This is a genomic window from Falsihalocynthiibacter sp. S25ZX9 (assembly GCF_041205405.1).
Classification (GTDB): Bacteria; Pseudomonadota; Alphaproteobacteria; order Rhodobacterales; family Rhodobacteraceae; genus Falsihalocynthiibacter; species Falsihalocynthiibacter arcticus.
The window spans coordinates 1-113,545 of sequence record NZ_JBGFCD010000003.1 but is presented as its reverse complement, the minus strand read 5'-3'; the positions used below and the strand labels follow the sequence as shown (position 1 = coordinate 113,545).

The window sequence follows — 113,545 nt, the reverse complement described above, 5'->3', positions numbered from 1 at the left end:
CGGTCTGATGACGCTTTCGGGCGCATGGGATAAGTTGCGCACCGATCCGATCATCCGCATGATGGTCGTCTCGATTGGCTTCTATGGTATGTCCACCTTTGAGGGGCCGATGATGTCGATCAAGTCGGTCAACTCGCTCAGCCACTATACAGACTGGACCATTGGTCACGTGCACTCTGGTGCGCTTGGTTGGAACGGTATGATCACCTTTGGTGCGATGTATTATCTCTTCCCACGCCTGTGGAACAAGGAGCGCCTGTATTCACTCAAACTTGTGAACTGGCATTTCTGGCTCGCCACAATCGGTATCGTATTCTATGCGGCCTCCATGTGGGTCACCGGAATTATGGAAGGTCTGATGTGGCGCGAGGTTGACTCCCAAGGGTTCCTTGTATGGGCATTCGCCGACACGCTTGGTCCGAAATTCCCAATGTTGGTCGTACGCGGTTTGGGCGGAGTTCTGTTCCTCTCTGGCGCATTGATCATGGCGTATAACCTCTGGATGACTGTTGTGCGGGCCCCTGAAAAGGCCCCCGCGATGGTCGCCGCAGAATAAGGAGGGTTCAGATATGGGAATTCTCGACAAACACAAAGTCATTGAGAAAAATGCGACTCTCCTGTTGGTCGGCAGCCTTTTGGTTGTCTCCATCGGGGGGATCGTAGAAATCGCGCCACTGTTTTACATCCAAAATACGATCGAAGACGTTGAGGGCATGCGTCCTTATTCTCCGCTCGAATTGACGGGGCGCGAAATCTATGTGCGCGAAGGATGCTACGTCTGTCACAGCCAGATGATCCGTCCGATGCGCGACGAAGTTGAGCGCTATGGCCACTATAGTCTGGCGGCCGAAAGCATGTATGACCACCCGTTCCAATGGGGCTCAAAACGCACGGGTCCAGACCTTGCGCGTGTTGGCGGCCGCTATTCCGACGAGTGGCACATCGCGCACCTCAACAATCCACAATCCGTGGTGCCTGAGTCGATCATGCCGAAATATGGCTTCCTTGAGGATAATTTGATCGATGGTAAATACATCGGCGATTTGCTTCAGGCGCATAAAATGGTCGGCGTCCCTTATACGGACGAAATGTTGGAAAACGCCCAAGCCGACTTTATGGCGCAAGCGGATCCAGACAGCGACTATGACGATATGCTCGAACGCTATCCAAAAGCGCAGGTGCGCAACTTCGATGGCCAAGAGGGTATTTCGGAAACCGATGCGCTGGTGGCGTATCTTCAAATGCTCGGGACATTGGTTGATTTTTCAACCTTTACGCCCGACCCAGACCGCTAGGAGGGCGCATCATGTATACATTCTTGCGTCAGCTTGCCGACAGCTGGGTATTGCTCCTTATGTTCGCTTTCTTCTTGGGGGTGTTCCTTTGGGTTTTCCGTCCGGGAAGCAAAAAGATTTATAAAGAAACGGCAAATATCCCATTTGAACATGAAGACCACCCCGCACCCGATGTGGCCCCAAAGGCCTCAAAGGCGCCCAGAGACGAAAGTGAGGAGGCGTAGCCATGTCAAAGAAACCTGTAAAAAAACAAGATCCGGAAACAACAGGCCACAGTTGGGATGGGATTGAAGAATTCAACAATCCTTTGCCGCGTTGGTGGCTCTGGACGCTTTATGCCTGCATCATATGGGGTATTGGCTACTCCATCGCCTATCCCGCGTGGCCCTTGATCAACGGGGCGACACGGGGGGTGCTTGGATACTCAACCCGCGCCGAAGTGGCCGAAGATATTGCGTATTTCAAGGCTGCCAATGCTGATCTGCGCGACGAGTTGGTGGCTGCGGATTTGAGCGAAGTGGCCAATAATCCCGAACTTCTACATTTTGCCAATGCAAATGGACGGGCGGTTTTTGCAACGTGGTGTTCGCAATGTCACGGGTCGGGTGCTGCGGGGGCTGTTGGCTTCCCCAACTTGCTCGACAATGACTGGCTTTGGGGGGGCGAGATCGAAGCGATCAACGAAACAATCACCGTCGGTGTTCGCAACGAAACCAACGACGATGCGCGTTACTCAGAGATGCCAGCTTTTGGCGACATTCTTGAAGAAGAAGAAATCGCGCAAGTTACGGAGTTCGTCCTCTCGCTCTCGGATGATGATGTCGATCAAACCATGGCGCTCGCCGGGGCGACTGTTTTTGCAGATAATTGCGCTGCCTGTCACGGTGACGAGGGTCTAGGTGACAAAAGTCAAGGCGCACCGAATCTTGCCGATGCAATCTGGCTCTACGGAGGTGATCGCGAAACGATCATGCAAACCGTTACCAACAGCCGCTTTGGCGTGATGCCGGCATGGAATGCACGTTTGAGCGAATCAGATATTCGCGCCGTTGCGATCTATGTCCACGGTCTTGGCGGTGGCGAATAACAAGTTCTGAGGGCGCGAGTCCTTAGTATGGTGCTGACGTCCTGTCCTGTTCGCGCGTTTCTTAGGGCGCAGTACCAAAACAAAGGCGGCAAGCTCCTTCGGGGTCTTGCCGTTTTTGCGTTTTGCACTGCGACCAAGGCGCACAGCCTGCCTGATTTCGAATTGGTCGCAGGGACAATTTCGCGTTTGTGTGAAACTTTGATACACATCAAAGAACCGCGCGGTGATTTCCACCATTAGTGCAGTTCACTATAGGCCCAAGGAGGCGTAAATGAGCGCGTCAGACACACCACCAAAACTCTATGCGGCCCATGAGCCAATTTTTCCACGCCGCGTTTCGGGTGTCTTTCGGAACCTGAAATGGTGGATTATGGCGGTTACGCTCGGGATTTACTATTTGCTCCCTTGGGTGCGTTGGGATCGCGGAGCGAGTCTTTCTGACCAAGCCGTGCTGATTGATTTGGCCCATCGCCGCTTCTTTTTCTTCTGGATCGAAATCTGGCCGCATGAGTTTTATTTCATCGCGGGCCTGTTGATTATGGCCGGGCTTGGGTTGTTTTTGTTTACGTCCGCGCTGGGCCGTGTCTGGTGTGGATATGCTTGTCCCCAAACGGTTTGGACGGATTTGTTCATTCTGGTGGAACGTTGGATTGACGGTGACCGAAACGCCCGTGTGCGCCTCTGGAATGCCAAGTGGGATGCGCGCAAGGTACGTCTTCGGTTGACGAAATGGGCCGTTTGGCTCCTCATCGCGGTCGCGACAGGGGGCGCTTGGGTTTTCTACTTCACGGATGCACCCACGTTGGCCGTGAATTTACTACATGGCACCGCGCATCCGATTGCCTATACAACAATCGCTATCCTGACGCTCACGACTTTCGTTTTTGGCGGATTTATGCGTGAGCAAATTTGCATTTATATGTGCCCATGGCCACGTATTCAGGCAGCGATGACCGACGAAGACACGCTCATGGTGGCTTATCGTCACTGGCGCGGCGAACCTCGTGGCAAATTGCAAAAAGCTGCGCCCGAACCGGACGTTGATGTGGCGCCGCAGGGCGACTGTATCGACTGTATGGCCTGCGTGAATGTGTGCCCCGTTGGCATCGATATTCGCGACGGACAACAGCTTGAATGTATCACCTGTGCGTTGTGCATTGATGCCTGTGATGAGGTAATGGACCGGATCGGCAAGCCACGCGGCTTGATCGATTATATGGCCCTGACGGATGAAATTGCCGAAATGGCAGGCAAACCGCCGCGTTCGCTCTGGAAGCATATCCTTCGTCCGCGCACGATCCTTTATTCTGTGCTTTGGTCGCTGGTTGGGTTCGGCCTTATGTTTGCGCTCTTTATTCGCAGTGATATCGATTTCGTGATCTCGCCCGTGCGTAATCCGACATATGTAACGCTTTCAGACGGTTCTATTCGCAACACATATGAAGTAAGGTTGCGCAACAAACTTGGCGATGAGCGCGGCTTTCAAGTGTCTATCACCTCCGACGCCGACCTAACTGTGCAAGTTGACGATCGCGAAAACAATGTGGTCATGGTGAACCCCGACGAGACCTTCATGCAGCGGGTTCACATCGTCGCGCCCTCCGGCTCGGCCGCCGCGAAAACCGATAGCACGCCGGTAAGGATTTGGATTGAAGATACCGAAACACTCGATCGCGCCTACAAAGACACGATATTTAATGGGAACGGAAAATGAGCAGTAAACCAATCACAGGTCGGCAAGTCTTTTTCTTTGTCTCAGGGGCGTTTGCAATTGTTATCGGGGTGAATCTCACGATGGCCTATTATGCGGTGAGTACCTTCCCGGGGCTTGAGGTGAAAAACTCCTATGTGGCCAGCCAACAGTTCAACGACAAACTCAAGACGCAACTTGCACTTGGATGGACCGTTGTACCGACGTACGCCGATGGCGTTTTGGAGATTGCCATAACGGACGAAGCGGGCACACCCGTCGAGGCGCAACAGATCTCGGGCATCCTAGGACGTGCGACCCATGATCGCGCGGATACTCTGCCCAGTTTCACCTATGCCAACGGTGTTTTTAGCACGCCTGCTGAGCTCGATGTCGGCAACTGGAATTTCCGCATGCAGGCGGTTTCTGTGGATGGAACACCGTTTGAACAACGTGTCGTCATCCATGTGAAAGCGAAGTAATGAGCTCCATGGCTGCCTGTCCTGCATGTGCGGCGGCGCCAGCGGCCGAAGCCCTTGCTGCGCGGGTTCAGGCCGCGACAGGCCAGCATGAACCAATTATGCTCTCGCTTCCGACGGTCCATTGCGCCGTTTGTATCTCGGCTGTTGAGCGGGGACTATTGGCAACCAAAGGCGTGACAAATGCGCGGGTCAACCTGACGCTCAAACGGGTGCGAGTTGAAGCTGAGCCGGAGGTTGATGCCGAGGCGTTGATTTCTGTCTTGGACGGGATCGGCTTTGAAGCGCATGAGCTAGATGCCGATACCATTGCCGCGACGCAAACCGACACGGCGGGCCGCGCACTTTTGATGCGCCTCGCGGTTGCGTTTTTTGCGTCGATGAATGTGATGCTTTTGTCGGTTGCCGTTTGGTCGGGGGCCGAGGGGCCCACGCGCGATATGTTCCACTGGATTTCCGCGGCCATTGCGTTTCCTGCGGTTGGTTTCGCGGCACAGCCTTTCTTTGCGAGTGCCTTTTCGGCGCTGTCAAAGGGGCGGATGAATATGGATGTGCCGATTGCCCTCGCGATTGCGCTGGCGCTAGGCACATCCCTGTATGAGACGATGCATTCGGGGGAATACGCCTATTTTGACGCGGCCCTCACGCTAACCTGCTTCCTTCTCGCGGGACGTTACCTTGACCACCGCACACGTGCGGTGGCGCGCTCGGCGGCCGAAGAGCTTGCCGCACTGGAGGTCCCGCGCGCGATCCGCTTGAGCGGTAGTAGCACCGAGGGGCCGACAGAGGAGGTGGTGCCGTTGGCAGCCCTTGCTGTCGGGGATCATGTTTTGGTGCGCCCTGGTTCGCGTATGCCGGTGGACGGGGTAATTCTAACGGGCGAAAGCGAGATCGACCGCTCGCTTCTGACGGGGGAAACTTTGCCGATATTTGCCGCCCCCGGGTATCAGATTAGTGCGGGCGAAGTGAACCTCACAGGGCCGTTAGTCATTCGGGCCACGGCCATTGGCCGCGATAGTTCGCTCCATCAAATGGCCGACCTCGTGGCCATCGCCGAGAGTGGCCGCAGCCGCTATACTTCCCTCGCGGATCAAGCCGCAAAGCTCTATGCGCCTGGTGTGCATATCCTAGCATTGGCCTCTTTTATCGGCTGGTATTACTTTACACGCGACATGCGCCAAGCGATCAATGTGGCTGCTGCTGTTTTGATTATCACATGCCCCTGCGCCCTTGGTCTCGCGGTACCTGCGGTCACAACGGCAGCCTCGGGGCGGCTTTTTAAGCGCGGAATGCTCATCAAGCACGAGACCGCCCTAGAACGCCTCGCTCAAGTTGATTGCGTTGTCTTTGACAAAACAGGCACGCTAACCACGGGTACACCGATTTTGGCGAGCACCGAACACTCGGACTTGGATTTGGAGATTGCCGGCGCCCTCGCGAAGGGATCAAGCCATCCCCTCGCACGGGCCTTGGCGCAGGTGGGAGCTGGATCGGATGGTCCAAACGCGCAGCTTGTCACAGATATTGTCGAAAAGCCGGGTTATGGGCTTGAGGGGATGTGGAACGACTTGCCGGTTCGTCTTGGGCGCGGCGATTGGCTCGGGGCTGATACGTTGGGGGCCGCTGGCCCATCTACTTACCTCAAAGTTGGCGCTTCTGCCGCAGTGTCGTTTGGTTTCGAAGATACCCTTCGCATGGGTGCTGAAGAAGCTGTGCGGGAGCTTTTATCGAGGGGAATCGAGGTTCATCTTTTGTCTGGAGACACCGAAGCCTCTGTGCGCACGCTCGCGCAAACGCTGAACATTCCGACCTTTAGGGCAGGGGTGCTGCCTGCGCAAAAAGCGGATTACGTGAATGCGCTGTCCGAAACCCATCACGTTTTGATGGTCGGAGATGGCCTCAATGATACTGCCGCTCTTGCAGCTGCCTATGTGTCGATGTCGCCCGCGACCGCCCTTGATGCCGCGCGTGTAGCGTCGGATGTTGTGCTGCTGGGGAATGATCTTTCCGTGCTACCTGACGCGCTTAAAACGGCTCAGAACGCGACCAAACGCATTCGCGAAAACTTTCGCATTGCGACGCTGTATAATGTGATCGCCGTGCCGATTGCTGTTGCAGGGCTGGCGACGCCTCTTGCAGCGGCGCTTGCCATGTCGGCCAGCTCAATTACTGTGTCCCTCAACGCTTTGCGTCTAAGGTAAAACATGCAGATTATTGCCTACCTCATCCCGATTTCGCTTGGCCTTGGAGCCTTGGGTCTGGGTGCGTTTTTTTGGGCGCTGCGGCGGGGGCAATTTGAAGACCCTAAAGGTGACAGTGCACGGATACTAAGCGACGATTGGGACGATGAACCCCGTCCTTAAGATGCCGGTGTGATGACTTCACAGGGGGTGCTACGGGCGGATAAGCGGCGGCAGGCGAGTTCTGCGGCATCCTTGGACATTCCCGTGAAATTTGCTTTGAACCCTTGGCTGGAACTCTGCGCCTTACGCACGGTGCCATCTAAAGTCGCCATTTCTCGGAGAGCAGTCTTGAGCAACGCACGCTCCGCTTGATAGCGGGTATTGAATGTCCCCACGGTGACACCCCAGTATCGGTCTGTGGAATTTGAAACACGCGTCACAACAATGGGAGTTTCCTGCGCGATGTGGACTTCTGGCGTTACCGCGGCCAAAACGATGGTCTCGGAAGGCGTGTCAAAAGCTTCTGGTCGCGCTTGCGGTGCACGCGATACTTCATCAAACTTTACGTCTTGTGCCTCACGTAACGCATCTTCAATCGTGTCTTGGAGAGAGGCCGCAATTGCATCCATTGGCACTTGCTCGGTCATGACAACTGTCGGACGCGGTATGGGGCGTAGGCTTGTGTTTACGGCGGTCACTATGCGGATTGTTTTGGAACCAGTGTTTGTTGCTGCGGCCATGGCGGCACCACTGCCGTCATTGCCAACATATGCTGGGCGTTTTGGCTTACGTATAGAGGCTGTCTTGGGGGCGCGTCGAAAGCCTAGGTCCATGAGTTCCGCAACTTTTGCGTTGCGAGATGCCGTGGAGCGCCCGCCGAAAACAGTGGTAATAATGCGAACGTTCCCACGTTCAGCAGAGGCGACCAAATTGAAACCGGCCGCGTTCGTGTACCCCGTTTTTATTCCGTCGGCCCCTTTGTAGGCTTTCAAAAAGCGGCGGTTTGTATGGTTGACGGTTGCAACACCTGCATCTGCCGAAATACGGGAAAATAGGTTGTAATATGCGGGATAGTCGTAAAAAACATGACGCCCAAGCTTGGACATATCGCTGGCTGTCGAAAGATGTCCGGATTCGGTAAGACCATGTGCGTTTTTAAACGTCGTTTTGGTCATCCCCATGGCTTTTGCTGTGCGGTTCATCCTGCGGGCAAAGGCGGCTTCACTGCCGGAAATGGCTTCGCCAAGGGCCGTTGCGGCATCGTTGGCAGATTTGACTGCCGCGGCTCGAATCAGATATCTAAGTTCAATGCGTTGCCCTGATTTTAAGCCGAGCTTTGAGGGCTGTTCGCTTGCCGCTTTCTTTGAGATCAAAACTTTGGTGTCGAGGGAAATTTCGCCGTTCTCTACCGCCTCAAACACCACGTATAGGGTCATCATTTTTGTCAAAGAAGCGGGATGTAGTCGCGTATCAGCATTGCTGGAATGCAGGACTTCACCCGTTCGCGCATCCATCACATATGCGGCATAAGGGGCTGCACGCGCCATGGTCGCACCAAACATGGTGGCGCACATAAACGCGATCAGAATCGATCTATATTGGACGTACCGCCCTAGACGTGTTTTCACGTCGCCCGCCTTTTTATAACTGCCTCGTGCCGTCGATTTTCCGACTGACATTGTTTTGTTACAGGAACGTTAGCACAGCCGATTCATTCAGAAAACACCCAATTATGGGAAAAAGTCGTTAAGTTTGAAAGTGTTGCATTCAATATTTTGTACCTACGTCGGTGACCTCCTCTACATGTAGGAGTTGGTGCGTCTGGCTAGGAATTGTTGAACGCGCTCAATGCCGCGCCAAGATGTGACAAGTCGGGGATTTCAGCCAGTCGCTCACTGGCCACGGGCATGGTGGCGTGCTCTAATTCCCAAGTCATTCCGTGCGGTACATACACGGCACGCGCCCCTGTGGCGAGGACGGGTATAATATCGGACTTTAGGGAGTTTCCGACCATCAACACTTCATTTGGATTAAGATTGTGTCGCGCGAAAACATCACGGTAAGAGGATTGATTTTTGTCTGATAGAACTTCCACTCCATCAAAAAAATCTCCCAAACCGGATTGGGCCAATTTGCGTTCCTGATCCAGAAGGTCTCCTTTGGTGATCAGAAGAATTTTGTGATCCGGCGCCAGCATCTCGAGTGTGGATTCCACATGGGGCAACAAGTGAATGGGGTGCTTAAGCATGTCCTGACCAGCGTCTAACAATTCTTGAATAACAGTTGCTGAAACCCGCGCGTCGGTCACTTCAATGGCGGTTTCAATCATCGAAAGGATAAACCCTTTCACCCCAAATCCATATTGGCCAAGATTGCGGCGTTCGGCTGCAAGAAGGCGCTCTGCGAGATGATCCGCCTGTGTGAAATCTTGCAACAATACGGCGAATTTGTCTTGGGTCAGACGAAAAAAGGCCTCGTTTTGCCAAAGCGTGTCATCCGCATCAAACCCAATTGTTGATATTTTTCGCATAAATCTCTCCACCTAACCCTTCGCCCCCCCTTACATAAGCTCCAACGAACTTATATGTTCCTGTCACAAAAGAAGTGGATACTCGTGTGACGTCAATCGAAAATACCTCCCCCGCTAGGATGTCTGACAAAGATGATCCGCCAGACAACGAAGCGGGTGTTATCACAAAAACCGTCACCAAGACGGCGAAGCCTCCTATGTATAAGGTGTTGATCCTTAACGATGACTACACGCCCATGGAGTTCGTAATTTTTGTGTTGGAGCGCTTTTTTGGCGTGTCGCATCAACAGGCGTTTGATCTGATGCTGACGGTCCATAAAAAGGGCATTGCCGTTGTCGGTGTTTTCTCGCATGAAGTGGCGGAAACAAAAGTGTCTCAGGTCATGGATGCCGCACGTCAAAAGCAACACCCGTTGCAGTGCACGATGGAAAAGGAATAGGGCCGCGGCCCGAATTATGCAAAATCTTCGCCTCTCTCTTGCGCTTTCTGGTGCCGCTCTTACCCTTCCCGAAGACGGTAAAATTCTTGTTCTCAACGCGGGCCCCGACAGTGATCTTTCCGCGCTGCCCCGTGAACGTGTTATTGCGGTCCAAGGGTTTAAACCCGATTTTGATGCGCTTGAAAACGCGGGCTTCACAGTCCTAACAGAAGCAAAGGGCACATTCTCGATGGCGGTTGTTTTCTTGCCGCGCGCCAAAGCCGAAGCGCGAGACGCAATTGCTATGGCAAATGCGTTTTGTCCGGATGGGATTGTTGTGGTTGATGGCCAGAAAACTGACGGAATCGACGGCATGTTTAAAGCGTGTCGCCAAAGGGCCGATTGCTCCGCTGCCATCTCAAAATCGCATGGAAAAATCTTCTGGTTCCCAGCGGGAACTAGCTTTGAAGATTGGGCTGCCCCAAAAGACGCGCAACTTGCCGCCCCAGGGTTTGTGACGCGCCCGGGTGTATTCTCGGCGGATGGCATTGATCCCGGATCTGCGATTTTGGCCGCGGCACTTCCGCCGAAACTTGGTGAAGTCGTGGGTGATTTCGGAGCCGGTTGGGGCTGGCTAACGGGTGAAATCCTCAAGCGCGAAACCGTAAAAACCGTGCATCTGGTTGAAGCGGATTTTGCCGCAATTACGTGTGCACGTGAGAATATTACCGACCCCCGCGCGGAATTTCATTGGGCGGACGTGACGCGCTATAAGGCGTTGCCCGCATTTGACTCGATTGTGATGAACCCCCCGTTTCATACCTCGCGGGTCGGTGACCCCAATATCGGGAAGGCGTTCCTATCGGCGGCTGGCCGCTTCTTAAAGCCGCGTGGTGATCTCTGGGTCGTCGCGAACCGGCATTTGCCCTATGAAGCACATTTAAAAGAGGTCTTTCGTGTTGTGACTGAAGTTTCTGGGGACAATAAATTTAAAGTGTTCCACGCAACGCAACCGGTACAAAAAACTCGCGCGCCTTCGTGATCTAAACTTCCGTTTGGCGATAAAAATGAGGTTAGGGAATGTCTTTTTCGATATCAGGCAAGACGGCGATCATCACAGGGGCAGCAAACGGGGTCGGATTGGCAATCGGGCGCCATTTCGTGGCAAAAGGCGCCAATGTCATGTTTGCAGACATGGACGAAAAACGCCTACAAAATGAACTAGATGGCCCCCTTGATGACGGTCCCGTGCGTTACTTCGCAGGGGATTTGCGCAAACGCCTCACAATTGCCAACCTTCTTTCCGCGACGATATCCGCCTTTGATCGCGTCGATATCCTTGTGAATTGCAGCCGGCAAGTTGTTGTCTCCGATCCGCTCAACCCTCTCTCGGACGGGGTGAGCAAGCTGCTTGATCAGAACCTGATGACGCCTTTGCGGGTAAGCCAAGCGGTCGCCAAACGGATGATCAAACAGGCCGAGGACGACGGCCAAAGCGACGGATGCATCGGGTCGATTGTGAACCTATCGTCCATTGCGGCACAACGCTCCAACCCCAATTTAATGGCGCTTTCTGTGAGCACAGCAGCCTTGGATCAAATGACCCGATCCTTTGCCGTTGCAATGGCTCCGAGCCGTATTCGCGTGAACTCGGTGGCTTTTGGGAGCGTAATGAGCGCGAGTTTGAAGCATGCCCTCAAAGAGGACGCGAGTTTACGCGAAAACATCACACGCCATACACCTTTGGGTCGGATCGCAAGCGCAAGTGAAGTTGCCGAGTCCGTACAGTTTTTAGCCAGTGACGCGAGTGGCTTTATGACCGGTCAGATCGTGACAATCGATGGTGGACGTACGTTGCTCGACCCCGTCGCGGCGCTCGCTCACTAGAAAGACATAAAATGACAGATAAGATGGACGCCCAGAAGGCTCAAGCTTCGGACTGGTTCGGGACTTTGCGAAACGAGATTTGTGCTGCATTTGAGGGGCTAGAAGATAGCCAATCGGAAGGGCCAACGTCGAATTTACCCGCCGGTCGATTTGAGCTTCGCGAGACTTCACGCACGTCCGCCGATGGCAGTGATGCGGGCGGTGGACTGATGAGTGTGATGCGCGGAGGTCGCGTGTTTGAAAAAGTGGGCGTCAATATTTCAACGGTTTACGGCGAGCTTGGCGAGGGGGCCCAAAGGGCGATGGCCGCGCGTAAGGGGCTTGCTGGAATGGCGGACGACCCACGGTTTTGGGCTTCTGGCATAAGCCTTGTTGCGCATATGCAAAACCCACACGCACCAGCCGTTCATATGAATACCCGCATGTTTTGGACACCACATGGCTGGTGGTTTGGCGGCGGTTCCGACCTCAATCCTTGCCTTGAATACGAACAGGACACGGCCGATTTTCACGCAGTGCAAAAAACGCATTGCGACCGTCACGACGCGCAATACTACCCGAAATTCAAAGAGTGGGCTGACGAGTATTTCTATATTCCACACCGCAAGCGCGCGCGTGGCGTGGGTGGCATTTTCCTTGATGATCACAACACGGGTGACTGGGCCGTTGATTTTGCCTTCATTCAGGATGTTGGACGCGCATTCCTAGCGGCTTTCCTTCCGATCACCGAACGGCGTCGCAATACGCCATGGACGGAGGCCGACAAAGAGGCGCAACTCGTGCACCGCGGCCTCTATGCCGAATACAACTTGGTGTATGATCGCGGAACGAAATTCGGCCTCGAGAGCGGTCATGATCCCGAGGCCGTGTTGATGAGTCTTCCGCCGTTGGCGAAATGGATTTAGCCGCGCAGAGCTTTGAGCATAACGTCCACATTTGCGGGGTCCGCATCGGGTGTGATGCCATGACCGAGGTTGAAGATATGGGGCCCGTTGGACAGGGCTTCTTTGATCCGCTTGGTTTCTGAAATCAGGCGATCCCCGCCTTCAACCATAAGTTTTGGATCAAGGTTGCCTTGAACGCACCCATCCTTTTGTAATTCTTTCGCGGCCCAAGCAAGGTCAACTTTGGTGTCGATGGCGAGGCAGTCCGCGCCCGTCGCTTTAGCGAATCCCACATAAGCGTCGCCCGCTTCCCGCGGGAAGGCAATGACGGGGATGTGTGGATAGCGTGCCTTGAGTTGCGAAATAATGCGTTTGGTTGGTGCGAGGGCGAAATCATTGAAGTCGGCCCCTTTGAGCGAACCGGCCCAGCTGTCGAACAGTTTGACGACTTCGGCGCCCGCTTCGATTTGGGCCGAAAGGTAGGAAATTGTGCCTTCAGTGATGAGGTCGATCAGGTTTTGAAAAGTCTCACGGTCGGTAGATTTAAGCGCGTGTGCGGGGCCTTGATCGGGGGTGCCGCGCCCTGCGATCATATAGGTTGCGACGGTCCAAGGGGCTCCGGCGAAACCAATGAGGGCGGTCTCTTTGGGAAGTTCGGATTTGAGGATTTTCAACGTTTCATAGATTGGGTTGAGCGTCTCGTGAATGCCGTCAACACCCGTCAACTTATTGAAGTCGCTTGCGGATGTAACTGTTGACAGGCGCGGTCCTTCGCCCGTAACGAACCAAACATCTGCGCCTAAGGCTTGCGGCAATAACAGGATATCAGCAAAAACGATGGCGGCATCAAAGCCATAGCGACGGATGGGCTGTAGGGTAACTTCCGCGGCTAGTTCTGGATTGTAACAGAGCGACAAAAAGTCTCCTGCTTGAGCGCGAGTGGCGCGATATTCAGGCAAATATCGCCCCGCCTGACGCATCATCCAAACGGGGGGCACATCGAGTGTTTCACCCGCTAATGCGCGCAATAGTTTTTTCTGTTCAGCCATTTCGTGCCCCTATAGATTTTCACGCAACACTTTTCGTGTCGTGGCCGCGTTGTCAAGGTAGAGAGGCCAACTGACGCATTGTCAGGCGCATTTGCCGCGCGTAAACACGGGGCATGAAAACAACCTTACCCACTCCCGACGCACCGCTGAATATCGGCACCCGTGGCTCTCCGCTTGCACTTGCTCAAGCCTATGAAACGCGGGCGCGTTTGATGGCAGCATTTGATTTGCCTGAGGCGGCATTTAGTATTGTGGCCATCAAAACCACCGGCGACCGTGTGCAGGATCGCGCTTTGCGGGAAATTGGCGGTAAGGGCCTGTTTACCAAGGAAATTGAAGAGGCCTTGCTCGACAAATCCATCGATATTGCAGTGCATTCCATGAAGGACATGCCCGTGGAGCAGCCCGAAGGGTTGGTTCTTTCGACATATTTACCGCGTGAAGATGTGCGTGACGCGTTTATTTCGCCGACGGTCGCGCGATTGGCCGATTTGCCCGTTGGCGCGGTCGTGGGGACATCGAGTATGCGCCGACATGCACAACTCAAAAAAGTACGGCCTGATTTGGATGTAATCGAATTCCGTGGCAATGTGCAAACGAGGCTGAAAAAGCTTTCCGAAGGGGTGGCCTCCTGTACGTTTTTGGCGATGGCGGGTCTTAATCGGCTGGGTATGACACATGTTGTCGCGAGCGCGATTGAGGTGTCCGAGATGCTTCCGGCCGTGGCGCAAGGTGCGATCGGCATTGAGCAAAGGGCCGACGACGCGCGGTCAAGCGAGATGCTCGCAGCCATTCACGACATCCCGACCGGCCAGCGCTTGGCCGCCGAGCGTGCATTTTTGGCGGCACTCGATGGATCCTGCGAGACTCCGATTGCGGGATTGGCGGAAATCTCCGGTGATACGTTGCGTCTAAGGGGCGAAATTATCCGCCCAGACGGAAGCGAGAGCCTCGCAGATGAAATTTCTGGCCCCATTTCAACCGGTGCCGAAATGGGTTTGACGCTCGCGAACCGTTTACGCTCCCGCGCGCCAGAAGATTTTTTTGACTGGATGCACTAGGGCAAAATTTTCCCAGGGTTCATAATCCCGAGGGGGTCCAGCGCAGATTTAATCGCCCGCATGGTCGTAAGGGCCGTCGCGTCTTTCTTGCGCGCCATTGACCCGAGCTTTGAAACGCCGATCCCATGTTCAGCAGAAAAACTGCCGCGCAAGTCAGAAACCACATCTTCGAGGATTTCAATAATGCGTTCTTCTAGTTCGGGTGACGCAGAGCTTGGCCAAATTGTAGGATGGACGTTTCCGTCGCCGAGATGACTGACATAAAGGGTCGTCGCTGTGGGATCGATGAGCGCTAGTCGGTTTTCAAATTCCAAAATAAAAACTTCGACTTTGTCCAGCGGAACGGAAATATCGCAGTTCACAAACGGCTTTTTGTGAAACGCGAGGTCGGCTGCTTGTTCGCGACGGTGCCACATTTCTATGCGCTGTGTTTCATTCTGTGCAACCGTGGCATCAAGAATTTCGCCAGTCTCAATCATCTCAGCTAGCGCAGTTTCCAGCAGGTCCACAATCGGGATTTCGCCGATTTCATTTGGCACTGTGTCGCGTGGTGCGGTCGCGCCGATTTCGACCAAAATGTTGACGGGGTGGATTTTCTCGAACGGTGCGCGCGCGTTGGGGAAAAGTTTGGCGTGGAGTTCCATATAGCTTGCCGGCATAAATTCAAACGCTTCAACCGCGCCACCAGTGGATATTTGCAGCTTGTTGAGCAAGTTCAACGCGGGAGAAAGGGATGCGAGTGCGACCATTGCTGTGCCATATGCCGCTGGTTTTGGCACGAGTTTCAAAACTGCGGCAGTGATGATTCCAAGCGTCCCTTCGGCTCCAATAAAGAGATCGCGCAAATCATAACCGGCGTTGTCCTTATGAAGCTCGCTCATCAGGTCCATGATTTCACCGGACGGAAGCACCACTTCTAGCCCCAAACACAGCGCACGTGTATTTCCATAGCGCAGTACGTTTGAGCCGCCAGCATTGGTGGCCAAATTTCCGCCAATCATTGCTGACCCACGCGCGCCAAATGTGAGGGGGAAGCTTAAACCGAATTCTGCGGCTGCTGTATGAAGGTTTGAGAGAATGACACCCGCTTCGACAATGGCGATGCGCGCTTCTGGTCGTATTTCGCGTATTGTATTAAGCCGACCAAGAGAGAGTAAGATGGCTCCATCGGCCATAGTTGCGCCAGTAAGTCCGGTGTTTCCACCGATTGGAACGATCGAGATGCGATTCGCAGTTGCCAGTTTGACGATTTCACTGACTTGCTGAGTGTCTAGGGGCCGGACAACAGCGAGCGGATTAGACGTGTATTTTCCCGTCCAATCTGTTGAATAAGCTAAGACGTCTGCTCCTGTCAGAACGTGCTTTTCGCCAAGTAGATTAGAAAGTTCCGCAATAATGTTCATTAAAATTCCCAATTTTGAATGTGATTGTCTCGCAAAATGGCAGGAAGTGCCAGTGAACAATTCGGTATGGAAAGCTTTCCGACGACTGGCATTTTTTTTGAAACACCTGCATAGTCGTTTGATTCAGAAAGTTGTGTCTGTGGGGGAATTCGAGAGTGCCAGAAGTTAAGACGACACGAGTGGCAGATGCCTATTTGCGTTTGAAAGAAGAGATTCTTTCAAACCGGATGCCCTCAGGGTTTCAGGCGCCAGAGCCGGAAATTGCTACGCTCTTGGGGATGAGTCGGACGCCTGTACGCGAAGCCCTGATTAAGCTGGAAGCTGAGGGGTTGGTTGAGTTGATTCCTCGAAGAGGCGCGCGCGTGTTACCTGTTTCGCTAGAAGACATGGCCGAAATTTACGAGATACTTACTGCCCTTGAGCCTGAAGCTGCGGCAGCTTTGGCGCGCCGACGTCCGAGTAAGGAAGAATTAAGTGGCATGGAGCAGGCCACATTGGAGATGGAAAAAGCTTTGACGGCAAATGATCTGGATGCATGGGCCGATGCCGATGATCGCTTCCATCGGTTGCTCCTAGAATTGCACGGGAACAAGCGGTTATTGGCGATGGTTTCGGTTTTGTTCGATCAGGCGCACCGTGCCCGAATGGTGACATTGCGCATGCGAGCGATTCCAGAGGATTCCACGCGCGTTCATCGGGAAATACTGGAAGGGATTGCCGCTGGAGATGAGGCGGGGGTTGCAGAACTCTTTCGCGAGCATCGCAAACGCGCGTCCTCCGAGTTATTGGAAATTCTTAAAAAGTTTCGCCTATCTGTCCTTTAGGCGTGCCAAACATTTTTGACAAAATTGTAAGAAATTTATGGGTTTATCGCTGAGTTTAGGGCGGCTTTCGACGCGTTTAGGATGGCGGGGAGGAAAGGTAGTTCGTTGATGAAACCGTCATTTTGCCCGGCTTTTCCCATCGACTCGAGATTTGCGAGGGTTGTCTGCAGGCGCTGTGCCCCAAAAGTGGACGCAGAGCCAGCTAGACGGTGAACTTGGGGTATCGAGTTTTGGACACGAAGCGGGTCGTTTATGCGAGTGAGCTCGGCGATTGTGGTTTCTGCTTCAACGACAAACCTTTTGAACAGATCGTCAACACGAGTTTGCCCAAGTATTTCGAGGAGTTGCAAGAGGATGTCTTGGTTGACAAGAGCAACGTTGCCGGCTCGGGTTTCGGTGTCACCTTTTACCTTTCTGTGTGGCTCCAAAATCTGTGCAACAGACTTCGCCAAAATCTCGCGAAGTTTGTCGCGGACGACAGGTTTGGCAAGGCAATAGTCCATTCCGGCGGCTTGAAAACGTTTAATATCGTCAGGGAGTGCATGGGCCGTGAGGGCAATAATCGGGACACCGGAATAGTCGGAATTAGACTCTCGAATACGCTCGGTTGCAGAGACACCGTCCAAACGTGGCATGGATATATCCATGAGGACCACGTCAAAAGCGCATTCAATTGCATACTGCGCGCCCTCTTCTCCGTCCTGAGCTTCCGTCACTATATGCCCATCTGCTTCTAGCATTTCGCGTGCTACAAATCGATTTATTTGGTTGTCTTCCACCAATAGTATTTTCAAAGGCTTTTGGAGCAAAATGGGTGGCGAGTCTTCTGCCGCAACTTTTGGCAAATGTACTCCTTGCTCAGGCGCATCCATATGTCTTGCGAACGGAACTCTAAACCAGAACAGACTGCCTTCTCCCTCTTCGCTTTCCACCCCTATTTCTCCGCCCATTGCTTCCACAAGACGCTTCGCAATCGGGAGGCCAAGTCCTGTACCCTCGGCTTCGCGGTCAAAATTGGGGTCGAGCGTCACAAAATCAGTAAAGATTTCGCCAATGCTTTTCTCTGCAATCCCCAATCCCGTGTCTGCTACGCGAAACTCAATTGTTCCAAGGTCGTTTTCGAGGTCTTCGGCTTCAATTAAAATGCTCCCTCGAGATGTGAATTTGTTGGCATTGCTGACGAGGTTCAGAAGTATTTGCCGTACCGCTCCCGGATCACCAACCACGGTTCCCAACTCGAATTCTGAGGTCCCGATTGAGAGATTATTTCCCCGCGAGCTTGCCAGAGAACGCTGACCGTCGCAAACCTCGGTTAAGATGCCGAACAGGTTGAATGGCCGTTTTTCAGATTTTGCATGCCCAGCCTCAATCTTGGAGATATCCAGAACATCGTTCACGTGCTCAAGCAGATGGTTGCCTGATTTCACGGCAATTGTCAGGTACTGGATTTGTTTGGTCGTCAGCGAGGTTCGGGCTAGGAGATCCAAGGTCCCGAGAAGGCCATTTAGGGGCGTGCGCATTTCATGGCTCATAACTGCGAGAAAACGGGATTTAGCTTTTTCCCCTTCGAGAGCTTTGTCACGAGCCTGCATGAGTTCGTTCTCTGCGGCTAATTGAGCCGAGATATCGCGCAAATATGCAATGAAAAGGCGTCCGTCCGGGGAATGCGTCGTTCCGATGGAAAGTTCAACGGGAAATGTTTTTCCATTTTTGCGACGCGCAACAAGTTGAACACGTCCTTCTCCAAATAGGCGATCATCGCCCGTTGCCAAATAGCGACGTATCGAGCGCATGGACGGCTCTACCCGATCTTCGGGGAAAAAAAGATCAATCATATTCCCCCCTAACGCCTGTGCCTTGGTGTGGCCAAATAAGTTCTCAGCAGACTTGTTGAAATCTAATACAATTCCGTGTTCGTTAACGACTAAAATAGCATCGAGGGATGCCGCAGTCGTTGATGTAAGGAGGGCGCTCAGTTCCAAAATTACCTGTCTATTTCGAGCATTTGTTCTTATTCTGAGCGATAGTATGGTTGTGAGTGTTGCGATGAGGGCGGCCATAGCTGCTGCTAAGTAGGTCAGGTTTTGGGATATTTTTGCGGCCGCACTCAATTTATTTTCCAACTCATTATCAAAAAAACGCAGCGTCTCCAAACCCATAAGGCGAATTTCTACTGACATCCGTTGCGCGGTGGATTCAATTTGTTCCGCACGGTCAAAAATCGTCTCCGGCGTGGACAGGGGTATGAATTTAATTTCCTCAATAGTCTTCAAATAGCGTGAAAGCGCGGCCCGAACTTCTGGAATACTGCGAAGTGCCTTAAACTTTGGACCTGTGTTTAAATCGTTAAACTGGTGAACCATCTTTTCGTAGCCATTGCGCAAATCGTTGCTGGGAACCTGTGTCATGTCTTCCGACTTTGAGACTATTTCCGCGCTTTTCCCAAGGAGGATGGCTGTATCTCCGAGTGAAGAAAGGACCTCAACCGCACCGCCTATTTCGGATGAGTTCGCATTGAGGGCAGTCTCAAAACGCGTTGTCATTAAGACATATACTGCTCCCAAACAGACGAGTATGAGACTCCAGACCCCAATTGGCACGATAACGGCCTGTGCATTCGTTCGAGACAGTCGGGATTGGGACATCGGATACTGTATCCTTCTGAAATTGTGCAAACAGTTGTGGTTAGAAACCTTTGGCGTCCGTGTTCAAGATCCATTTCTATGCAGCCAAGCTTTAAGAAAAGTGAATAATTATCTAAGCTTTTTCTAAAATTTTCAGAAGTTTTGGAAGGATATTAGCTAAGGCGAAAGGATAGTCTGATAGCACCTAATGCACAGGGCGCTATACCATTGCAGGGGTGCCCACCCCCCCGGGGGAGTATGTTAGAGTTCTGTTAAGGTCGGGGCTTCAACATAGGAGATAGCAATGGCGGCATTTGGAAACGTGGTACCATTCAATCGGGAGCCAGCGCCGTCAGAGCAGATAAACGTTGGACCGTCCTTGAGGGGTGATACATTGAAGTTCTTGGTGGCAGACGATCATGACTTGGTACGCGAAGCGATTGGTTCTTTCATAGAAACCGAGGGCGCCGTGGACGTTTTTCTAGCGGCTGATCTTTACGAGGCACTAAAAGCCATCGACGAGCAAGGTGCCTTTGATCTCGTGTTGCTGGATTACAATATGCCAGGAATGAATGGTCTTGAGGGGCTCGGTAAAGCGATTGCTCAAAACGGAGGGAAGCCTGTAGCTATCCTTTCAGGATCGGCATCGCGCAGCACGGCCGAGGAGGCCATAAGGGCAGGTGCCGCTGGGTTTGTGCCCAAAACATTGGGGTCTAAGTCGATGGTGATGGCCGCTAAATTTATGGCGCAAGGAGAAATATTTGCCCCCTTTAATTTCATGCAGAAAATGGGCCAGCCAGAGGACGTTAAAACGGGGCTGACACAGCGTGAGCAACAAGTTTTGCGTGGAATCGCGGAAGGTAAATCCAATAAAGAAATCGCCCGCGACTACGACCTTCAGGAAGTGACTGTCAAACTGCATGTCAAAACCCTAAGCCGCAAGCTTGACGCGCGCAATCGGACGCATGCCGCGATGATCGCTCGTGACCGCGAGTTGATTTAGCCTAAACGGAAACTGATTTAACAAGTTCAGCTTTTTTAAGCTCGGCTTTTGTGCCGGCAAGCGATACCGAACCGCGTGTCAGTACACAAAATGCATCGGCGAGGTCGTAGGCAAAGCTAAAATACTGCTCAACCAGAATGATTGCCATATCTCCTTGATCGCGCAAATACTCAATGACGCGGCCAATTTGTTGAATGATGTTCGGTTGAATGCCCTCTGTGGGTTCATCCAACAGAAGCAATTTGGGCTTGGTGATGAGGGCTCGGCCAATCGCAAGTTGCTGCTGCTGGCCGCCAGAAAGATCGCCGCCACGCCGCGCCTCCATTTCCTTCAAAACGGGAAAAAGTTCGAAGATTTGATCGGGCACCATGTGTTCCGATTTGGGTAGGCAGGCAAAACCCGTTTCCAAATTCTCCCGTACTGTCATCAACGGAAAGACATCGCGCCCCTGTGGCACATATCCAACCCCTTTGAGCGCCAAGGCGTGCGCTGGTGGTTTTTCCAGCGCTTCGCCATTTAAGGTATAACTTCCATCCGTGCGATGATGGGTGCCTGAAATGGCTTTCAGAAGGCTCGTTTTGCCCACGCCATTCGTTCCCATAACACAGGTCACCTGACCGCTTTCTGCTGTCAAATCGATGCCGTTCAATATTTGAGAACCGGAATAGTGCAGGGTCAACCCTTTGATTTCCAACATATCTATCGTCCTAAATATACGTCGATGACGTCTTGGTTTGAGGTCACGTGATCGAGACTACCTTCTGCAAGGACTGAGCCTTCATGAAGGACGGTCACTTTGCAATTAAGGCGGCGAACAAACTCCATGTCATGTTCAACGACCACAACCGCGCGGGTTTTTGCGGCTTCGACGAGGATATCGGTTGTTTGTTCGCGTTCGGCCAATGTCATGCCTGCGGCGGGTTCGTCGACGAGAAGCAAACGCGGTTCCTGCGCCAGTAGCATGCCAATTTCGAGCCACTGTTTTTGTCCATGCGACAGTTCGCCTGAGTGGCGCTCAAGTTGCTCCGAAAGGCCGATTTGCGCCGCGAGGGCACGTACTTTCTCGGCATCTTGTTCTGACTTTCTATAGAACAAAACGGAAAACGGTGAACGGTTCTTCTTGAGGGCCAGAAGCAGGTTATCAAAAACGCTTTGGTCTTCAAATACGGTGGGGCGCTGGAATTTTCGACCCACACCCGCTTGGGCAATTTTGGCTTCGGACATGCGCAAAAGCGACAGGGATTTCTCGCCAAACAGGACCCGCCCTTCGTCTGGACGTGTTTTGCCAGTTACGATGTCCATAAACGTTGTTTTTCCCGCTCCGTTTGGCCCAATGACTGCCCGTAATTCCGCATCAGCGATTTGAAAGCTCAGATTGTTAATGGCCTTGAAGCCGTCAAAGGATACTGAAACGCCGGATACTTCTAAAAGTGTGCTCATTCTTTGGCCTCCTGTTCCCGAAGAGAGCCCGCATCAGGGCCGAGATCTGCACCGTGGCGATTTGGCGCCAGTCGACCAGAGAAGAAGTCAAACAAGCCCCCTAGTCCACTTGGCGCGTAAAGTGTGACCAATACAAACGAGAGGCCAAGAAGGACGAGCCACCAGTCAACCCATTGAACTGTATAGAAACCAAGGGGGATATCGGGGGCTTGGCCGCCTGTGAACCATGTGGAGAGAAGCGACACGAGGGCCGCGCCGAGAACCGCTCCATAGAGGCGTCCGCGTCCGCCGATTGCAACCCAAACTGCGAGGTAGATTGAGGCGATGGGCGCCATTTCTCCGGGATTGATGATCCCTGCCTGTGGGTAGTACAGCGCGCCAGCAATCGCAGCGATGATCGCCGTCAGCGTGAATATAAAGAGTTTGTAGCTTTCGACCGAATAGCCGAGGAACCGAACGCGAGCTTCATCGTCGCGAATGCCGCGAATGACGCTGCCGAACTTTCCAGAAACAACCCATGCAGAAAGGATATAGCCAAGCCCAAGCGCAAGGGCGGACGCCCAGAAAAACCAAAGTGAAATTGCCGATTGTGGCACGGCGTCAAGGCCGGGGAGGTTTTGCAATCCTGACAGGCCGTTATTACCGCGCAGGCCGCTTTCGTTTTGAAAGAGGTACAGCGAGAGCGCGAGGGTCATGGCTTGGGTCAGGATGGAGAGGTAAACCCCTGTGACGCGACTGCGAAAGGCAAGCCAGCCAAAGATTGCAGCAAGGAGGCCCGGCACCAAAATCACGAGCGCTAATTGGATCGTCAGACTGTCGGCAAAACTCCAGATGAGGGGAATATCTGAGCCCCCCACAACGCCGAATATTTGGTTGCCGATGGCGTCGGACACTTCTTGAACGGTGGGCGGAATGCTGGCGTCCGAGAGGGAGCTTGCGACGATGAGTTCGGTCCGAGCATACATCAGCCACATGCCGATCATATAGCCGCCAATCCCGAAAAATGCGAAATGCCCAAGGGACAAAATCCCGCAATACCCCCAAACAAGGTCCATCGCGAGGGCGATCAAGCAGAGGCAGAGCGTTTTGCCTAAGGTCTTAATGAAGCTTGTAGAAATAATGCCCACACCAAAGCCTTCAGAGAGAACTGAGACCACGAGTGTCAGGAGCGCGAGGCAGGCTATGAATATGAGGACGGACGGGTTGCGCGCAAAAAAGGTGTTTTTCATGGGATCAATCTCCTGCCGCACGGCCCTTGAGGGCGATGATGCCTTTGGGGCGGAACTGGATGAAAATAATGATAAAGATGATCATATAGGTTTGGGCTGCCAGCGTGTTTGAGGGGTTGAACCATTCGATCGATTTTTGCAGTCCACCAATCATCAGGGCCCCTGCGAGGGTACCCCAAATATTGCCGACACCCCCAACAACAACCGTCATAAAACTTTGCACGATATAGTCGTTGCCGATCTCCGAGGTTACCTTGGCGAAGAGGCCAATCGCGACGCCCGCGATCCCCGCAATACCTGAACCCAGTCCGAAAGTGAGCATATTGATGCGGTCGGGATTGATCCCCATTGAGGAGGCCATACGGGGATTTTGAGTTACCGCGCGCACTTCAAGACCGACCCGCGTTTTCTTCATGATGAAGAGAAACAGCATCAAGAAGATCAGTGCCAAAACAAAGATCGCGATGCGAATATAGCTAATGGACACCACGTCGTTGATGGACAAAGCGCCGTCGAGCCAAGCGGGGGAGGTGAGGGGGCGAGCTTGTGTGCCGAAGATATTTTTGGCCAGTTGCTGGAGGGCGACGGAAATACCGAATGTGGCCAGCAGGGTTTCAAGCGGACGATTGTATAGCCAACGAATGACCAACCGCTCCATCGCGACACCCGCAGCGAAGGTCACCAAGAAAGCCGCAGGAAGCGCGATAATGAGCGAGAGCGTATAGTTCGGAACGATTTGCTGAACCACATATCCTGTATAGGCCCCCATCATGATAAACTCGCCATGAGCCATATTGATAACGCCCATCACCCCGAACGTGATGGCAAGGCCAATGGCCGCGAGGAAGTAAATTGACGCAAGTGAAAGGCCATCTAGGGTCAGATCGATTGCTTGGCTGATGCCGACTTTGACCTCAATCGCATCCAGCGTTTCACGCGCGGCGGTTGTCACTTCGGCGTTCGGCTCGGTATAGATTTCGTAGTAACTGTGGGCTGCGATGCTCGCGCGCTGGGCGGCGGCGGAAATAAGCGGAGCCACAAGCTCTTGCTCTGCCAGTGTTGTATAGGCGGCTTCACGGGCTTCGTCCGTATCGAGGGTATAGGTGGGTACTCCTGCGACGAAACCGTCGACAATGTTTTCTTCAAGAGCCGCGCGAATTTCTTTGTGGGTAGGGATCGGAAGCGCAAGGTTCTCCTCAATCAGGAGGGCGTAGGCCTCGTCCGGACTGATGTCTGTGTCGACTTTAAGAGTGCGAGCGACGTTGCCCGTTGGCTTGCCCAAGTCTGCAAGCGGTGACGTTTGCAGGATCGGATTGAGGGCGGCACGGGCGTCAACGCCAAGGTCGCCTTTGAGGGATTTGATCGCAGCAACGCGCAGTTGAACATCGGATTCATATTGGACAGCCAAAAGGCGTTCTAGGCGGATTTTCTCAACTTTAATCGCGGGGTCTGTTTCACCGTCAATAGCCCCTCGAATGGCGGGCAGGTGGTAGGCCGTTGAATCGCGGCCAATCGCGACGAGGGCGTCACGGCGTTTTTCGATGTCTGGGTCCATGAGTTGGAACCGCACAAGTGCAGCACCAATCAGCCCACGAACGCCTGAATTTGGTTTGATCTGATTGATCGCGTCTTTCTCAACTTCGCCCAAGGCTTCGCCAGAGATGACGTCGAAAATTGCATAGGTTTTGGTCGGTGTAATTTTGGCGGTCACAAAACGCTTGTCCGCTTCAAGTTGCCAAAGGTTTTTCCCCTGCCATGCTTCTAGTACCATTTGAGCTTCAGGGAGACCACTGTCGCGCAGGGCGACAATCGCGGGCTCAACCGTCAGACGGGAGCTTTTGACAATGGTGGCTTCATGCGTTGCCAGAATGTCTTGGATATCGACAGGTTGGGAATTTGCGTCAACAGGGGAGACAGAGAGCACAAACGCGGTAAACAGCGCTAGGAGGAGAGTTTTCATGGGAGCCTGTCGGGGTTATTCGTGAAAAAAGAGGGCGCGAACGCCCCCTTTGAGAATTTTCAAGCGCTTAGTAGTTGGATTTTATCTGAACGCAGGTCTTTGTTTCGGTGTTGTACATGCCGCAACCAAGGTCTTTCCAATCGGATGTAAGAACCGCGGATTCTGGCAAGAAGTCAGTCCACGCATCGCCCGGAACTTCAGTTGTTTGGCTAACGATATCGAATTGACCGTCTGCTTGGATTTCGCCGATCAAGACGGGTTTTGACAGGTGGTGGTTTGGCAACATAACGGCCATACCGCCCGTGAGGTTCGGGAATTCTTGGCCATACATCGCGGCGCGAACGGCATCGACGTCGGTTGTGCCTGCTTCTTCAACGGCGTTTACCCACATGTTAAAACCGATGTAATGCGCTTCCATCGGGTCGTTTGTGACGCGCTCGTCGCCCATTTTCGCTTTCCAAGCGGCGATAAATTCGGCGTTTGCATCGGATTCTGCGGATTGGAAGTAGTTCCAAGCGGCGAGGTGACCAACAAGGTTTGCTGTATCAAGACCGGAAAGCTCTTCTTCGCCCACAGAGAAGGCAACGACGGGGATGTCATCCGCCGAGATACCAGCAGCGGCAAGCTCTTTGTAGAAGCCGATGTTTGCATCGCCGTTGATTGTAGAAATAACGCCAACTTTTTTACCGTCGGCCCCTAGGGCAACAACGTCGGCGACGATTTTGGACCAGTCAGAGTGACCGAAAGGTGTGTAGTTTACGAAGATGTCTTCAGCCGGAATGCCTTTGTCTTTGAGGTATTGCTCAAGGATTTTGTTGGTTGTGCGCGGATAAACATAGTCAGTGCCAAGGAGGGCGAATTTCTCAACGCCAAGCTCATCAAGGAGGTAGTCGGTTGCAGGGATGGCTTGCTGGTTGGGCGCCGCACCTGTGTAAAATACGTTTTTGGAGCTTTCTTCGCCCTCGTATTGAACGGGGTAGAATAGCAGGCCATTAAGCTCTTCGATCACTGGAAGAACTGATTTGCGCGAAACCGAAGTCCAGTTGCCAAAAATAACATCGACATCATGAACGGTGAGCAATTCGCGCGCTTTTTCCGCGAACAATGGCCAGTCGGATGCTGGGTCTACAACCACGGGAACAAGCATTTCGCCGTTCACGCCGCCCTTGGCGTTTTGCTCATCGATGAGCATCAACATCGTATCTTTGAGGGTTGTTTCCGAGATCGCCATCGTGCCGGAAAGAGAGTGGAGGATGCCAACTTTAATGTCGGCGTGGGCTGCGGTTGCGAGGGTTGCAACGGCTGCTGCTGTGGAGAGAAGTTTCTTCATCGTGTCAGGTTCCCTATTGTCTCTGTGGCGCAGTTCGGTCCGCGCCTAGGAAATAGGCTTAAAAAGCTATTGTGTTGCTGTCTGTAGCAAAATATGACCTTATGTGTTGCAAATAGTGCAACGCTCACAAAAGGCAACACCGTGCGCCACCTCCAAATCTACCGTGCAATCAAGACCGTCGCAGAGCAGGGGTCGTTCCGTAAGGCATCGGAACTATTGGGAATTTCGCCATCTGCACTTGTTCGACAAGTGAAGGCTGTGGAGGAGGAACTTGGCGCGGAAATTTTTGACCGCCTTTCTGTGGGCGTTCGACTGTCGACCGTCGGAGAAATATACCACCGCCACTTTATTGGGCACCTTGCTGAATTAGATCGCGCAAATGGAATCGTGGCGGATATGAAGGGCGTGCGAATCGGGCAGGTAAATCTTGCTGTTAGTGCGCCGTTTTCACTGGGGTTCCTGCCAAAAGAGATCGCCGCCTTTCGTGAACGCCATCCGCGCGTTAGTTTTTCGGTGGTGACCGGGGACAGCGACAGCATCAACGAAATGCTCCTGAACGGGCAGGCGGACTTGGGCCTCATCCTTGAACCCAAACCACGGTCAGGCGTCGAAACCATCTTGCAAGAACATGGGTCGATTTCACTCGTTTTGGGGAAGGGCAGCAAAACGGTCCTCTATCCCCACGAACTCGAAGATCACGACGTTATTTTGCCCACAAATGGCACGGGAATGCGGAACCTTTTGGATACGCATTTTGCCCAAGCGCGGTTAAATATTCATCAAATTCTGGAGATGGACACATTGGTTCCCCCGCATGTGTCCCCGCTGCCAAGTTTGCAATTCTGGCCAACGCTTGCACTGGATGCAGACATTGTGCAGCAAATGGGTGGACAGGTGGGGATCATGCAAAGCATGCCACGTTGCAACATTGCCCTATGCCAGATCGAGGGCCGCCCGTTGCCGATCGCCGCGGCACGCTTTGTTAGCCAGTTGGGTGCCAGAATCGGAGCTTAAACTCCGGGAACAGGGGTGTCTGTCATGAGGCGTAGGCCAAGGTGCGCTGGGGGCGACCCGACGGCGCATCCGCCGCGCGCGGGATCGCGAGTGAAAATCGGGATGGCTGCGATGTGTTCACCTGCTACAAAATAGGCGGGGCATTTGGCCAAATCCGAATTACCCGAGTCTCCCGAGTAACAATCGGCGGTCCATTCCCACACGTTGCCGTTCAAGTCGACAATACCCTCTGCGGTGGTTTCAAAGCTGCCCGATGGGCGCAAGGAGCGATTGATTTCAGGCTCCATTAAGTATGTTGAAGCCCAAGATAATTCCGGATCGGTGAAAATGGGGTCTTTTTCTTCGGGCAAAACCTCATGGGCCATTTCGTTCCACTCGTTTTGGGTGGGGAGGCGAAATGCATGCCGCGAAGCCGCATTAACCCATGTCAGGTATTCGTTCACGTCCATCCAATTGAGGTTCGTCGCAGGGAAATCTTCGCCCGTTTTGCGGATTTTCATTTTCTGAGAGCAGGCATCCGCATCAAAACAGCGGTTCCACTCGGCTGCCGTGACTTCGAACTTTTGCACCATCACATTGCGTCCATCGGAAAATTCAAATGCTTCCATTTGAGGAATGTATTGCATATCGGGGCCCCTGAGAGGCCCCAAAGTTATGGCGGCAATGCCCAAACCCAGCCCAACAAGGGCAGTTGCGCCGATGATGATTTTTGCTCTGAGTTTGGTCATTGGTTTTCTCCGCTAAGTTTTAAACGCCCATTGGACGTGGCGCGACAACTTGTTCCATCAGGTCATTGTCCCATTCACCTTCGACAACAAAGTGTGCCGATGCGCCCAGAAGAACAGCCTCGATGAGGTTGTGATTGACATAGGCGTAGACGCCCGGCTGCTCAAAGGTGTACATCGCCGCCCCCGCGGAACCGCCGCGGATGAACCATGTTTCCATGCCGGTTTGTGGCGAGTCAGTGAATGAGCCGCCTTCCCAGACAAAGTTCCCGTGACCACCAATAAGGTGTGGGCGGGTGTCGCGGTTGGCTTGGGCGTGGATCATTAGAACGGTGTCGCCGACCTTGGATTTAAGTGCGTTTTCTCCAGTCAAAGCACCAACCGCACCGTTGAACACGGAGTGTGTTGGGATAAGAGTACGCATGGCGTCGAGGCTATCGGAATAGTCTTCGCCCGCGGATTCGTACTGGATGTATTCACCATCTTCGTCCATTGGCAGGTAGTAGTCTTGCTCGCCGATATAGGCGATTTGGTCGTAAGTCAGCGCATTGCCGCCGCCGTCTTTTAGGCCGTCGCGTGGCAGAACCATCACCGCGCCATTCATGCCGTGACATACGTGGTACGGGATCATCGCACCGCCGGGGGCACAGTGATATACGAACACTCCGGGTTTGGTTGCTTTCCAGCGTAGAACCGCTTCTTCACCTGGAAGAACGTGGGTCAAGCCACCGCCACCAAGCGCGCCAGTTGAGGCGTGAAAGTCGATATTGTGTTCAAACACGGAGTTTTCTGGGTTGGAAATTGTCAACTCAACATAGTCGCCTTCGTGCACGATAATCATCGGACCAGGGACGGAACCGTTATAAGTCAACGCCCAGATTTTGGCGTCTGTATCTTCGTCGACAACCATTAATCTTTCTTCGGTAACAAAGCTGACTTCGACGATTTTTGGGCCACCTGTAGCGACTTGCTCGTGTTTTGGAGCCATTGGTGGCATCACCATTTCCTGCTTTACGCGAGGCAGATGAGACAGATCGACGGTTGCGCCGGACACTGTTGTTTTCTCAGCGACGGGAAGAACGAGGCCTTTGCCCATCGAAGGTACATGGGGTGCACTGCGGCGGGTTGTGGCGAAGGATGGGGCTGCGCCTGTCATCATTGCAGCACCCGCCATTGCGGTACCAGTCAAGATTGTTCGGCGCGATGGTTGGAATTCTTTTTTTGTTGAGGCAGTCATTTTTTAGTCCTTCCAATTCAATGTCACGCACATTTGCGCGACTTCAATTAAGTGTCTCGGCCCCTCGTTGGGGCGGGATAACACGTTCGGTTGGCGCGGTTTGTATGTGTGCGCCGTTGGGAACTTTTTGACTGTGCTACCGAGTCTGCGCCTTGATGGAGATCAAGAGAAACAAAGAAAATTTGCACTTTTTGGGAAGGTTCAGTGAATTTTTAAGGGAAGGGTGGTTGGCTACGGCGCGCGCTCTTACGCGCCGATAAGTTGCTGGTATATCTGGGGCAAAGCCGTCGTCAGGTGGTCTGGATTCGGAATGACGCAATACCTTCCAGCGCCAAACATGCGTGCAAACCAAGCCTTTGACTTCGCGTCGATAGTGATACCAAATACCGCTGCCCCCGCGCGTTTTGCTTCGCGGATCGCCATGCGGGTGTCTTCGATTCCGTGGCGGCCTTCGTAGTGGTCGAGGTCGTTGGGTTTGCCATCGGTGATCACCAGCAACAGTTTGCGTTGTTGGCTTTGGGCCATGAGATCGACACTGACGTGACGAATTGCGGCACCAAGGCGCGTATAAAATCCGGGTGCCATTGCGGCGATGCAAGATTCGACGTCACGACTCATGGGCGCATCAAAACTCTTGCAGCGATTCACGTAAACGCGGTTGCGTTTGAGGGATGAAAACGAGTTGATCGCGAAAGTTTCGCCACAGGCATCGAGGCCCCAAGCGAGTGCGGCCATGGCTTCGCGTTCGATGTCGATGACTTGGCGGTTGTGCACGCTGCTTTGGGTTGAACGTGAGGTGTCGAGCAAAATCGAGACAGCCAAGTCGCGCGCTTGGGGGCGGGACTGTCGCCAAATCCGGTCATTGGAAAGGCCGGTTGCCGCGAGGTCCACATGGGCGCGAACGGCGGCCTCAAGATCAAGGTCTTCGCCGTCGGGTTGGCCCGAGATGATGACGCGGCCCGGACGCAAAGCCTCAAACTGACGGCGCACGGCGCGGATGCGACGCTTGGCTTTTGGGTCGGTTTGAAAGGTTGCAGCGATATCGGTTGTGGGGGCTTCGGCGTCCAATACGCGCACGTGGTCGGGCATATAGACTCCCGTACGCGTGTCCCATTCTGGGTAGGTGAATTTTCCGGAAACAGCTTCACGGTCCACGTCCTCGGGGGCAAGGTCGAGGTGGAGCTTGAGTTTTGTGGCGGGGGCTTTACTGGTTTGTCCAAGGCCAATCTCGTCTTGATCGTCGGCGGCCTTTTTTGCGTCTTCGTTGTCGTCATCATCGATGCGACGGTTGAGGTTCAGGAACTCCGCCCAGCTTAGGATGGCTTCAAATTTGTGGAGGATCAAGCTGTCTTGGCGCTCTGCGAGGTCGGATTTACGACGACGGGCGCGGTGTGTTTTCTCGGAGGTGTTTTCTTCGGGTGTGCCTTCTGTTTCGCGATTTTCGACGCCGCTTGGGGCGGAAAATTGAACAGTGCGCAATTCGGGCCAAATCGGGACAGGCAGGAAGGGTCGATAGCCACGCGGAGCTGTAAGGTCCTCTGGCAGTTTGCCAGAAAGCACATGCGCCAAAAAGTCCGAGGCCAATGAATCTGTGGGGGCAGGGCCACCAAGAAGGTGACGTAAAACGGCCTCAACGGCGGCTTCGTGTTTGGGGAGTTTTTGCACGCGCCGCGCAGAGAGGCTGGCTGTTGAAAGGTCAGTATACAGACCCACGAGGCCGGGGCAGTTTTCCTGCGTGGCTTGGGTCATATTATAGGCCGCAGTGAGGGCGGCAAGGTCGGCGCGTAGGGCGTCTTCGATCTCAAGAAATGGAACGGCATGGGCCGTGGCGGCGGTGAGCCAAAGGTAAAGTGCGGCGTTGGCTTCGCGGGCGGGAAACAGGGCGAGGCGTGCGGGAAGGCGCAGGGCCTCCCCGTCAAAGCTTGTGCGCGGCAACTCTTCTGCTTCTGTTCCCAAGCGGCGTAAAAGCGATAGCCGGTGGTGGCTGCGCTCATCTTCTGTGGGTCGAATTTCAACCGAGGGGGTGCCGCCGAGCGCGCGGAAAAAAACGGCCAAGCGTCCCGAAACTTCGCCAAGGGTTACGGCGGCTTCGGGATAACGTTGGGGCGTTTCTATTCTGCTGGCAAGACTGTGCCAGAGTTTTCCGATGGTCTCTTCGGGTTCCCAAGGTTCAAACTCTAGTTTTGCCATGATCTATCCAAATACCGCTGTGACCAGATCCATCAATCCGGTTTTAACGTCTGCGTCATCGGTAAGGGGCTCAATCATAGCGGCTTCAATCGCGCGTTCAACGCTCATGCCACCTTGGATCAGAGTCGCCGTATAGACGATCAAACGGGTTGAAACGCCTTCTTCGATGTCTTGGCCCTTGAGCGCGCGAAGCTTGTTGGCCAAGCGCACAAGACCCTTGGCGCGATCCGCATCGAGACCAGTTTCGCGCGTGACGACGGCGATTTCCTGCGTGGCTTCGGGGAAGTCGAAGCTGAGCGAGAGGAACCTTTGGCGGGTAGAAGGCTTAAGCGTTTTGAGGATGTTTTGGTAGCCGGGGTTAAAGGAAGCCACGAGCATAAAGCCAGGAGCGGCCACAAGCTCTTCGCCCGTACGATCAATCGGCAGGATACGCCGGTCATCGGTGAGAGGGTGGAGAACAACCGTGACGTCTTTGCGCGCCTCGACAACTTCGTCGAGATAGCAAATCGCGCCTTCGCGTACGGCCCGTGTGAGGGGGCCATCGACCCAAACGGTTTCGCCGCCTTTGAGGAGGTAGCGCCCGATAAGGTCGGCCGCAGAGAGATCATCGTGGCACGCCACAGTATAGAGGTGGCGACCGAGCTTAGCGGCCATGTGGGTCACAAAGCGTGTTTTTCCGCACCCTGTCGGCCCCTTAAGAAGGAGCGGCAGATCATGGGCGGCGGCGGCTTCAAAAACCGCACATTCGTCCCCTTGGGGGAGGTAGAAGGGGGCGTTTGCCGCCCCCCCCTCGTTGATGAGATTATCCTTAGCCATTATTCAGCCGCCTCTGCTACTGCTGCAGTGATGATTTCGCGACGTGGCACGAACACCGAGTAAAGGAAGAGGAGCATTCCGATAAAGAATACCAGTCCAGCCCCAAAACGCATCCAGTAGAACAGGGCCAAAGCATCCTGTACGTCCATGTAATAGTCGCCAACAACACGTTGCATATGGGTTTGAATTGTCCCTGCAAATGTTAGAACGAAAGTCATGAACACCATCCCACCCGACATCAACCAGAAGGAAATCATGTTGAGAACTTGGTTGTATGGATCACGGTTTTTCAGGATTGGCATAGCGTAGGTCATGATTGCCAAGTTGAGCGCGACATACGCACCATAGAAGGCCAAGTGACCGTGCGCGGCGGTGATTTGGGTGCCGTGGGTATAGAAGTTCACCCCGTGCAATGTGTGGAGGAAACCCCAAACACCCGCGCCAAAGAACGCCAAGGTTGCACAACCGAGCGACCAAAGAAGGGCCGCCTTGTTTGGGTGGTCGCGGCGCCCTTTCCAAACCATGACAAAGGCAAAGGCCATCATGCCAAAGAAGGGAACAACTTCGAAGGCCGAGAAGATCGAGCCTACCCACTGCCAGTATCCCGGGGCACCAATCCAGAAGTAGTGGTGGCCAGTTCCCAGAATACCAGAGAAAAGCGCGGTCGCGACGATGACATAGAGCCATTTTTCGACGATTTCACGATCAACACCGGTGAGTTTGAGCATCAGATAGGCCAAGATCGAAGCCATGATCAGTTCCCAAACGCCCTCAACCCAAAGGTGAACCACATACCACCAGTACATTTTATCCAGCGATAGGTTGTCAGGGTTGTAGAACGAGAACAGGAACAACAACGCTAGACCCCAAAGGCCGAGCAGAAGAGTATTCGTGATCACGGTTTTCTTGCCCTTAAGGACAGTCATCGAGACGTTATACAAGAAAATCAACGCGGCAATGACGATCCCAGCCTTTACCCATTTGGGTTGCTCAAGGAACTCGCGTCCCTCTTTCCCAAGGAAAAAGTTCCCCTCAAAAAGGTTGAACACATAAGTCACCACAACGCCCAATGTCCCGATTACCAAAATGGCAAGCTGGATATAGGCAAGTTTTGTGGAGTGGATTTCGCGTTCGGCTTCCTCGGGAATGAGGAAGTATGCGGCGCCAAAGAACCCAAGCAAAAGCCAGACAATCAGGCTGTTGGTGTGGAGCATGCGCACGATGTTGAAGGGAAGTACCTCCGAAAGTGTGTTCGGAGAGACATAGATCCAGCCTGCGAGTAAACCGCCAAGGATTTGGATCGCAAAAAGCCCGAGGGCGCAAATAAAGTACGCGTAGGCAATTTTCTGAGTTTTATATTTCATTTCTGCGCTCCTTTCCTAGCCTGCCTCGGTGGGCGGCCAGCCTTGAGTGTCGATTGTGCCTGTCCAAAGGAGGAAGTCGCTTAGAGCGCGCATTTCTTCGTCAGTCAGATTAAAGTTGGGCATTTGACGGCGGCCTTCGATGCCGGAGGGCTGTGCCTCCATCCAGCCTTTTAACGCGTCAAAAGCGTCGTCTGGGTCGTCATCAACCCCCCAGCGGATCATTACATTACCCACTTCGGGGGCAAAATACGCACCCTCGCCGAGGATCGAGTGGCAGTTGATACAGGCCTTGTTCTCCCAAATGCGTTTACCGTGGGCGACACTCTCGGTCAGCGTTTCCGCGTTCGTTGAGGTCGTCACGATGTAACGATGCGAGTGAATCGAAAGGCCGATAAAGATGGCAATAAAAAACAGGGATCCGCCATAGAAGATATTTCGGGCCATGCTTTTGGTCAGGACGTCGCGCATTGCGCTCTCCTTCGTCGAAGGGTTACGGATAGAACGGCAATGAGGGTTCAAAAACATGCGCGCCTTGATCAAGGTCAAGTTGAACGCGAATAAGCATTACAAATGCCACTTAATTTTGAGTGACGTGTGATTGGGACCCTGCGGGCCAGATTTAGACCGAGAAATGCATTAGAAACAGACATTAGGGTTGTGGGTGACGCAGGTTTACAGGGGGTAGGCTGGCTCACCAAATTGACTAAGATCAAGGTTTCGCTAGAATTTTTGGCATAGCTTTCAGCATCAAATGCGCAGGAAATTATGATGCAATCAGCCAAGAGTACCCCGTCAACAGAACCCAAAGTTTGGTCCCTTCGAACTTTGACCCTTGTGTTTTATCCGTTCTGTGCGACAGCGGCGGCCATTAATTTATTCATGGTTTTCCTACTGTTACAAGCGCTGGGCGTGCCGGCAATCTCACCTGTTACGGCGCTTTGGTTTGGGGTGATTACCGGACCCGTTTTAAGCTGGATGGCGGGGAAATGGGTTCTACGCTTGATTCTGGAAGCGAGCCCAAAAAACGCCTAACGTCGCAATTCCTGTTCTAGGCGTTGTTTTGCAATCGCCTCGTTCTTGTCTGCCTTTTCTTTTTCAAACAACGACCGCTCCACGAAATCCAGATGCGCCAGCGTCGCAGCTTTTGCCGCAACGGGATCACGCGTCTGAATGGCGGTGTTGATATCGCGATGCTGCTCAAGGAGCGTGTCGCGGGTGGTGCGTTGTTTAAACATGATCTGGCGGTTGTAAAATACGCCCTCGCGCAGGAGCTCGTACATCGCGCGCATCATATGGAGCATCACCGTGTTATGGCTCGCCTCAATAATTGAAAGGTGAAATTCGGCGTCAAGCGCCGCCTCTTCGGTGGGATTTCGCTTTGCGTGGGCCGCTTCCATTTTGGCAAAAAGCTGATCAATCACTTCTAGATCTATGTCCGAACCCGTTTGCGCCGCGCGCTCTGCCGCCAGCCCCTCCATGTCACGCCGAAACGAAACATAGTCAAAAAACGCATCATCGTGACGTCCGAAAAGGCTCACAAGGGCTGAGGAAAACGCCGAGCCCAATGCTTCGGAAACATAAATTCCCGCGCCCGCTTTGCTGGTGAGGAGGCCCGCGTCCTGAAGCTCCGCAATTGCCTCGCGCAAACTTGGGCGTGATACGCCCATGCGTTCAGATAACTCGCGCTCGGAAGGTAACCTCTCGCCGGGGCGCAGAATGCCACGCAGAATAAGCCGTTCGATCTGGGAAACGACGGATTGAGCAAGTTTTTCCGATTGGATTTTTTGAAACGGCATGAAAGGTCCGGTGGATTGCGGCGTCAGAATTGGTAAGAATATATGACCGATAGGGGGAAATAACAACTGCTATCCCGCGTGTGCCAGACCCTAAATTGAAAGCGGGCGCTGGAAAATTCCGCGCCCGCTTTGAATGATAACCCTTAGTTGGTTGGGTGAATGACGATCTCGACCCGACGGTTTGCTGCCTTGCCCTCTTCTGTGAGGTTACTGGCAACGGGGCTGTCTTCGCCTTTACCAACGGCAGATACCCGTCCGCCTGACACGCCCGCGGACAATATTTTCGCCATGACAGCGTCCGCACGACGTTGCGAGAGGAGGAGGTTGTGCTCGGCGGTTCCCGTGTTGTCCGTGTGGCCATAAATCGTGACGGTGGATTTAGGATAGTTCTGAAGGTTGGTCGCAAGGGCGCGGATTTCTCCATCAAGGCTCGATTTGACCGTGGAACTGTCGGAATCAAACAAAATGCCCTGTGGCATAACGACGATCAATTCCGTACCCGTGTTGACGACATCGATGGCGCTGTTAGTAAAACTGGCATCAAGGTCTTTTTTCTGTTGGTCAAGCGCGCTGCCAATTGCGGTGCCAACGATGGCGCCTGCTGCGGCTCCGAGGGCGGCGTTTTTGGGGCTGCCCGATGTCGCGCCAATGAAGCCACCCAAAAGGCCCCCAATAATGGCACCGTCTTTTGTTTTGGACTGGCTTTCGCCTGTGACGTACCCAGGGTCCGTACAGCTGGCTAGAGCCAGAACAGCGGCGCTTGCAAGGAGGAGTTTGGATTTTGTATGGATCATCTAAGACCTCTTTCTGTTGCTCGATTTGGCCCTTTTTACAACGGAAATTGCAGCAAGCGATAGCACAAACACACACCACTGCGCGATTTGTTGCCTGAATGTTTTCCTAAGAGACGGCGCGTTCGGACTGTGCGGTTTCATAAGCAAGCATGGCCCGCTTGACCGGGAGGCCCCAATGATACCCACCCAACCCGCCGGATTTGCGCAATGCGCGGTGGCATGGAATGAGCCAACTAACCGGATTTCGCCCCACGGCTGTGCCCACAGCTCGAACTGCGCGTGGGCTGCCTATGCGCCCCGCAATCTCGGAATAGGTGGTTACTTGGCCGCTAGGGACATTCAGCAGGGCTTCCCAGACTTTGATCTGAAACGGTGCGCCAATCAGATGCAAACTGGCTTGGCCCGATTGCTCCAAAGCTGCGGTGACCCATCTTTGGATTCTGGCAGGCTCTTCAATGAAATTCGCAAAGGGCCAGCGGCGATGTAAGTCGTCATAGGTGGCTTGGGTGCCCATTTCGTCGGAAAACCCCATACCGCAAAGGCCTTTGTCGGTTCCCATCGCCAAGCATGGGCCAAAGGGGCTTTCAAACCATCCCGTATAAATTGTGAGGCCCGCGCCTTTCTTGGCAAATTCACCGGGGCTCATGGCCTCCCAGCGCAAGAAGAGATCGTGCAGTCGGCCGCTCCCTGAAAGGCCGGTTTCGTGGGCAACAGCGAGGGTCGTGAAGTTGTTTTTTAGCAGGGTTTTCGCGTGATCAAGGGTTAAGTACTGTTGATATCTTTTGGGCGAGACACCGACCCAGCCCGAAAAGAGGCGTTGGAGATGCGCGGGGCTCATTTGTACTTCGCGTGCCAAATCTTCGAGCGCTAGGGGGACGCCGCCCGCCGCGTCAACGGCTTCGATCGCCCGTTTGACAACACCGTAATGGTACTTTTTTTCGAATGTATTGTCCGACATGGGAAACTCCTTTGCATCTATCATAATCTACCGCTGATGTGGGTCGATCCATTTCTTGCGCAATTCGCCGATTTTGAATACTTGCCGCATTGGTCACAAAAGGGCATATGGTTCGCATGGCAAAACAGATGAACTATCATACGATCCACCAGATTTTTTCGCGCTTTCAAGAAGCCGAGCCTGAACCCAAAGGCGAGTTGGACCATACCAATGTCTATACATTGGTGGTGGCCGTTGCCCTTTCGGCGCAGGCCACGGACGTTGGCGTTAATAAGGCCACCAAGGCGCTGTTTGAAATTGCCGACACCCCGCAAAAAATGCTTAACCTCGGACTTGAGGGGCTGACTGAGCATATCAAGACCATCGGGTTGTTCCGCCAAAAAGCCAAGAACGTCATGAAAATGAGCCAGATTTTGGTGGAAGAATATGGTGGAGAAGTGCCGTCTTCGCGCGCGGCTCTTGAGAGCCTACCTGGTGTGGGGCGCAAAACGGCGAATGTTGTTTTGAACATGTGGTGGGATATTCCCGCACAGGCCGTGGACACCCATATTTTCCGGTTCGGGAACCGCTCCGGCGTCGCTCCGGGCAAGGATGTAGTGGTCGTTGAACGCGCAATTGAGGATAACATCCCCGCTGAATTTCAACGCCACGCGCATCACTGGATGATTTTGCACGGGCGGTATACATGCAAGGCGCGCAAGCCGATGTGTGGTACCTGTCTCATCCGTGATCTCTGTGAATTTGAGGATAAAGAATATGACTAAGAAGTACCAAACCGTCGGGATCGGGAATGCGATTGTTGATGTGATTACGCAAGCGGATGACAATTTCCTCGAAATGATGGGGATCGAAAAAGGTATAATGCAACTTGTCGAACGCGAGCGCGCTGAAGTACTTTATGGATCGATGAAAGATCGCGTTCAAACGCCAGGTGGATCGGTAGCAAACGCCTTGGCAGGGCTCGGGGGGCTTGGGCTTTCAACGGCGTTTATCGGGCGCGTTCACGATGATGCGCTCGGCCGGTTTTATGCCGATAAAATGGCTGCGGGCGGCACAGTGTTTGTCAATCCGCCAGTTGCGGGCGGTGATTTGCCGACATCGCGCTCGATGGTGTTTGTCTCTCCCGACGGGGAGCGCTCGATGAATACCTACCTCGGCGTTTCTGCGGATTTGGGACCTGAGGATGTCTCGATAGAGGTGACGAGTCAGGCGGAGATTTTGTTCCTTGAAGGGTATCTTTTTGACAAACCTAAGGGCAAGGAAGCCTTTGAACTGGCCGCGAAATCCTGCCAGTCGACAGGCGGAAAAGCGGGAATTGCGCTGTCGGATCCCTTCTGTGTGGATCGTCATCGCGATGATTTTCGACGCCTGTCACGCGACCTTGATTTCGTCCTTGGGAATGAACAAGAATGGTGCGGCCTGTATGAAACCGACGACCTAGATGTGGCGCTCGGACATGCGGCGGTTGATTGCGGGCTTGTAGCCTGTACGCGCTCCGGATCAGAAGTTGTTATCCTACACGATGGTGAACGCGTGACTATTCCGGTAAAACGGATTGTTCCGGTTGATGCGACAGGTGCTGGTGATCAATTCGCGGCTGGGTTCCTTTATGGGGTTGCAACGGGGCAAAGCCTTGAAGTTTCAGGTAAAATGGGCTGTGTTGCTGCTGCTGAAGTTATTCGCCATGTGGGGCCACGTCCGAACGAAGACGTAAAAGCCCTTTTCCGAGCGGCAAACCTCTTAGGATAATCAATCCTTTCTCTCCTCGGATTTCCACCTAAACTGCTGGAAATCCGAGGAGGGAAAAATGCACGTATTGATAATTGGCGCGGCCGGTATGGTCGGGCAAAAACTCACCAATCGATTGGCGCATTTGGCGGGCCTTTCTGGCCGCGAGATAACGCAGTTAACCCTCGCGGATGTGGTGGCGCCCGCGGCACCCGAAGGTTTTGGCGGCGCGGTCACTCTGCGGGCGGCCGATATTACGGCGCCCGAAACCGCGCTTTCCCTTGTCGCGGAGCGTCCCGACGTGATTTTTCATCTTGCGGCCATCGTTTCGGGCGAAGCGGAAGAGAAGTTCGACAAGGGATACGCCATCAATCTCGCAGCGTTTCAAACCCTCCTTGAGGCTATCCGCGCGCAAAGCACACCGAACGCCCCCTACGTCCCCCGCCTGGTGTTCACCTCCTCCATCGCCGTATTTGGCGCGCCTTTTCCAGATATCATCGATGACGAATTTCACTCGACCCCGCTTACAAGTTACGGCACGCAAAAGGCCATTTGCGAACTTCTGGTTAATGACTATTCCCGCAAGGGTTTTGTCGATGGCGTGGGCATCCGCCTCCCTACGGTCTGTATTCGCCCCGGAAAACCCAACCTCGCGGCCTCTGGTTTCTTTTCCAATATTATGCGTGAGCCGCTGATCGGGTTAGAGGCTGTTTTGCCCGTTTCCAAAGACGTTGTGCATTGGCATGCCAGTCCGCGCTCGGCCGTGGGCTTCTTAATTCATGCCGCACAAATGGACACGCGCCAGCTTGGGGCGCGTCGTTCGATGTCGATGCCGGGATTGGCAGCAAGTGTTGGCGACCAAATTTCAGCGCTTGACCGCGTGGCAGGAGCGTCAGCGGTCAAGTTAATAAAATCTGTGCCCGACGAAAAAATCATTCAAATTGTGCAAGGATGGCCTCGGACCTTTGCGCCCCAAAGGGCTATTTCCCTCGGGTTTCAATCTGAGAAAACTTTTGACGAAATCATACAGGTTCATATCGAAGACGAATTGGGAGGCACCCTACCTTAACCATTGCGCAAAATTCGGTCTGCAACACTTGGTGCAAGGCGGTGGAGGATCCGGAGCATTTTGGTGCGTTCGACCCAAATGCTTTTCTTACCCTTTTCGACCCCTTCTAAAACTTCCTCTGCAGCATCAATAGGGCGCATTTTTTTGAGTGGGTCACCGCGAGAGAGACCCGTGTCGACAAGGGCCATGACGGCCTCGCTGACAAGAATTCGGGTTTTCGCATCTTCGCATTGATATCGAAGGGTTTTGGTAAAACTACCCAAGCCCGCTTTCGTTGCACAATAGACTGGTGCAGAGGCTTTGGGTGAAATTGCCAAGCCAGATGTCACATTGACGATACAGGCGTTTGGCTGCGCGCTTAAGAGCGGCAGAAGGGCGTTGCATAACCCGATGGGTGCGGTGAGATTGATGGCGATTTCACGTTGAAATGTGGCAAGGGACGGACCGTCTTCAGCAAATAAATTGGAATGTTCCATGATCGCGGCGTTATTGATCAGGCCTGCGCAATCTGGGTGTTCGGCCGTGACCCAATTTGCCACGGCCCTCACCATTTCTAGGTCTTGGAGGTCGGCGGCAAGGACGAAAACTCTATCGAGATGCTCTTGGGCCAAACGTTCGAGTTCGGGCTCATCGCGCGCAACAGCAAGTACAGTCGCGCCCCGCGCAATCAGCAGGTCCGTCAATGCGCGCCCGATACCACGCGTCGCGCCTGTTACAAGGATCGTTTTGTTTTGAAAAGAAAATTTGTGAGACATTAGGCACCAAGTTTAACTGTGAAAAGGACGTTTCCGTGATAATGTAAGGAAAAGCTCACATTGGAAACTCGCGTTCTATGGCTAAAACATCACTGCAGCTGACCCCCAAGAAAATACCGATTCAAACGCGCTCTAAAGCGACTGTTGAAGTGATTTTGCAAGCGACGGCTCGTATTCTGGAAAGCGGTGGCCTGGCGGTTCTTACCACGAATTTGATTGCCGAGAGGGCTGGGGTGAGTGTGGGGTCGGTCTATCAGTATTTCCCCTCCAAGGAGGCGATATTGATCGAATTGGTGCGACGAATGCGCCAAGATCTGTGTGAAGACCTTGAGGGAGCAAGAGACTCGATTAGAGGGCTTGGCTTGCGGGAAGCGGTCGAAAAGATGGTGCGGGCCAGCGCTGCGCACCATATCCGCGCTCCAAGACGCGTGGAGGTTTTGGAATATGCGGAACTCGAGTTACCGATGACGACGGAAATCGAGGCTTTAAAACGTCGTTCCCTTTCTGCGGTTCTTTTTGTCCTCGATCGTTACGACATCATAGATGCGCCGACTGCTGCCTTTGATTTAAGCGCAATGTGCAAAGGGGTTATTGGCGCGCAGGCCCAGATCGGGTGCAAAGATTTTGAACCGGTGATCCAGCGCCTCACCGATGCCGTTTGTGGCTACCTTTTGGGAGCGCCGGACGAGAGCAATTCGTAAAAACGTTTCGCTCCTATGTTGGATCCACAAGCAATAATTCCGATATTTTTACCGGCAAGTTCGCTCTTGAGCGGCCCGGTGATCGCAGCCGTCGTCGCGGCACACGCAGGTTCCGCGACGATCTTGAGGCCGTCGAAAAGCACAGTCATCGCCCGTGTCATCTCGTCGTCTTCGACCTCGACCATCTGATCCACATATCGTTGCGCAAGACCAAAGGAATAAGGCATGGCGAGGGGGGAGCCCAAACTGTCCGCGATGGTGTTAACCTTGTCCAATCGCTGGGGGCTCCCTATTTCGAGCGACCGAGTCATGCTGTTTGCCCCAACGGGTTCGACGCCGTAGATGCGAATGTTTGGATGAATAAGTTTCGCCGCGAGAGCGAGCCCACTTATTAAACCACCGCCTCCGACGGGAATGACCAAAGCGTCCAAATCGGGCGTGTCCGTTAATATCTCAAGGCCAATGGTTGCCGCACCCAGAGTCATATAGGGACTTTCAAACGGGTGGAGGGGCGTGGCGCCCGCAGCCGAAAGCATGTCCATGCGTGCGAAGGCTGCGGTGATGTCTTCGGCCAACTCAACTTCGGCCCCAAGCGCAATACAGCCTTCAATTCGCGCCGAATCCGTTGTCTTGGGCATGATGACCTTAGCCGAAATATCGGATTTTTTCGCCCCCCAAGCAACGGCCAACGCGTGATTGCCACCGCTAACCGCAACAACGCCTGCCGCGCGCGCGGTTGGGTCCATTGCAGCAATCGCCAACAGAACACCGCGCGCTTTGAACGTTCCTGTTTCTTGAAACAGTTCCATTTTCATAGTCACTTGAGCATCAGCGGGAAGACCAGAAATACGGTCAGGACTCAGCCTAACCGAAGGTGTCCGAATGATTTGTCCACGCAAGGATTCGGCCGCTGTCTTAATATCGCGAAGGTCTGGATAGCTCATTTCTCACCAAGTTTCGCGTGGACTTCATCAAGATCGACGGGCTGCAGCGGCATCTTGTTGGCGGGATTTTCAAAGTCATATTGAAAAAGGCGGAAATCACGTTTGTAAATTTCATAAACGAGATGCATGGACAGATCGTCGAAATAGTCTTCAACGGGGTGCAGGCGCTTTGGCCCATGGCCTTCACTTTCATTGAAACGCGGAATTTGGGCGAGATCCACCGCATGAGGCGTTTCAATCGCGTTTAAAACCTCTTGCATTCCTTCGTTAAAACGTTCGGTGAATATGATTTTATTATACTTCCCGCCGTTGTTAATAAACGTCGAAACATGCCCCGACATCGCGGACCAATGGATGTCTGGATCCATCGGGCGGCGCCAACGAATGCTGTCGCGGGCAAACAAAAGGAATCGGCGAAAGCTCTTTACTTGATCAAATTCGAATCCTGTTTCCGGATCGCCAACTTCGATCCCGTATTTCTGAACCAACAAAGGTACCAGATTGCCACGATACCGTTTTCCATTGCGTTGAATGCCGCAGATTTTATCGAAAAAGGAGCTTAGAATACGGGTGTAGGGGTTGCGGACACAGGTGAAAGCGTAACTTTCGTGGCCTGTCACGTTGCGCTCTATAATGGGCTGGCTGGCTTCAATGGCCCATTTATGCAGCCCCGCTTTTGAGTCGTGAATGTCGCCGTCAAAAAACGTGCCGTGATCGGAGTAATACATGATCTGCCCGATGGTCGAGCAGGCGCATTTCGGAACAACGCGGTATACCACGCTTTCACTCTCGGTCATCCAAGTGCCGGGAAAGCCCATATTTTTATCGTCTCCAATAGTGTGCCCGAACAGAAATACGCGGTGCTGACTTGTTTTTGCACAAAAAAGCAAAGAAACGCTGTTTATTCAACGCCTGTTAGCGTTATTTGTGTAAACAATCTGGGATAATAAGGGTTTTGTTTCGTAAATGGCAAAAATCGCCTACATTCTTCTGTGCCACAAGGATCCAGAAGCCATCATTTTGCAAGCCAAGCGTCTGACCGCTACTGGTGACTATATGGCGATTCATTTTGACGCAAGCGCCAGTCCAGCGCATTTCGCCGAAATTGGCGCAGCCCTGAAGGGCAATTCAAATGTTGTTTTTTCAAAAAAGCGGATCAATTGTGGATGGGGGGCGTGGAGCCTGGTGCAAGCCACGCTTTATGCTGTTGAGGCCGCTGAAAAGGCTTTCCCGCGGGCGACGCATTTTTACATGCTGTCTGGCGACTGTATGCCGATTAAATCGGCGGTTTATGCACACCAGTTTTTAGACAATACCGATATCGATTATATTGAAAGTTTCGACTATTTCGAAAGTGATTGGATTAAAACGGGGATGAAGGAAGAGCGGCTTATTTATCGCCACTATTTCAACGAACGCACCCAAAAATGGCTTTTTTATCAAAGTTTCAATCTCCAGCGCAAACTGGGATTCTCGCGCGAAATTCCGTCCGATATTCAGGTGCAGATCGGCAGCCAATGGTGGTGTCTACGTCGCCGGACGATTGAAGCAATTCTTCGGTTTACCAAGGAGCGTAAAGACGTCATGCGTTTCTTCCGCACCACGTGGATTCCGGATGAAACGTTTTTCCAAACTCTCGTGCGCCATCTGGTACCAGAAGTTGAAATTGAAGCGCGGACACTGACGTTTTTAATGTTTTCGGAATACGGAATGCCGGTGACGTTTTACAACGACCACTATGATATGCTTGTGAGCCAAGACTTTCTTTTCGCACGCAAAGTGAGCCCCGAGGCCGAAGAACTCAAACTTCGCTTGGGGAAGCTTTATGCAAGTGAGAACGCGGATTTCCCAATTTCAAGCGAGGGTCGAAGCCTGTTTAAGTTCCTGACAGGGCGAGGGCGCGAAGGCCGCCGGTTTGCTCCAAGGTTCTGGGAGGCAGAAGCAACCATGGGGCGCAATCGTGAACTTTTGATTGTTGCCTGTAAGAAATGGCATGTTGCCAAGCGCCTGGTCGACGGCATTCGCCGCTCCTCTGATTTTCCCGTCATCGAATATCTTTTTAACGAAGAAAATACGCCGTTGCCCGATTTGGGCGGTATTCAGTCCACGATTGGCAAACGCACGCGGCATCGGCGCGCGTTGGTGCGGATGTTGTTTGACTACTATGAAACCGACAAAATGGTTATATGTCTGGACTCTAGCAATCTGGACCTCATACAGGATTTTTACGCAGATCGCAGTAAAACGAAACTGCTGGAGATTAATTGTGACTTTTCTGGCGATTATCTGGTTGGGCATGCCATTCGGGTTGGCCTTGCGGGGGAAAGCCCGTCAGAGGAAACCATCAACTCCTTGATGCCAACAATTCAACAAGATTTGGTGTATGAATCGGATGCGATCCGCGACGCGAATTTCCCCATGCACTTTCGCATCCTGCAAAAGAATTCGCCTGCGAAAAATGCGATTCCTCTCGCAGAGTTCCTTGATGCCACACCTGAAGACGCGCTAAGACTCGCCGAAATTGACCACTTATTCTCTGATTAAACGCTGTCGCAAAAGGATGCCCCTATGGCCTATCTCTATGATTCCGAAAACATTTTCGCCAAGATCCTCCGAGGGGAAATTCCGAATGCTACTGTTTTGGAAACTGACCACACGTTGGCATTTCGCGATATTACGCCCCAAGCCCCCGACCATGTTTTGGTAATACCTAAGGGGCCGTATGTGAATTTTGATCACTTCGCAATGAATGCGAGTGATGCTGAGATTTTGGATTTTAACCGCACAATCGGCACTCTTTGCGAAATGCTCAAGGTGCAGCCAGGCGAGGGTGGCAATGGGTATCGCTTGATCGCCAATTCAGGCGAAGCCGCAATCCAAGAGGTGCCGCATATGCACATGCATATCCTCGCCGGCCGTCCCCTTGGTCGCATGCTAAATCCTGCTTAAAGTTACAGTTATTTTGCCGTTAAGGCCAAAAATGCGTCCTCAAGATCAGGCTCTTCGGTGCGGACATCACGAATGGTGATGTTTGCGTCGCGGAGCGAGTCGAGGATTTCACTCGCCGAAGTAGTGGTGCTTTTGTAACTGATCGCGAGCGAGCCATCGGCGCGGCGTGTTAGTGTCGTGTCTTTGGGAGGCGTGTATTCTGCGGCTGGGCGATCTGGTACAATGACCAGTGTTTTGGTATCCAAACGGCCCACCATAGTTTTTGTATCTTCGCGGACGATTAACTCGCCATGGTTAATAATGCCGATCTCGTCGCACATTTCCTCGGCTTCTTCGAGGTAGTGGGTCGTCAAGATGATCGTCATGCCCTGCTGGTTCAACTTGCGCACGTTGTCCCATAGCATCTGGCGGATTTCGATATCCACGCCAGCGGTCGGCTCGTCCAAAACCAAAATATCGGGATGATGTACGAGGGCTTTGCCCAGCAAAAGACGCCGCTTCATACCGCCCGAAAGCGACCGCGCATAGGCGTCTGCCTTGTCAGTAAGGCCAATCATTTCAAGGATTTCGTCGCTTTTGCGTTTGGATTTCGGAACACCATATAATCCAGCCTGTACCTCAAGGGCTTCGCGCGGCGAAAAAAACGGGTCCATGTTGAGTTCTTGCGGCATCACCCCAATAGAGGCGCGGGATTGACGGGGGTTGATGTCCTGATCAAACCCCCAAATTTTGACGTTCCCTGCGGATTTCACCACAAGCCCCGCTAGAATATTAATAAGCGTTGATTTTCCCGCACCATTTGGCCCCAACAGTCCAAAAATACTGCCTTTGGGGATCGCGAGATCAATCCCTTTCAAGGCGACTTTGGGCGCTTGATTGCGCTGCGCAGCATAGGTCTTTTTCAGGCCAGTAATTTCTAAAGCATTCTCAACCATTTCCATCATCCCGCATCGGTTTTCGATCTTGCCCCGAGGGTGTGGATCGCTATCATGCAGCAGACTTAAGCCCGAAGACCGTCTTCGACAAGCTAAACGGAGCCATCATGACCATAGAAGCCCCTGAAATCGTTATTGTAGAGCAAAGCCGTGTGGCCTGTGATGGAGGCGAAGGCGCGCTGGGACACCCCCGCGTATGGCTTTTTATCCCCGAAGAAACAGGGTTTGTTGAGTGTGGCTATTGCGACAAAAAGATCATCCTCAAGGGCGGCTCGGCCGACACCTAAATTCTTTGCAGGTAGATTAAAATTCCTTCAGGAAGCCCCAAATTGCGCAGCATTTGGGTGGTGAAGACCTGAGTGATATGCGAAGGTTGTCGCACATAAAAATCGAAAAGGGCGCGCTATGGAGACCTCATTTGGCAAAGGCTGTCATCTACATTTGATCGATGGCTCGGCGTTCATTTTCCGCGCGTACCATGCCTTGCCTCCGCTAACGCGCAAGTCTGACGGATTGCCCATCGGGGCCGTCGCCGGATTTTGCAACATGTTGTATAAGCAAGTTGAGGACAACAAAGGATCAGACGCGCCGACGCATGTTGCCGTCATTTTTGATCACTCTGGAAAAACTTTTCGCAATGATCTCTATGATTTATACAAAGCCAACCGCCCTCCGGCGCCCGAAGATCTCCGCCCGCAGTTTCCTCTAACCCGCGATGCAACCCGCGCGTTTAACATTGCCTGTATCGAGGTTGAGGGCTTTGAAGCGGACGATATAATCGCGACCCTTGCCCGCCAAGCGGATGAGGCAGGGGGGCGCTGCACGATTATTTCGAGCGACAAAGACATGATGCAACTCGTCGGTGGCGGGGTCGAAATGCTCGACGTCATGAAAGGCAAGCGCATCGATCGTGAAGGTGTTTTCGATAAATTCGGCGTTGGTCCCGAGCGCGTTGTCGATGTTCAGGCTTTGGCGGGAGATAGCGTTGATAACGTGCCCGGCGCGCCCGGAATTGGCCTCAAAACGGCGGCGCTTTTGATCAACGAATATGGCGATCTGGAAAGTCTTTTGGCGCGGGCTGGTGAAATCAAACAACCCAAGCGACGCGAAAGCCTTCTCAACAACGAAGCACTCATCCGCGTTTCGCGCTCCCTTGTGAAGCTCGACACGCATATGGATTTGGACTTCACGCTCGAAAGCCTTGAGATTCGCGAGCCTGAAGCCGAAACACTATTGGCTTTCCTCAATGAGATGGAATTCCGCACACTCACGAAGCGGGTAGCCGATAAAATGGGTGTCGCGGCCCCAATCGTTGTGGAAATCAGCGGGGCCAGTGCGCCCACAGCCTTACCGACCGTGGCGATTGATCCCGAAAAATACGAATGTGTGCGCGACGCCGCTGGGTTGCAAAAATGGATCGACGCGGCGTATCGGCGGGGCTGGGTTGCGGTGGATACCGAGACCACGGGTCTGAATGATATGATCGTTGATTTGGTCGGCATATCGCTGTGCATTGAGGCAGGCGAGGCCTGTTATATTCCGCTCGCGCATCGCGCAGATGCTGGCGAAGACCTTTTTGCAACCAACACGTTGGCCGATGGACAAATGGCGCTTCAGGCGGCGCTTGATATGCTCAAACCGATGCTCGAAGACCCGTCGATTCTAAAAATCGGCCAGAATATGAAATACGACGCCAAGATTTTCAAACGCTATGGCGTTTCGGTCGCGCCGATCGATGACACGATGTTGATGTCCTATGCAATGAACGCGGGCTTGCATAATCACGGCATGGATACGTTGAGCGAACGCTATCTTGATCACACGCCGATTCCGATTAAATCTTTGCTTGGAAGCGGAAAATCCGCGATCACCTTTGATCAAGTGCCCGTAGACGAAGCCGTAAAATACGCCGCCGAAGATGCTGATATTACTCTGCGTTTGTGGCAAATATTCAAGCCACAGTTGCACCAGAAACAGGTGACAACGGTTTACGAAACGCTTGAACGTCCGCTCGTTCCTGTGCTGGCAGAAATGGAAATGTACGGGATCAAAGTAGATCGGGATACCCTGTCGCGGATGTCCAACGCCTTTGCCCAGAAAATGGCGGGCCTAGAGGCCGAAATTCACGAGATTGCGGGCCAAAGTTTCAACGTCGGATCCCCTAAACAGCTTGGGGAAATCCTGTTCGACAAGATGGCCCTTGAGGGTGGAAAAAAGGGCAAAACCGGCGCCTATGCGACGGGCGCAGATATCCTTGAGGACCTCGCTGCCGAAGGGCATGATCTACCCGCCCGCGTTTTGGATTGGCGGCAGTTAAGCAAACTTAAATCCACATATACGGACGCCCTTCAGACCCATATCAATCCAGATACGGGGCGTGTGCACACGTCCTATTCCATCGCCGGTGCCATCACAGGGCGCTTGGCATCGACCGATCCAAACTTGCAAAATATTCCTGTTCGAAGCGAGGAAGGGCGGCGCATTCGCGAGGCCTTTATTGCCGATGAAGGCAAAACCCTCGTGAGCCTTGATTACAGCCAAATTGAGTTGCGCATTCTGGCCCATGTGGCGAACATCGAAAGCCTGAAACAGGCGTTCCGCGATGGGCACGATATTCATGCGATGACCGCGAGCGAAATGTTTGATGTACCGCTTGATGAAATGACGCCCGAAATTCGCCGCCAAGCCAAGGGCATCAACTTTGGGGTGATTTACGGAATTTCAGGTTTTGGATTGGCGCGAAACCTGCGGATTCCGCGCAAAGAAGCGCAGGGCTTTATTGACCGTTATTTTGAGCGCTTCCCCGGAATTCGGGCCTATATGGACGATACCGTGCAGTTCGCGCGCGATCACGGCTATGTCGCGACCCTCTTTGGCCGCAAAATCAACACGCCTGAAATCAACGCCAAAGGGCCACAGGCGGGGTTTGCCAAACGCGCCGCGATCAATGCGCCCATTCAGGGGACGGCAGCGGATATTATTCGTCGCGCGATGATCCGGATGCCGGCGGCGATCAAGGACCTGCCCGCCAAAATGCTCCTTCAGGTGCATGACGAATTGATCTTCGAGGTCGAAGATAGTGCCGTTGACGAAACGATCGAAGTTGTCCGCAACATCATGGAAAACGCGGCAATGCCAGTTGTAAAACTGGATGTGCCATTGACTGTGGATGCGGGGCGCGGCGCGAATTGGGCGCGGGCACACTAAAGGGTTGGGCGGTGGTTTTCGAGGGCGTAAAAATCCACGAGTCGCTTGCCCACGCAATGTTCAAACGGGCCTGTCTCGGTGAGGGAGTTCATACGATCAAGGCGGAACATACGGAAATCATTCCGTAACTCACACCATCCGACCAAGGTCCAAACCTTGCCCCAAAACCAAAGTCCAAGCGGACGGACGTGGCGTTCGCTTTTGGTGCCGTCGCCCTTTTCGTAGTGAATGAGGAGCATTTGTTGGCGATCCACGGCGGATTCAATTTGGTCGATGACTTTTCGTTCCGCATCGGAAAACCAATGTCGGTTGGGTGCGAAAATCTGAACCTTGGCTACATTTTTTCGGGCTTCCTCAGGGAGAACGGCTTCGATTTTCACAAGGGCTTCTTGGGCGGCGAGGGCCATGTCCGACCCTCCCCAAGCGCGTAACATACGCGCGCCCGCAACCAGTGCGGTGATTTCTTTGCGATTGAACATCAGCGGCGGCAGATCATAGCCTTCCCGCATCAAATACCCAACGCCAGCCTCGCCATCAATCGGCACCCCCGATCCGATCAAATCCGCGATGTCGCGATAGATTGTCCGTTCGCTTACCTCTAGCCGATCCGCCAAAATGCGGGCCGTAAGGAGCCGACCGCCGCGCAGATATTGCACGATCTGAAAGAGGCGGTCGGCTCTTCGCAATTAGGTCGCCACTTCAAAGAGGCCGATGGAATTTCCATCTGGGTCCGCGATATATTGGAAGCGCCCCGAAGGGATGGTCACAGGCTCGCGCACCAGGGTCGCGCCCGCGTCTTTGGCCCGTGTGATCGCGGCTTCAAGGTTGCCGTAGATTGCTAAATGTACTGTTGGCCCGGTGCCTGTTGGCGCGGGAGTGCCTGCATAAATATGGCCCGCAATGGCGGCTTGGTCTTGCATAGGAAAGAAGATGATTTCCCCGCCACCGAATTCTTCGATTTTCAGCGGAGTATCGAGGACAGCACTGTAAAATTTGCGCCCCGCTTCAAGATTGGTAACGGGAATTTCGGCCCAGACGACCGAGTGTTTAGGAGAATTAGACATGAATATGTTCCTTTGAGAAAGTGTTCGTAGGACCCTTTTCACATACCCCTCCTGACAGCATTATGTCAGGAACCTTGCGCGTTATTCAAACTAATTTGCTTTGGGCGAGGATTGGGAAAAACACCCCTCCCGACCAAATGCCGAAAAACGGCGTGCCTTCAATGTCTTGTGTGCCGCCAATATCGACGAGTCGGTAAAAACTTTTTCTATCGATCAGGGCTTCAAGATTGGCGCGCACCAAAACATAAGGCGCGGGTTCGCCGCTGTCAGGATCAATGGTGACGCGAATCGGATGATCGGGTCCTGCGGTCACGTCGTCGCCAACATGGGTTGTGAACGTGAGGGATTGCTCTGCGCCTGTTCCCTCGGCGTTGAAATCGATCGCAACAAAAGGCGCGTCGTCCACTTTGATGCCCACTTTTTCAACGGGCGTCACAAGGAAATAATCCTCACCGTCCTTGCGCAAGATGGAGGAGAAAAGTTTGACCAAACCCTTACGCCCGATGGGGGAACCGAGATAAAACCAAGTCCCATCGCGCGCGATCCGCATATCTAGGTCACCACAGAACGGCGGGTTCCACAAATGAACGGGCGCTGGCCCCCTTTTGGTGGCCTGTTTTGCCGCGCTGATGATGCTCGTTGGCAGCTCAGATTTTTCTGGGCTAGAATCCGCTGGATTTGACGGCATTTTCACGATCTTTTCATCTGAATTCGCTTTTGTCATTTGTACCTCGCAGGATTAACGACTTTAATGCAGCTTATATTTGAAAACGGAGGTAATCCATGCCCGAAACGGAAAATCTGGTCGCAGAGATCGAACTCTTGAGCGAAAAACTGGCCGCGGCCAAGGCCAGTCTAACCCAGAAGTTCATCGGGCAGGAAGGTGTTGTCGACCTCGCGTTGTCTGCCCTCCTGTGCGGCGGGCATGCGTTGCTCGTTGGTTTGCCAGGCCTGGGAAAAACCCGATTGGTGGACACGTTATCGACGGTTATGGGCCTTTCGGGGAACCGGATTCAGTTTACGCCGGATTTGATGCCTGCGGATATTTTGGGGTCTGAGATTTTAGATACGGACACGGACGGGAAGCGGGCGTTTAAGTTTGTTCCCGGTCCAATTTTTTGCCAGCTTTTGATGGCCGACGAGATCAACCGCGCCAGCCCACGCACGCAATCCGCATTGCTTCAGGCCATGCAGGAACATGTTGTCACCATCGCGGGCGAGGAGCGCAGCCTTGGCGAGCCGTTCCATGTTTTGGCTACACAGAACCCGATTGAGCAGGAGGGGACATATCCGCTTCCAGAGGCGCAGCTCGACCGGTTTTTGGTGCAAATCAACGTGAGTTATCCCGACCGTGCCACGGAACGAGCGATCGTTTTGGCGACAACCGGCACGCAGGATGCACAGGTGCATGAGGTCTTTACTGCTGCCGAATTGCTAGCCGCTCAACAGGTGCTTCGGCGCATGCCTGTCGGCGAACAGGTCGTGGATATGATCCTTGATTTGGTGCGTACCTGTCGTCCAGAGGACGAAACCTCCCCAGACTTTATTCGCGAAACCGTGGCGTGGGGGCCAGGTCCGCGTGCGGCGCAAGCGCTCATGATGACCGTTCGTGCAAAAGCCCTTTTGGCGGGGCGGCTTGCGCCCAATATCGATGATGTGATGCAATTGGCGGAACCCGTATTGTCGCATCGCATGGCGTTAAGCTTTGCGGCGCGCGCACAGGGCGAAACGCTTCCCGACATTATTGCCAAAGCTTGCGCAGAAGTTACGCGCGTTAAGGCGGCTGCATGATTTCTACGTCCGCTCCCATACGCGAACGGGCCGAAGGACTTGCCTCAGCGCTTCCTGGATTGCTAGCGGCTGCCAATCAATTGGCGGCATCAGTGCAAACAGGCGAACACGGGCGGCGGCGTAGTGGGGTGGGTGACGAATTTTGGCAATACCGCCAAGCGGTTGCAGGGGATTCCCTGCGGGATATTGATTGGCGTCGCTCGGCACGTTCGGATGTACATTTCATCCGACAAAAGGAATGGCAGGCGATGCAAACGGTCACATTATGGGCCGATACGTCGCAAAGCATGCGGTTTTCGTCCTCACCACAACACGCGACCAAAGCCTTTCGCGCACAGCTTCTTACGCTCGCAATTGCGGTTCTTTTGCACCGAGGCGGAGAAAAAACTGCCCTTCTTGGCGACCCAACCCCCGCTAGCGCAAGTCGCGGTGGCCTAACGCATTTGGCGCAGGAGCTTGAGAAAATGGCGGACGACGTCGAATTCGGCGCTCCCATGCGAAGCACTCTGCCAAAGAACACGCAAGTCGTGCTGATTTCAGATTTTCTTGGCGACACGAAAGCCCTTCGGGAGCTGTTGAATTCGGCGCAAGGGCAAGGCGTGCGCGGTGCGATTGTGCAGGTTCTTGATCCGCAGGAAATCGCGTTCCCGTTTGAAGGGCGCAATGTTTTTGAAAGTCCGACGGGCGCGATTCGACATGAAACTCTGAAAGCGCGGGGGCTTAAGGCGCGCTACCATGATCGGCTCGCTGAGCGGCAGGCGGTGTTGCGAGATTTGGCGCGAAGCTCGGGGTGGCAATTCGCCGTTCATCAAAGCGATAGCGCGCCGCTTCCCGCCCTTTTGTGGCTCTATTCTGCGCTAAGTGTGGGGCGTTGATGTTTACGCTTGGTCCTCTTGGCTTTGCACAGCCCGCCTTTTTGCTCGCGCTGGTTTTCTTGCCCATTTTATGGTGGCTTTTGCGCGCTGTACCGCCTGCTCCTGTGATCCGGAAGTTCCCAGCAGTAGGTCTGTTGCTCGGCTTGAAAGATGATGAAAATCAAACGGATAGAACCCCTTGGTGGTTGCTCGTACTGCGCATTTTTGCTCTGGCGGCTGCCATCATTGCCTTTGCAGGTCCATTGCTCAACCCTCAATCCTCCGAGCCGGGAGAAAACCGCAATCTGTTGATTGTCGCGGATGCAAGTTGGGCGTCGGCTCCCGGATGGTCATCGCACCAAGATCGTTTGCAGTTGGTCCTAAAAGACGCCGCAAGGAACGGAAATTTGGTGGCATTTTTGCCCCTGACGGATGTGCCCACCACTCCGCTTTTGCTTGAATCCGCCGAGAATGTTTTGACCCAATTGCCGTCCATGGCTCCGCGCCCATGGTTTCCGGATGATGACTCGGCTATCGCTTTGGTTGATGCGTTTGCGGCGCAACAATCGACGCCGATGTCCGTGCTTTGGATGTCGGATGGATTGGAACGGGCAGGGCGCGGGGCGCTTCTTGCAAGCCTTGAAGATGTTGGACCTGTGCGTGTTTATGAGGGGGCGCATCAAACCTTGGCTCTTGGGCCTGTAAGCTTTGAAACGGGCGAAGTTTTGGTGCCTATTTTGCGTAAAATCAGCGCTTCTGACTTGGAAATTCAAGTGAATGCAATTGGCCCTGATCCGTCGGGAACGACGCGTGTTTTGGCCCAGTCTTTGGCGTATTTTGAGGCGGGGCAAACCACGAGCGAAACACGGTTTGATATGCCACCAGAAATACGCAATCGGATCACTCAGTTTAGCATCGCTGGCCATGTTTCTGCGGGAGCAGTCGTTTTGACCGATGAAGCGTTGAAGCGTCGCGAGGTTGCGTTGTTTTCGTCCGGAAGCGAAGATGAAGCGCTCGCGCTTCTTGATCCGCTCCATTATTTGCGACAGGCTTTGGTGCCCACGGCCGATCTGGTCGACGGCCTTATTGCCGAAACCCTTTTGGCGCGACCCGATGTGGTGATTTTGGCCGATGTGGCCCAGCTTTCCGAAGGCGATAGCGCGGCCCTTGAAGGCTGGGTGAAAGACGGCGGATTGCTCGTGCGTTTTGCGGGGCCGCGCCTTGCTGCGAGTGACGTGAGCCGCAGTTCCGAAGACCCGCTTATGCCAGTGCGACTACGGGTTGGTGGGCGTAGTATCGGTGGGGCCATGAGTTGGGGCGAGCCGCGTGGTCTCAAGGAATTTCCCACGGCTTCCCCTTTCTTTGGCCTAAAAATACCAAGTGATGTTGTGGTCAATTCACAGGTGGTCGCAGAACCCGACCCTTCTCTTGCCTCGCGCGTTTTAGCCAGCCTTGAAGATGGCACACCGTTGGTAACACGCAAGGAATTGGGTGATGGGCAAGTTGTGTTGTTCCATGTGACCGCCAGCGCGCAATGGTCCAGCTTGCCAATTTCAGGTTTGTTTGTCCAAATGATGGAGCGACTGGCGATTTCGTCACAGGCTTCGCGCCCTACCGAGGAAGACTTGGCGGGTACAATTTGGTCCCCCGTCAAGGTGCTGGATGGTTTTGGGCAACTAATCCCGCCTCCAAGTACGCTTGCTGGAATTAAGGGCGAAATACTGGCATCCGCGCTGGTTTCTGCCGCCCTTCCACCGGGGCTATATGTTAGTGATAAGCGTCAAATCGCGCGCAATACTATCGCACAAGATCAAACCCTTCAGCCGCAAGTTTGGCCCTCCGCAATTCCCGTTGATCGTGGCGGATCGGTGGAAGAGCGCTCCTTGAAAGGCGTGCTTTTGGGGCTGTCTTTGGTTGCATTGCTTCTTGACGTCATTGCATCGCTTTGGGTGTCTGGGCGCTTTCACGGCACGCGGACTTCAAGCACAATTGCGGTTTTTGCGACGCTCTTTTGTGTGCAGGGTATTGGGGCCGAAAGCTGGGCCCAGACAGCCTCTCAAACTGAACCACTAACCATTGATGAAAAGGCCTTTGCTGCGACAAGTGAAACGGTCATGGCTTATGTTATTACGGGCGACGAAGCTGTGGACGAGGTGTCACGTGCGGGCCTATGGGGACTTGGAAGGGTGCTTTTTCAACGCACATCTATCGAACCCGCTGATCCCATAGCTATTGATTTGGAAAAGGATGAATTGTCCTTCTATCCGATGATTTACTGGCCAATTACCACGACCCAAACCCTGCCATCACCTGCCGCCTATGCCCGTCTAAACAGGTATTTGCAAAAGGGTGGCCTCATCCTGTTTGATACCCGCGATGCCGATGAGCAAAGGTACAAAAGGGTCACCGAAAATACCCGAAAGCTGCGTATGTTTGCCCGCCAACTCGATATCCCGCCCCTTGAAGAGGTGCCATCTGACCATGTTTTGAATCGCAGCTTTTATCTGTTGGAGGAAGCCGCGGGACGATATGTCGGTCCGCCGGTTTGGGTCGAGGCCGCCCCTGCGGACGTGGAACTCGCCGAGGGGATGCCGTTTCGCAATTTAAACGACGGGGTGACGCCGGTTGTGATCGGTGCCAATGACTGGGCCGCGGCATGGGCGATTGCGCCTAATGGCAATCGTCTCTTTACCGTTGGGCGCGGGCGTGCGGGGGATGAGCAACGCGAAATGGCCTATCGTTTTGGGGTGAATTTGATGATGCACGTCCTGACCGGAAATTACAAAAGTGATCAGGTCCACGTGCCTGAATTGCTCGAACGACTGGGGCAGTAAATGACGCAAACCATTCTTTTTGACCCCCTGCTGCCCCTGCCGCTCATTTTGTTTGGGATTGTGACGTCGGTTTTCGTCGTCGGGTTTTCCTATTGGCGCGGGTTGTTTGGCTGGCCTCTACGGTCGTTTGCACTGACCGTTCTCTTCCTCACACTCCTCAATCCCGCGCTGCAAAGCGAAGATCGAGACGCAATGTCGGACATCGTTCTTATTTTGCAGGATAAGTCTTCCAGCCAGTCCCTCTCAGATCGGGAGGCCCAAAACGCTTCGGCGCTTGCCGCCTTGCGCCAAAAATTTGCGGCGTTGCCTAATACGGATATCCACGAGGTGTCATTTGGCGATGGCGAGGCGGATTCCGGCACCACTCTTTTTGGGGCCCTCACAGCGGCGCTCGCGGAAATCCCTCAGGCGCGTGTCGCGGGAATCGTTATCCTGAGTGATGGTCAAGCGCATGATATTCCAACGGAAGACGCGCTGAATGAGCTGACATGGCCCGCGCCAATCCATACGCTTTTGAGCGGCCGAAAAGGCGATTGGGACAGACGCCTCGTTCTCTCCAAAGCTCCCGGATTTGGCATCATTGGCGAGCCTGTAATGCTTACCGTTTTGGTAGAGGATCAAGGGGCCGTTCCGCCGGATGTGGGGCCAAATGCTCCGCTCTTGATCTCCATTGATGGCGGCCCGACGCAAAGTTTTGAGGTTCCCATTGGGCAGGAACTTGATCTGCCTCTGACGCTAGCGCATGGTGGCCTGAATGTCGTGCAATTTGTCGTTCCTATGGCTGACACGGAACTCACGGATCGCAATAATACCGCTGTACTTCAAATCAATGGCGTACGGGATCGCTTGCGCGTTTTGCTAGTCTCTGGCGAGCCGCATCCGGGGGAGCGTACATGGCGAAACCTTTTGAAATCAGACAGTTCTGTCGATTTGGTCCATTTTACCATCCTGCGCCCGCCTGAGAAACAAGATGGCGTACCCGTCTCGGAGCTATCATTGATTGCTTTCCCGACGCGCGAATTGTTCCTCGAAAAAATTGATGATTTCGACCTGATTATTTTTGATCGGTACAAGCGGCGCGGTATTTTGCCCGCGAGTTATCTGGAGAATGTGGCCAATTATGTGCGTCGCGGCGGTGCGGTACTGCTTGCGGCTGGGCCAGATTTCGCTTCGGTCGAGAGCCTGTATTTCTCGGCCTTGTCCGAAATTCTACCCGCCGAACCCACGGCACGCCTTCTTGATGAAGAGTTCCGCCCCAAAGTGACAGAAACGGGGCAAAAGCACCCCGTGACCGAAGGTTTGCAAGCGGGACCTGAGCCTGAATGGGGCCGGTGGTTGCGGATGGTGGAGCTTGAAGCCAAATCCGGACATACGGTGATGTCTGGCAAAAACGGCGCTCCCCTCCTGCAATTGGATCGGGTTGGCGAAGGGCGCGTCGCGCTTTTGGCGAGCGACCATGCTTGGCTTTGGCATCGTGGCTTTGACGGTGGCGGACCTCAGCTGGAACTCCTCCGCCGCTTGGCACATTGGATGATGAAAGAGCCTGAGCTTGAGGAAGAGGCGCTATCGGCCTCCGCTGTGGGTTTGGAAATGAAGATCATTCGGAGGACTTTGGGTGGCGATGACGCGCCTGCGCCAGATCTCGTGACGATCACGGCTCCAGATGGCAGTCAGGTCGAAGTCCCCCTTGTTCAATCCCGCCCCGGGCTTTTTGAAACAACCTATTTCGGGACAGAATTTGGGCTCTATCGCTTGTCCCAAGGCGCGCTTTCGTTTGTGATCGGCATGGGGCCTGCCGCCCCGCGAGAGTTTGTGGAAACCGTGGCCACCTCGCGTGTGCTTGCACCCTTGATCGTACCGACAAAGGGGGGGATACTGAACATGGAAGACGGAACGCCAGACGTCCGCACTGTGCGTTCTGGTCGGAACGCATCGGGGGCTGGATGGATTGGAATCGTCCCACGCGGCGCTTTTGTCACCACGGGAATTTCGGTAAGCCCATTGGTTCCCGCATGGATCTTGCTGCTATTGATCTCGATGGTGTCTATTGCCGCATGGCTGCGCGAGGGGCGCAGATAACTATTTTAGATCAAAGCGGTATGGCTCGGATGTCTCGCCATCTGTAAGACAATTGGCCTGAATAAAGACATGGGTGACCCCATCGGGAATGGTGATTCCAGTAACGGACCGCGTGAACGGCTGCTCGTTTTCATGCGGATGTGCGAGGGAACGTTGGCCAAGGATAGAGCCGTCCGGAGCGATGATCTTCCAACCGTCCGCATAGTGGTCCCACCCCGAATCCGGATGCAGAATAGAAACGTCAAACCGCCATTTTGCGCCTGACTGGGACGCGACCACATGTTTGACAACGGCCGGATCGGCGAAGGCAGGGGCCGCGACGAATACTAGTAAGGCTACAAGGCGTTTCATGGTATTTTACCCTCAAGGAGGACGGCCCGGGAATGGGACGCAAATTCGCGTCTCCAAAGGACAAGACTCGTCACAATAGTGGATATAATAAGGGGCCATGCACCCAACATCCATGCCAAACATGCCAAGGCGTAGTAAACTGTTCGTAATCCACGGTTATAGCTTCGCGCAGCGGTTATATTGATTTCACCGGATTGTTTCGCGCGAATGAGGGCCATTGGGTCTTCAATTTCGTTTGGCGCGGCGGCCATAACCACGGCCGCATATCCGAACAATCGATGCGACCATACGAAGTTGAGAAATGCACTGGCGAGCATCACCAAAACAAGCAGGATTTTTATTTCCCATACAATGGCGGGCGCACTTTCGATGGAGAAATCGCTGGCGAGACCACGAAGGTGCTCCTGATTTCCAATGAGCGCCAACCCGCCACCAATGCTAATCATACACGCCGACGCAAAAAATGTGGTGCCTGTGCGCAGAGTTGCAAGGATTGTCGCGTCAAAAATCCGTGGCTGTCGCGTCACATATTGGACCATCCATTCACGGCGGTAGTTCGCCATAAGCGAAGATGTGGACGGATTTTTGGGGGTCGGGTTTTCAATCCTCCAACCAAGAAACGTCCAGCTGAGCAGAAGAAATGCCACCGCAACGGCATCAATCACGTCAAAATATGTAAATCTAGCAAGGAGTTCCATGGCGGTTACATTAGCGCGCGCGATTGGGGGTTGCTAGATCAAAAAATTGGTTATAATTTCTTACCAATTAAAAAATGCAAGGTGAAATTATGGAAATGCCAACCCCCGATGCGAAGGTACTAGATCGCAAATCGCAGATCGTTTCGCTCCTGCAGGCCGTTCTTCACACAGGCACGGTAATTCACGATGAAATCGAAACCCGCGCCTATGAGTGTGATGCGCTGACGGCCTACCGTTGTCCGCCGATGTGTGTGGTTTTGCCAACGACAACCGAAGAAGTCGCCGCCGTTTTGAGGATATGCGCGCAAGAGAACGTTCCCGTTGTGCCGCGCGGGGCAGGGACGTCGCTTGCCGGAGGTGCGCTTCCGACCGCCGATTGCGTTGTTTTGGGCGTGGCCCGCATGAACGAAGTACTCGAAACCGACTACGACAATCGCTTTATCCGCGTGCAAACGGGTCGTACCAATTTAAGCGTATCCGGTGCGGTTGAGGAGAACGATTTTTTTTATGCGCCCGATCCAAGTAGCCAGCTTGCCTGTGCGATTGCGGGCAATATTGCGATGAATTCTGGCGGTGCGCATTGCCTGAAATATGGGGTTACGACGAACAACCTGCTCGGTGTTCGAATGGTGACGATGGAGGGCGAAATTGTCGATATTGGTGGGGCCCATATGGGGGCCGCAGGGCTTGATTTATTGGGCGTGATTTGTGGTAGCGAAGGGCAGCTTGGAGTTGTCACCGAAGCCACCCTGCGCATTCTTCCCAAACCCGAAGGCGCGCGGCCCGTGTTGATCGGCTACGACAGTAATGAGGTCGCAGGCGCTTGTGTGAGCGACATCATCAAGGCGGGGGTCTTACCCGTCGCGATTGAGTTTATGGACCGCCCTTGCATTCGCGCTTGCGAAGCCTTTGCTCATGCGGGCTACCCCGATTGCGAAGCGCTTTTGATTGTCGAGGTTGAGGGAAGCGATGCCGAAATCGCGCACCAGCTTGACCTGATCAAAGCGATTGCCATGCGCCACAATCCCGTCGACTTTCGTGAAAGCAAATCTGCCGAAGAAAGCGCCGCGATTTGGCTGGGCCGTAAGTCGGCCTTCGGTGCAATGGGGCAAATCAACGACTATATGTGTTTGGACGGCACGATTCCTGTTTCCGAGTTGCCGCTCGTTCTTAAGCGCATCCGCGAACTCTCGGCTGGCTACGGCCTTGATGTGGCAAATGTTTTTCACGCAGGCGATGGCAACATGCACCCGCTGATCCTGTTTGATGCAAACAAAGCGGGGGATCTGGAAAAATGCGAGGCTTTGGGGGCGGATATTCTGCGGCTTTGTGTGGAGGTTGGCGGTTGTTTGACGGGCGAGCACGGGGTCGGCGTAGAGAAGCGGGATTTGATGTTGGACCAATACACAGAAGCGGATTTGGAGGCACAGTTGCGAGTCAAAGATGTGTTTGATCCAATGTGGCTGTTGAATGCGGCAAAAGTGTTTCCCCTTTCAACAACAGAAATCCGGCGTGCTGCTAAGGAATTGATCCCCAATGACTAAATCTCAAATCAATTGCCCGCGTTCCGAAAAAGAGCTAGCCGAAATTGTGCGGGATGCGAGCCGTGCGATGCGTATCACAGGCGGGGATACGCGCAGATTTGGCTCCACTCAGGCGGAGGATGTGGTGAGTACTACCGCGCTTTCCGGCATTACGCTCTATGATCCAGGTGCGCTTACTTTGGTCGCGAAATCTGGCACGCCCCTTTTGGAAATCGAAAATGCACTCGCCGCCGAAAACCAAAGGCTGGCCTTTGAACCGATGGACCAACGTGGCCTGCTGGGAACGCAAGGTGTGTCGACCATCGGCGGAGTGGTCGCCGCGAATGTGTCTGGCCCACGGCGGGTGCAGGTTGGGGCCTGTCGGGATCATCTTTTGGGGGTTCGGTTTGTCGATGGGCGCGGCGATGTTATTAAGAACGGGGGCCGTGTTATGAAGAATGTGACGGGCTATGATTTGGTTAAACTGATGGCGGGCAGTTATGGAACATTGGGAATCCTGAGCGAAGTTTCCCTTAAAGTTTTGCCACAAGTCGAAGCTGTCGCGACGGTTTTGATCAAAGGTCTAATCAATTCCGAAGCGGTTTCGGTGATGTCTCGCGCGATGGGATCGCCTTATGAAGTGTCTGGTGCGGCCCATATGCCTTTGGGTATGGAGGGCGAGGCTGCGACAACGCTACGGGTCGAAGGTTTTCACGCGTCGGTTGCTTACCGGGCGCAAGCTTTGGTCGAGATGTTCAAAGGGTGTTCTGACATCACAGTTCAAACGGACCCCACACGGACCGCTGCTGCGTGGCAAGGAATTAGCGAGGCCGCGCCCTTTCACAATGAAGCGGGTGACGTTTGGAAAATTTCCTGTGTTCCGAGCGATGCCCCAAGGTTGGCGCAAGCCGCAGGCGGCAAAATCTTGTTCGATTGGGCGGGCGGATTGATCTGGGCGCTTACGACCGAGGGGCACGATCTTCGCGTCGATCTGGGGGCTTTTGATGGGCACGCCACGCGTATTCGCGCGGGGAAAGACACCGTTGCCGATATCCCAACCTTCGCCCCAGCGCATCCTTTGATTGAACGGCTGTCGGTGGGGCTTCGCGAAAAGTTTGATCCACGTGGGATCTTAAATCCAGGTTTGATGGGATAGAAAATGCAAACGAATTTCACACCTGACCAGCTTAAAGATCCGGAGATTGAACGCGCCAACGAGATTCTGCGGGCCTGTGTCCACTGCGGATTTTGCACGGCGACTTGCCCAACCTACCAAGTTTTGGGCGACGAACTCGACAGTCCGCGCGGGCGCATTTACCTCATCAAGGATATGCTCGAAAGCGGGCGACCTGCTGACGAGAAAACCGTGAAACACGTGGACAGATGCCTGTCGTGTTTGGCCTGTATGACCACGTGTCCCTCGGGGGTCCACTACATGCATTTGGTCGATCAGGCGCGTGCATATATTGAAAAAACTTACAAACGCCCGTTTATGGATCGCAGTTTGCGCTGGATGCTGGCGCAGATTTTACCCTATCCAAAACGGTTTCGGCTTGCCCTTTTGGGCGCAAAAATCGGACGACCCTTTGCCTTTCTGATGCCTGATGCACGGCTTAAGGCGATGCTCGAAATGGCACCCAAAACGATCCCACCTGTGAGTCGCAACGATGACGCCCAAGTCTTTCCCGCGATTGGCCTGCGCAAAAAACGGGTGGCGTTGATGACGGGTTGTGCACAAAAAGCGCTGAATACGGATATAAACGATGCCACCATCCGCCTTTTGCGGCGTTTGGGCTGTGACGTTGTTATTGCCAAGGGGATGGGATGTTGCGGAGCATTGACCCACCACATGGGGCAAGAAAAGAAAAGCCACGCGAGTGCGGCGCAAAACATCAAAGTTTGGATGGATGAGTTCCGCACTGACGGGCTTGATGCGATTGTCATCAACACGTCTGGCTGCGGAACGACCGTCAAGGACTACGGACATATGTTTCGCAATGATCCTTTGGCGCAAGATGCCGCAAAAGTGTCGGACTTGGCGATGGATGTGAGCGAAGTTTTGATGCAACTCGACATGCCAAAAGGTGAGGATCAAGGCCTGCGGGTTGCCTATCATTCCGCCTGTTCCTTGCAGCATGGGCAGCAAATCAAAACCCATCCCAAAACGCTTTTGAAGCAAGCTGGTTTTGAGGTTGTAGAGCCTGCCGATGCGCACCTCTGTTGTGGGTCCGCAGGAACGTATAACTTGATGCAACCCGAGATCAGCGCAAAACTGAAGGAGCGTAAAGTTGCAACGCTCGCAGCGAAAAAACCGGACGTTATTGCCGCAGGCAATATCGGGTGTATGATGCAAATTGGACGGGCCGCCGGCGCCCCAATTGTTCACACGGTAGAACTTTTGGACTGGGCGACTGGTGGGCCAAAACCGCCTGCAATGAACTGAGTTCGGCCATATTGCTGCCTTATCTCGGAAATACTACCGGGGAAGCGACGGAGGAAATATGCGCGGACTGTTGGCAATAATTGTGGTTCTGGTTGGCCTTGGTCACGCGCAGGCGGATACGTTGCGCAAGCTTTCAACTGGCAACGATAGTCGCGGATGGGAGGCTGTTGGTCGCCTCAATATCGACCGCAAAACCATGTGTACGGGCGCCCTGATTGCGCCCGATTTGGTCCTGACTGCGGCGCATTGCCTTTTTGACAAAACGACCAAAGAGCGGGTTGATCCAGAAGGTATCGAATTTTTGGCTGGGTGGCGCAATGGTCGCGCGTCCGCCTATCGCTGGGTTGCGCATGCCGTTACACATCCCGACTATATCTTTGATACCGAAAATGTTTCGCAAAAAGTAGAGAATGACGTCGCACTTCTGCGCCTCTCACAACCCATCAACAGCACGTCGATCATCCCCTATGAAACGGGCGCTTCTCCTCGCAAAGGGGCAACTGTGGGCGTGGTTTCTTATGCGCATGATCGGGAAGCCAGCGCGAGTCTACAAGAAGAGTGCAAGGTTTTGGCGCGGCAAAAGGGCACTTTGGTTTTGTCTTGTGATATCGACTTCGGCTCGTCGGGTGCGCCGATTTTTTCCATGCGAAACGGGTATCCAGAAATTGTGTCGGTAATTTCCGCAAAGGCCGAAGCGGGCGGGCGGCAGGTTGCGCTTGGAACCTCTCTTGCGGAACCGCTCGCGGTTTTGTTGGCGGAAATGGCCGCAGAGCCGACGGTTTTTGAAAAAGGCTCGCCCAAGTTCCTAAACGGCAACAGCCATACGGGTATTGTCCGCTCTGGCGCAAAGTTTTTACGCCCTTAGGTTTTTCCGACGCCCCTCTTGAAAGCCCCAAAAACGTTCCCAAATTAAAGTGTACCGAGGCGCCAATATTGGGTCTTGGTTCGTGCCTGTCCCCTCGGGAAGGCTCCTTTTTAACGTTGTTGCTCATCAGGAGAATGACCATGCGAAACTTTGATTTAGCTCCCCTATACCGTGCCACTGTTGGCTTTGATCAGATTGCCGATCTTATGGATCGTGTCCGCTCGACCGACCAAGCACGCCCAAGCTATCCCCCTTATAATATTGAAAAAACCTCTGCAGAAGGATGGCGTATATCTATCGCCGTTGCTGGTTTTTCTGACAGCGAACTTTCGGTCGAACTGCGTGAAAGCGAGTTGATTGTCGCGGCGAAAAAAGAAAGCGACGACACCACAACAAGCTACCTCCATCGCGGAATTGCGACCCGTGCCTTTGAACGCCGGTTCCAGCTAGCGGACCACGTGCATGTAACGGGCGCCACCCATGAAAACGGTATGCTTTCGATTGATTTGAAGCGGGAAGTTCCGGAGGCGCTTAAGCCACGGCGCATCGAGATTTCCAACGGTGATTTGGCCGAAAATAAAAAGATTGAAGCCAAACCCGTCAATTAATCGACGCTAGATGAATGGAACGGCGCGCAGAATTTGCGCGCCGTTTTTTGTGGGAATTAGTTGCCGTTCGCCATGGATTTTGCCAGACGCATCAAGGTGACGGCCTCAGCGCGATAGCCAAAAGCGTCCACGCCTTTTGCGCCTTGTGCGAGGGCAATCGCCTCGTCCCAACCCCAGTCCCCCAGATAGGTATCATCGCGCAATAGCTGACCAAATCCCGCCATTGATGCCGCAAATTGCGTATCTTCTGTGGTCTCGCCCATCCCTGTATTAATTGGAGCGGTGATGAGTTTGCTTTGCGTTTCTCCTGGGGTCTTGTAGCGAATTTTGAGGAAGCCAAGCTCGTCACTCGGTGTCGACACGCTCTCTTTTGAACCATAACGCAACTCATCGTTTTTAATGGCGCTAGAGCCAACAGGCGTGATTTCATATAGCGCAGTTACGGTATGTCCCGCGCCGATTTCGCCAGCGTCAACTTTGTCGTTGTTGAAATCCTCACGGTTGAGTGCGCGGGTTTCATAGCCAATCAACCGATATTCGGCGACCTGCGACGGGTTGAATTCGACCTGAATTTTCACGTCATTGGCGATGGGGAAAAGAGCGCCGGTCAGTTGATCTACGAGCACCTTTTGGGCCTCGGCCAGTGTGTCGATATAGGCGGCCTGTCCGTTGCCATTTTGGGCCAGCGTTTGCATGGTTGCGTCATCGAGGTTGCCACGGCCAAATCCAAGAACCGAAAGATAGGTGCCTTCGTCGCGTTTTGTTTCAATAAAGGATTTGAGCGCCGCCGGATCGTGAATGCCAACATTGAAATCACCGTCCGTCGCGAGTAATACACGGGTAACTTCGCCCTCTGACTGCATGGATTTCGCAATCGTATAGGCTTGCTGTAAGCCCTCTTGTCCAGCCGTTCCACCGCCCGCTTCGAGGCGATCAAGCGCGGCAAGGATGGTGCTGCGTTCGCTGGCCGCAGTGGGTTCCAAAACCTGTCCTGCGGAGCCCGCATAGGCCACAATCGCGACCTGATCTTCCGGGCGCAATTCGCTGAGCATCAAGCGGAAGCTTTGCTTCAGAAGGGGTAGTTTGTTTTGATCTTGCATGGAGCCAGACGTGTCGATCAGGAACACCAAATTCAGCGGTGGGCGGGTATCCGTCGCGGGGAGTGCCCCTTGAATGCCGATATGAACCAGTTGCGTAGCCGCATTCCATGGCGTGTCCATAACTGTCACGCTTGGCAAAAACGGCTGGTCGCCCTGTGGCGCCTTATAGGCGTAGGGGAAGTAGTTGATCATTTCCTCGATGCGCACAGAGTCTGGATCGGGCAAATACCCGTTGGCGATAGAGGAGCGCAGGATCGCGTAGGAAGCCGTGTCTACGTCGATCGAGAAGGTCGAAACGGGATCTTCTTTGGCGGTTTTTAGCGGATTTGGTGCCGCGTTGGAAAAGGTTTCAGACTCGGACATGTCGTCGGAGAAGTAGAACTGCGGTTCGATACTCACCGCTTCCTTGCTGAGGCGCGAGAGGGAGGTTGCGGGCGCAGGGCTCGTCATTTGTACGATAGAGCGGCCTGCCAATTCGTCTGCGGGAGCGACCATCATGTCATCAACCTCATCTTGAGCAAGCATGCTTTCCTCAGGCGAAGATTTTGCGCCTTCAGACGTGGTGGCTTGTGGGGCAAGTGGCGTGTTTTGCAACTCCACGAAAATCACACCGACACCAACGGCGGCAATTGAAGTTGTAATCGCAAGCCCTGTGCGGGACGTCATTGCAGTGAACATATTTTTTACTCCTGAAATCCAGCCCGCCCGAAGTGGCGTGCTTTCAGAAGTAGGACGGGGCTCAACCACCGATCCTTGGAAGTTTTTAAAGTTTTTTTCCGCCAGCGCGATATCGGCCCGTTTTTTGGCGTCATCAGGCGCGGGAATGTCGGCCATCATGGCCTTTAGGGCGTCGAGATCATCGTTCATGGATAGCCCTCCTTTTGGTGGTAGGCGCGCAGATGTTTTTTCACTTCTGACATGCGCCATGCAATTGTGCCCTCGGAAACGCCGAGGATTTCGCCCGTTTGGGCATGGGTCAATTCCTGTCCAAGGATCAAGGAAACGGTGTCGCGCAACTCATCCGGCAAGGCCGTGATCGCGGCGGCCAGCCAGTCTTGTTTCTCGCGCATTTCGTCGTTATCCGCTTGGCGGCCAATTTCCCACCCCCCCCAGCCGTCGGAGGCCTTGGCGTGGGTTGCGTGGCGTCGGCGACGATCGTGGGCGGCATTGATCGCGACACGATAGAGCCATGTCGTGAATTTCGCCTCGCCCCGAAACCGCGCGAGTTTGGCGGGGAGGGCGGCGCAGATGTCTTGCGTCAAATCTTCGGCTTCGGCACGACTTCCCAAAAGGCGAAAGCACAGTCCAAAAAGACGGTCGTAATGCCGCTGCAACAGCACACCAAAGGCTGTGCCGTCTCCATTTGCGGCAGCCAGTGCCAAAGTTTCGTCATTTGTTTCCATTAGCATCACAATGAATAGGACGCGCGCCAAAGGTCAATCCTTGGTGAAGGTTTGAAATAAATTATTCGGGGCGGGTGTGATGCGCTAAGCTGTTTGAAAATAAGGAGAGAATTTATGCGACTAAATGTGATAGGAGCCTGTGCGGCGGTGCTGCTTTTGGTAATTTCGGATTGGCTTCACTTGCCCGAGGCCTTCGGTGCCCATCCCTACTGGTCTGGAAAAGTGCTGTTCATTGGTGGCGTTATCGGTATTTTTGGGGCATCTGCCTTCGCGGTTTTTGGCAGCCATATTCGTATGGTGATCCCCCTATTCTTGTTTGATACGGTGCTCGTTTTCGGGGCGATTTCCGCATATATGGGCAAGATGAAATTCGCGGAATCTTATGCCGAAAACGCCTTGTCGGGTCAGTTTTGGTTCTTAGGCTGGATTGCGATTGCTGCCGGAATGTCGGGTTTGATCGCCACCGCCGCGCGGTATTTATGGCGTTCCTCAGACGTTTGACGCTTACGGAAAGGCAACACGGGTTGCATTGAAATCTGTTCACCGTAAGGTGCAGAAAACTCGATTTGGAAGGCCAGAGAATGGACATGGACGACGCCTACGCAAACGCGAAATACATTCCTAATGCGTCAAATTTCTTGGAGCAATGGGAAGATAGCGCCCGTGAATGGCGTGAGATGGAAAATGCGGCGGGGCGGCTTCAGGTCAACCTCTCTTACGGCGCCCATGAGCGCGAGAAATTCGATCTGTTTTTGCCGTCTGGTCGTCCCGAGGGGTTGATGGTTTTTGTGCATGGTGGCTATTGGTATCAGTTTGATAAATTTCGCTGGTCCCATTTTGCAGAGGGGGCTACGGCGCGGGATTGGGCCGTAGCAATTCCAGGCTACCCGCTGGCCCCCGAAGCGCGGATTTCCGAAATCACGCAGAGCATCCGAAAAGCGATCGAAGAAGCCGCCAAGCGTGTGCGTGGCCCGATTGTATTGGCGGGGCATTCCGCTGGCGGGCATTTGGTGGCGCGGATGCTGTGTGAGGATGGGCTTGCCCCCGAAATCGCCGCGCGCATCAAAACCGTTGTGCCCATCTCGCCGCTCTCTGATTTACGTCCCTTGATGGAGACCAAAATGAACGCGGATTTGCGCTTGGATTTGGCTGAGGCCGAGGCAGAAAGCCCGTTCCTGCTGAAGAAGCACATCGACATTCCCGTGACCGTTTGGGTCGGTGGCGCTGAACGTCCCGCTTTCTTGGATCAAGCCCGTTGGCTCGCACAAGCATGGGAGGGGGCAAGTTTACATATCGAACCCGGACAGCACCATTTTAATGTGATCGATGGCCTCAAAGATCCAGAGAGCCCGTTGATGAAAGCCCTTTTCTGATTTGACCGCCCGAACCCCCAAAATGTTCTTACAAAAATTTCAATGTCCTATACCTGTTAAACGCGATATAAATCCCCAAATATTATATCACTATTCAAAATAACGAGGAACCCTATGGCAGATTTTGAAGCCCAAATCATCGAGTCCCAAAAGCAAGCGGCCGAGACACAGCAAAAAATGGCTGACCTTACAGGGCGGATTGAGTCTGCTCGTGCCAAGATGAAAACGGGCGCCGATGTTACGATTGATATCGAGAATGCCACGCTTGACGATGTTCATGCGCATACGCAGTTGATGAATGAAAATATCGCCGAACTCATTATGGGACTTGACGATGTAACTGCTGGATTCTCGAAAGATTTCGAAGAGTTACGCAATAAATCGGGTATCGAAAAACTGATTGGTATCTTCTCGCGCGGTAAGTCCGAGAGCATGCGCCAAGAGCGGATGCGCGAGGCCAGTGTTGACGATAAATTGCAAGATTTGATCGCCAAGTCGGATGTTATTGTGACATTGCTCGAAGGCCAACTCGCAGAGCTTGTTACCCAACGCGAGAAGGTTTCAACCAACCTGACTGAGACTTTAGACGAGCGTGAAGCCGTGGTTGGCGAGCTTGAAACGCTCCGAGTGGACATCCTTGCGATGGACCCGAAAATTATCACACTAGAAGGCAAGATTTCCGTTGAACAAGGCGCCGCTGCGCGCACAAAGCTTGAAACAGAACTCGCGAAGTTGAACACGACGTTCAACGAGAAAGTGCAACTGGAACAGGTAAAACTGGCCAATTCCCAGACACTCGAGCGCTATATCGAAAAGGGCAAAACCTGGATCGACTCGTTGCAAAATCAAGAAGCGACCCAGATGGTTTTGATCAATAAATTGCAGACGGACACCAAGCAACGTGTTGTTTTGTATGATGCTTTGACAAAATCCCTGAAAACGGCACAGCAACAAGACGTGGCGCACCGTATTAATGAGATTGGTGTGCAAACCGACAAGGAAGCGCAGACCGCGATGGCGGCGATTGGCACAGCCACGAATGCGAAAATGGCGGACATGATGGAAGCGCACGAAGATCACATGGTTTTCGCCCGTAAAGTTTTGGAGCAAAAGGCCAAAGCGGATGAGCGCTTTGCGCGCCGGTTTGAAGCCATCGTCGAGAAGCACGATAAAAACCTCTATGGAGGCTGATCGGGCCACCAAAGGGACGTAATCTTGTGGCGCAGTGGCAATTTGGAACGGTCAAAAATGACGATCAAAGAAGACTTAATGAATGACCACGTCGGACTAACCGACACCTTTGCTGCGCGCCGCTATTTTGCCAAATTTGAAACGATCACCGGCCATCTTGAAACCGTGGCCGACATGATGAAAGATGAGCAACGGCTGTCTAAACGGGACCGCAAAGTTGTGCTGGATTATGTGCAGCGTTTAGGGCGCACGTTTCGCGCGTTAGCCAACAAGTATTTGTTGACTGGGCGCGACACTGGAACGTTTTTCGGTAGTCTTTCTATCGATAGCACCGAGAGCGGTTTTCCCGTTTTCCATGAAATCCTGAACATGGCCGCGGATGCGCAGCAAGCCGAGCGTCATTTGCGCAATATGCCAAGTATCGAGGCCCTAAAAGACGATATGGTGCGCACGATTGTTGGCGATCTTGAGATTCCGACCAAGCTGCAATTCGCGATGTCACAGCGTAAATATTACGAGGCTTTGCGGGCAAACGAAATGTTCTGGAATCGCAATGATCCAGAGCTTCTGTGGGCAGGAACCGTCGACAATCGGCGCAGTTTTTTGGTGCATTGGGCCGTTTACGACAGCGAAAGCAACTTGCCCGTTATTTACTTGATGGATGTTGAGGACACGGGCGCAACCGCGCTTCCCAAGGACACCCGTCGTTGGCCACAGGCCCAAGCCAAGTTGATGTCCCAAAGCGTGGCGGGCCTGAAATTGGTGACCATCGCAAAAGGGTTCGACCTTGATTTCGATGACCTTCACCCAAAACGTCTGCGCCGCCTGTATGTTGGGCCGATGTACAGTAGCGCTTTCACGCAGCAAAACGGCCCCATTCGACAGGTTTTAGAAGACGCGCACTCCCCGCAGGGAGAAGATTGGGCGCTGGCTTGGACAGTTGAAACCCTCGAAAGCGAACGGGTTGTTGAGGAAAAATCTGGCTGGTTTGGTAAAGTAGAGCGCGAAGTTTTTGCCCTTGATCCCTTTGGCGCACAGGGCGTGGAATCAGGCGCGACGCGGACACAGAGGTCTCTCATTTTACCCCAAAAGCCTTATCAAGTTTTGGATGATTTAAAGATTCCAGGCTTTGCAAATGTGCAGAAATTCGTCGTCGCGCCCAATGGGCGTGTCATCAGCTATAATTAAAATGCCCGTTACATTAGAAAATAGGATGTCGATATGAGCCTGTCGAGCGATCAAATGGAACTGCGCGAAGAGGATATTCGCAAACATTATGATGCGGCATCGGCGCTCTTGGTGGGCTTTGACCACACCCCACGCATTGGCAAAGGCAAGGAAACGTCGGGCGCTGAAAAATCGGCCGGCCTCGGAACGCGGCGGCGGTTTCGCAGCACAACACCGGGCCTTGTGACGCGCAGCACTGCTCGCCCAGAGGGGGTCCAGCTTGTTGCCCGCATAGAGGGGGCAGATGAGGCCGATCCGTTGACGTCGCCGCTTCAGGCCAGCGCGATGCATGCCTTGCGGCGCGCGCTTGCGATTTCGCTCGCAGTATCGGAACAATTTGGCGAAACAACCCATCTTGCCGCATTGAAACGCGATAATTTGGCGGGAGCCCTTCAGGAGGCGCGTCGGACGGAATTCACAGAGCTACTTACGGCGGAAGCCCTTATTTCTCTCCATGTTTTCGCGAACTCCTGTGCCTATCTTTTGGCATCCTTTGTGGGGGAAACCACGGTGGAGGTCGGCGAGGTTGAGGAGGTTTTGACGGACAACGGCCAAATCGCCTTGCACGGCGCGCTTTGGGAGTTGGATCAGGATATCGGGGCCTTCGCGACGGAGGACGCGCGGCTTGCCGCGGCGATCTTGGCGTATTGCGAACAATTGATGGAAAAAGTTACCCTGCGTGCGCAAAATGTTACGACTGTGGGGTCCTTTTCGAGTGCGACTTATCACGTTGAAGCCGATGATTTGACGATCGCGGGTTTTACACCTGCTGGCCGTGGGAAAAGCACCAAACTCACCATGTCGTTCAAGAAACCGAACGAGGTTGTCGGGAACCACATCGCCAAATATCAATCGATGAAACTGGCCAAGATGTTGATGGCCTATGATTTTGACCGCAAGCTTAATCCCTTTGCCGAGCTTGGTGGGTTCATCTTTACGTTCATGGGCGATGGCGCGCCCGGAACCGGAAAAACGACGCTTATCCAGATGATGGCGGGCCTGATCAGTGAGTATTGCAATGTTGCGGGCTATACCTTCCGGTTTCAAAACCTGAGCACGGATAATATCGATAGTTATCAGGGCAAGTCGGGACAAAATGCCAAGGCGTTTATCAACAATATTCTCGATCCAAACGTCATTGGCTTTGGCACTATTGATGATATCGACCAACTTGCAGGCAAGCGAGGTGATCGACAATCCAGTGCGGGGCAACTCGAAATTACCGCAGTATTGATGGAGAGTTTCGCGGGCGCAAATACCGTCGTGCGCGGGAATTGTACCTTTGGGATGTTCAGCAATTACCCCGAGAATGTCGATGACGCGTTGCGGCAACGTGCGGGTGCGCGCTTCCTTGTGGATGGGCCGCAAACGCGCGACGATTATATCGACATTCTGAGCCTGCTTATGGGGAAGCACCACGATATCCCCTTGGGGCAGCACAATTTATTCGAAGCGCAGGAAATCAAAAAAGCCGTCGCCGCAAGCTTTGATGGGCATTCAAAACCGCATGAACTAGGCCTGCTTAACGTTTATGATCGGGTGCATTCTGACCTCGGAGACCTCGACACGATTGCCAAGATCGGAACCTATTTAAAGGCCATTCAGGAAGCGGACCCACGTTTTACGGGGCGGGCCATCAAGAACATCACGGACGCTGTCAAAGTGCGTGCGATGGACTTTGAATTACCCGATGAATGGATGGAAAACCCGGAGTTATTTTTGTTCAAACCCTACGATGAGAAGCGCGCAATGATCGAAGATATGCGCAAACCTATTAACGTCGAAATGGTGATCCAAGAGGTGAACCGTTACGCGGATTCCGAATTCCGATATGCCGATAAATCCGACGAAGTGGCGATCGAAAACGCCGTTCGCGATATGGAACGCATGGAAGAAGCGAAGCGGCGGTATCTGGGGGGGCACGCATGATACGCCTGATCCAGCGCGGTTTAATGTTCGGAAATCTCGTTCCTGTGAGGTCGACCGTGCTCGTGGCGCGGTACAACGCGGCGTTGAAATTGCTCATTGGCAAAGAAACAGCGCTGACGGATTTCCACATTGATCTGTCAGGATACTCGCCCGAAATCGGCGATGAGTTTGGCGATCATTTATACCTCAATCAGGGGGGGTGTAACCGTCAATTTATTCTTCTGACGACGGAACAAAAACGAGCGCCGTTGTTGAATGCACAGTTCTCCACAAGTCGTCGGATTTTACGACAGTTCATTGAGCAGAATGAGGCGGAGCTTTTTGCCCTGACGGCCCGTGATGCGGTTGGCGGAGAATTGGAAAACTCGGTGTTTTCGGTGAGTGATCCCGCGCATCTTTTGGACATCCGCACAATCGTTGTGCGGGCGGATACAACCCAGTCCCACGTTGCCAATGCAGAGGTTCTGTCCGAAAAGATTACCGATTTCAAATCGCGCCCTGATGCGTGGTGGGATGATGTCCTCATAGCAGAAATGATTGAGTTAGCAAAGAAAACCGGCGATGTGACACGCAATCCTGTCACCCTTAAAGCTACAAAATTTCAGCAAGATGATTTTTGGACGAAGCATTTCGGCGGGTTGTATGTTTTCCGAGATGTGGAGCATCCCGCAGCAATCGCGAGCAATGGGCGCGAGGCAGTCGAAGGCCTCCCAATGGAGTTTGTTTTCGGCATCAAGGAACGCACAAAAATTGTGCAGTTTCTTTCGTTGAATGATTTGGTGGAACCCATTTGGGAGGGAAAATCCGTCGATGTACCCTCGATTTTACGGCAGAAAATGGATTTCATTGCCATAGATGTCGCCGCGGAAATGGGTGCGGACTTGGCGAAGGCGGATCGGCGCGAAATCCGCAATTTGACCCGAAAATATGCCGAGAACCTACCGCAGGAATACATCGAATTGGCAAAACTATTGCGCTGGTCCGAGGGCGATGGGCCGTGGCCGCGCCTAAATTCCAACGACGCGGCCTATTTCTATACTTTGCGGGCGCGGTCGGGTCCAAATTTTGATCTGGTCAATATGTTGCTCGCGGAATTATCGCCAAAAGACATCCGTCAGCTCTTTATTTGCCACAAAGAACAGTTTTACCAACGCTACAGCACATGGGCCGATAGCAAGAAAACCTATGTCGCGGATTTTCTTGTGTCTGAGTATCAGGTGGATAAAGTTGGGGCACGCGAGGCGCTGTTTGGGGGGGAGAACTCGATGGCCGAACCAGAAACTATAGTTGAAGATATTATCGATCGAGTTGGCCCGTGGGGTGCCGTGAGGAGGCGTTCATGATTTTCACCCTTGCGCGGCAGTTCTTTTTTGCATTCGTCGGGCTGACGGTTATCTATCTGATTTCGCGTTGGTTTGCGGCGTCTTTGCGCCGTGAGGATTTGGAAGAGGAGTTCGACGAAGAGGTCAAAGAGGGCGATCGGGATGCCTTTATTGAGGAGGGGATGGAGCGGTATCGCAAGTCGTTTCGTCGTAAAGCGCTTGTTCTGATCTATGTCATTCCCCTTGTTCTTTATGTCATCGTTCTCTATTTAATCAATTTTTATTGAGGTCGTCATGCGCTACGTGAAAATAACTTTCTGGGTCTTGCTCGTTACGACGGTCTTTGCTTTTTTCCACTATAATCTCCCGCAGCGCGACATCGTGCGCATCACGGGGACCGAGATTATTCGGGCCGATTTTTCGGGATCGAACAGTTTCTTTTATGCCGAACCAGACAGCGGTGCCCAAGCGGCCACCAACCGCGATTTGCGTCTCGTAAACGCGGCGTATGACGGCGGAAAAATCATTGTCTACCGCAATGAAGACACCGGAATTTTCAACTGGCCGCCTTACTTCAAGATCAACAGTTCAAACCTCCAGGCGGAGGCTGCGGATTTGATTTCGTTGCGCGACGATCCGATTTGGGTCGCGGTTACCCACTATGGCTGGCGCAGCGAATTTTTGTCGATCTATCCAAATGTTATCAAGTTTAAAGTTGTCGACGGACCAGACGTGCGGCTTATCCCATGGATGAGCATCATCATCCTGCTCGCGTTTGCTGGTTTGATCTTCTGGCTTTGGCGGGTGTGGGTGCAATTCCGCGAACGCAAAATCGACCCTTTGCTGGATGATGCGACTGAAGCCTTTGAGGCCGCAGACCAGCGCGCGGATGCCGTTAAGGACCGCGCGCGCGGTGTTTGGGGACGGTTCAAGGCGTGGCTTGGGTCTTGGCGCGCAAAGCCACGTAAATAGGCTTAACTGGATTTGGGCGCGCATCGAACGGTTCGATGAGCGCCCATTTTTTTACTCGCCGTAGGGAATCCAGATGTTTTTCACTTCGGTGGCCTGCATGAGGAATTCGCGTCCCCCCCCTTGAGTGCCATACCAATCGCGCGCGTGGCCCTGATTGAGCCATGTGCGTTTGAGGTTGCTCGCGGAGCGGCGTTCAAGATCTCCTGAGATATCGGTGGACGAGAAGTTCCAAATCGCGTCGACGTCCATATGGTCGGCGAGAGTTGCGCCAAGACCGCTGTGTTCGCCAGTGATGATATTCACAACACCTGTGGGAACGTCAGACGTATCAAGCACTTGATAGAAGTCGGTTGCCGCCAGTGGGAACGGCTGGCTTGCCACAAGGACGCAGGTGTTGCCCATCGCAATTGCCGGTGCCATTACCGAAATCAAGCCAAGCAATGGCGCTTCGTCAGCACAGAGCGCGCCGATCACACCCACAGGTTCTTTCATCGCTAAGGCGACGCCGCGAATAGGAACACCATGGGCAAGCCCATCGTATTTGTCGGCCCAAGCGGCATAGGTGAACAGGCGGCTGATGGTGGCTTCGACCTCCGCCTTTCCGCTGTGTTTTGCGGATTTTGGTTGCATGGCGTCTAGGGTCTTGGCAAATTCTTCGGCGCGGGTCGAAAGGTTTTCTGCGATGTAATAGAGAATTTGCGCCCGCAAATGTCCTGTGGTTTTTCCCCATTTTGACGCACTATGGGCCGCTTCGACCGCATTGCGTATGTCCTTGCGACTCCCGACGCCAACATGTCCGAGCAAGGCCCCTTTATGTCCGTAAACGGCTTTTGAGTATCCACTATCAGGACGTGCCTGCTTGCCGCCAACATAGAGTTTGGCGGTGCGGTCAAGGCCGTCCACCTTCACCGTGGTTGGCTCGGGGATGGCCTCGACAGGCGCGAGTTTTTTGGATTTGGATTTGGATTTTGTATAGGCCGAAAGTCCTTCCCAACCGCCTTCGCGTCCCATGCCGCTTTCCCGCACGCCGCCAAAGCCAGCGGCCGCATCAAAGAGGTTGGTGGCGTTGACCCAAACAACACCCGCAACAAGTTTAGGGGCGACGTCAAGGGCGAGGTTGACGTTCTCAGTCCAGAGGGTCGCCGCAAGGCCATAGCGCGTGTTGTTGGCGATTTGGACCGCTTCGTCAGGGGTGCGGAAGGTGGTCGCGCAGAGGACAGGGCCAAAGATTTCTTCCTGCATCAAAACCGACGATGTATGAAGGTCGGTGATCAATGTTGGTGGGTAAAAACAGCCATCGGCAGGCATTATGCAAGGCGCTTGGTAAACGGTGCCCTCGTTGCCGTGGTCTGCGACAAGGCGCTTGATGGTCGCGAGTTGTACGGGGTCCACGATTGCGCCCACGTCGATACATTTATCGAGCGGATCGCCGATGCGCAGGCTGGCCATACGCGCGCGCAAACGAGCGTAGAAATCTTCGGCAATGCCTTCCTGAACCAACAGGCGTGATCCTGCGCAACAGACTTGGCCTTGGTTGAACCAAATCGCGTCGACAAGCCCTTCGATGGCGCTATCGATATCCGCGTCGTCAAAAACGATGTAGGGGGATTTGCCGCCCAGCTCTAAGGTCAGAACCTTGTTTTGCCCCGCCGTCGCGGCGCGAATTTTGCGGCCAACTGCGGTTGAGCCGGTGAAGGCCACTTTGTCGATCCCTTCGTGGGTAACAATGGCTTCGCCCGTTGCTCCGTCGCCGGTGACGATATTGACGACCCCGTGTGGGAGTCCCGCCTCTTGGCAGATTTCCGCAAAAAGCAGCGCCGTAAGGGACGTGTATTCCGCAGGTTTCAGAACGACAGTGTTTCCCATAGCAATCGCAGGGGCGATTTTCCAAGCCAGCATCAGGAGCGGGAAGTTCCACGGAATGACCTGACCACAAACACCAATGGCTTCGGCGTCGGGAAGTTCGGCTTCCATCAATTGCGCCATGCCCGCGTGGTAATAGAAGTGCCGCGCGACCAAAGGAATATCGATGTCCCGGCTCTCACGGATGGGCTTGCCGTTGTCGAGGGTCTCAAGGACCGCAAAGAGGCGCGAATGCTTTTGCACCAACCGCGCGATGGCATAGAGGTATTTCGCCCGCGCATGTCCCGATGTTTTGGCCCATGGCCCTTGCGCCGCGCGGGCTGCTTTTACGGCGGCGTCAACATCGCTTTGGGTGCCTTGGCTGATGATCGCGAGGGTCTCGCCATTGGCTGGGTTTTTGCTTGGGAAACCCTTGACGGGTTTTGTGAAGGTACCGTTGATAAAATGGCCAAAACTGTCGCCGCGATCCACCAGCCACGCAAGGGCTTCAGAGACGCTTTCGGGGGCGGGGCCATAGTCCATTGTGTCGAATATCTCTTTTACTGTCATGGTCTTATCCAATCGCGTGACGGTGGGCGGCGGAATAGCGGCCGGTAACATGGTGCTCTAGTTGGCGCTCAAGATCGCCTAAAAGCGAGCTGGCCCCAAAACGGAATAAATCGGGCTCTAGCCAACGGTCGCCCAGTTCGTCCTTGATAAGGGCGAGGTAGGTCACGGCATCTTTGGCCTTTGAGATGCCACCTGCGGGTTTATAGCCAACGCGGTAACCTGTACGCGCGTGATAGGCGCGGATGGCGCGGATCATCACGAGGGTAACGGGGAGGGTAGCGTTGACGGGTTCTTTGCCCGTTGATGTTTTGATGAAATCAGCGCCTGCCATCATGCAAGCAAGGCTCGCGCGGGCGACATTGCGTAGGGTCCCAAGTTCGCCTGTCGCCAAAATTGCTTTCACATGTGCGTCGCCGCAAGCTTCGCGCATGGCCCGCATTTCGTCGTAGATTGCTTGCCAATTGCCGGTGAGCGCGTGGCGGCGGGAAATCACGATATCGATCTCTTTTGCGCCGGCCTTAACGCTTTCACGGATTTCTTCTAGGCGTAGGTGGAGGGGGGATAGACCCGCAGGGAAACCTGTTGATACGGCCGCAACGGGGATACCCGTTCCTTTGAGGGCGTCGACCGCCGTTTCGACCATATCGTGATAAACGCAAACCGCGCCGGTGGTGATCGGGGGCATACCGAGCGCGTCTAGAATATCCGCGCGTACGGGGTGGGCGGCCTTGGCGCACAGGCGTCGCACGCGACCCCATGTATCGTCGCCGGAGAGTGTTGTAAGGTCGATCAACGTAATCGCTTTGAGCATCCACGCCGCTTGATAGTCTTTTTTAACCGACCGCCGTCCAGAAATAGAGGCAGCGCGGCGCTCAATCGCAGAGGTGTTCGCTTGCACCGAAAGGACCCAGTCCAAATCAAGGTCCATCCCAGGATTGCGTGGCTCGTGGACTTGCGGCAATTGCGCGGTGGCAACAGCGGCGGTTTTTACCGTCGTCTTGGCTTGGTTTTCCATCAAAGAGGCTCCGGATTGATCAGGACAAAGGGTCTCATTATTCCTTCGTTATTGCAAGTTTGACCGTTTGGTCAAGGATTGGTGCGCTGAGAAGGCTAAATCAGAGTGTTTTCAAGGCTTGTAAAGCAAGGTAGGTAGAAGAAAGAGAGCCTAAAACCCGCTTAGCCCACGGAGACCCCAATGAGTTTTGACCGTAATATTAAAATCGCCCCGTCCATTCTTGCCGCAGATTTCGCCAACTTTGGTGCCGAGATTTTGGCGGTTCAGGAGCAGGGGGCGGACTGGATTCATGTTGACGTCATGGACGGGCATTTTGTGCCAAATATTACGTTCGGTCCAGAGACTTGTAAAGCGATCCGTCCCCATATCAAGGGGGTGATGGACGTGCATTTGATGATTACGCCGGTCGACGCCTACATCGAAGCCTTTGCCAAATCCGGTGCCGATATTATTACCGCCCACGTCGAAGCAGGCCCTCACGCGCACCGCACAGTACAGGCGATCCGCAATGCGGGCGCCAAGGCGGGTATTGCGCTCAATCCAGCTACGCCCGTTGAAAGCATCGAGTATCTACTGGATATGATTGACCTCATTTGTGTGATGACGGTGAACCCCGGATTCGGTGGACAGAAATTCATTCATAGCCAAATAGATAAGGTTAAAAAACTTCGTGCCATGGTTGGAGATCGTCCCATTCACATCGAAATTGATGGCGGCGTGACCCCCGAAACAGCGCCCCTTGTGACGGCTGCAGGTGCAGATGTTTTGGTCGCGGGATCGGCAGTATTCTCTGGTGGTAGTGTGCAAAACCCAGCGCCCTATGGCGAAAATATCCGTGCAATTCGGGCGGCGGCCGTGGCGGCACAGGGCTAAAGGGATGAACAGCACCATCTACCACAACCCAAAATGTAGTACGTCTCGGTTTGTTTTGGAGATTATGCAACTCGCTGGCGAAACTCCGGAGATTGTGTTGTATCAGCAAGTCGGGTGGACAGAAGATCTGTTGCGCACGATTTTGACGGACGCGAAACTCTCGGCGCGCGATATACTGCGCACCCGCAATACGCCCGCAAAAGAGCTTGGCCTCATGGACCCTGCGACACCAGACAGCGAGATTTTACGTGCGATGATTGCGGACCCAATGTTGGTCGAGCGTCCAATCGTGCGGACCTCTAAAGGGGTCGTTCTTTGCCGCCCTAAAGAAGTGATTTTCTCGGTGCTGAACGACCTGTCTCCGCGGACCCTAATGACAGACAAAGGCGAGAGTTTTCAAATTCCGCGGGATGAGATTTTAGAGCAAAGTTGACAGGCCTAAGGGGCAGCCCTAGGAGTCTCCGAATAAAAACAAGGGGAGAGCGGCGTGGGATTATTCGACTTAGGCGGTATTTTGATCCCGCTGGCCTTTCTGTGGATGATCTTTAACCTTTTTCGCCAAAGCAAAAAACTTAAAGACCTCAGTGCGCGTATGGACGTTCTGGAAGCGCCAAACGCGGCCACGGACACTGCACCGAGTGAAGTGGCATTGCCCACTCCGGAAGGTTTTGTTCCCGCGTCGGCAGCAGTTGTCGAAGATGTAGCACCCACAGTCTGGCCCACGTCCTCCCTCAAAGAAGTGCAGACACCAGAACCCTCAAAAGCCTTCGTTCTGACCTCCCAAAATGCTGCTGCGATTACGGAATGGCTCAAAGAAAAATGGTTCCTCGCAGTTGCCGCGCTTTCGTTCGTTTTGGCGGGAGTATTCTTGGTGCAATACAGTGTGGAAAACGGAATCCTGACCCCTGTTTGGCGCGTCATAGGGACCCTTACCCTAGGTGCCGCCTTGATAGCTGGGGGCGAATGGGTGCGCAGACGGGCCAGTGATGAAACGGGACACGCCGCAGCACTTCCGTCGACGCTGTCGGGTGCTGGGATCGTTCTATTGTTCATCGGCGTGTTGGCGGCGCGGCAAATGTATGGCCTCATCGGTGCGGAAATGGCCTTCGTTAGTCTTGTGGCCGTGTCCTGTGTGGCGCTTGTCCTTGGCTGGTTCTATGGCCCGTTTCTGTCGATTGTTGGTTTGCTCGGAGCCTCGCTGGCCCCGTTTCTTATCGGCGGGGCCAGCGAGGCTCCGAATTTCTTATATGCCTATTTTGTCCTTATTTGCCTCGTCGGATTGGCGATTGATACGGTGAAACGCCGTGCGTGGGTTTCGGTTTTGTCGATAGTTGCGCCCTATTTTGCGGCAATGGTTTTGTTTCAATCGGGCACTACGGAAGGTGTTTATTTCTTGGCGTTTGCCCTGATTGTTGCCGCGGGCGCCACGACCATCCCCGTACGAACCCTACATCCCAACCACGAAGGCACATCCGTTGGGCAGGCGTTTTGGCGTCTTGTCCGAAAGGATTTCTCGTCGTCAATGGAGACGCTGCCAACCGTTGAATTCCCGACGCGGCTGGCGTTCGGTACGTTTGTTGCGGCCCTTGTCGTCATTCTAGCAGTTGGGGCGGATGCTCCGAATACGACTACCGCGTGGGCGGCCATTGGCGCGGCTATGCTCCTGTTTGTGGCCACTAATTTCTGGCTCCGTGCAGCACCCGCTCTTTGGGAGTTGGCGATGGGGCCTGTGGTGGTGTTTCTGGCCTTGATCACCCTTGAAGGGATCAATCGAGGGCCGTTGCTCGCGGAATTTAACGCGGGTCTGACACGCGCTCCAGAGATCGCCCTCCCAACAACCGTTTACGTTCTCGTCGCGCTCGGAATAGCGATGAGCTGCGTGCTTTTTTGGCTGGGGAACAACCGCAAAAATGGTCGTTTTGCCTTGAGCGTCGGTGGCGCAGTTACGACCAACGCCACGCTTGTGGCGCTCGAAGCGTTTTGGCAACCGGTGTATGTTTTAACAGCGAACCTATGGGCCGGAATCGCGATGTTTGTCGCGGCTTTGATGGTTGGTATGTCGCATCGGGTCGCCTTGCTAGACAATCCAAATAAACAACGCGCGGCCATCTTTGCGATGTCGGCCCTCTCCCTGATAAGCTTTGCGCTTACGATAATGTTGTCACAAGCGGCGTTGACGGTGGCCTTGAGCGTTATGGTGCTACTTGCTGCTCTTCTTGAGCGCAAATTCGACATGCGGCGGTTGGCGTATTTTGTTCAGATCGGCACGATCGTTGTTTCTTACCGGTCCTTTGTCGACCCTGGATTTTGGTGGATTTACCGTGTTTCGACGCTGGAATTCTCTTTGGTTGCGATTGCAATTCTTGGATTGATAGCGGCGACGTTTGTCGTCCTGAGAACCCGAGACCAGAAAGGCGCGCTTCTGGTTGTGGAATCCGCGTTCTGGAGTCTTGCGGCCATGTTTGCCAGTGTCGGCCTCGCGCGTTTGGTGGATTATTTGGGCGGCGGCGATGAAATCACGGTTTCGTTGGCGGCCTTGGTCGTTTGGGTTTCGGCGGCCAATCAGTTGTACCGCGCAAAGCATGGCGCGCGCATGTTCCGGATCGTGCGGCTTCTACTTGCTTGGATCTTTGGCATTTTGGGAACAGTGTTGATGCTCGTTGAGCTGGTTATTTTCAATCCAGTTTGGGGCTTAGAAGCTAAGTCCGTTTTCGGCCCTATCCTCCTAAACTCTTTGATCATTGGCTATGGTGGTTTGGCCTGCCTCTTTGGTTTTATCGCATGGCGTATGACGCATCTGAAGCTGCGGACGCGAAAATTCTATGCAGGGCTTGCGACTCTCTATGCGGTGATTTTCGCCGCGCTTGAAATCCGCCACATCTGGTGGGGCGGCGATATGGAAGACTACCAAGGAGTGCTTGATGGTGAGTTATATAGCTATACCATCGCGATGCTTTTGTCCTCGGCGGCGCTTTTGTTCTATGCGTTTTCCCGTCGCAATTTGATGCTGCGGCGGTTTGCTATGATCGGCATTGGTCTCACGATTGCGAAGGTGTTCCTGATCGATATGTCGGGGCTTGCGGGCCTCATTCGGGTCGCTTCCTTCCTTGGCCTCGGGTTGTCGCTTGCGGCGCTTGCGTGGATCAACGGCAACATGACGCGCCAATGGGATCGCAGTCCAAATCAAAACGACAACACTTAGCATTCAGATAGGGTTGTATCTCTCGCACGACGGGCCTAAAGAGCGCGGTTCCTGCGGACGATAAAGGTGCCTTACGATGAATGCTTTGGGAATTGATTTTGGGACATCCAACTCTGCAGCGGGAGTTTTGGTCAACGATAAACCCTTCTTGATTGAGGTTGAGGCGGGCGAGAAAACATTGCCAACAGCCGTGTTCTTTCCCCAGAATTCGGCGGAAATGCGGATCGGAAGTGCAGCCAACCGCGCCCTAATTCAAGGCGAAGAGGGGCGTTATATGCGCGCCCTCAAGAGCGTCCTTGGGACGTCTTTGATGCATGAAAAACGTCGGATAATGGGCGCCGAAATGACGATCAGCGATATTATCGCGCGGTTCCTTGAGGTGTTGAAAATTCGGGCCGAGGCCCAATGTTATACGACATTTGAGCGGGCGCTTTCGGGGCGTCCCGTGCGGTTTCACTCCAAGGATGAGGGGCGCAATACGCAGGCGCTGGCCGATCTGACGGAATGCTACCTAAAGGCGGGTTTCAAAGAAGTATCCTTCATGCCGGAGCCCGAAGCCGCAGCCTTGGCCAGCCATGCGCGCCAAGATGGTAGCCTTGGATTGGTGGTTGATATTGGCGGCGGGACCTCGGATTTCACGGTGTTTCGCACGCAAGCTGGCACGCAGGAAATTTTGGCGAGCCATGGTGTGCGACTTGGAGGAACCCATTTCGATAAACGGCTCAGCGTGCGTCATGTGATGCCACTTTTGGGCAAAGATTCCTTGATTGGTAAAGAGTTCGGAGAGGGCGCATTGGCCGCCCCGAGCGCGATATTTCAAGACTTGGCGACTTGGGAGAAAATCCCGTTTCTCTATACGCAACAGACACGGTTGGCGATGGCGAAGCTTGGGAAACTGGCCCTTGAGCCTGTGTTGTTTTCACGCCTGCTCACCGTCTTGACCGAGGAGTTGGGACATGAGGTCGCTTTTGCTGTCGAGCGGGCGAAAATTCTGGTGAACCAAGAGGACCGCTCCGACGCGCGAATTGATATGAAAATGATTGAAGCGGGCCTGTTTGCCGTCATGTCAGACCAATCCATGGCCGACTCCCTTGCGGAATATGGCGCAGATATTCGCGATGCAGCCAAGGAAACGCTCGTGTTGGCTGGCGTGTCGGAGGCACAAATCGAACAGGTCGTTTTTGTCGGGGGTTCAAGCCTTATGTCGATCGTGGATGATGGCATGCGGTCCGTATTTTCCGCCGCTGAGTTCTTGTATTCAGAGGCCTTTACCGGTGTTGTCGACGGGCTTGCTATAGCGGCGTCCCGTCAAAGCTAAGCGGGTTAGCCAGACCGGAGGGGCAGCCGAACGAGCGAGGCAACCGCAAAAAAGATTGCCACGACACAAACAATGGTCGGCCCCGCAGGCGTGTCGTAGATCAAGGCCGCTTGTAGACCCAAAATGACCGATGCCGCTCCGATTCCGATGGAAATAAACGCCATACTTTCGGGGGTTTTCGCGAAGGGGCGCGCGGCGGCGGCGGGCATAATGAGCATCGCTGTGACCAGTAAAACGCCCACGACTTTGATAGCAACGGCCACAACCAGAGCCAAAGCAATGGTCAGGATCAACTGCTCTCGTTTGGGATCGATTCCGCTGGAATAGGCCAAGCCGGGACTAAGGGTCGAGGTTAGAAAGAGCGACCAACGCCAGACCAAAAGCGCGAGGATAACGGCTGCGCCGCCCCAAATTGCGGCTAAATCCATGGTCGTAACAGCAAGGATTTCCCCAAAAAGATAGGCCATAAGATCGACCCGCACACCATCGATAAATGAGATCGCGACGAGGCCAAAAGCGAGAGCGGAGTGGGACAAAACCCCGAGGAGGGAATCCGTTGAATGGTTGCGGCCACTGAGGGTTGAGACGAGGATTGCCATTAGGAGGGCGACGGCAAGGACGCTTGCGAAGACCGAGATGGAAAACCCAAGCGCGATTGCGACACCGAGGATGGAGGCATGGGCGGTGGCGTCGCCAATATAGGCCATCCGCCGCCAGACAACGAAACACCCAAGTGGTGCGGCCGCAAGCACAAGACCGAGGCCGGCCAATGTGGCGCGGAGCATGAAATCATCCAGCATTTTGATTCTCGTGGCCACAGTTTGGGCCGTGTTCATGGTCGTCGTGGCTGTGGCTATGTTCGTGGCGGTACAGCGCAAGTGCGCCCCCCGTTCCGGTGCCAAAGAGCGCACGGTATTCAGGTGCCGAGGCTACGATATCGGGTGTTCCGTGGCAGCACACATGACCGTTGAGACAGACGACGCGATCGGAGGCAGCCATCACAACATGCAGGTCGTGGCTGACCATTAAAACGGCACATCCGAGTTGCGAGCGCACGTCTTCGATCTGTTGGTAAAAGGAAGCCGCTCCGGGTTGATCGAGACCCTGTGTGGCTTCGTCGAGAATAAGCAAGTTGGGTTTATGGAGCAATGCCCGCGCAAGCAGCACGCGTTGAAGTTGCCCCCCCGAGAGGTCGGCCATCGCGGTGTCGGCGATATGTCCAGCGCCGCCAGCGTCCAACGCCGCAGTGACCTCCGCAAGGGGGTGGCGTGTTGGCAAGCTGAGGAAGCGTTTCACAGAGAGCGGCAGGCTGGGATCAAGTTGGAGTTTCTGCGGGACGTAACCGATCTTGAGGTTTTCCGCCCGCGTGATTTTTCCGTCGCTCGGGATGGCGCCAATAAGCGCTCGCAGCAGGGTCGTTTTGCCCGAACCGTTCGGTCCCACAAGGGTGACGATTTCACCGTTCTCTATGTGAAAATCGACGGCATCCAGCGTTGTTTTTGACCCGTGTTTTACCGTGAGCTTTTCTGTGGAGATCAGTTTCATACCGTGTCCGATTGGCAATTTGGGCACAGACCGAGCGCCTCAACAACGGTGCGTTCAATTTTGAAACCTAGGTCGTGCGCCTGTTCATTGAGCAAGGGCGCGCAGAAGGTTTCGACGACGCCGTCGCACTCTTTGCAGATTAGAAAGGCGGGCGCATGATGCTCTCCGGGATGCATACAGGCGGCAAAGGCGTTTAGTCGTTCGATCTTATGGGCAAAGCCGTTGGACACCAGAAAATCCAGCGCCCGATAGGCGACAGGAGGTTGGGAGCCCAAGCCTTCGGTGCGGAGATGGTCGAGGATTTCATAGGCCCCGAGGGCACGATGTTCGATCAGCAGGATTTCCATCACACGTCTGCGGACGGGTGTGAGTTGAAGCTTCTGCGCGCCACATTGCGCCTCAACCGAAGCGATGCCGGAATCGATGCAATCCTTGTGGTCGTGGTGTTCAAATCCATGGGTCGGCATAAGATCTCAGTCTGTTGGGTTCTGACTTGTAATGTTATATTATTACATATAAGTCGAGGCCAAATTTAGTTTTAGAGGAAAAAAAGTTGAAAAATCTATTACCCGTATTCGTTGCCGCCATCGTTTTTGGACAATCCGCACATGCCAAGGCGCCCAATGTCGTGGTTGATATCGCGCCGATCTATGCAATTGCCGCGCAGGTTATGGAGGGTGTTGGGACGCCCACATTGATAGTGGAACAAGCGGCCTCACCACATGATTTCTCATTGCGCCCGTCACATGCACGCGGACTTCAAAACGCGGACGTTGTTTTTAGTGTCAGTCCCGACTTAACGCCATGGCTTGTGAAAAGCTTGGAGACTTTGGCCGACGGGGCCGAAATTGTGTTCTTGGCAGAGGTTTCAGGGACGAATTTGTTGGAGGCACGCGAGGAGGAAGGGCACTTTGATGAGGAAGAGCACGCCGATGAGGGGGGCCATGCGCATGGTGAATTTGATCCCCATAGTTGGCTTGACCCAGAAAACGCGGTGCTTTGGGCCGGAGAAATGGCGCGCATTCTTACGGAAATTGACCCTGAAAACGAGTCGGTATACAAAGAGAATGTTGCGACTTTTGAAGCTCAGATGGCCGCGCTTACGCAGGGCATCCAAGAGAGGTTTTCCGATCTCGGCGGAGTGGAATACTTCGTTTATCATGATGCATTTCAGTATTTTGAAAATCGATTTGAGGTCCCCTCCTTTGGGGCGATAACGGATACAGAAGCTGTTGATCCAGGGCCACGCAGGCTACAAGATGTTCGTGACAAGATCGCTCAGTCGAACGTCAAATGTCTGGCTGTTGAGCCAGGATTTAAGTCGGGAATTCTTGACGCGATTGCCCCAAATGGTGGGCTGGACATCGTGCAAATGGATCCATTGGGGGCGACCTTGCCCTTAGACAAAAACCTATATGGCGCAACGCTCGCAAATATGGCGCAGGCGTTGACCGCGTGCCTTAAGAGCTAAGCTCGCAGATGGTGCATTTGCCCTGCTGGAATCTGCTTTGTGTGGCAGGTTCCGGCGTGTTTTAAGAACGGGCGGCCCGCCTCTGCGAGGATGCTCTAGTCCCACACGACACTATCTAGAAGTGTGCGCCGCGCCGATTTAAGGTGGACAGTAAACCCATTTTTTGCGGCGTCCTTGCTGCCCGAAAGGAGCGCTCGAATGACCACTAGATGCTCCTTGGCTGCCTGAATGTTGCGCTCTTTTTCGTAGGTTTTATTCCACCGGTAATGAAAGTGGAAAATCAGCGAAATGAGCACATAGAAATCGGAGATGAAACGATTGCCAAGCTTTTCAATAAGCACACGATGAAAACGCTCATCTAGGCGGGAAAATTTGAGGTAGTGGGTGTCGATATTCTCGAGTAAATCAACGTGAGCCACCTCTAGCGCTTGCAACTCAGCGCGGGATTCAGGGGACATGGGAGTTTCACAAAAATTCCGCAACGTCCGAAGCTCAAATATTTCGCGCACGTCAAACAACTCCTCGGCGAAATCTCGGGTGAAACCAAGGAGTACCCAGTGGCGATTGGGCTCTTTCTCGATCAAGCCAAAGCGGGAGAAGCGGATGAGATACTCGCGGATCGCTGACGAACTAACGCCGAATTCTCTTGCCAATTCACTTTCTCGAAGGACCGATCCGGGTGCCAAATCGCCACCAAGAATATAGTCCATAAAAAGAGTGTCGACTTTTTCACTGGCCGAGCGTGTTTCCTCAATTGCGAAATAGTCGATAGGGGCGGGCATGCGAAGAACGGTTTTTAACCGCCCGTCCCAATGGATAACTTTCGTTTGATCTAAATGCTCCAAAACGACGCGAATTGTCGTGCGACTTGTTTTAAGTTTTTTGGCAAGCTCGGTTTCTGGGGGCAGTTGGCTGGTGATATCAAGGTCGCGAATACAATCCAAACATCGGTTGTAAGCTTCTTTGTAAACACTATTGCTGCGCGACACGGATGGCTCTCAATGCTGGCTACTCAGGTTGTGGTGCCATGTTTCAATCATAAATTTTCATTGGTGGCAAAAAGTATCTTAGCGGCGTTTAAAGGCGTATCCCTTCGTCGATGGGCCCGCAGTAAGGGGTGATCAAAATTTCGCTTCATCGATTTGCATGGGTGTTCGTGGTTTTTATTGCATAAAAGAACATATTCGCGTTGTCCGAGCATGGGGTTCGAGATAGATTTCTCAGAGTAGAGGCGGAAAAGCTTTAAAGAGTTGTTATCTCCAAGCCTTAAGGCCGATGATTTTGAACAAATGGGATGAAAAGAATGAACAAAGCGACCGAAACACCTATTTTTCAGTTTGGAACAAGTCGATTTCTACAAGCGCATGCGGACCTTTTTGTCGATGAAGCCTTGAAGCGCGGGGAGGCCGTGGGGAAAATTTCGGTAGTGAAAACCACGGGGGATTCCTCAAGGGTTGCGCGCCTTGAGGGGTTGACCCAAGTTGATGGATATCCAGTGTGCATCAAGGGTTTGCAGGCAGGAGTTCCGATCGACAGCGAGCAACGTATTCAATCGGTTGCGCGCACATTTACGACCGCGCAGAACTGGGATGCGTTGGTTGCGTGTTTCGTTTTCGAGGCGCAATATGTCCTTTCCAACACAGGCGATCGCGGCTTTGCAGCGCAGCCAGCGGACGGTGGAAGTACTTTTGATCAAGCGATGTCCTACCCTGCGAAATTGGAGCTGCTCCTTCGGGCGCGCTTTGAGGCGTCGGCGCGGCCATTGACGGTGATGCCTATGGAATTGATCGTCAAAAATGGTGCGATTTTGAAGGCGCGCGTGCTGGATCTCGCGTCGGGGCAATCTTCGCAATATTTGGAATGGTTAACATCAGACGTGCTTTGGATGGACTCGCTTGTGGATCGGATTGTCTCTGAGCCGCTTGAGCCCGCAGGGGCGGTGGCCGAACCCTACGCGCTTTGGGCGATCGAAAATCAGGCCAGATTTGTCGCGCCCTGTGTTCATCCGTGCATTGATATCGTTGACGATTTGGAAATTCCTGAGGCTTTGAAGCTATTTATCCTCAACTTAGGGCACACGTATTTGGCCGACAATTGGCGTGCCGAGGAAACACCCCCAGCTTATGTCCGAGAGTATCTGGATAATGCTACTGTCTTGGCTGATCTTAACGATTTATATGAAGTTGAGGTTATTCCAGCCTTCACAGCCGCAGGCCTTGAAGGAAAAGCCCGCGCTTATGTGGAAACGACGATTGATAGGTTTCGAAACCCGTTTTTGGATCACAAAATCGCCGATATCGCGGGAAATCACGCTGAGAAAATCCAGCGCCGCATTGCAGATTTTTTAGCTTGGGCGCACAAGAACGGCGATACCGGTCTGAAGCCGCGACTAGAAAATATTGTACAAAAAGCAAAAGAGGAATCGTAATGTTTGCCAAAAGTAGAGTTGGGAAAACCGATGTCGAAACAAGCCTAGTGTCATTTGGCACGACGGGTATTGCAAACATTTTTGTCGAGGTCTCGGAGGAGGCTGCGCAGGCGGTTTTGGAGGCGGCGTGGCAAAGTGGCATTCGTTATTTTGATACCGCGCCACACTATGGCCGCGGGCGCGCAGAGGCGCGTTTAGGGGTTTTTTTGGCTACGAAATCGCGGGATGAGATTGTTATCTCAACCAAAGTTGGGCGCGTTTTGCGGCCAGGAAAACAATTGGCCGTCGCCGAAGATTTCGTTAATCCGCTCCCGAATGACGTGCATTATGACTATTCCGCGAAGGGTTTTGAAGAGAGCCTTGTAAGCAGTATGGAGCGCCTTGGAACCGATCGGATTGATATCGTTTTCGTACACGATATCGGCGTTGTGACACATGGCGCAGGGAATGCTGCTCATATGAAAGACCTCTTGGAATCGGGTTTGCCCTATCTTGAGAGCCTTAAAGAACAGGGGAGAATCGGGGCCTATGGTCTGGGCGTGAATGAAAATGAGGTCTGTGTGGAGGTGCTAAAATCCCACCCCTTGGATGTTATTTTACTCGCTGGACGCTGGACCTTGCTAGATCGGACCGCCGAAGCCGAATTGATTCCGATGTGCCGTGAAATGGGCGTGAGCCTCGTATTGGGCGGGGTTTTCAACTCGGGTATTTTGGCGACGGGGCCGACGGAGGGCGCTCGTTTCAATTATGCTCCGGCAAGCGCCGACATTCTGGCGCAAACGCGTGCCTTGGAGGAAAAATGCGCTGCCTTTGATGTTCCACTTGCGACGGCCGCCTTGCATTTCGGGTTTTCAAAACCCGAAGCTGCGAGCGTTTTAATCGGGACGGGAAAAGTCTCCTCCCTCACGCGCAATTTGGAAGCCATCCAAGCGCCGTTCCCCGAAGCCTTGGCTAAAGAGGTTTTCTAAAACGCGCGCGGGGGATTTCTTGGTTGCCGCGCGGGGAGACTTGTATAAAACAGGGGCTTGCCAATATATCCGGTGCGTACCGGAGCTTTCTGCGCTGTGAAATAAGGTGATTAAAATGACGAAAAGCTATGTGACGACGCCCATCTATTACGTAAATGCGGCCCCTCATTTGGGACATGCGCATACGACCGTCATGTGCGACATCCTCATTCGCAACAGGAAAGCCAACGGGGTTGAAACGCGATTTTCGACGGGGTGCGATGAGCACGGCCAAAAGAACCAAGAGTCCGCCGAAAAGCTGGGCTTGCCCGTAGATGAATACCTTGATCTGCGCTCGGCGGAATTCAAGAAAGCGTTTGATTTGTTGAACGTGGATTACGACTATTTTGTCCGCACCAGCCGCCCGTTCCACAAAGAGCGCGTGGCCCAAATGGAGCAATCCATGATGGACGCGGGCTTGATCATCAAGAAGGAATATTCGGGGATTTACTGTAAGGGCTGCGAGCAGTTCAAGACGGATTCTGATCTGAATGAGGACGGGCAATGCCTTGACCACTCGAACCTTTTTGTCGAGGAAATCACTGAGGCGAATTACTTCTTTCCGATGGAGCCTTTCCGTCAACGCTTGTTGGATCACATCGCGGAAAATCCCGATTTTGTGCAGCCACAGAAGTTTTTGACCGAGCTTAAAAACATGCTCAAAGACCCGCTCGAAGATCTGTGTATTTCGCGGCCAAAATCGCGGGTTTCCCTTGGGGTCGAGTTGCCATTTGATTCCGATTATGTGACCTATGTTTGGTTTGATGCGCTGATCAACTACCTCACGAACTTGGGGTGGCCGGATAATAATTACCAAGACTACTGGGCCGAAGTTGAGCATGTTATTGGCAAGGATATCCTTAAAACACACGGGGTTTATTGGCCGATTATCCTTATGGGGATGGGCGAAACCCTTCCCAAGAAGCTCTCGGTACACGGGCATTGGCTGGGAAGTGGCGGCGTGAAAATGTCCAAGTCGCTTGGCAATGTTGTGGACCCGTTGGTTGTAGTTGAGAAGTTCGGCGCGGATGCGCTGCGCTATTATCTTGCGCGCCATATGCGGGCCGAAAACGACAGCCAGATTTCTGTGGAATTGATCCAGACCGCGTATAATGGCGAGTTGGGAAATAAGGTCGGAAACCTGCTGTCGCGGGCGGCTAAATTCGCCTCCGATCGGTTGGACGGCAAAGTGCCTGCGAAGGGGGCTTTGACGGCGGAAGATGACGCCGCACGGGCCGCAGCGATGAAGGCCGCACTTGGGTTTGCCAATGTGTTTAAGCTGGCGGAAATTTCGTCCCGCACCGAAGCTTTGATCGTGGCAGCAGACGAGTTGAATACCTATTTCACCGAGCAAGCGCCGTGGAAGTTGCTCAAAGATCCAGAAACTGAAGCGCGGGGACAGACTGTTTTGTATGTGACGCTTGATAGTTTGCGGGTGTTGCTGGAGGCCTTCCGTCAAATCATTCCTGTGTCGGCAGATAAAGCCTTGGCGATTTTGGATTGCCCGATTGAAGTGGGGCCTATTTGGACCCCGAAATTGGATCGCTTGCAGAGCGGTGCGCAGTTTGGGGAAGTTATTCCGCTGTTTCCGCGCATTGCCGATTGAGGCGATAAATGGTCGAAAGTTTAAAAAAGGGCGCCTCGAAAAGGCGCCCTTTTTAAATTCTTTAAAGTTTTTAAACTTCGGTTGAAACCATCCCGATGCGTGCCATTTCGACCCAATAGTCGGGGAATGTTTTTCCGACGCAATTTGGGTCTTGGATAATGATGCCCTCCACCCGAATGGCCGCGAGGGCGAAGCACATCGCGATGCGGTGATCGTTGAATGTGCGGATTTCGGTGGTTGCGGCATCGGGTTTGATGTTGGGCGCGCCGTTTACCAAAAGATCGTCGCCTTCGACGGTGGCCAAAGTGGCGTTGATGCGGGTGAGACCTTCGCGGAGGGCTTCGACGCGGTCGCATTCTTTGACGCGTAGATTTTTCAATCCGATAAAGCGCACCGGTGTTTCGTTGAAGGCCGCCAAGACGGCCAATGTTGGGACGGCGTCTTGCATTTGAGAGCCGTCCACGACGGCGGGCATGTGGGGGAATTGTCGGATGACGTCGAGCGCTTTGGCATCTGGCTGGGCGGTTTCGCCTTCTTTGGTGTTGGAGATTGAGACCTCGCCCTTTGAAAGCGCGTCGGCGGCCCAAAGGTAGGTGCAGGCGGAATAGTCGGGTTCGACCGCATAGTCGGGCGCGCGATATTCTCCCGCAGGGACGATCCATTTGCCCGCGGGATCGGTTTCGACCGTGACGCCGAATTCTTGCATGATGCGGGTTGTGACATCGAGATAACCCGCGCCGTCGAGGCCATTGGCGTTTTTGAGGGCGATTGTGAGGCCTTTTTCAAGGCGGGGTGCGATCATCATCAGGGCGGAGATATATTGGGTGGAGAGGCCAGCGTCGATTTCAACATCGGTGGCGAGGTTTTTGGCGCCGCCCGTGAGGGTGACGGGGGGGCAGCCCGTGGCGCTTGAGGCGGTGAAACCAAGGTCGTTGAGGGCGGAAATCAGGGGCTGAATGGGGCGGCGTTGCATGTCTTCGTCGCCGTTGAGGACGGTCGTGCCATCGGCCAAACAGGCCGCGGCGGTGAGGAAACGGGCAGTTGTGCCCGCGTTGCCGACGAAAACCTCGCCTTTTGGGGGGACGAGTTTGCCTGTGCTTTTGACGATGGTTTCGACGGGGTTCACGGCACTGACCGAGACACCAAAATCGCGCAGGGCTTGGGCCATAAGCTCGGAATCCTTGCTTACTAAACAGCCTGTGAGTTTGGTTTCGCCCACAGAGAGGGCGGCGAGCAGGAGGGCGCGGTTGGTGATGGATTTGGAACCGGGGACGGCGACGGAGCCTTTGAGGGTCTGGTCGTTGACGGACAAAAGGATCTTGGTGTCAGTAGAGGGGTGCGTCATTTGGAGATCCTTGCTGTTGGCGGTCATGCCTGTTTTACGCAGGCGTGCGCGGTGTCGCAACAGGGGATTCCGAGGCTGGGAGGTTTCAGCCTCGGAAAGATGTTGAGGGTTAGCGTGCGGCCCAAAGGGCGCCACGTTCCATCAGGGTTTTCATCTCTGGGACGTTAAATTCATCCGCGATGTGGCCCAAGGCAGAATAGAAGACGCGGCCCTTGCCGAAGCGGCGTTTCCAAGCGACGGGCATGGTGACGCCGTCGATTTCGTCAAAACGGCTGCCGTCGAATGTGGTGGTCGCGAGGACTTCGATCGAGGGGTCGATGTGCATGTAATATTGCTCGGAATGATAGGCGAAATCGCTAAGACCTGCTGTGATCGGATCGTCGGTTTTGGTGATTTGGATGGTGTAGTCGATGATGTCGCCCGGATGTGCAACCCATTGGCCGCCCGTCATAAATTGATAGTCTGGTTCGTTGCGGAAACTGTCGCACATGGTGCCGTGGAATCCGGCAAAACCCGAACCCGCGCGCACGGCGGCGAGGAGATTAGTGAGCTCTTCTTTTTCGATCGTCGACATGGTTATGACGGGCATGATGAGATCAAAACGGCCCAAATTTGGGTCAGAGAAGGCTTCGGTGGAGGCATCCATGGTGACGTCGAAACCTGCGGCTTCGAGGGTGGATTTCATGACGTTTGCGCTGGCTTCGGGGGTGTGGCCTTCCCAGCCACCCCATACGATGAGGGCAGTTTTCTTGGACATTAGATTTTCCTTTTTAGAGGTGGCCAAAGGGCAATTGGTCGGAGAGAGCGGCGGGGCGGGAACATTGGTGTTTGAGGGAGATTCGGCGGCCCGTTTCGGCGGATTTCAGGATGGATTCCATAGCTTCGAGGACATGGAGCGAGAGTTCGAGGCTGGCGCGGTGGGGGCGGCCGTCAAGGATGGCTTGGGCCATGTCCGCAAGGCCGATGACGCGGTAATTTCCGTCGCCGTATAGGTGGGATTGGGGGAGGGTTTCCCAGTCGCCTTTGCCTTTGCTGACCTGAATGTCGCCCTCAAAATGATTGGGGTCGGAGACGATCATGGAGCCTTTGGAGCCGTAGAGTTCGATGTGATTGTGATCGTGTTTATGGACGTCAAAACTTGTTGTGAGGGTAACTTGGGCGCCGCAGGTGAAGCTCAGGATTGCGGAAATATGGGTTTCGACATCGACGTTGAAAACCTCCGCTTGGCGCGGGCCAGAGGCGATTTCGCGCTTGGCGTAGGAGGCTTTTGCGACGCCTGTGACGGCCTCGATGGAGCCGATCATGTTGATGAGGGCAGTGATGTAATAGGGGCCCATATCCATGAGGGGGCCGCCGCCGGATTGATAATAAAAGTCGGGGTTTGGGTGCCACGCTTCGTGGCCGGGGCACATCATATAGCAGGAACCCGCGAGAGCCGCGCCGATGGTTCCCGCGTCGACGGCGTCGCGGGCAGTTTGGTGTGCGCCGCCAAGAAATGTGTCGGGGGCGCAGCCGACGCGGAGGTTTTTGCGCTTGGCGAGGGCGGTGAGTTGGGTGGCTTCATCGACGGAAATGGCGAGGGGTTTTTCGGAGTAAGCGTGTTTGCCAGCTTCGAGGATTTTGAGGCCCACAGGCACGTGGTGTTGGGGGGTTGTGAGGTTGAGGATCAGCTCAATTTCGGGGTCGGCGAGCATGTCGTCGACCGTAAGGGATTGAATCCCATAGGTTTCGGCCTTGGCGGAGGCTGCGTCCATATTGATGTCGGCGCAGGCCACGATGGACAGGACGGGGAATTGGGGTGCTGCTTTGAGATAGGCGTCGGAGATGTTTCCGCATCCGATAACGCCGACCTTGATGGTGTCTTTCATAGTGCCTCCTGCGCGATCCATGGCGCTTTGTAGAATTCCTTGAGCACAAGCGCTGTGGCCCCGAGCGCGACATGTTGCAGGTCTAGGGGCAGGAATTCGAGTTTTGTGGTTTGGAAATTATCTGTGGTCGCGTTGGCGCGAATGCTTGTGGTGATTTCCTGCGCGTATTTGGTGAGGAAAGAGGCGCTTTCGCAAGTTGTGACCAAGGTGTCGGGGTTAAACAGGTTCACGGCATGGGCGAGGGATTGGCCAAGGATGTCAGCGAGGGGTTTTGCTTGGGAGGGCGCGAGGTTTGAGAGGATTTCGCCTGTCGTTTTATGTGAATGGAATGCTTTTGTTAGGGCGGATTTCGAGAGGTAGGCTTGGGCGCAATCGGTTTGGCCGCAGGCGCAAATTTCGGCTGATCCTCGCACTTTGGTGTGGCCCAACGCGGGTCTGAGTTTTGGGGTGTTTTGGGTAGGGTCGGGCGCAAGGAAGCACATCTCAACGACGTCGTTGAGGACGACGACGGCGCAGCTTCCATCGGAGCGGTCGTACCATTGTTTCTTGAGGGCGAGAAGCTCGGCGTGGTTTTCGAGGAAGATGGCGAGGCCGGTTTTCTCGTGAAGGGCTTGGGAAAGGTGCGGGGCGATTTTTGCGAAGTCGGCGCCCTGGGCGCAGGCTCCTGAAATGGGGTCGATTAGGCCGGAAATGCCAAGGCAGAGGCCGTTGACTTTTCGGCTGTCGATATTTGCGGCGGCGCAGGCCTCAAGGAGGTGGGAGGCGATGAAATCAGTGAGAGCGTCGGGAGGTAAGTGCAAGAAATCCTTTGAGTGATGGGCCGTGAGGATGACATCGCCGCGAAAGTTGGCGAGGGTGAGGGTAAGGCCGTTTTCCGTCAATGCGGCACCAAACGCATAGGCCGCATCGGCAACGAGGGCCAAGTTTACGCGGGGGCGGCCACGGGAGGCTTCGTCGGTGTGGCTGACCTCGATGAGGCCCGTTTCAAGGAGGCCGCCAGTGATTGCGGAGACGGTTGTACGACTGAGTTGGGTGAGATTGGTGATTTCGACGCGGGAAATAACTTCGTGTTTGCGAATCGTCTCAAGGACGCTGAACTTGTTGATTTCGCGCATTAATAAGGGGTCTGAGATCTTGAGAACCATTCAGGAATCCATTTAGTTTGGAGTCCTGAATAAATATTTTTGGCGCATTTTTCAAGCAGAGTTTCAGCAGATTAGAGGCTGTCGGTGTCGAGATAGATCGGGAGGTGGTCGGAGGCCTTGCGGGTTGTGTCGGATGTGAACACGCGACATTCGGAGGAAACGACCTCACGCGAGACGACAAAACGGTCGAGGGGCAGTTTGGGGCGGGCGGTGTGAAAACTCGGCCCTGGTGTGAGGACGTCGAACTGTTTTTCAAAGACCTGACAGGCGGCACCGTGCAGGCGCCATTCGTTGAAATCACCAGCAAGAACGCAGGGAGTTCCCGAGGGCATACTCGCCATATAATCCGTCAGTGCGGCCGCTTGTTTTGCGCGCATTGTTGTTTGTAAGCCGAGATGCGCGCCGATGACGCGGAAGGGCTTGGACCCTTTGGTTTGAAAAAGGGCGGAAACCGCACCGCGCGGTTCAAACGAGGGCAGGGGGACGCGCTCAAAGGAGAGGAGTTCGACGCTTGGCCCGTAGAGGATCGCATTGCCATGCCAGCCGACACTCAATGGGCGCTCGGCGATATCGACGAAATCGTACTGAATTCCGTCTGGATCAACAGGCGAAGGGAGCGTGCCTTGTCGGGAGCCCACCCGTTTGTCGACCTCTTGCAAAAGAACAATGTCGGCGGAAATTTCACGGAGAACTTTGAGAATTCGGTCGGGATCGCGCTTCCAGTCAAGGCCGACGGATTTACGGATATTATAGCTGGCGATGCGCATTTTAAATCATTCGTCTTTGAAAGGTCGGCGTAATGGTGACGTATGACGGGGCGAAGCACAAGGTGTCAACACCCATGAAACGTTCCGAATTCAGCGAGTCTGCGTACGGCGCTGTAGGGGGGATTTAAGGCCAGTTTGATAGGAATGACCTCTGTCTGGGCCTTGTGCCTTTTGCTCTCAAAACAAGACCACCACCGTTTTTAACGTGCTGTAGTGGGGTGTTTTGGGGCTGCGGATCCCGTGAATGTGGAAAGGTTTATTGATGAACAAAGCGATTACAGAGGGGCTGGTTTTTATGCCGCCGACATTTGCAAACGGGTTGGATGTTTGGTCCTCTCAGAATGGGACGGCGGGGTCGGATACATATGCGGGATCCGGAAATGCGGCTTATGTGCCTGCGGATCAGGATTTTGGCGGCTGCTTGGAATTGTTGAAAACGCAAACGACTCAACAGCTTCGCTGGATGGGTGAAACGCCGATGCTGCCTGGCTGTTATTTGCGCGTCACGGCGCGGGTGAAGGCAATTAGCGGGAATTTGCCCTCAATCCAGATCGCGGGTTGGGCCGGAGACGCGGCGAATAACCATGTGGGCGGCATCGTCGAGGTCGGCCCGACGAAGGCCCTCACTGCTTATGGTAAGGTCGTCGAGGTCTCGGCCATTGTTGGGACAGGCGCGCGTCCGGGTGTCGATTTGGCATGGGGCATGGCGCCGTTATATGGCCACTTCGGGCTGAACCTGACGGGGGCCAACGGAGCCGTCGTGCGGATTGACGACATCAAAATCGAAGACGTCACCAGCGTGTTTCATCGCACAATGATGGATTGGGTTGATGTGAAGGATTACGGGGCGATTGGCGATGGCGTGACCAATGATGTCGCGGCGTTTGAAGCGGCGGATGCGGCGGCAAACGGGCGGGAGGTTTTGATCTCGGACGGGGTGTATTCCCTTCCGAGCAACGTGACGTTCCAAAACCGCGTGAGATTTCAAGGCTCGCTGACAATGCCCGTAGAGGCACGCCTTTCGTTGACGAAAAACTATAACCTTGGGGCCTATATCGCGGCCTTTGGCGGCGATGAAGTGCTTGCGTTTAAGAAGGCGCTTCAAGCTCTGTTTAATTATACCGACCATGAGTCGCTGGATATGCAGGGGCGCCGGATTGAACTGACGGAACCGATCGACGTTCAGGCGGTGGTTAGCAATATTTCGTCCTTTGCTGTGCGGCGGGTGATTAGAAATGGCCAGTTCAACGTTGTTTCTGGACCGAACTGGAATGATGTGGTGGTGACGTCCATTGCCTCTTATTCCACGGGTAATTCTAATGAGCTCACAAGTGTCGCCAATATTGCGAATATTCAGGTCGGATCGCTGGTTCAGGGCGCGGGTGTGGGGCGTGAAATCTATGTAAAGGCGGTGAACGTCGGGGCGCAAAAGCTGACGTTGAGCCAGCCTCTTTTTGCGGCGGCGGGCACCCAGAACTACACCTTCAGGCGGTTCAAGTATGTGCTTGATTTTAGTGGCTTCTCGGGATTGGACAAGTTCGTACTGTCGGATATTGAATTTCAATGCGCGGGGACGGCGAGCGCGATTTTGCTGGCGCCGGACGGATTGACGTTCCAAGTGCGGGATTGCTTTATTACTAAGCCGAAAAGCCGTGGAATTACCTCTCCGGGGACGGGATGTCAGGGGATGCTGATTGATCGCTGCCAATTCCTGTCCAATGAACAGAGTACCCGATCACAAGACCGGTCGTCTGTGGCCATCAACGTCAATTCCAACGACTCCAAAATTCGCGATAATCGCGCGGTAAAATTTGGTACTTTTGGCGTTTGGAACGGCACAGGGCACCTCTTTTCTGGCAACCATTGGTTCCAAGGCGATGGCGAAACGGACGGTATTCGCAAGGCGGGTCTGGTGTTCACAACGGCTAACCCCAAGGCGACGGTGGTTGGGAATTATGTCGATAACAACTTTATCGAAATCACAAATGAGCATGATTCCTCGCCCGATTTTAACAACGAATTTGCCTTTGGTGGACTGACGATCACGGGGAATATTTTCACGGTAAATGACGTTGCACCGTGGTTCCATTGGATCGTTATCAAGCCTTACGGGGCGGGGCATTATCTCTCAGGGCTGAATGTTTCTGGCAATGTTTTCAGATCGTTGAACGGAAATATTGACCGTGTTGACCATGTAGATGAAACCTATGCAGGGCTTGATATGAATTCGGCGCGCAATGTTATTGTGCAGGGGAACACCTTTAATTTGGTGAACCAGCCGATTTATAATCCCCTGACCTTTAAGCACGTTGAGAATTCGGATTCGGCGAGTTGGGTGGTTTCGACGGAGTCGCTTCTTCCTTTTGGGGGCATGACCAAATCGATGGTGGGCCTTGTGCCGGATGGCAAAATTCTGCGCGCGTCCAACACGCATGTGACGGAATTCCCGTACTGCGCTCTCAAGCAAGGCGCGGATCAGGACGAGGTGCGGGTGAAGTGGTCGCAGGCCTGTCGCGGTACCGTTCATTTGACGGTGCGGATGGATAATCCCGTGTAAAAAAGAAAAGCGGGGGTGCGGAAACGTGCCCCCTTTTTGAATTTGGCGTTTTTTCTTCTATCAGCTAGGCTGAAAGGAGAGGAGGACATTTATGCCAATTATTTCCGTCGCCGCCCCCGTTCAAACGGTCATCACTACTTTTGAAATGACCCCGGGTACCTGTCAGGATTTGCTCGACGCACTGACCGACGCCTATGAGGTTTTTATCAGCAAACAACCCGGATTTATTGGGGCTGGCTTGCATGTGAATGATGCGCAAACGCGGATTGCCAATTACTCGCAATGGACGCGGCGCGAGGATTTTCAAGCGATGCTGCGCACGGAGGAAATGCGGGCTCGTAATCGCGCGATTAGCGACCTTTGCAAGAGTTTCGAGCCCGTTATGTATGAGGTGTCAGCAGTTTTTTAACTCTATTCAGGATACTGTGCTTGGCATTGAGCAATCCACGAAGCGGAGGCCTCTTGCAGGGAGGATAGTTTGATCTTGAGATCGGCTAGAATGCGCTTTTGTTCGGCGACATCAATTGTTTGCGGAGTTTCTACCGTGCGATTGTAGGTTTGTGGGCAGGCATAGGCGCGCCGATTCCCGTAATAACAGGTTTCGTAAACCGTGTAGGGCACATAGGAAATGTCGATGGCATAGCCGCGCGCGATGTTTAACTCGGTTTGTTCCGCCAGAATTGCAACCGTTTGGTACTCGCGCGTGGCGCCGTTGATACAACGTTGCTGTGGCGTGGCGCAGGCAACCAAAAGCACCATACCGGACAGCGTCGCCCCGAGGGTGAGGTGCTTGGTTTTGGGATGAATACGCAATGCTTTCTCCAATCGGGCCAAATATTCAACGAGGTTAGTCGATTTTAAAGCCTTAGAGAAGTCCTTCCCTTTCTAGAACTTAGCTTCGGATTTGCCGCGATAAGCGCGGGTGCCGCTTTTGCCTGCCGTGCTGCGACCACGTTTGTTGTTTGCCGTTTCGCTTGCCGCTTCAATCGCGGATTGGCGGGCCATGGGATCGTTAGAAACGGCAAGTTCAACCGCTTCCAAACGCCGAACCTCGTCGCGCAAACGCGCGGCTTCTTCGAATTCCAAATTCTCGGCAGCTTTGCGCATATCCACCCGCAGGCCGTCGAGATGCGCGGATAGATTCGCCCCGAACAACGGTTTTTCGATGACGGCGGTGACGCGATTCATGTCGACGTCGCCCTTGTAGAGGCCCGAAAGAACATCCTCGACGTTTTTCTTGATGGTTGTTGGGGTGATGCCGTTTGCCAGATTGTGGGCGATTTGCTTGTCGCGCCGCCTGTCTGTCTCGCCAATCGCGCGTTCCATGCTTCCAGTAATGCGATCCGCATACATGATGACGCGGCCCTCGGCGTTACGCGCCGCACGGCCAATGGTTTGGATCAGCGAGGTTTCGCTGCGCAAAAAACCTTCTTTGTCGGCGTCGAGAATGGCGACAAGGCCACATTCCGGAATGTCCAAACCCTCACGCAGAAGGTTGATCCCGATCAGTACATCAAAGGCCCCTAGGCGCAGGTCGCGGAGGATTTCGATGCGCTCAAGGGTATCAATATCACTGTGCATATAGCGCACTTTGATGCCCTGTTCATGCAGGTATTCCGTTAGATCTTCGGCCATGCGTTTGGTAAGGGTTGTGACCAAAACGCGATAGCCGCCCGCGGTTACTTTGCGGATTTCATCAAGAAGATCATCAACTTGGGTGGTGACAGGGCGGATTTCAATGATGGGGTCGAGCAGCCCCGTTGGTCGAATGATCTGCTCGGCAAAGACGCCTCCCGCTTGCTCCATTTCCCATTTTGACGGGGTCGCGGAAACGAAGATCGATTGGCTGCGCATTGCGTCCCATTCCTCGAATTTGAGGGGGCGGTTGTCCATACAGCTGGGGAGCCGGAAACCGTGTTCCGACAGCGTGCTTTTGCGTCGAAAGTCGCCTTTATACATGCCGCCGATCTGGGGCACGGAAACGTGGCTCTCGTCGGCGAAGACGATGGCATTATCAGGGATATATTCAAAAAGGGTGGGGGGCGGCTCGCCGGGGGCGCGGCCCGTGAGATAGCGCGAATAGTTTTCGATCCCGTTACAAAACCCCTGTGCCTCGATCATTTCAAGGTCGAATTTCGTGCGTTGCTCGATGCGCTGGGCTTCGAGGAGTTTTCCCTCGCTCTCGAATTGTTTCAAACGAATCGCGAGCTCGGATTTGATTGATTTTATCGCCTGTAGGAGAGTCGGGCGGGGGGTCACATAGTGCGAATTCGCATAGACGCGAACCTTTTCGAGCACATCTGTACGCTCACCCGTGAGCGTGTCGAACTCGGTGATTCCCTCAAGTTCGTCGCCAAAGAAGGAAAATCGCCAGCCGCGATCTTCGAGGTGACTGGGCCATATTTCGAGGCTGTCGCCGCGGACGCGAAAAGTTCCGCGCGAGAATCCCGCGTCGTTGCGTTTGTATTGTTGCGCGATGAAGCCGGCCATGATTTCGCGCTGTACATAGGTTTCGCCAGCGACCAAATCCTGCGTCATTTCGGTATAGGTTTCAGGGCTCCCGATGCCATAGATACAGGAGACGGAGGCCACGATAATGACGTCATCGCGTTCGAGGAGGGCGCGTGTCGCCGAGTGGCGCATGCGGTCGATCTGTTCGTTGATCTGGCTCTCTTTTTCGATGAAGGTATCGGAGCGGGCAACATAGGCTTCGGGCTGGTAATAGTCGTAAAATGAAACGAAATATTCGACGGCGTTGTCGGGAAAAAAGCCTTTGAATTCAGCATAAAGCTGGGCTGCGAGGGTTTTATTGGGCGCAAGAATGATGGCGGGGCGTTGGGTCGCCTCGATCACCTTTGCCATCGTAAAAGTTTTGCCCGTACCCGTGGCCCCCAGCAGGACTTGGCTCTGCTCACCGGAGTTTATTCCGTCAACCAGCTCCCGAATGGCAGTGGGCTGATCGCCTGCGGGAGAGAACTCCGAACTCAGCACAAAACGTTTGCCGCCTTCGAGTTTCTTGCGGCCGTTTGGGTTTTGTGGGGTCTGTGGGACGTTCATGAATCAGTTCCTTATTCGCCCACAGATTTGATCACTTTTTGTTCCACTTCAAGGGGGCGGAGGGGGATTTCCGTGCATTTGTTAATAAAGTGTTACGTGTTTAGGTTGAATTTTATGCAAAGCAATGCAACTTAAGCGAGTTTTTTACTTGCTTGGGGTAATTCTGGTGCGTAGGTTAACCAAGTAAGCAGCAGAAATGATTGTCGATCTAAGCGCACCCACCCACCCCAACCCACCCCGCTCCCAGTTTAGGTCGACAATCTACTTCCCCCCCCCAAAAAGAAGATAATTATCATGATGTCGCGCACCTTAACGTGCGTTCATACTTGCAATGCGGGCTGTTTCTTTGCGATAAGACTTCAAGTTTTTCAGGAGACCGCCATGCGCGCCCGTATCTATCAGCCAACCAGAAATGCCATGCAGTCGGGCATGGGAAAATCTAAAGTCTGGGTTCTTGAGTTTGCGCAAGCTTCCGCGCGTGACGTAGACCCATTGATGGGGTGGACAAGCTCCGATGATATGCAGAGCCAAGTTCGGCTTCGGTTCGACAGCAAGGATGCGGCGCTAGAATACGCGCGCGCCAATGGCATTGAGGCGAGTGTTCAAGAGCCAAAAACACGCAAGCCAGTTATCCGTGCAGGCGGCTACGGCGAAAACTTCGCAACGAATCGTCGGGGCGCTTGGACGCATTAAGTCGCGCTGGCGTGAGCCCTCGAACATGGTGGGGCCGTTCCATTTCCAAAAAGATGGGCTGTGTAAACTGAAAATTGCGCATAGTGCGGGGTTTTCCGCTTGAAATTCATGCCCGTCAGGCTATGAAAAGCAAATAGGTGCATCTCGCACCGAACAATGTGGTCCCATAGCTCAACTGGATAGAGCACCTGCCTTCTAAGCAGGGGGTTTCAGGTTCGATTCCTGATGGGATCACCATTTAGCCATTTAATTTGCTACCCATTGGACATAAGCGTACAAGCCGCAATCAAGAAGTTTGTTTATTGCTCCTTTTATCGAATTTTGACTTTAGGTGCATTATCGCGAGCTGGTTGCATCAATGTGCATCGCTCCATTTCGCTTTTTTGGCACGCTTGGTCTGGCGTCAGATCGTGTCAGCAGTCGCCTAAAGACAGATTCGACGTCTTCGCGGAGGTGACGAGCCCCGTAGCCTTGCCATTTTTGAGTATGGTTTTTACTGAGTTTGGATTGCGCCTAGATTTGTAAACGCTTTCCTAGTCGCGCCTCTTATTCCTGACTAGCGTTTTCAAGTCAGAGCAATCATGGAACATTTTATGCGTCAACTCCGTGGCATTCCTCCCTGATTAGAAAGACCATTTATTGCTATTTTGTTCGTGCGGACAGGGAGGGATCCCGGTGGCCTAGAACGTTGAAGACGGTGGATTTTTGACCCACGTTGATTTTAATTTGCGGCCATCCGAGATCAGAATCTTGCGCAATGCATCCGCTAAAAGCGCTTTCGAGATATTTACGGACACTCGTTGTCGGCTGGGAAAGTGTTCTATCTGCAATATGCCATTTTCATCAAATTTCATTTTTCGCCGTCTAAAATCGCCGGTCTCTAAGAAATCTGCCAAGGCATCTGGTTGATGTTTCCCCAAGGTTAACCTTACCCCCTTTCGTAGCAGAGAATAGCGAGCGGTCAGGTTCAATTCTGAGTAACTCACCTGATAGAATTTGAGATAGGGACAAGCGGCAGGTTTTGAATTCCCCGAACCCCATTCAACGGCTTATTCACATTGCGTACTCGCGCTAACAAAAGTTGGACCTTATACAAAACTTGAGGTTCCCCAATTGAAAGCAATTCAGCGTCGTTCAAGTCGGGAGGCGTGAGCTTCAATTGTATTTGCGATCCCTTTACATTTGATAGCTTGGCTTTCTGACCCGTTTTGTATTTGTGATAAATCTTGCGCGCTGGCGTCATTTCATTGCCACCTGATTTATGGGCCGTGACAGGTTTTACAAATTTTATTGGCCTCAATGTACGAAATTGCGGGCAGTACTTCCTATTTAGTTGTAATTCACCCCGTAAGGGATGTTTTATAGAAACTTCACCCTTTATCTTTACAAATATTTGACAAATATAACAGAGGCATTTACAAATTAGGGAAGGCGCATCTGCGTCACAAGATTTTAAAGGGCTGCACGATATGAAAGAAACTGACGCTGAACTCCACGAAATATTGATGAAAGTCAGTACGGCGACTCTGACAACAGCTATGTTTAAGCGTGGCTTTAAAAATATTTACATCCAAAATATTCATCGTATGAACCCGGGTCCGAATATGGTCGGATACGCTTATACGCTGCGCTATATTCCAGCGCGTGAGGACTTGGACGGGTTGGAAACTTTCGCCGATCCCCAAAATCCACAGCGCAAAGGAGTCGAAGAATGCCCAGAAGGCGCGGTATTCGTGATCGACTCGCGGGGTGACGCGAGTGCCGCTTCCGCAGGTGGCATATTGGCGACTCGACTAAGCGTTCTTGGTTGTGCAGGCATTGTGACCGACGGGGGATTTCGCGATGCCCCCGAGATATCGCGGATGTCGATGCCTGCCTATCACAAGCAGCCAAGTGCTCCAACGAACTTGACCAAGCATCACGCAATTGGCATTAACGAACCAATTGCTTGCGGTGGGGTTTCGGTGTTCCCAGGAGATATTCTCGTGGGGGATAACGAGGGCGTGGTCGTGCTGCCCAAGCATATTGCCCATGAGGTCGCAAACGAGGCAATAGAGATGACTGCATTTGAGGATTTTGTGCTTGAGCGTGTTCAGGCGGGCGCATCAACCTTCGGACTATATCCGCCGACGGATCCGGCAACAAAGGACTTATACTCAGCGTGGCGAGAAAAGAACAATCGATAGCAGAGATCGACAGTAATACGGCATTTAGAACTGCGGGACGTCCCGTCAGGGATCGAACCCTTTCGGATCGTGCCTACGAACGCATTGTCTCGATGATTGTTTTAGGCGAGTTCGCGGTCGGGGTTAAATTACCGACGGAACATGTTCTTAGTGAGAGTCTTGAGGTGAGTCGGCCAGTTCTGCGGCAGGCTTTAAAGCAATTGCGCGAAGACGGTTTGATCGTGTCGCGGCAAGGGTCGGGATCTTACGTTCAGCGCCGCCCCGACGGCTCAGTGTTGGATTTTGCACCCGTCGGATCGATTGCGGATATCCAAAGAACTTTCGAATTTCGGGCCGCCATCGAAGGGGAGGCCGCGTTTCTTGCGGCCAACCGGCGCACTGATCGGGATTTGCAAAAACTTCAAACGGCCTACGACGAACTTGACCGATGTGTGCAGGCAAACGAGCTTGGCGTGGATGCCGACGAGGCTTTTCATGCAGCAATTTGTGAAGCAGCAGACAATCAATATTTCACCTCGGCACGGAATTCCATGAAGGCGAATATCCTCACGGGCATGAATCTTACGCGCAACCTCTCGCTGACAATGCCCGCCTCGCGCCTTGAATTGGTACAGGGCGAGCACTTGGCCATTCTGAAAGCGATTAAGGTGTCTGATGCCGAGGCTGCGCGTTTAGCAATGCGAGTGCATGTTGAAAATGCGCGAAAACGCGTTTTTGACGGCGCTTAGGCTGGCACTTTGGTTAGGCCGTGGGCTTCGAGGAAATCATCGCGGCAAGGCGTGAAAGCATCCATCAAAACACCCCCTTCGAGGCAGAGGCATTCATGCATCGCCAGCGACGGAATGAGAAGCGAGTCGCCAGCTTCCAAAATGTGTGTTTTCCCCTCAAGGGTGAATTGGAACTTCCCCGAAGCCACAACGGTTGTTTGAGTGTGGGGGTGATTGTGGAGTGCACCGAGGCCCTCTTTGGCAAAGCGGAACTCAACCATCATAAGGTCATCGTTATAGCAAAGAATACGACGTTCGGCCCCCGGTCCTGAGGTCATCCAGTCGGAGGGGGCGTTAATGTTTTGCGTCATAATGCGCCTTTGATTAGAGGAAAATTGATGTTTATTTGTAAAATTACATGCGGATGGTGTCAACGCATCTTCGCAACACACCACGGCGTTTGACCCGCATTTAAACGTGCCGCGCTGTGAAATTCAAACGCACTACTCTCGGTACAGGTGGACTTCCTGCTTGTTTAGCAATTCTCATCTGGTACCGATGTGCCAACACCGTGCGGATATTTGCGCGGCGAAATGCAATAGACTATGCCAAGGAGGGCGAGAATTATGTTGATGGGTAAACACCTTATTGCTGGAGAATGGGTCGAAGGCGAAGGCGTCTTTGAAAACACACCTGTTTCTGGCGTTGCGGACAAGTTTTCCGTTGGATCGGCTGAATTGGTTGATCGCGCCGCACGTGCCGCAGAAGAGGCCTTTGTTGAATATGGCGTCTCTACACGGGCGTTCCGTGCGAAGTTCCTTCGCGAAATCGCAGATCAAATTGATGCACGCGGCGAAGCAATTACGGCAATGGGAACCAAAGAAACGGGCCTTCCCGAAGGTCGCTTGAATGGCGAACGTGGTCGCACGGTTGGGCAACTTCGCCTCTTTGCAGACCATATCGAAAAAGGCGTTTATCTGGATCGCCGTTTTGATGCGGCTCTTCCAGATCGCGAGCCGCTTCCTCGTCCTGAGATTCGCATGATGCAACGTCCTATCGGACCTGTTTCTGTTTTCGGCGCTTCCAACTTCCCGCTCGCGTTCTCCACGGCTGGTGGCGATACGGCGGCGGCGCTTGCCGCTGGGTGTTCTGTTGTTGTAAAAGGCCACTCCGCCCACCCCGGTGTGTCGGATATTGTGGCGCAAGCCATTCATGCGGCGATCGAAATTTGCGGTGTGCACCCCGGTGTGTTTAGCCAAATTCAGGGCGGAAATCGTGCTGTCGGCCAAGCCTGTGTTCAACATCCACTGATTAAAGCCGTTGGTTTTACAGGCTCACTTGGTGGTGGCCGTGCCTTGTTTGATCTTTGTGCGGCGCGTCCAGAACCCATCCCGTTCTTTGGGGAATTGGGCTCGGTTAACCCGATGTTCATGCTGCCGCATGCAGTCAAAACTAAGGGCGCGACGCTTGGCGCTGGCTGGGCTGCCTCCCTTACGATGGGCGCAGGACAGTTCTGTACCAACCCCGGAATCGCGGTTGTTTTGGAAGGTGACGAGGGCGCAGCTTTTGTCCACGCGGCGCAAGTTGCCCTTAGGCAAGTTGGCGCACAAACCATGCTGACGGACGGAATTGCGGCGGCCTATCATTCAGGTCGGGACCGTGTTGCAGGCTCGCAAGGCGTTCAAACGCTGCTCACCACGACATGTGATTTGCGCAACGCGACGCCCTATCTGTTCCAAACCACGGCGTCCGAATGGCTCGCGAACGAAGAGCTTGGCGAAGAGGTCTTTGGCCCCTTGGGTCTTGTAGTCGTTGCCAAAGATGAAGCCGAAATGCTCGCGGTTGCGAAAAGCCTCGTGGGGCAGCTCACATGTACGTTGCACATGGATGACGAAGATGCGCCTTTGGCCCGTCAGTTGCTCCCGATCCTTGAGCGCAAAGCTGGTCGTGTCTTGGCCAATGGCTTCCCAACTGGCGTAGAAGTTTGTGACACAATGGTGCACGGCGGACCTTATCCTGCATCCACGAACTTTGGTGCGACATCGGTTGGAACCCTTTCTATCCGTCGTTTCTTGCGTCCTGTGAGCTATCAAAACATTCCGGTTAGCCTTCTTCCGGCTGATTTCTCTTAAGGAAAATCGTTCCTATTTGAACGCGAAGGGCCTGCATTCTTGTGGGCCCTTTTTGATTCGCGCGTTGAAAGAGTTCCAAATCGATTCCAATGAGCCTTACTGCCTCCCATCTTGGCGCAATTTTCCAATTGTTTTTGTGCACTAAAGTTTGGTGACATTTTAAATGCCTGTTTTTAAAAGACTTAAAATTACGTTGTGAGATATTTGCCCTGTTGCTTTTACAACTTTTTACAAATATGTTAATTTTAATGTAAATCAGGATTTGGGAGGATCCCTCATGACGACATCTATTAATAAAATTTGGGCAGGCGCCGTAGGCGTTGCAATGGCTTTTGGTGCGACTGGCGCAATGGCAAAAGACCTGCGCGGCTGGAACATCCACGTCGAAGACTACCCTGTGTCCTATGGCATGGAAGCCTTTATCGCAGAAGTTTCAGAAGCGACGGCTGGCGAAATTAGTGGCAAAGTTTACCACGGCGGCGTCCTCGGAAGCCAACCGGATGCGATCGAACAGCTTCGCCTCGGCGCGCTTGATTTCGGCGTATTCAGTCTCGGTCCGATGGGCCAAGCGGTTCCTGAAGCAAACGTTGTTTCGCTTCCCTTCATCTTTAAATCCATCCCTCAAATGTATGAGTTGATGGACGGCGCTGTTGGCGATGCAATCGACGCGGGTATGCAGAAAAAAGGTATCAAAGCTCTGGCCTTCTATGACGCTGGCGCACGTTCTTTCTATAACTCTATTCAACCTGTGAACGTTCCTGCGGACGTTGAGGGTATGAAAGTTCGCGTTATGAACAACGATTTGTTCGTTGGCATGATCGAATCTTTGGGCGGCAACGCGACACCAATGGCCTTTGCTGAAGTGTATCAGTCGATCAAAACGGGCGTTGTCGACGGTGCGGAAAACAACCCACCATCCTACGAATCCACAAACCACTTCCAAGTTGCGAAATTCTACTCGTTGTCCGAGCACTTGATCATTCCTGAGTGCCTTTGCATGAGCCTGAAAACTTGGGAAGGCTTCACGCCAGAGCAGCAAGTCATTGTAAAAGCAGCAGCGATGGATTCTGCGAAACTACAGCGTGAATTGTGGCAGGCCCGTGAAGCGGCTTCGATGGAAAAAGTTGTCGCAGGTGGTGTTCTTGTGAACACAATCGAAGATAAAGCCGCGTTTCAAGCCGCAATGGCTCCGGTCTACGACCAGTACCTCGCTGCCAGCCCAGATATGGCGGGTCTCGTTGAGATGATCCAAGCTGCGGATTAATCTGCACGATATCAAAGAGTCGCGCCGCCCTTGCATCTAGGTCGGCGCGTTTTTTTATGGGAGATGAAAATGAGCGAGCAGCGGAAATGGACGGATAACCTCATCCGTTTCAACAACACTCTCAGTAAAATATGCATTGTCACAGGCGCGATTGCCGTCACTGTGATGGTTCTCACCTTCGGTTGGCTGGTCTTTGGCCGCTATGTTTTGAACGTCACGCCGACATGGGTTGAGCAACTGGCCCTTGTGTTGATTTGTTATATTACGTTCCTTGGGGCCGCTGCGGGCATTCACACAAGAAGCCACCTTGGCGTCACCCTGTTTCGCGATATGTCTCCGCCCAAAGTTCAAGTTTTCCTGCTTATCTTAAGCGATCTCATCGTGGCGGGGCTTGGCTTGGCAATGTTTATATATGGCGTCAAACTTACGATTTTCGGCTGGTCGACATTGCTTCCCATGCTGAATGTTCCCGAAGGGATCCGCACAGGCTCCGCCGTTTTCTGTGGGGCGCTTGTTTTTCTCTTTTCCGCATCGCGTCTTTTGATCATGGTTTGTGACCCCGAAAAACGCGCAGCTTATCTCTCCGAGGGGTTAGAATAATGGAATATGGTTTGCTCATCCTTTTGGGCGTATTTTTTGGCGGCGTGATCATTGGTATGCCGGTCGCTTTTGCCATGGGCGCTGCGGCATTGGGCGCGTTTTGGTTTGAAGGGTTCCCCCTTGTCACCACATTCCAGCGCACGATTTCGGGCGTCGCCAGCTTCCCCCTCCTTGCCATTCCGTTTTTTGTCCTTGCAGGCGAAGTGATGATGCATGGCGGCATCGCCATCCGGTTGGTGCGTTTTGCCTCTACGCTCGTTGGGCACGTGCGGGGCGGTTTGGCCTCGGTGAATATCTTTTCCTCCATGCTGTTTGGTGGAATTTCAGGATCAGCGATTGCAGATATTTCGGCGCTGGGGTCGATCCTTATCCCCGTGATGAAGGAGCGCGGCTATCGGCCTGACTATGCGGTCAACGTCACGGTCACCTCGTCGATTGCGGGTATCGTTATCCCGCCCAGCCACAACATGATTATTCTTGCGGTTGCCTCAGGTGGGGTAATTGCGGTTGATAAGCTCTTTTTGGCAGGTGTTATTCCCGGTATTCTGATGTGCGTGTGTTTGGCCATTGCCGCCTATGTTATCGCGATCAAACATAAATATCCCGCTGAACCTTTCCCCGGTTGGGGCGAAGTTGCCCGCACGGGGGCTGTTGCGATCCCGGGCCTGTTTACCGCAGTTATCATTATCGGTGGTGTTCTTGGTGGTGTGTTTACCGTTACGGAATCTGGAGCTTTCGGCGCGATCTATGCCCTCGTTTTGACGGGGCTGATCTATCGCTCGCTGAGTTATGCGGGCCTGAAAACTTCGGTTGTGAGCACGGTTAAAACCACGTCGATGGTGATGATCCTCATCGGTTTTGCCTCGGCCTTTGCCTATCTTCTGGCGCTCTATCAGGTGCCGATGAAGCTTAGTGACTTATTGCTCGCAATCTCTGACAACAAAATCGTCATTCTGATCATGATCAACATTATCCTGCTTGTTTTGGGCATGATCATGGATATGGCAGCGTTGATTTTGATTTGCACACCGATCTTTTTGCCCATCGCCCGTGACTTGGGAATGGACCCAACGCAATTTGGTATCATGATGCTTGTGAACTTGGGTCTCGGCCTTTGCACACCGCCCGTTGGCACCTGTCTCTTTGTGGGGTGTGCCGTGGGTAAAATCAAAATCGAAGAATGCCTGAAGACGATCTGGCCGTTTTATATCGCAATTTTGGCGGCGTTGATTTTGATTACCTATGTGCCGTCGTTCTCGCTGTTTCTCCCGTCTTTGATGGAGTGACGCGCGAACATTAAAAACGGGCCGCACCAGAAATGGTTGCGGCCCGTTGGCGTTTCTAGGGGAGGGTCAACATCTAGTCCCACTCAACGCCGAATTCGCGCACCAGCCCTTGAATTTGCGCCTCGCTCAGAAGATTTGGCGTCATGCCGCGTGTCAGCAAGGCGAGTTTGGCGGTTTCTTCCAATTCTTCCATCGCGTTGGCTGCGGCCTCAAGGTCCTTGCCAGCGACCACAGGGCCGTGATGGGCCAAAACGACGGCGCTGCGCTTGCCTGCGAGTCCTCTTATGGCACCGCCCATCGCCGGATCACCGGGCATGAAATACGGCAGTAGGGCCACTTTCCCAAGGCGCATGACCCCGTAGGCCGTGATGGGCGGTAACATGTTGTCAGGGTCGGTGTCGGGCAGGGTAGAAAGCGCCACAGAGTGGCAGGAATGCAAATGAACGATCGCCCCCGCCTTCGCGCCGCGTGTGTCATAGAAGGCCTCATGGAGGGCCATTTCCTTCGTTGGCCTGTCCCCGCCGATATGGCTCAATTGCGCATTAAAACGCGAAAGTCGCGCAGGATCAAGGCGGCCAAAACAACTCCCCGTTGGCGTAACCAAAAGCCCGCCATCCTCGGTGCGCGCGGAAATATTGCCACTGGCCCCACTGGTTAAGCCACGATCAAAAAGCGATTTGGCAATGGTGCAAATATCTTCGCGTAAGCGCGTTTCTGGTGTCATGTCTGCCTCGTGGGGTTATTTTGGAGTATCAAAATGGGCCAGAACCGCATCTGCGGTCGTTTTATTCACAGCCAAGTTCGTGTCATACAGAATCGCAAGCCGCAGCAATGATTTCACGTCAACATCGTGGGGTAGGGCCGAGAGAGGATCGACAAAAAACACAAGCCCGTCGAGCCTTTCCTCCGCGATCATGGCGCCAAGCTGCGCATCGCCCCCCAAAGGGCCGCTTTTGAGGAGAGTGATGTCCAGCCCCAGTTCCGTATGCAGCCGCCCCCCCGTGGTCCCTGTGGCAAATAGGCGATGCTTAGACAGCTCCGCCACCCGTGGGCGCGCCCATTCGATCAGCGCGTCTTTCATGCCGTCATGGGCCACAAGGGCAAGAGATTTTTGGTGGGCGGGCATCCTATGCTCCTGTAAAACCATCAGTTGCCTTTGGGTAAGCCCCCCGGCGCGTCCTGTCAATAAATCGCGTGTTTTCAAGAAGCGCCTGTGCGTGCGCTCCCTGCGTGAGAGGGGACAGGCTACGAGACAACGTCTTCGCTTTCTGGATCACTCAAACCGTTATTGTTCGGGGTATTGGTTCCGAGGTAAAATTTTGGGTGTTAAGCATTTTTCTCAACGCCGCCGCAAAAACAGTTCGAAGCTTTGTGCACCCCTAAAATAAAGAGAGATCTAACGATAGCAAATTTTAAAAATACTATGGTGGAGCCTAACGGAGCCGTGTTGTAGGCGAAATATCCAAATTTTTTCAGATGGTTGTTCGCCGAGTGTGTTCTTGTCCGGTACACGTTACTGTAACGCTTTTGGGTGAGGTCTGTCCACACTGGCAAGCGGTAAGGCCTGTTTGTAATCAGCGGGCGCTGGGAGGATTAATGGACGTCATTGTAGTGATGGCTGAAGATCGCGTGTACTTTGGGTTTCCGTGTCCTCTTCATTTATTACGCATAGGTTTGCCCGCACGGCATGGCTTCTAGGACTAGGGTGTATGCAAGCAAAGCGCTGTGGGGTATTAACGGGCACCACCGTAGAGAGAGGTGGTCGCGGAATTTCGGACCAGTTGTTAAGGTGGATCGCACGATGAGAGAAGTGATCCAGAATGAAAAAACGAAAGAACCATTCGCCAGAGTTCAAAGCCAAGGTCGCGCTTGAAG

At 53.5% G+C, this 113,545-nt stretch carries 105 protein-coding genes and 1 tRNA gene (1 of these 106 cut by a window edge); 60 read left to right on the top strand and 46 right to left on the bottom strand.

Annotated elements, in window-relative coordinates; translation table 11 throughout:
- From ccoN to ccoS, 8 genes are all read left to right on the top strand, one after another.
- On the top strand, positions 1-556 hold the end of the coding sequence (gene ccoN / locus AB9F29_RS04645) for a cytochrome-c oxidase, cbb3-type subunit I (protein WP_335583713.1). 1,037 nt of this gene lie to the left of the window's left edge; only the last 556 of its 1,593 coding nucleotides appear in the window; the start codon falls outside the window, past its left edge; its stop codon occupies positions 554-556.
- Positions 557-569: 13 nt separating this feature from the next.
- Entirely contained in the window at positions 570-1,295 is a 726-nt protein-coding gene (gene ccoO / locus AB9F29_RS04640; protein ID WP_369754770.1) for a cytochrome-c oxidase, cbb3-type subunit II, read from the top strand.
- Between the two features lie 11 nt (positions 1,296-1,306).
- Positions 1,307-1,519, top strand: coding sequence for a CcoQ/FixQ family Cbb3-type cytochrome c oxidase assembly chaperone (locus AB9F29_RS04635; RefSeq protein ID WP_039001894.1), 213 nt, complete (start codon positions 1,307-1,309; stop codon positions 1,517-1,519).
- A 2-nt stretch (positions 1,520-1,521) separates the two neighbouring features.
- On the top strand, positions 1,522-2,382 hold the full coding sequence (gene ccoP, locus AB9F29_RS04630) for a cytochrome-c oxidase, cbb3-type subunit III (protein ID WP_369754769.1): 861 nt from the start codon (positions 1,522-1,524) through the stop codon (positions 2,380-2,382).
- 271 nt (positions 2,383-2,653) lie between these two features.
- Positions 2,654-4,096, top strand: a complete 1,443-nt coding sequence (gene ccoG, locus AB9F29_RS04625; protein WP_369754768.1) for a cytochrome c oxidase accessory protein CcoG — start codon at positions 2,654-2,656, stop codon at positions 4,094-4,096.
- Complete coding sequence (locus AB9F29_RS04620) at positions 4,093-4,554, top strand: FixH family protein (RefSeq protein WP_369754767.1); 462 nt, start codon at positions 4,093-4,095, stop codon at positions 4,552-4,554. The genes ccoG and AB9F29_RS04620 overlap by 4 nt, the downstream gene beginning before the upstream one ends.
- On the top strand, positions 4,554-6,752 hold the full coding sequence (locus AB9F29_RS04615) for a heavy metal translocating P-type ATPase (protein WP_369754766.1): 2,199 nt from the start codon (positions 4,554-4,556) through the stop codon (positions 6,750-6,752). Before AB9F29_RS04620 ends, AB9F29_RS04615 begins: the two co-directional genes overlap by 1 nt.
- Positions 6,753-6,755: 3 nt before the next feature.
- Positions 6,756-6,914 (top strand): cbb3-type cytochrome oxidase assembly protein CcoS, encoded by a 159-nt coding sequence (gene ccoS / locus AB9F29_RS04610; protein WP_039001899.1) that lies wholly within the window; start codon positions 6,756-6,758, stop codon positions 6,912-6,914.
- Here the strand turns inward: ccoS and AB9F29_RS04605 are convergent.
- Complete coding sequence (locus AB9F29_RS04605) at positions 6,911-8,308, bottom strand: D-alanyl-D-alanine carboxypeptidase family protein (RefSeq protein WP_156477553.1); 1,398 nt, start codon at positions 8,306-8,308, stop codon at positions 6,911-6,913. The genes ccoS and AB9F29_RS04605 overlap by 4 nt on opposite strands.
- Positions 8,309-8,559: 251 nt before the next feature.
- Positions 8,560-9,264, bottom strand: coding sequence for an HAD family hydrolase (locus AB9F29_RS04600; RefSeq protein WP_369754765.1), 705 nt, complete (start codon positions 9,262-9,264; stop codon positions 8,560-8,562).
- A gap of 119 nt (positions 9,265-9,383) precedes the next feature.
- Here AB9F29_RS04600 and clpS point away from each other — a divergent pair, with 119 nt between their 5' ends.
- Genes clpS through hemF form a run of 4 tightly spaced genes read left to right on the top strand, consistent with a single transcriptional unit; the run spans position 9,384 to position 12,475 of the window.
- Positions 9,384-9,704 carry an ATP-dependent Clp protease adapter ClpS gene (gene clpS, locus AB9F29_RS04595; RefSeq protein ID WP_039001901.1) on the top strand — a complete coding sequence of 107 codons (321 nt, stop codon included), beginning with the start codon at positions 9,384-9,386 and terminating at the stop codon, positions 9,702-9,704.
- A gap of 16 nt (positions 9,705-9,720) precedes the next feature.
- Positions 9,721-10,725, top strand: a complete 1,005-nt coding sequence (locus tag AB9F29_RS04590) for a methyltransferase (RefSeq protein ID WP_369754764.1) — start codon at positions 9,721-9,723, stop codon at positions 10,723-10,725.
- 38 nt (positions 10,726-10,763) lie between these two features.
- Positions 10,764-11,570 carry an SDR family NAD(P)-dependent oxidoreductase gene (locus tag AB9F29_RS04585; RefSeq protein ID WP_369754763.1) on the top strand — a complete coding sequence of 269 codons (807 nt, stop codon included), beginning with the start codon at positions 10,764-10,766 and terminating at the stop codon, positions 11,568-11,570.
- 11 nt (positions 11,571-11,581) lie between these two features.
- Positions 11,582-12,475 (top strand): oxygen-dependent coproporphyrinogen oxidase, encoded by an 894-nt coding sequence (hemF, locus tag AB9F29_RS04580; protein ID WP_369754762.1) that lies wholly within the window; start codon positions 11,582-11,584, stop codon positions 12,473-12,475.
- Here hemF and hemE read toward each other — a convergent pair.
- Positions 12,472-13,503, bottom strand: coding sequence for a uroporphyrinogen decarboxylase (gene hemE / locus AB9F29_RS04575; protein WP_369754761.1), 1,032 nt, complete (start codon positions 13,501-13,503; stop codon positions 12,472-12,474). The genes hemF and hemE overlap by 4 nt on opposite strands.
- Positions 13,504-13,616: 113 nt before the next feature.
- On the opposite strand from hemE, the gene hemC reads away from it, so the two are divergent.
- The gene (gene hemC, locus AB9F29_RS04570; RefSeq protein WP_369754760.1) at positions 13,617-14,564 is read left to right on the top strand and encodes a hydroxymethylbilane synthase; all 948 of its coding nucleotides are present in this window, start codon (positions 13,617-13,619) and stop codon (positions 14,562-14,564) included.
- Here the strand turns inward: hemC and AB9F29_RS04565 are convergent.
- On the bottom strand, positions 14,561-15,967 hold the full coding sequence (locus AB9F29_RS04565; RefSeq protein WP_369754759.1) for an FAD-binding oxidoreductase: 1,407 nt from the start codon (positions 15,965-15,967) through the stop codon (positions 14,561-14,563). The genes hemC and AB9F29_RS04565 overlap by 4 nt on opposite strands.
- A gap of 155 nt (positions 15,968-16,122) precedes the next feature.
- Here AB9F29_RS04565 and AB9F29_RS04560 point away from each other — a divergent pair, with 155 nt between their 5' ends.
- Positions 16,123-16,791, top strand: a complete 669-nt coding sequence (locus AB9F29_RS04560) for a GntR family transcriptional regulator (protein WP_335583701.1) — start codon at positions 16,123-16,125, stop codon at positions 16,789-16,791.
- 35 nt (positions 16,792-16,826) lie between these two features.
- On the opposite strand, the gene AB9F29_RS04555 is transcribed toward AB9F29_RS04560, so the two are convergent.
- A complete protein-coding gene (locus tag AB9F29_RS04555) occupies positions 16,827-19,334 on the bottom strand; it encodes an ATP-binding protein (RefSeq protein WP_369754758.1) in 2,508 nt (835 codons plus the stop codon).
- A 385-nt stretch (positions 19,335-19,719) separates the two neighbouring features.
- Between AB9F29_RS04555 and AB9F29_RS04550 the strand changes: the two genes are divergently transcribed.
- Entirely contained in the window at positions 19,720-20,418 is a 699-nt protein-coding gene (locus tag AB9F29_RS04550; RefSeq protein WP_369754757.1) for a response regulator, read from the top strand.
- Between the two features lies 1 nt (position 20,419).
- Here the strand turns inward: AB9F29_RS04550 and urtE are convergent, their stop codons facing one another.
- From urtE to urtA, 5 genes are all read right to left on the bottom strand, one after another.
- Positions 20,420-21,115, bottom strand: coding sequence for an urea ABC transporter ATP-binding subunit UrtE (gene urtE / locus AB9F29_RS04545; RefSeq protein ID WP_335583699.1), 696 nt, complete (start codon positions 21,113-21,115; stop codon positions 20,420-20,422).
- Positions 21,116-21,117: 2 nt separating this feature from the next.
- Positions 21,118-21,858: an urea ABC transporter ATP-binding protein UrtD gene (urtD, locus tag AB9F29_RS04540; protein WP_369754756.1), complete on the bottom strand. Its 741-nt coding sequence runs from the start codon at positions 21,856-21,858 to the stop codon at positions 21,118-21,120.
- Positions 21,855-23,087, bottom strand: coding sequence for an urea ABC transporter permease subunit UrtC (gene urtC / locus AB9F29_RS04535; protein WP_369754755.1), 1,233 nt, complete (start codon positions 23,085-23,087; stop codon positions 21,855-21,857). The genes urtD and urtC overlap by 4 nt, the downstream gene beginning before the upstream one ends.
- 4 nt (positions 23,088-23,091) lie before the next feature.
- Entirely contained in the window at positions 23,092-25,047 is a 1,956-nt protein-coding gene (gene urtB, locus AB9F29_RS04530) for an urea ABC transporter permease subunit UrtB (protein WP_369754754.1), read from the bottom strand.
- A gap of 67 nt (positions 25,048-25,114) precedes the next feature.
- Entirely contained in the window at positions 25,115-26,377 is a 1,263-nt protein-coding gene (gene urtA, locus AB9F29_RS04525; RefSeq protein WP_369754753.1) for an urea ABC transporter substrate-binding protein, read from the bottom strand.
- Between the two features lie 141 nt (positions 26,378-26,518).
- On the opposite strand from urtA, the gene AB9F29_RS04520 reads away from it, so the two are divergent.
- On the top strand, positions 26,519-27,391 hold the full coding sequence (locus AB9F29_RS04520) for a LysR family transcriptional regulator (protein ID WP_369754752.1): 873 nt from the start codon (positions 26,519-26,521) through the stop codon (positions 27,389-27,391).
- Here the strand turns inward: AB9F29_RS04520 and AB9F29_RS04515 are convergent.
- The 6 genes from AB9F29_RS04515 to AB9F29_RS04490 all read right to left on the bottom strand — a co-directional run bounded on the left by AB9F29_RS04515 (position 27,388) and on the right by AB9F29_RS04490 (position 34,191).
- Positions 27,388-28,119, bottom strand: a complete 732-nt coding sequence (locus tag AB9F29_RS04515; RefSeq protein WP_369754751.1) for a formylglycine-generating enzyme family protein — start codon at positions 28,117-28,119, stop codon at positions 27,388-27,390. The two genes, AB9F29_RS04520 and AB9F29_RS04515, sit on opposite strands and share 4 nt — an antisense overlap.
- A gap of 19 nt (positions 28,120-28,138) precedes the next feature.
- Positions 28,139-29,212, bottom strand: coding sequence for a copper-containing nitrite reductase (nirK, locus tag AB9F29_RS04510; RefSeq protein WP_369754919.1), 1,074 nt, complete (start codon positions 29,210-29,212; stop codon positions 28,139-28,141).
- Positions 29,213-29,599: 387 nt separating this feature from the next.
- Positions 29,600-31,543: a nitric oxide reductase activation protein NorD gene (locus AB9F29_RS04505; RefSeq protein ID WP_369754750.1), complete on the bottom strand. Its 1,944-nt coding sequence runs from the start codon at positions 31,541-31,543 to the stop codon at positions 29,600-29,602.
- Between the two features lie 3 nt (positions 31,544-31,546).
- Positions 31,547-32,359 (bottom strand): CbbQ/NirQ/NorQ/GpvN family protein, encoded by an 813-nt coding sequence (locus AB9F29_RS04500; RefSeq protein ID WP_369754749.1) that lies wholly within the window; start codon positions 32,357-32,359, stop codon positions 31,547-31,549.
- Positions 32,359-33,723 carry a cbb3-type cytochrome c oxidase subunit I gene (locus tag AB9F29_RS04495; protein ID WP_335583689.1) on the bottom strand — a complete coding sequence of 455 codons (1,365 nt, stop codon included), beginning with the start codon at positions 33,721-33,723 and terminating at the stop codon, positions 32,359-32,361. The genes AB9F29_RS04500 and AB9F29_RS04495 overlap by 1 nt, the downstream gene beginning before the upstream one ends.
- Positions 33,724-33,738: 15 nt before the next feature.
- Complete coding sequence (locus tag AB9F29_RS04490) at positions 33,739-34,191, bottom strand: cytochrome c (protein WP_039001924.1); 453 nt, start codon at positions 34,189-34,191, stop codon at positions 33,739-33,741.
- A 297-nt stretch (positions 34,192-34,488) separates the two neighbouring features.
- Between AB9F29_RS04490 and AB9F29_RS04485 the strand changes: the two genes are divergently transcribed.
- The gene (locus AB9F29_RS04485) at positions 34,489-34,755 is read left to right on the top strand and encodes a hypothetical protein (RefSeq protein ID WP_369754748.1); all 267 of its coding nucleotides are present in this window, start codon (positions 34,489-34,491) and stop codon (positions 34,753-34,755) included.
- On the opposite strand, the gene AB9F29_RS04480 is transcribed toward AB9F29_RS04485, so the two are convergent.
- The 3 genes from AB9F29_RS04480 to AB9F29_RS04470 all read right to left on the bottom strand — a co-directional run bounded on the left by AB9F29_RS04480 (position 34,752) and on the right by AB9F29_RS04470 (position 37,271).
- Positions 34,752-35,519: a FadR/GntR family transcriptional regulator gene (locus tag AB9F29_RS04480; RefSeq protein ID WP_369754747.1), complete on the bottom strand. Its 768-nt coding sequence runs from the start codon at positions 35,517-35,519 to the stop codon at positions 34,752-34,754. The genes AB9F29_RS04485 and AB9F29_RS04480 overlap by 4 nt on opposite strands.
- A gap of 143 nt (positions 35,520-35,662) precedes the next feature.
- Positions 35,663-36,313: an OmpA family protein gene (locus tag AB9F29_RS04475; protein ID WP_369754746.1), complete on the bottom strand. Its 651-nt coding sequence runs from the start codon at positions 36,311-36,313 to the stop codon at positions 35,663-35,665.
- Between the two features lie 106 nt (positions 36,314-36,419).
- The gene (locus tag AB9F29_RS04470) at positions 36,420-37,271 is read right to left on the bottom strand and encodes a bifunctional helix-turn-helix domain-containing protein/methylated-DNA--[protein]-cysteine S-methyltransferase (protein WP_369754745.1); all 852 of its coding nucleotides are present in this window, start codon (positions 37,269-37,271) and stop codon (positions 36,420-36,422) included.
- A gap of 116 nt (positions 37,272-37,387) precedes the next feature.
- Here AB9F29_RS04470 and nth point away from each other — a divergent pair, with 116 nt between their 5' ends.
- Genes nth through denD form a run of 3 tightly spaced genes read left to right on the top strand, consistent with a single transcriptional unit; the run spans position 37,388 to position 40,068 of the window.
- The gene (nth, locus tag AB9F29_RS04465; protein WP_039001931.1) at positions 37,388-38,035 is read left to right on the top strand and encodes an endonuclease III; all 648 of its coding nucleotides are present in this window, start codon (positions 37,388-37,390) and stop codon (positions 38,033-38,035) included.
- On the top strand, positions 38,028-39,020 hold the full coding sequence (locus AB9F29_RS04460; protein ID WP_335583685.1) for an adenosine kinase: 993 nt from the start codon (positions 38,028-38,030) through the stop codon (positions 39,018-39,020). Before nth ends, AB9F29_RS04460 begins: the two co-directional genes overlap by 8 nt.
- A 58-nt stretch (positions 39,021-39,078) precedes the next feature.
- Positions 39,079-40,068: a D-erythronate dehydrogenase gene (denD, locus tag AB9F29_RS04455; RefSeq protein WP_369754744.1), complete on the top strand. Its 990-nt coding sequence runs from the start codon at positions 39,079-39,081 to the stop codon at positions 40,066-40,068.
- On the opposite strand, the gene AB9F29_RS04450 is transcribed toward denD, so the two are convergent.
- A complete protein-coding gene (locus AB9F29_RS04450) occupies positions 40,065-40,823 on the bottom strand; it encodes an SDR family oxidoreductase (RefSeq protein WP_369754743.1) in 759 nt (252 codons plus the stop codon). The two genes, denD and AB9F29_RS04450, sit on opposite strands and share 4 nt — an antisense overlap.
- A 77-nt stretch (positions 40,824-40,900) precedes the next feature.
- Here AB9F29_RS04450 and AB9F29_RS04445 point away from each other — a divergent pair, with 77 nt between their 5' ends.
- On the top strand, positions 40,901-41,524 hold the full coding sequence (locus AB9F29_RS04445) for a TetR/AcrR family transcriptional regulator (protein ID WP_369754742.1): 624 nt from the start codon (positions 40,901-40,903) through the stop codon (positions 41,522-41,524).
- Here the strand turns inward: AB9F29_RS04445 and AB9F29_RS04440 are convergent.
- Together AB9F29_RS04440 and AB9F29_RS04435 are read right to left on the bottom strand one after the other, a co-directional pair.
- Positions 41,488-42,468, bottom strand: a complete 981-nt coding sequence (locus AB9F29_RS04440; RefSeq protein WP_369754741.1) for a threonine/serine dehydratase — start codon at positions 42,466-42,468, stop codon at positions 41,488-41,490. The two genes, AB9F29_RS04445 and AB9F29_RS04440, sit on opposite strands and share 37 nt — an antisense overlap.
- Complete coding sequence (locus AB9F29_RS04435) at positions 42,465-43,286, bottom strand: sulfotransferase family protein (protein WP_335583680.1); 822 nt, start codon at positions 43,284-43,286, stop codon at positions 42,465-42,467. Before AB9F29_RS04435 ends, AB9F29_RS04440 begins: the two co-directional genes overlap by 4 nt.
- A gap of 148 nt (positions 43,287-43,434) precedes the next feature.
- On the opposite strand from AB9F29_RS04435, the gene AB9F29_RS04430 reads away from it, so the two are divergent.
- Positions 43,435-45,012, top strand: coding sequence for a DUF5928 domain-containing protein (locus AB9F29_RS04430; protein WP_369754740.1), 1,578 nt, complete (start codon positions 43,435-43,437; stop codon positions 45,010-45,012).
- A gap of 24 nt (positions 45,013-45,036) precedes the next feature.
- Positions 45,037-45,417, top strand: coding sequence for an HIT domain-containing protein (locus AB9F29_RS04425; protein ID WP_335583678.1), 381 nt, complete (start codon positions 45,037-45,039; stop codon positions 45,415-45,417).
- A gap of 8 nt (positions 45,418-45,425) precedes the next feature.
- On the opposite strand, the gene AB9F29_RS04420 is transcribed toward AB9F29_RS04425, so the two are convergent.
- Positions 45,426-46,352: an ABC transporter ATP-binding protein gene (locus AB9F29_RS04420; protein ID WP_369754739.1), complete on the bottom strand. Its 927-nt coding sequence runs from the start codon at positions 46,350-46,352 to the stop codon at positions 45,426-45,428.
- 107 nt (positions 46,353-46,459) lie between these two features.
- Here AB9F29_RS04420 and AB9F29_RS04415 point away from each other — a divergent pair, with 107 nt between their 5' ends.
- The gene (locus AB9F29_RS04415; RefSeq protein ID WP_335586991.1) at positions 46,460-46,639 is read left to right on the top strand and encodes a zinc-finger domain-containing protein; all 180 of its coding nucleotides are present in this window, start codon (positions 46,460-46,462) and stop codon (positions 46,637-46,639) included.
- A 118-nt stretch (positions 46,640-46,757) separates the two neighbouring features.
- Positions 46,758-49,559, top strand: coding sequence for a DNA polymerase I (gene polA, locus AB9F29_RS04410; protein ID WP_369754738.1), 2,802 nt, complete (start codon positions 46,758-46,760; stop codon positions 49,557-49,559).
- Here the strand turns inward: polA and AB9F29_RS04405 are convergent.
- The 3 genes from AB9F29_RS04405 to AB9F29_RS04395 form a co-directional block, all read right to left on the bottom strand.
- Positions 49,556-50,245: a helix-turn-helix transcriptional regulator gene (locus AB9F29_RS04405; protein WP_369754737.1), complete on the bottom strand. Its 690-nt coding sequence runs from the start codon at positions 50,243-50,245 to the stop codon at positions 49,556-49,558. The two genes, polA and AB9F29_RS04405, sit on opposite strands and share 4 nt — an antisense overlap.
- Positions 50,246-50,623, bottom strand: coding sequence for a VOC family protein (locus AB9F29_RS04400; protein WP_369754736.1), 378 nt, complete (start codon positions 50,621-50,623; stop codon positions 50,246-50,248). It abuts the gene before it with no gap.
- 85 nt (positions 50,624-50,708) lie between these two features.
- Complete coding sequence (locus tag AB9F29_RS04395) at positions 50,709-51,311, bottom strand: DUF1285 domain-containing protein (protein ID WP_369754918.1); 603 nt, start codon at positions 51,309-51,311, stop codon at positions 50,709-50,711.
- A gap of 95 nt (positions 51,312-51,406) precedes the next feature.
- Here AB9F29_RS04395 and AB9F29_RS04390 point away from each other — a divergent pair, with 95 nt between their 5' ends.
- Genes AB9F29_RS04390 through AB9F29_RS04375 form a run of 4 tightly spaced genes read left to right on the top strand, consistent with a single transcriptional unit; the run spans position 51,407 to position 58,181 of the window.
- Complete coding sequence (locus AB9F29_RS04390; protein ID WP_369754735.1) at positions 51,407-52,414, top strand: AAA family ATPase; 1,008 nt, start codon at positions 51,407-51,409, stop codon at positions 52,412-52,414.
- Complete coding sequence (locus tag AB9F29_RS04385) at positions 52,411-53,289, top strand: DUF58 domain-containing protein (RefSeq protein ID WP_369754734.1); 879 nt, start codon at positions 52,411-52,413, stop codon at positions 53,287-53,289. Before AB9F29_RS04390 ends, AB9F29_RS04385 begins: the two co-directional genes overlap by 4 nt.
- Positions 53,289-56,102, top strand: coding sequence for a DUF4159 domain-containing protein (locus tag AB9F29_RS04380; protein WP_369754733.1), 2,814 nt, complete (start codon positions 53,289-53,291; stop codon positions 56,100-56,102). Before AB9F29_RS04385 ends, AB9F29_RS04380 begins: the two co-directional genes overlap by 1 nt.
- Positions 56,103-58,181, top strand: coding sequence for a hypothetical protein (locus AB9F29_RS04375; protein ID WP_369754732.1), 2,079 nt, complete (start codon positions 56,103-56,105; stop codon positions 58,179-58,181).
- Here the strand turns inward: AB9F29_RS04375 and AB9F29_RS04370 are convergent, their stop codons facing one another.
- Positions 58,182-58,532, bottom strand: coding sequence for a hypothetical protein (locus tag AB9F29_RS04370; protein WP_369754731.1), 351 nt, complete (start codon positions 58,530-58,532; stop codon positions 58,182-58,184).
- Positions 58,529-59,230, bottom strand: coding sequence for a DUF599 domain-containing protein (locus AB9F29_RS04365; protein ID WP_039001957.1), 702 nt, complete (start codon positions 59,228-59,230; stop codon positions 58,529-58,531). The genes AB9F29_RS04370 and AB9F29_RS04365 overlap by 4 nt, the downstream gene beginning before the upstream one ends.
- A gap of 89 nt (positions 59,231-59,319) precedes the next feature.
- Here AB9F29_RS04365 and AB9F29_RS04360 point away from each other — a divergent pair, with 89 nt between their 5' ends.
- The 5 genes from AB9F29_RS04360 (at position 59,320) to AB9F29_RS04340 (ending at position 64,669) form a co-directional block, all read left to right on the top strand.
- Entirely contained in the window at positions 59,320-60,774 is a 1,455-nt protein-coding gene (locus AB9F29_RS04360) for an FAD-linked oxidase C-terminal domain-containing protein (protein WP_369754730.1), read from the top strand.
- On the top strand, positions 60,767-61,909 hold the full coding sequence (locus AB9F29_RS04355) for an FAD-binding protein (RefSeq protein ID WP_369754729.1): 1,143 nt from the start codon (positions 60,767-60,769) through the stop codon (positions 61,907-61,909). Before AB9F29_RS04360 ends, AB9F29_RS04355 begins: the two co-directional genes overlap by 8 nt.
- A 3-nt stretch (positions 61,910-61,912) precedes the next feature.
- Complete coding sequence (glcF, locus tag AB9F29_RS04350) at positions 61,913-63,196, top strand: glycolate oxidase subunit GlcF (RefSeq protein WP_369754728.1); 1,284 nt, start codon at positions 61,913-61,915, stop codon at positions 63,194-63,196.
- Between the two features lie 58 nt (positions 63,197-63,254).
- A complete protein-coding gene (locus AB9F29_RS04345) occupies positions 63,255-64,061 on the top strand; it encodes a serine protease (RefSeq protein ID WP_369754727.1) in 807 nt (268 codons plus the stop codon).
- Positions 64,062-64,201: 140 nt separating this feature from the next.
- Complete coding sequence (locus AB9F29_RS04340) at positions 64,202-64,669, top strand: Hsp20 family protein (RefSeq protein WP_369754726.1); 468 nt, start codon at positions 64,202-64,204, stop codon at positions 64,667-64,669.
- 56 nt (positions 64,670-64,725) lie between these two features.
- Here the strand turns inward: AB9F29_RS04340 and AB9F29_RS04335 are convergent, their stop codons facing one another.
- Complete coding sequence (locus AB9F29_RS04335; protein WP_369754725.1) at positions 64,726-66,636, bottom strand: von Willebrand factor type A domain-containing protein; 1,911 nt, start codon at positions 66,634-66,636, stop codon at positions 64,726-64,728.
- Positions 66,633-67,172 (bottom strand): RNA polymerase sigma factor, encoded by a 540-nt coding sequence (locus AB9F29_RS04330; protein WP_335584186.1) that lies wholly within the window; start codon positions 67,170-67,172, stop codon positions 66,633-66,635. Before AB9F29_RS04330 ends, AB9F29_RS04335 begins: the two co-directional genes overlap by 4 nt.
- Positions 67,173-67,286: 114 nt before the next feature.
- On the opposite strand from AB9F29_RS04330, the gene AB9F29_RS04325 reads away from it, so the two are divergent.
- The 8 genes from AB9F29_RS04325 (at position 67,287) to AB9F29_RS04290 (ending at position 75,186) form a co-directional block, all read left to right on the top strand.
- Positions 67,287-67,673 carry a hypothetical protein gene (locus tag AB9F29_RS04325; RefSeq protein ID WP_335584173.1) on the top strand — a complete coding sequence of 129 codons (387 nt, stop codon included), beginning with the start codon at positions 67,287-67,289 and terminating at the stop codon, positions 67,671-67,673.
- Between the two features lie 80 nt (positions 67,674-67,753).
- Positions 67,754-68,545 carry an alpha/beta hydrolase gene (locus tag AB9F29_RS04320; protein WP_369754724.1) on the top strand — a complete coding sequence of 264 codons (792 nt, stop codon included), beginning with the start codon at positions 67,754-67,756 and terminating at the stop codon, positions 68,543-68,545.
- Between the two features lie 114 nt (positions 68,546-68,659).
- A complete protein-coding gene (locus AB9F29_RS04315) occupies positions 68,660-69,736 on the top strand; it encodes a hypothetical protein (RefSeq protein WP_369754723.1) in 1,077 nt (358 codons plus the stop codon).
- Between the two features lie 57 nt (positions 69,737-69,793).
- The gene (locus tag AB9F29_RS04310) at positions 69,794-70,924 is read left to right on the top strand and encodes a hypothetical protein (RefSeq protein ID WP_335584170.1); all 1,131 of its coding nucleotides are present in this window, start codon (positions 69,794-69,796) and stop codon (positions 70,922-70,924) included.
- Between the two features lie 33 nt (positions 70,925-70,957).
- A complete protein-coding gene (locus tag AB9F29_RS04305) occupies positions 70,958-72,892 on the top strand; it encodes an ATP-binding protein (protein ID WP_369754722.1) in 1,935 nt (644 codons plus the stop codon).
- On the top strand, positions 72,889-74,235 hold the full coding sequence (locus AB9F29_RS04300) for a DUF6638 family protein (protein ID WP_369754721.1): 1,347 nt from the start codon (positions 72,889-72,891) through the stop codon (positions 74,233-74,235). Before AB9F29_RS04305 ends, AB9F29_RS04300 begins: the two co-directional genes overlap by 4 nt.
- Complete coding sequence (locus AB9F29_RS04295) at positions 74,232-74,501, top strand: hypothetical protein (protein WP_369754720.1); 270 nt, start codon at positions 74,232-74,234, stop codon at positions 74,499-74,501. Before AB9F29_RS04300 ends, AB9F29_RS04295 begins: the two co-directional genes overlap by 4 nt.
- Positions 74,502-74,508: 7 nt before the next feature.
- Entirely contained in the window at positions 74,509-75,186 is a 678-nt protein-coding gene (locus AB9F29_RS04290) for a DUF1523 family protein (protein WP_369754719.1), read from the top strand.
- Positions 75,187-75,237: 51 nt separating this feature from the next.
- Here the strand turns inward: AB9F29_RS04290 and AB9F29_RS04285 are convergent, their stop codons facing one another.
- Positions 75,238-77,598, bottom strand: a complete 2,361-nt coding sequence (locus tag AB9F29_RS04285) for an aldehyde dehydrogenase family protein (protein WP_369754718.1) — start codon at positions 77,596-77,598, stop codon at positions 75,238-75,240.
- A gap of 4 nt (positions 77,599-77,602) precedes the next feature.
- The gene (gene deoC / locus AB9F29_RS04280) at positions 77,603-78,613 is read right to left on the bottom strand and encodes a deoxyribose-phosphate aldolase (protein ID WP_369754717.1); all 1,011 of its coding nucleotides are present in this window, start codon (positions 78,611-78,613) and stop codon (positions 77,603-77,605) included.
- Between the two features lie 180 nt (positions 78,614-78,793).
- Here deoC and rpe point away from each other — a divergent pair, with 180 nt between their 5' ends.
- From rpe to AB9F29_RS04260, 4 genes are all read left to right on the top strand, one after another.
- The gene (gene rpe / locus AB9F29_RS04275) at positions 78,794-79,486 is read left to right on the top strand and encodes a ribulose-phosphate 3-epimerase (protein WP_335584163.1); all 693 of its coding nucleotides are present in this window, start codon (positions 78,794-78,796) and stop codon (positions 79,484-79,486) included.
- A gap of 4 nt (positions 79,487-79,490) precedes the next feature.
- The gene (locus AB9F29_RS04270) at positions 79,491-79,919 is read left to right on the top strand and encodes an arsenate reductase family protein (RefSeq protein WP_369754716.1); all 429 of its coding nucleotides are present in this window, start codon (positions 79,491-79,493) and stop codon (positions 79,917-79,919) included.
- A gap of 54 nt (positions 79,920-79,973) precedes the next feature.
- A complete protein-coding gene (locus AB9F29_RS04265; RefSeq protein ID WP_369754715.1) occupies positions 79,974-82,688 on the top strand; it encodes a DUF2339 domain-containing protein in 2,715 nt (904 codons plus the stop codon).
- Positions 82,689-82,764: 76 nt separating this feature from the next.
- Positions 82,765-84,006, top strand: a complete 1,242-nt coding sequence (locus AB9F29_RS04260; RefSeq protein WP_369754714.1) for an Hsp70 family protein — start codon at positions 82,765-82,767, stop codon at positions 84,004-84,006.
- Between the two features lie 5 nt (positions 84,007-84,011).
- Here the strand turns inward: AB9F29_RS04260 and AB9F29_RS04255 are convergent, their stop codons facing one another.
- The 3 genes from AB9F29_RS04255 to AB9F29_RS04245 are packed head-to-tail and all read right to left on the bottom strand — an operon-like array spanning position 84,012 to position 86,018.
- Positions 84,012-84,806, bottom strand: coding sequence for a metal ABC transporter permease (locus AB9F29_RS04255; RefSeq protein ID WP_369754917.1), 795 nt, complete (start codon positions 84,804-84,806; stop codon positions 84,012-84,014).
- Complete coding sequence (locus tag AB9F29_RS04250; protein WP_369754713.1) at positions 84,796-85,551, bottom strand: ATP-binding cassette domain-containing protein; 756 nt, start codon at positions 85,549-85,551, stop codon at positions 84,796-84,798. Before AB9F29_RS04250 ends, AB9F29_RS04255 begins: the two co-directional genes overlap by 11 nt.
- A complete protein-coding gene (locus AB9F29_RS04245; protein WP_369754712.1) occupies positions 85,548-86,018 on the bottom strand; it encodes a Fur family transcriptional regulator in 471 nt (156 codons plus the stop codon). The genes AB9F29_RS04250 and AB9F29_RS04245 overlap by 4 nt, the downstream gene beginning before the upstream one ends.
- A gap of 86 nt (positions 86,019-86,104) precedes the next feature.
- Here AB9F29_RS04245 and AB9F29_RS04240 point away from each other — a divergent pair, with 86 nt between their 5' ends.
- Entirely contained in the window at positions 86,105-87,022 is a 918-nt protein-coding gene (locus tag AB9F29_RS04240) for a zinc ABC transporter substrate-binding protein (protein WP_369754711.1), read from the top strand.
- Between the two features lie 95 nt (positions 87,023-87,117).
- Here the strand turns inward: AB9F29_RS04240 and AB9F29_RS04235 are convergent, their stop codons facing one another.
- A complete protein-coding gene (locus tag AB9F29_RS04235; protein ID WP_369754710.1) occupies positions 87,118-88,011 on the bottom strand; it encodes a GntR family transcriptional regulator in 894 nt (297 codons plus the stop codon).
- 314 nt (positions 88,012-88,325) lie between these two features.
- Here AB9F29_RS04235 and AB9F29_RS04230 point away from each other — a divergent pair, with 314 nt between their 5' ends.
- From AB9F29_RS04230 to metG, 3 genes are all read left to right on the top strand, one after another.
- Positions 88,326-89,450: a mannitol dehydrogenase family protein gene (locus tag AB9F29_RS04230; protein WP_369754709.1), complete on the top strand. Its 1,125-nt coding sequence runs from the start codon at positions 88,326-88,328 to the stop codon at positions 89,448-89,450.
- Positions 89,450-90,418 carry an aldo/keto reductase gene (locus AB9F29_RS04225; protein ID WP_369754708.1) on the top strand — a complete coding sequence of 323 codons (969 nt, stop codon included), beginning with the start codon at positions 89,450-89,452 and terminating at the stop codon, positions 90,416-90,418. The genes AB9F29_RS04230 and AB9F29_RS04225 overlap by 1 nt, the downstream gene beginning before the upstream one ends.
- A gap of 115 nt (positions 90,419-90,533) precedes the next feature.
- Complete coding sequence (metG, locus tag AB9F29_RS04220; protein WP_335584152.1) at positions 90,534-92,063, top strand: methionine--tRNA ligase; 1,530 nt, start codon at positions 90,534-90,536, stop codon at positions 92,061-92,063.
- A 70-nt stretch (positions 92,064-92,133) separates the two neighbouring features.
- On the opposite strand, the gene AB9F29_RS04215 is transcribed toward metG, so the two are convergent.
- The 5 genes from AB9F29_RS04215 to AB9F29_RS04195 all read right to left on the bottom strand — a co-directional run bounded on the left by AB9F29_RS04215 (position 92,134) and on the right by AB9F29_RS04195 (position 97,188).
- Positions 92,134-93,408: a 3-phosphoshikimate 1-carboxyvinyltransferase gene (locus AB9F29_RS04215; protein ID WP_369754707.1), complete on the bottom strand. Its 1,275-nt coding sequence runs from the start codon at positions 93,406-93,408 to the stop codon at positions 92,134-92,136.
- Between the two features lie 109 nt (positions 93,409-93,517).
- Positions 93,518-94,165, bottom strand: coding sequence for a ThuA domain-containing protein (locus AB9F29_RS04210; protein WP_369754706.1), 648 nt, complete (start codon positions 94,163-94,165; stop codon positions 93,518-93,520).
- Positions 94,166-94,178: 13 nt separating this feature from the next.
- Entirely contained in the window at positions 94,179-95,276 is a 1,098-nt protein-coding gene (locus tag AB9F29_RS04205) for a Gfo/Idh/MocA family protein (protein WP_369754705.1), read from the bottom strand.
- A complete protein-coding gene (locus AB9F29_RS04200) occupies positions 95,273-96,421 on the bottom strand; it encodes an ROK family protein (RefSeq protein ID WP_369754704.1) in 1,149 nt (382 codons plus the stop codon). The genes AB9F29_RS04205 and AB9F29_RS04200 overlap by 4 nt, the downstream gene beginning before the upstream one ends.
- Before the next feature lie 71 nt (positions 96,422-96,492).
- Entirely contained in the window at positions 96,493-97,188 is a 696-nt protein-coding gene (locus AB9F29_RS04195) for an endonuclease/exonuclease/phosphatase family protein (protein WP_369754703.1), read from the bottom strand.
- A gap of 262 nt (positions 97,189-97,450) precedes the next feature.
- On the opposite strand from AB9F29_RS04195, the gene AB9F29_RS04190 reads away from it, so the two are divergent.
- Positions 97,451-99,745: a glycosyl hydrolase family 28-related protein gene (locus tag AB9F29_RS04190; RefSeq protein ID WP_369754702.1), complete on the top strand. Its 2,295-nt coding sequence runs from the start codon at positions 97,451-97,453 to the stop codon at positions 99,743-99,745.
- Between the two features lie 91 nt (positions 99,746-99,836).
- Positions 99,837-100,154 carry an antibiotic biosynthesis monooxygenase gene (locus tag AB9F29_RS04185; RefSeq protein ID WP_039001987.1) on the top strand — a complete coding sequence of 106 codons (318 nt, stop codon included), beginning with the start codon at positions 99,837-99,839 and terminating at the stop codon, positions 100,152-100,154.
- Between the two features lie 2 nt (positions 100,155-100,156).
- On the opposite strand, the gene AB9F29_RS04180 is transcribed toward AB9F29_RS04185, so the two are convergent.
- Both AB9F29_RS04180 and uvrB read right to left on the bottom strand, forming a co-directional pair.
- Positions 100,157-100,558: a hypothetical protein gene (locus tag AB9F29_RS04180; protein WP_369754701.1), complete on the bottom strand. Its 402-nt coding sequence runs from the start codon at positions 100,556-100,558 to the stop codon at positions 100,157-100,159.
- A 72-nt stretch (positions 100,559-100,630) separates the two neighbouring features.
- Positions 100,631-102,802 carry an excinuclease ABC subunit UvrB gene (gene uvrB / locus AB9F29_RS04175; RefSeq protein ID WP_039001988.1) on the bottom strand — a complete coding sequence of 724 codons (2,172 nt, stop codon included), beginning with the start codon at positions 102,800-102,802 and terminating at the stop codon, positions 100,631-100,633.
- A gap of 381 nt (positions 102,803-103,183) precedes the next feature.
- Between uvrB and AB9F29_RS04170 the strand changes: the two genes are divergently transcribed.
- The 4 genes from AB9F29_RS04170 to AB9F29_RS04155 all read left to right on the top strand — a co-directional run bounded on the left by AB9F29_RS04170 (position 103,184) and on the right by AB9F29_RS04155 (position 106,409).
- Positions 103,184-103,495: an ETC complex I subunit gene (locus AB9F29_RS04170; protein WP_039001989.1), complete on the top strand. Its 312-nt coding sequence runs from the start codon at positions 103,184-103,186 to the stop codon at positions 103,493-103,495.
- Positions 103,496-103,655: 160 nt separating this feature from the next.
- A tRNA-Arg gene (locus tag AB9F29_RS04165) sits at positions 103,656-103,732 on the top strand.
- Positions 103,733-104,964: 1,232 nt separating this feature from the next.
- Positions 104,965-105,681, top strand: a complete 717-nt coding sequence (locus tag AB9F29_RS04160; protein WP_039001445.1) for a ribonuclease activity regulator RraA — start codon at positions 104,965-104,967, stop codon at positions 105,679-105,681.
- Positions 105,657-106,409, top strand: coding sequence for a FadR/GntR family transcriptional regulator (locus tag AB9F29_RS04155; protein WP_335584143.1), 753 nt, complete (start codon positions 105,657-105,659; stop codon positions 106,407-106,409). The genes AB9F29_RS04160 and AB9F29_RS04155 overlap by 25 nt, the downstream gene beginning before the upstream one ends.
- Here the strand turns inward: AB9F29_RS04155 and AB9F29_RS04150 are convergent.
- A complete protein-coding gene (locus AB9F29_RS04150; RefSeq protein WP_039001444.1) occupies positions 106,406-106,759 on the bottom strand; it encodes a cupin domain-containing protein in 354 nt (117 codons plus the stop codon). The two genes, AB9F29_RS04155 and AB9F29_RS04150, sit on opposite strands and share 4 nt — an antisense overlap.
- Before the next feature lie 255 nt (positions 106,760-107,014).
- Here AB9F29_RS04150 and AB9F29_RS04145 point away from each other — a divergent pair, with 255 nt between their 5' ends.
- The 4 genes from AB9F29_RS04145 (at position 107,015) to AB9F29_RS04130 (ending at position 111,670) form a co-directional block, all read left to right on the top strand.
- Positions 107,015-108,520 carry an aldehyde dehydrogenase (NADP(+)) gene (locus AB9F29_RS04145; RefSeq protein WP_369754700.1) on the top strand — a complete coding sequence of 502 codons (1,506 nt, stop codon included), beginning with the start codon at positions 107,015-107,017 and terminating at the stop codon, positions 108,518-108,520.
- A 277-nt stretch (positions 108,521-108,797) separates the two neighbouring features.
- Complete coding sequence (locus tag AB9F29_RS04140; protein ID WP_369754699.1) at positions 108,798-109,784, top strand: TRAP transporter substrate-binding protein; 987 nt, start codon at positions 108,798-108,800, stop codon at positions 109,782-109,784.
- Between the two features lie 69 nt (positions 109,785-109,853).
- Complete coding sequence (locus tag AB9F29_RS04135; protein WP_369754698.1) at positions 109,854-110,384, top strand: TRAP transporter small permease; 531 nt, start codon at positions 109,854-109,856, stop codon at positions 110,382-110,384.
- Positions 110,384-111,670, top strand: a complete 1,287-nt coding sequence (locus tag AB9F29_RS04130; RefSeq protein ID WP_335584139.1) for a TRAP transporter large permease — start codon at positions 110,384-110,386, stop codon at positions 111,668-111,670. The genes AB9F29_RS04135 and AB9F29_RS04130 overlap by 1 nt, the downstream gene beginning before the upstream one ends.
- A 73-nt stretch (positions 111,671-111,743) precedes the next feature.
- Here the strand turns inward: AB9F29_RS04130 and AB9F29_RS04125 are convergent, their stop codons facing one another.
- Positions 111,744-112,394 carry an aldolase gene (locus AB9F29_RS04125; protein ID WP_369754697.1) on the bottom strand — a complete coding sequence of 217 codons (651 nt, stop codon included), beginning with the start codon at positions 112,392-112,394 and terminating at the stop codon, positions 111,744-111,746.
- Between the two features lie 15 nt (positions 112,395-112,409).
- Positions 112,410-112,796 carry a methylglyoxal synthase gene (locus tag AB9F29_RS04120; RefSeq protein ID WP_039001438.1) on the bottom strand — a complete coding sequence of 129 codons (387 nt, stop codon included), beginning with the start codon at positions 112,794-112,796 and terminating at the stop codon, positions 112,410-112,412.
- Positions 112,797-113,545 lie beyond the last annotated feature (749 nt).

What these genes read in the sequence shown, in the direction of transcription:
- ccoO (WP_369754770.1), top strand. Translation starts at nt 570, where the DNA reads ATGGGAATTCTCGACAAACACAAAGTCATTGAGAAAAATGCGACTCTC.
- AB9F29_RS04635 (WP_039001894.1), top strand. Translation starts at nt 1,307, where the DNA reads ATGTATACATTCTTGCGTCAGCTTGCCGACAGCTGGGTATTGCTCCTT.
- ccoP (WP_369754769.1), top strand. Translation starts at nt 1,522, where the DNA reads ATGTCAAAGAAACCTGTAAAAAAACAAGATCCGGAAACAACAGGCCAC.
- ccoG (WP_369754768.1), top strand. Translation starts at nt 2,654, where the DNA reads ATGAGCGCGTCAGACACACCACCAAAACTCTATGCGGCCCATGAGCCA.
- AB9F29_RS04620 (WP_369754767.1), top strand. Translation starts at nt 4,093, where the DNA reads ATGAGCAGTAAACCAATCACAGGTCGGCAAGTCTTTTTCTTTGTCTCA.
- AB9F29_RS04615 (WP_369754766.1), top strand. Translation starts at nt 4,554, where the DNA reads ATGAGCTCCATGGCTGCCTGTCCTGCATGTGCGGCGGCGCCAGCGGCC.
- ccoS (WP_039001899.1), top strand. Translation starts at nt 6,756, where the DNA reads ATGCAGATTATTGCCTACCTCATCCCGATTTCGCTTGGCCTTGGAGCC.
- AB9F29_RS04605 (WP_156477553.1), bottom strand. Translation starts at nt 8,308, where the DNA reads ATGTGCGCCACCATGTTTGGTGCGACCATGGCGCGTGCAGCCCCTTAT.
- AB9F29_RS04600 (WP_369754765.1), bottom strand. Translation starts at nt 9,264, where the DNA reads ATGCGAAAAATATCAACAATTGGGTTTGATGCGGATGACACGCTTTGG.
- clpS (WP_039001901.1), top strand. Translation starts at nt 9,384, where the DNA reads ATGTCTGACAAAGATGATCCGCCAGACAACGAAGCGGGTGTTATCACA.
- AB9F29_RS04590 (WP_369754764.1), top strand. Translation starts at nt 9,721, where the DNA reads ATGCAAAATCTTCGCCTCTCTCTTGCGCTTTCTGGTGCCGCTCTTACC.
- AB9F29_RS04585 (WP_369754763.1), top strand. Translation starts at nt 10,764, where the DNA reads ATGTCTTTTTCGATATCAGGCAAGACGGCGATCATCACAGGGGCAGCA.
- hemF (WP_369754762.1), top strand. Translation starts at nt 11,582, where the DNA reads ATGACAGATAAGATGGACGCCCAGAAGGCTCAAGCTTCGGACTGGTTC.
- hemE (WP_369754761.1), bottom strand. Translation starts at nt 13,503, where the DNA reads ATGGCTGAACAGAAAAAACTATTGCGCGCATTAGCGGGTGAAACACTC.
- hemC (WP_369754760.1), top strand. Translation starts at nt 13,617, where the DNA reads ATGAAAACAACCTTACCCACTCCCGACGCACCGCTGAATATCGGCACC.
- AB9F29_RS04565 (WP_369754759.1), bottom strand. Translation starts at nt 15,967, where the DNA reads ATGAACATTATTGCGGAACTTTCTAATCTACTTGGCGAAAAGCACGTT.
- AB9F29_RS04555 (WP_369754758.1), bottom strand. Translation starts at nt 19,334, where the DNA reads ATGACAACGCGTTTTGAGACTGCCCTCAATGCGAACTCATCCGAAATA.
- AB9F29_RS04550 (WP_369754757.1), top strand. Translation starts at nt 19,720, where the DNA reads ATGGCGGCATTTGGAAACGTGGTACCATTCAATCGGGAGCCAGCGCCG.
- urtE (WP_335583699.1), bottom strand. Translation starts at nt 21,115, where the DNA reads ATGTTGGAAATCAAAGGGTTGACCCTGCACTATTCCGGTTCTCAAATA.
- urtD (WP_369754756.1), bottom strand. Translation starts at nt 21,858, where the DNA reads ATGAGCACACTTTTAGAAGTATCCGGCGTTTCAGTATCCTTTGACGGC.
- urtC (WP_369754755.1), bottom strand. Translation starts at nt 23,087, where the DNA reads ATGAAAAACACCTTTTTTGCGCGCAACCCGTCCGTCCTCATATTCATA.
- urtB (WP_369754754.1), bottom strand. Translation starts at nt 25,047, where the DNA reads ATGAAAACTCTCCTCCTAGCGCTGTTTACCGCGTTTGTGCTCTCTGTC.
- urtA (WP_369754753.1), bottom strand. Translation starts at nt 26,377, where the DNA reads ATGAAGAAACTTCTCTCCACAGCAGCAGCCGTTGCAACCCTCGCAACC.
- AB9F29_RS04515 (WP_369754751.1), bottom strand. Translation starts at nt 28,119, where the DNA reads ATGACCAAACTCAGAGCAAAAATCATCATCGGCGCAACTGCCCTTGTT.
- nirK (WP_369754919.1), bottom strand. Translation starts at nt 29,212, where the DNA reads ATGGGCAAAGGCCTCGTTCTTCCCGTCGCTGAGAAAACAACAGTGTCC.
- AB9F29_RS04505 (WP_369754750.1), bottom strand. Translation starts at nt 31,543, where the DNA reads ATGGCAAAACTAGAGTTTGAACCTTGGGAACCCGAAGAGACCATCGGA.
- AB9F29_RS04500 (WP_369754749.1), bottom strand. Translation starts at nt 32,359, where the DNA reads ATGGCTAAGGATAATCTCATCAACGAGGGGGGGGCGGCAAACGCCCCC.
- AB9F29_RS04495 (WP_335583689.1), bottom strand. Translation starts at nt 33,723, where the DNA reads ATGAAATATAAAACTCAGAAAATTGCCTACGCGTACTTTATTTGCGCC.
- AB9F29_RS04490 (WP_039001924.1), bottom strand. Translation starts at nt 34,191, where the DNA reads ATGCGCGACGTCCTGACCAAAAGCATGGCCCGAAATATCTTCTATGGC.
- AB9F29_RS04485 (WP_369754748.1), top strand. Translation starts at nt 34,489, where the DNA reads ATGATGCAATCAGCCAAGAGTACCCCGTCAACAGAACCCAAAGTTTGG.
- AB9F29_RS04480 (WP_369754747.1), bottom strand. Translation starts at nt 35,519, where the DNA reads ATGCCGTTTCAAAAAATCCAATCGGAAAAACTTGCTCAATCCGTCGTT.
- AB9F29_RS04475 (WP_369754746.1), bottom strand. Translation starts at nt 36,313, where the DNA reads ATGATCCATACAAAATCCAAACTCCTCCTTGCAAGCGCCGCTGTTCTG.
- AB9F29_RS04470 (WP_369754745.1), bottom strand. Translation starts at nt 37,271, where the DNA reads ATGTCGGACAATACATTCGAAAAAAAGTACCATTACGGTGTTGTCAAA.
- nth (WP_039001931.1), top strand. Translation starts at nt 37,388, where the DNA reads ATGGCAAAACAGATGAACTATCATACGATCCACCAGATTTTTTCGCGC.
- AB9F29_RS04460 (WP_335583685.1), top strand. Translation starts at nt 38,028, where the DNA reads ATGACTAAGAAGTACCAAACCGTCGGGATCGGGAATGCGATTGTTGAT.
- denD (WP_369754744.1), top strand. Translation starts at nt 39,079, where the DNA reads ATGCACGTATTGATAATTGGCGCGGCCGGTATGGTCGGGCAAAAACTC.
- AB9F29_RS04450 (WP_369754743.1), bottom strand. Translation starts at nt 40,823, where the DNA reads ATGTCTCACAAATTTTCTTTTCAAAACAAAACGATCCTTGTAACAGGC.
- AB9F29_RS04445 (WP_369754742.1), top strand. Translation starts at nt 40,901, where the DNA reads ATGGCTAAAACATCACTGCAGCTGACCCCCAAGAAAATACCGATTCAA.
- AB9F29_RS04440 (WP_369754741.1), bottom strand. Translation starts at nt 42,468, where the DNA reads ATGAGCTATCCAGACCTTCGCGATATTAAGACAGCGGCCGAATCCTTG.
- AB9F29_RS04435 (WP_335583680.1), bottom strand. Translation starts at nt 43,286, where the DNA reads ATGGGCTTTCCCGGCACTTGGATGACCGAGAGTGAAAGCGTGGTATAC.
- AB9F29_RS04430 (WP_369754740.1), top strand. Translation starts at nt 43,435, where the DNA reads ATGGCAAAAATCGCCTACATTCTTCTGTGCCACAAGGATCCAGAAGCC.
- AB9F29_RS04425 (WP_335583678.1), top strand. Translation starts at nt 45,037, where the DNA reads ATGGCCTATCTCTATGATTCCGAAAACATTTTCGCCAAGATCCTCCGA.
- AB9F29_RS04420 (WP_369754739.1), bottom strand. Translation starts at nt 46,352, where the DNA reads ATGGTTGAGAATGCTTTAGAAATTACTGGCCTGAAAAAGACCTATGCT.
- AB9F29_RS04415 (WP_335586991.1), top strand. Translation starts at nt 46,460, where the DNA reads ATGACCATAGAAGCCCCTGAAATCGTTATTGTAGAGCAAAGCCGTGTG.
- polA (WP_369754738.1), top strand. Translation starts at nt 46,758, where the DNA reads ATGGAGACCTCATTTGGCAAAGGCTGTCATCTACATTTGATCGATGGC.
- AB9F29_RS04400 (WP_369754736.1), bottom strand. Translation starts at nt 50,623, where the DNA reads ATGTCTAATTCTCCTAAACACTCGGTCGTCTGGGCCGAAATTCCCGTT.
- AB9F29_RS04395 (WP_369754918.1), bottom strand. Translation starts at nt 51,311, where the DNA reads ATGCCGTCAAATCCAGCGGATTCTAGCCCAGAAAAATCTGAGCTGCCA.
- AB9F29_RS04390 (WP_369754735.1), top strand. Translation starts at nt 51,407, where the DNA reads ATGCCCGAAACGGAAAATCTGGTCGCAGAGATCGAACTCTTGAGCGAA.
- AB9F29_RS04385 (WP_369754734.1), top strand. Translation starts at nt 52,411, where the DNA reads ATGATTTCTACGTCCGCTCCCATACGCGAACGGGCCGAAGGACTTGCC.
- AB9F29_RS04380 (WP_369754733.1), top strand. Translation starts at nt 53,289, where the DNA reads ATGTTTACGCTTGGTCCTCTTGGCTTTGCACAGCCCGCCTTTTTGCTC.
- AB9F29_RS04375 (WP_369754732.1), top strand. Translation starts at nt 56,103, where the DNA reads ATGACGCAAACCATTCTTTTTGACCCCCTGCTGCCCCTGCCGCTCATT.
- AB9F29_RS04370 (WP_369754731.1), bottom strand. Translation starts at nt 58,532, where the DNA reads ATGAAACGCCTTGTAGCCTTACTAGTATTCGTCGCGGCCCCTGCCTTC.
- AB9F29_RS04365 (WP_039001957.1), bottom strand. Translation starts at nt 59,230, where the DNA reads ATGGAACTCCTTGCTAGATTTACATATTTTGACGTGATTGATGCCGTT.
- AB9F29_RS04360 (WP_369754730.1), top strand. Translation starts at nt 59,320, where the DNA reads ATGGAAATGCCAACCCCCGATGCGAAGGTACTAGATCGCAAATCGCAG.
- AB9F29_RS04355 (WP_369754729.1), top strand. Translation starts at nt 60,767, where the DNA reads ATGACTAAATCTCAAATCAATTGCCCGCGTTCCGAAAAAGAGCTAGCC.
- glcF (WP_369754728.1), top strand. Translation starts at nt 61,913, where the DNA reads ATGCAAACGAATTTCACACCTGACCAGCTTAAAGATCCGGAGATTGAA.
- AB9F29_RS04345 (WP_369754727.1), top strand. Translation starts at nt 63,255, where the DNA reads ATGCGCGGACTGTTGGCAATAATTGTGGTTCTGGTTGGCCTTGGTCAC.
- AB9F29_RS04340 (WP_369754726.1), top strand. Translation starts at nt 64,202, where the DNA reads ATGCGAAACTTTGATTTAGCTCCCCTATACCGTGCCACTGTTGGCTTT.
- AB9F29_RS04335 (WP_369754725.1), bottom strand. Translation starts at nt 66,636, where the DNA reads ATGAACGATGATCTCGACGCCCTAAAGGCCATGATGGCCGACATTCCC.
- AB9F29_RS04330 (WP_335584186.1), bottom strand. Translation starts at nt 67,172, where the DNA reads ATGGAAACAAATGACGAAACTTTGGCACTGGCTGCCGCAAATGGAGAC.
- AB9F29_RS04325 (WP_335584173.1), top strand. Translation starts at nt 67,287, where the DNA reads ATGCGACTAAATGTGATAGGAGCCTGTGCGGCGGTGCTGCTTTTGGTA.
- AB9F29_RS04320 (WP_369754724.1), top strand. Translation starts at nt 67,754, where the DNA reads ATGGACATGGACGACGCCTACGCAAACGCGAAATACATTCCTAATGCG.
- AB9F29_RS04315 (WP_369754723.1), top strand. Translation starts at nt 68,660, where the DNA reads ATGGCAGATTTTGAAGCCCAAATCATCGAGTCCCAAAAGCAAGCGGCC.
- AB9F29_RS04310 (WP_335584170.1), top strand. Translation starts at nt 69,794, where the DNA reads ATGACGATCAAAGAAGACTTAATGAATGACCACGTCGGACTAACCGAC.
- AB9F29_RS04305 (WP_369754722.1), top strand. Translation starts at nt 70,958, where the DNA reads ATGAGCCTGTCGAGCGATCAAATGGAACTGCGCGAAGAGGATATTCGC.
- AB9F29_RS04300 (WP_369754721.1), top strand. Translation starts at nt 72,889, where the DNA reads ATGATACGCCTGATCCAGCGCGGTTTAATGTTCGGAAATCTCGTTCCT.
- AB9F29_RS04295 (WP_369754720.1), top strand. Translation starts at nt 74,232, where the DNA reads ATGATTTTCACCCTTGCGCGGCAGTTCTTTTTTGCATTCGTCGGGCTG.
- AB9F29_RS04290 (WP_369754719.1), top strand. Translation starts at nt 74,509, where the DNA reads ATGCGCTACGTGAAAATAACTTTCTGGGTCTTGCTCGTTACGACGGTC.
- AB9F29_RS04285 (WP_369754718.1), bottom strand. Translation starts at nt 77,598, where the DNA reads ATGACAGTAAAAGAGATATTCGACACAATGGACTATGGCCCCGCCCCC.
- deoC (WP_369754717.1), bottom strand. Translation starts at nt 78,613, where the DNA reads ATGGAAAACCAAGCCAAGACGACGGTAAAAACCGCCGCTGTTGCCACC.
- rpe (WP_335584163.1), top strand. Translation starts at nt 78,794, where the DNA reads ATGAGTTTTGACCGTAATATTAAAATCGCCCCGTCCATTCTTGCCGCA.
- AB9F29_RS04270 (WP_369754716.1), top strand. Translation starts at nt 79,491, where the DNA reads ATGAACAGCACCATCTACCACAACCCAAAATGTAGTACGTCTCGGTTT.
- AB9F29_RS04260 (WP_369754714.1), top strand. Translation starts at nt 82,765, where the DNA reads ATGAATGCTTTGGGAATTGATTTTGGGACATCCAACTCTGCAGCGGGA.
- AB9F29_RS04255 (WP_369754917.1), bottom strand. Translation starts at nt 84,806, where the DNA reads ATGCTGGATGATTTCATGCTCCGCGCCACATTGGCCGGCCTCGGTCTT.
- AB9F29_RS04250 (WP_369754713.1), bottom strand. Translation starts at nt 85,551, where the DNA reads ATGAAACTGATCTCCACAGAAAAGCTCACGGTAAAACACGGGTCAAAA.
- AB9F29_RS04245 (WP_369754712.1), bottom strand. Translation starts at nt 86,018, where the DNA reads ATGCCGACCCATGGATTTGAACACCACGACCACAAGGATTGCATCGAT.
- AB9F29_RS04230 (WP_369754709.1), top strand. Translation starts at nt 88,326, where the DNA reads ATGAACAAAGCGACCGAAACACCTATTTTTCAGTTTGGAACAAGTCGA.
- AB9F29_RS04225 (WP_369754708.1), top strand. Translation starts at nt 89,450, where the DNA reads ATGTTTGCCAAAAGTAGAGTTGGGAAAACCGATGTCGAAACAAGCCTA.
- metG (WP_335584152.1), top strand. Translation starts at nt 90,534, where the DNA reads ATGACGAAAAGCTATGTGACGACGCCCATCTATTACGTAAATGCGGCC.
- AB9F29_RS04215 (WP_369754707.1), bottom strand. Translation starts at nt 93,408, where the DNA reads ATGACGCACCCCTCTACTGACACCAAGATCCTTTTGTCCGTCAACGAC.
- AB9F29_RS04210 (WP_369754706.1), bottom strand. Translation starts at nt 94,165, where the DNA reads ATGTCCAAGAAAACTGCCCTCATCGTATGGGGTGGCTGGGAAGGCCAC.
- AB9F29_RS04205 (WP_369754705.1), bottom strand. Translation starts at nt 95,276, where the DNA reads ATGAAAGACACCATCAAGGTCGGCGTTATCGGATGCGGAAACATCTCC.
- AB9F29_RS04200 (WP_369754704.1), bottom strand. Translation starts at nt 96,421, where the DNA reads ATGGTTCTCAAGATCTCAGACCCCTTATTAATGCGCGAAATCAACAAG.
- AB9F29_RS04195 (WP_369754703.1), bottom strand. Translation starts at nt 97,188, where the DNA reads ATGCGCATCGCCAGCTATAATATCCGTAAATCCGTCGGCCTTGACTGG.
- AB9F29_RS04190 (WP_369754702.1), top strand. Translation starts at nt 97,451, where the DNA reads ATGAACAAAGCGATTACAGAGGGGCTGGTTTTTATGCCGCCGACATTT.
- AB9F29_RS04185 (WP_039001987.1), top strand. Translation starts at nt 99,837, where the DNA reads ATGCCAATTATTTCCGTCGCCGCCCCCGTTCAAACGGTCATCACTACT.
- uvrB (WP_039001988.1), bottom strand. Translation starts at nt 102,802, where the DNA reads ATGAACGTCCCACAGACCCCACAAAACCCAAACGGCCGCAAGAAACTC.
- AB9F29_RS04170 (WP_039001989.1), top strand. Translation starts at nt 103,184, where the DNA reads ATGCGCGCCCGTATCTATCAGCCAACCAGAAATGCCATGCAGTCGGGC.
- AB9F29_RS04160 (WP_039001445.1), top strand. Translation starts at nt 104,965, where the DNA reads ATGAAAGAAACTGACGCTGAACTCCACGAAATATTGATGAAAGTCAGT.
- AB9F29_RS04150 (WP_039001444.1), bottom strand. Translation starts at nt 106,759, where the DNA reads ATGACGCAAAACATTAACGCCCCCTCCGACTGGATGACCTCAGGACCG.
- AB9F29_RS04145 (WP_369754700.1), top strand. Translation starts at nt 107,015, where the DNA reads ATGTTGATGGGTAAACACCTTATTGCTGGAGAATGGGTCGAAGGCGAA.
- AB9F29_RS04140 (WP_369754699.1), top strand. Translation starts at nt 108,798, where the DNA reads ATGACGACATCTATTAATAAAATTTGGGCAGGCGCCGTAGGCGTTGCA.
- AB9F29_RS04135 (WP_369754698.1), top strand. Translation starts at nt 109,854, where the DNA reads ATGAGCGAGCAGCGGAAATGGACGGATAACCTCATCCGTTTCAACAAC.
- AB9F29_RS04130 (WP_335584139.1), top strand. Translation starts at nt 110,384, where the DNA reads ATGGAATATGGTTTGCTCATCCTTTTGGGCGTATTTTTTGGCGGCGTG.
- AB9F29_RS04125 (WP_369754697.1), bottom strand. Translation starts at nt 112,394, where the DNA reads ATGACACCAGAAACGCGCTTACGCGAAGATATTTGCACCATTGCCAAA.
- AB9F29_RS04120 (WP_039001438.1), bottom strand. Translation starts at nt 112,796, where the DNA reads ATGCCCGCCCACCAAAAATCTCTTGCCCTTGTGGCCCATGACGGCATG.